This is a genomic window from Roseibium sp. RKSG952 (assembly GCF_009711355.1).
Genome location: NZ_SMMF01000961.1, coordinates 106710 through 222052, shown reverse-complemented (window position 1 = coordinate 222052; position 115343 = coordinate 106710). Strand labels below are relative to the sequence as shown.

The following is a 115343-nucleotide window of genomic DNA, read 5'->3' as shown; positions in this document are numbered from 1 at the left end:
CGTCCGCAGTTGCTTCGGCCAGCGCGGCCAGCTTTGGCTCAAGCGCAGTATTGATCGCAGCGGCGTCCAGCACGATTTCGACCTTGGTCGGAGCGGCATAGCCATTGGCCAGTTCCAAGGCTTCCGATTTCGCGTCCGCCAACAACCGGTCCCGGTTCATCACCACCCCATCGTCTGTACGCAGATAGCCAGCATGTTGCGCCATAGGAGCAGATCCCACCATCAGCGCCGTCGATATGACACCAAATGCTGCTTCGGCCCCTTTAACCGGATCGCCCAATTCCGCTGTCTTGCGCAGCAACAGGGCCGTTGTTCCGCCCCATGCGGGCAACAGGCCCACATTGGCCTCGACCAGACCGATATTGCTTTCCAGCGTCGCCATGACTCGGTCCGAATGCATCAGGATCTCACACCCGCCGCCCAAGGCCAGACCACAGGCAGCCGAGACTACCGGAAACGGCGCGTATTTCATCTTGCGTAAGGTGGCCTGACCGATTGCCAATTGCCCAGCGACCAGATCCAATTCGCCAGCGTCTGCGCGGTCCAGCGCCTTCTTCAAGTTGGCGCCGACCGAGAAGTGACTGCCGTCGGAGCCGATAACCATCGCGCGGAAATCGCGTTCCACGACATCCAGTGCATCGGAAATCCCCTGCATCACCAGATCATCCAAGGCGGCGTTGGGTGAAGTGATGGACAGCAACGCAACTCCATCGCCCATGTCGCGCAGGGCAACGGCCTCGGAGGTGAAAACCGGATCATCCGTGAAGTCCGAGGCAAAGATCACTCCGGGTCCGCGCGGTGTATCCGCCTGCTCACCCGAGGGCAGCAGCACCTTACAATCACGACCCCGCCCCGAATAGAAACCGCCGCGTTCCGCCGCCAAGGCCAGCAAAGGCGGTACATCCTGACCTTCTTCAACAAGACGGGCAGCGATCTTGGCCACGCCGATCTTATCCATCAGGCGGAACGGGCCCATGCGCCAGTTGTATCCCAGCTCCATGCCCGCATCTACGGCCGCCGGGCTATCGGTGACTTCGGGCACGCAGTAGGCCGCATAGGACAGAGTCGCGCTCATCACCGCCCATGCATAATCAGCCAACCGATCGCCCTTTTGGTCGATGAAATCAGTTCCAAAGGCTTTCGCCAGTTCCGGCGCCTTGGCGCGCGGGCGGTAAACCAGCGTCTCAAGGTCGATGGCTTCCACAACGGTTTTGCCCGCCGCGTCCTTAGATCGGCGATAGAAACCCGATCCATCACCCTTGCGCCCGACATAGCCCTTTGCGGCCATCCGGTCGAACGTATCGACACCCTCGGTGTGGATCTGTTGCGGATCGTCAGCCTCAAGCAGCGACCGCATCGACAGGCGCGACTTGCCCATCAGGTCGATGCCCACCAGATCGAACAGACCAAAAATGCCGGTTCCCGGAACACCGAAGGGGCGCGAAAGAACAGCATCGGCCTCTTCGACCGTGATGCCACGAGCAACGGCCTCGCGCACAGCGACGTTCATCCAAAGGCCGCCCAGACGGTTGGCAATAAAGCCGGGCCGGTCGTTGCACAGCACCATGGTCTTGCCCAGACGCTCGTCAACATAGGCGCGGACGCGTTCGGCCACCTCCGGATCGGTTTTCGGTCCAGTGACAAGTTCGAGCAGCCGCATATATCGCGGCGGGTTGAAGAAATGAGTAATGACAAAACGTTTGCACCGACTTTCGTCCAATTCCGCCATCAGGTCCGCCAGCGGGATTGTCGAAGTGTTCGAGCTCAGGATCGCATCATCCCGCATATGCGGTGCGATCTTGGCATAGAGGTCTCGCTTGATGCCAAGATCCTCCAACACAACCTCGACCACCCAATCGCAGTCAGACAGCAAAGCCAGATCGTCTTCGAGGTTCCCGCCAGTCAGCCGCGTGGCATAGGCCGGATCGGCCAGTTGCGGCGCGCGGCCCTTGGTCATACGCGCAATCGCATCCTTGGCGAGCGCCGAGCGATCCGCAGCTCCATCTGGCACGATGTCCAGCAAAAGCACCTGCGCCCCGGCGTTGGCGAAATGAGCGGCAATGCCTGCTCCCATCACGCCGGAACCGATGACGGCAACCTTGTTGATCGCGCCCATTTACAGAACCTCGAACAGGCCGGCCGCGCCCATACCACCGCCGATGCACATGGTGGCCACAACGTATTTCGCTCTGCGCTTCTTGCCCTCGATCAGCGCGTGGCCAACCATGCGGGTGCCCGACATGCCATAGGGGTGACCCACCGAGATCGCACCGCCATCGACGTTCAGGATCTCGTCGGGAATACCCAGTTTCTGCTGACAATACAGCGCTTGGCTGGCGAACGCTTCGTTCAGTTCCCACAAGCCGATATCGTCCATCTTCAGCCCATTGCGCTCCAGCAGCTTCGGCACCGCAAAGACCGGACCAATGCCCATCTCGTCGGGTTCGCAACCGGAAACCACATAGCCCACATAGCGGCCCAGAGGCTCAAGCCCGCGCTTTTCGGCCAGCTTCTCTTCCATCACGACCTGCGCCGACCCACCATCCGACAACTGCGAGGCATTACCGGCGGTGATCCACTTGCCCTCACCCATTACCGGGGTCAGACCCTGCAGGCTTTCCAGCGTGGTCGAGGGGCGGTTGCACTCGTCGCGGGTCAGCGTGACCTCTTCTTGGGTGACTTCACCGGTTTCCTTGTCCTTATTCATCTTGGTGACCGTGATCGGAACGATCTCATCGTCGAACCTGCCAGCCTCTTGTGCAGCAGCGGTACGCTGTTGCGATTGCAGGGCGAATGCATCCTGTGCCTCGCGGCTGATACCGTAGCGTTCGGCCACGGTATCTGCGGTCTTGATCATTGGATCATAGAAACCCCGGATGTTGTTCTCGATCCACTCTTCCTTCAGCCGATAAGTGTTGTCGCGCCCCATCACCAGCGAGATACTTTCCGCACCGCCGCCGACTACCACGTCACAGCCATCGACCATGACCCGCGAACAGGCCCGGGCCAGCGCTTCAAGCCCCGAAGAACAGAACCGATTGATCGTCTGTCCCGACGCCGTCACCGGCAGGCCCGCACGCATAGCGATTTGACGGCCCAGATTGCCACCATTTGCGCCTTCGGGCACAGCGTTACCGATGATCACGTCCTCAATCTCGGCCGGATCGACCCCAGCCCGCTTGACCGCCTCGGCGACGGCATGGCCGCCAAAAACAGCGGGGTGTGTGTCATTGAAGGCACCGCGAAAGGCTTTGCCAATAGCTGTACGGGCGGTCGAGACGATAACGGCAGAACGCATGGGAGTGATCCTCAGAAACAGAATTAGTTGTCGGTTGGCAGCTTGTGGTCTGCGAATTGCTCACGCAGATGCAGTTTCGAAACCTTACCGGTTGCGGTGTGCGGTAGCTCGGCCTGAAACACCACGTCATCAGGCGTCCACCACTTGGCGATTTGGCCATCGTAGAGCGCAAGAACGTCGGCACGACTGACATCTGACCCTTCGCGCCTGACGGCCACAATCAAAGGGCGCTCGTCCCATTTGCGATGTTTCGCGGCAATACAGGCGGCCTCAAGAATATCCGGATGGCTCATGGCGATGTTTTCCAGATCAATGGAGGAAATCCATTCGCCGCCCGACTTAATGACATCCTTGGTGCGATCGGTCAGGCGCAAATATCCCTTTGGATCGATCGCAGCGACGTCGCCCGTCGAAAACCAGCCGTCTGCGGTAAAGGCGTCGGCTCCGGCCCCACCCCAATAGCTGCTAGCAACCCAATGCCCCCGCACTTGTAACATGCCTGAGGCAACCCCATCATGCGGCAAGGTCTGCCCCTCATCGTTCACGATACGCAGTTCGATCCCATAGAGCGCCCGGCCCTGTTTGGTCTTGAGCTCGATACGGTCGTCATCCGGCAGCTTGTCTTCACCCCATTTAGGAACAGACAATGTCCCGACAGGGCTCAACTCGGTCATACCCCAGCCGTGGACAACATCGATGCCATGGCCCAGTTCGATCTGTTCGATCAGTGACCGCGGCGCCGCCGACCCACCCATCATTGCGCGTTTTACTGTCTTCAGCTTTTCACCGCGCTGATCGAGATATTCGAACAGGCCCAGCCAGACGGTCGGCACGCCCGAGATCATGGTGACCTCTTCGCCATCCATCAGCTCTTGCAACGGTGCCGGATCCATGCCCGGGCCGGGCATGACCAGCTTGGTGCCGTTCATCAGGGCGGCATAAGGAATACCCCAGGCACAGGCATGAAACATCGGCACAACCGGCAACGACGCATCCTTAGAGCTTAGCGCAAGCCAGTCGCCACCCGACACGCCCATGGCATGCAGCACGGTTCCCCGGTGAGAATAGAGAACCCCCTTGGGGTTACCGGTGGTGCCAGAGGTATAGCACAGCGCCATCGCTGCATTTTCGTCAAGTTCCGGCCAGGCGTACGTTTCTGGCTGACCTGAGATCAGCGTTTCGTAGTCGCTGACCTCGGTATTCATCTCCGGCACCCGATCAGGTCCGGTCAGGCTATACCAGCCCTGCACAGATAGGCAGCGTTCCGACACGGCATCGACCAGCGACGCAAATGTTGTATCGAAGAACAGATGAGTATCCTGCGCATCGTTGATGATGAATGCAATCTGATCCAGGTGCAGACGAGGGTTGATTGTGTGGCAGATGGCCCCGATGCAAGCCAAGGCATAGTAGAGTTCCAGATGCTGGTTATTGTTCCAGGCTAGCGTCGCCACCCTGTCACCCGGACCCACTCCCAGCACCGTCAAGGCGTGGGCCAGTTGCTGAGTACGTCGCCCCATATCGGCATAGGTATAGCGATCAATCGACATGTCCGAATTGCGCCAGACAATCTCTGCTTCGGGATGTGCACGCATCGCATGACAAAATATGCTGGTCACGGTCAGCGGCATGGTCATGATTTGGCCGGGGATTGTGCTCTTTTCGGTCACTTCAACCTCCTGAAATTCGCGCATAACTGTTGGAAGTATTGTTTGCTGTTTTTAGAGCGGGGCTTGGGGCATCTCTCCGATTTCCTGCTCGATCCTCCAGGCAACCTGCAAAACGCCCAGATCATCATATCTACGCCCGACAAGCTGAACGCCAATCGGCAAGTCGCAGCGGTCCAGCCCGGCCGGGATACTCGCAGCCGGCTGTTCGGTCAGATTAAACAGGAAGGTATTGGCCCAGCTTTCAAAGGGCCTTTCAGGATCCGATCCGGGCAGTTCGGCCGCAAACGCGGTGTCCGGCGTCGACGGAAGCAGTACAAAGTCATGCACTCCCATCATCGCCAGAGCGCGCTCGCGCAAGGTTTGCGTATGATCGAAGTTACGTTGGTGCTGAACCGCAGTCAGACTACGGGCATCATCGAACCAGTCACGAATGTAGGGTGTTTTGGCCTGTTCAGCCTCAGGCTGGCGCATCAACTCTGACAAAGTGCGGATCTTATAGAACGCCTCGGCCGGTTCCCAGTCGACACTGCTGAATGGTGCGGTTTCGCAATAGGTGACCTCTGCCCCCAAATCACGCAACACTTGTGCAACCTTCAGGACGGCTACGCGCACATCATCAGCTACCGGTTCACCCAGACCGAGTTCGGGAACGACCAGAACTGATTTTGTCTTGAAATCTGAACGGGACAACCGGGAAACATAGTTGATGCCATCGCGTTCCAACGCAGAGAAATCGCGTGTGTCCTCGCCTGTCAGGACATTCATGTGGAGCGCAACATCGCCAAAGCTACGCGCCAGAGGGCCGGCTGTCAGGGCCGGGCTGTTACACCTGTAATATGGCACGCGCCCCTGACTGGGCTTGAAACCCACCAATCCGCAATACGAGGCAGGCAGACGGATTGAACCCACAATATCTGTGCCAATTGAAACAGGCTCGATCCCTGCGGCAACACTGGCCGATGCACCAGAGGATGACGCGCCGGTCGTGCGTGACAGGTTCCAGGGGTTACGGGTGACCCCGTGTTTCGAACTGACGCCCCCAGCAAGGATACCGAAGTCGCACATAGTGTTCTTGCCGAGGATGACTGATCCGGCCTCGCGCATCCGCGCGACTGTCGGATGATCGGTGGTGCTGATCGTCTCGGATCCGGCGGCTGACCCGCGATAAGCAGGCATGCCAATACAATCCAATGCATCCTTGATCGTTGTTGGAACACCGTCCAACGGACCTTGCGGCTCGTTATCATACCAGCGTTGTTCAGAGGCCCGCGCCGCATCCAACGCGGGCTCTGCCTCCAGATGGTATATGGCATTGATCTTTGAGTTGACCTGAGCGATCCGGTCCAAAGCGGCCTGCGTCACCTCGACCGGAGACAGCTCCAGTCGGGCATAGGCCTGCACCAACGCACGCGCCGAAAGTTGAGAATAAGGGGCCGTCATGTGCGAAAATTCTGGCTCGGTCAGATTGAGGGATCAGTCTTCGGTGCGCTGGACGTAGTAAACCTTGGCCGCAATTTTCCAGCCCTCGCCCGTACGGACCAGTGACAGGTAGTCGATGAAATACCGGGGTTGCACGGCACAGTCGATTTTGACCATGGCGGTATTCGGGCCGGACTGGTCGATCGAGATTGTGTGGCCGTATACCGGATAGCCCTTGGATTTCGGGCTTTCACGCCCGCCAATGAGCTCTTTGTAATTATCCAGCGTCATATGGACATAGCTACCGTCTTCATTGGCGCAGCACAGGTCACATTCCGGCAGGAACATCTGATCTGTCTTGCTGATGTCCCCATCATGCAGATTTTCGATGTAAGCTTGCATCAGGGCTTCGATTTCGGCGAATGCGGTCATGGGATGTCCTCGGTCGTGAGTGTGTTGAGACGCTGTGGGAGTTTGCCGTCACGCGGCCTTGCTGGCGGGCAACCCCTGACGATATCGTCTGAGGCCTTCGATCGTACCCACCTTGAGACCATGACGAGCCCCGAATTCCAGAAGGTCGGGCAGCCGCGCCATTTCACCGTTGTCCTTCATGATCTCACAGATCACGCCGGCATCGCCCTGCCCTGACAATCGGGCCAGATCGACCGCGGCTTCGGTATGACCTTCGCGTTCAAGGACACCACCAGACTTTGCCACCAGCGGGAACATGTGCCCGGGTGAAACCAGATCGGCAGCCGACCCATCATTAGACGCCAGCAACGCAATTGTTCGCGCGCGATCGCTGGCGGAAATACCTGTGGTGGTACCTTCTTTAGCGTCCACGGAAATGGTGAACGCTGTGTGGTGAGGGTCGGTGTTTAACGCTGCCATAGGCCCTAGGCTGAACTGCTGGGCCCGTTCGGGGCTGATCGCCATGCAAATCAGACCCCGACCAAAACGCGCCATGAAGTTTACGGCCACCACATCTGCACAGGTGGCAGGGATTACCAGATCGCCCTCGTTTTCACGGCTCTCATCATCGACGAGGATAACCATGCGTCCCAGAGCGCAGTCCGCGATAATGTCTTCGATAGGCGACAGCCGATAAACTTCATGCAGGTCGAACATGATATTTCCTTACCCGTTCAGCGGCTTGATGACGCCTTCGGCGAATTCGATCAGTGCTTCCTGTTCGATCTCGTCACCAAAGTAGTTCACGTGGTGCCAGACAAAGAACTCATCGATCTGGTAACGTTCGGCTAGCTCACCGACCTGATCCAGAACCTGTTGACGCGAGCCATCCCAGACACGACCAAGCGGCACATGGTATGGCGGCGCGTCGTAGGCCGAAAACCACAGCTTATCGAACATCTCGCGATACTGTTTGGTCTTGGCGGGGGTCTTGCCCATCATCAGATGTGCGCCCAAAGCCAGAACATCGTTATTGGTCGTGTCTTTGAGACCCTTTTCATGCGCTGCCTGCAGGCAGTTCTCAAGAATCACCGGCATGAACTCTTCTTTGTCGGCGGTCACAAAGGACACCATCTTTGCGCCTTCCGAAGCCCAGAATTTTGCGGTTTCCATCGAATACGAGAACGGCGCATAGACTTTGGGGTGCGGCTTTTGCAACGGGCGAGGAACGATCCCCGACTTGCGCAGGATTTTGTTCTCATCGACAGGACTGTCACCGCCCCACAGCTTGGTCGGGTTAAACTCCCATTTCACATTGGACGGAAAATTCCAGAACTCGCCCTGATGCTCGGTCAGATCATCGGTCCACAGCGACTTGATCAGACGCCAGTTCTCATACAGGGCGCGGCGATTGCGCTGGTCGGCCTCGGATTTGTCGGACTCGGCCGAGGTGATATCCAAATGTTGACCCATGGTTGCGGTCCAGCGCGGTGTGTTCCCACGCGAAAAGCCTGCAAAGACGCGACCTCCAGTCATGTGATCCAGCAAGGCTATGTCCTCAGCCGTCTTGATCGGGTTCATCGCGGTCAGGTTCATCCCCAGCTGACCCACCTTAAAATCCTTGGTGTGCTGGGCGATGTACATGTTCCAGAACAGCGGGTTGGTGGTGCATTCCACCCCTTCGACCTGCATGTGGTGTTCGGTCAGACAGAAACCTTCGTAGCCAAGCTCCTCGGCCAGAACCATCTGATCCCGCAACGTGGTCATCATCTTGTTGAATCGCGCGGGGTCGCGACCGGCAAGCTGAACATCTTCGCCGTGCTGACGCGCGAAAGGAATGGCGAGAATCTTGAACTTCATGCGGGTGTTCTCCCGGAGTTTTATTGAACGTTCACTAACTGTCACACACAGCATCTCTTTGCGTCAAGTCTTGAATCACCTTCCCCAGCGTCTTGTGCGTATTGCAGATTTTTCTAACTGGACATCTGGTAGGGATTTCAAGATGTTGACCACGGGTCAGATCCAAAGGAGGCAGGCCGCGTGTTTTTGTATTCCGCATCGCAAGTAGAGGAATTTCTTGAGAAATCCCAATTGGATACCGTATGCCTGACTCTGGCGATCGATGCTGCACGCGATGAATTAAAGAGCCTAGGAAACACGACGCGATCAACAATGATCAATACATCAGCGACCAATTTGGCTGCAGCTGGTCAGGGTCAGATCGAGGCGCAGGCAGCCCGAATTTCACCCGACGATTCGCCACTGAACTCGTTTCGCGTTTCTATTGTTCAAACCGACCAGAACCTTGGCAGTTCTTCTGTCATCATGGAGGTGATCTGTACCTTTTCCGTAGAGACTGCTGTAGGCACAGCTCCCATCACAGTACCGCCAGAAAAACCTGCACGGCCGCTGTCTGATACAGCCGAAGAGCGGCGCCGTCAGATCTTTGAAGGCGCCTGCAAAGTAATTGCAAAACACGGTTTCGGAAACGCATCCATGCGCGAGATCGCAAAGGAATCCGGACTGTCGGTTCCCCTGATGTACAAATACATCAAGGACAAGGACGAAATCCTGCATCTGATTACGACCATGTGCATGCAGGGTATTATCGACTTTTTCGACACAGGCGAGTTGTTTAAGGGCCCCGCAGACCAGAACCTGATTAGAGCCGTGGATCGCTATATCGATTACATCGGTGAAAACCGTCGCTACATTAATCTGGTTTATTCGGAGACTCGTTCAATGTCGGCCGAAAACCGGGCCCGCGTATTCGACATGGAGCGCAAATTCATGGGGCGTTGGCAAACAATTCTGGATCAGGGCGTTGAGCAGCAGATTTTCCGCCCTATGAACACGGAACTCATGGCCAACTATCTGTACTTTCTGTGTACGGTATGGTCATTGCGGCACTGGAGCATCGGCAAGTTCCCCGAACAAGAAATACGCGATAGCCTGAAAATGCTTATCCTCGACGGCGTATTGTCGCCTAGCGGCAAGAGCGACCATTAAACTTCGCACCAGGTGAAGCGTTCAAATCAAAGCGGGCGTCAACTTTTCGTTGCAAAACCTGCCCATGCGCCCATTCATGATTGCTCAATACGTTCTATTTTTGAAGATTTGTTGACATCCTGATTCAACAAAAAACAGGATTGATACATTACCTAATGTGTTCTGAGAAAGCACTGCATCAGAGCTGGATTGCGATCGAGCCGATTTTAGATTACCAGTTTCGTATTCAAGAATTTTTTGTGTTATTGTTGCACGAATAGTTAATTGTAAATCGAGTTTTGAGGGTAGTCATTTCTGTGTCCAAACCCCCGACCAGCGCATTCAGACTGCGCCCATTGACGAAATCGGATCTGGAGATCATCACATACTGGTTTCAGGATGTGGAAGATCTCGCTCGTTTTGACAGAAAATCTCGCATCCCGCTCAACCAGTGCCAGATGGAGGAGCACTGGAGTAATATTGTTGGGACACCTATCGACCATAGTACATGCTGGTTCATGATCGAATCCGACAGTGGCGAAGCGCTTGGGGCGATAGGACTAGAGGCAATATCGCAGATCAACCGAGATGCTGTCGTCGCGCTGTTCATCGATAAATCAATCCGGCGATGCGGCGTCGGGATCAGAGCACTGTGTCTGGTTCTGGATTTTGCTTTCAGACAATTGGGCTTGAATCGCGTAACATCGTACTATCGTGCTGATAACCACAACAGCCGCGATCTGGTCAGCCGGGTAGGATGTCAGGTCGAAGGCAAAATGCGAGAAGCCTGGTTTGCAAACGGACAGTTTCACGACATGGTGGCTGTTGGTATTCTGCAGGAGGAATGGAGGGTTAAGCGTCAGGAATTGACGCATGAATTGGGTTCGGAAACAATAATCACCATTGGGCCGGACGCGTCAGCGGCCTGGTCCTGGCCGCCGCAATGTGCCGAGCGCGAATAAACGACTGAAACTTGCAGTCCATCTTGGGGGAACAGCGTGCAGCCATACCGTAGCCTATATGATCGAAGCAAAGTGCTAATCGAGTACCGACCGTGAACGACACCAATTCTGGACCATTGATCAGACAACGACTTGGCGCCGTATTGTTTGCCGATGTCGTCGGTTACTCAAGGCTCATGAGTCAAAATGAACTGGACACCTACAGTTCATTGAAGTCCCTCCTGTCACAGCTCGAAGCCACCTGTACGCACTATCAGGGCAATGTCATAGAAATTCGGGGCGATGGCATTCTTGCCCTGTTTGAAACGGCCACGAGCGCCGTCAAATTTGCAATCGAACTGCACAGAATTGCTGCACAGCACAACAGGACACGCACGGAAAATGACAAGATCAAGTTCCGCGCCGGTATTCACCTTGGGGAAATCCTGATCGACGAACGCGGTATCCATGGTGACAACGTCAACATCGCAGCAAGGCTGCAGGAGATCGCAGAACCCGAGCGTGTCTATGTCAGTGCAGCGGTATATGAACAGGTCTGCAATCGGCTGCGATATGGCTATGAGTTCCTCGGACCGAAACAGCTCAAGAACATATTGTCGCCAATTTCGACCTATTGCGTGCGCAGCGAGGCCGAGGGGGCGACCATGGCCGCAACATTGCGCCCTGACTCGCCAGTGGAATTGATGGATCGTCCGGACATCCCTTCCGTAGCGATCCTGCCCTTCACCAGCGCCGGTAATGACGAGGCAGACAGTTGGATCGCAGATGGGCTGACCGATGACATCATTATGAACCTGTCCAAATTCCGGAACTTGTTCGTTATCGCCCGCAACTCATCATTCTTCTTCAAAACCCAGTCTATGTCTCCGAAAGAGGCAGCGCGCCGGCTAAACGTGCGTTACATCGCGCGAGGCAGCGTTCGCAGATCGGACAGTCGCATCCGTATCACTGCCGAACTGATCGATGCGATGTCCGAAAGGACAATTTGGGGTGAGCGTTTTGACCGCAAGATAGACGATGTTTTCGACATTCTGGATGAAGTGACCGAATGCATTGTTGCCTCCACCGCCGTGATGATTGAATCCCACGAGCGCAAGAGGATGGTGCAAGCCACGCCAAGTAACCTTGCAGCTTACGGAGAGGTCCTCAAGGGGCAGCACTATATTTTCAGATATACGCGCAACGACAACCGGATAGCTCAGAGCTGTTACGAATCCGCCCTTGAGCGCGACGACAGATACGCGCGCGCCGCAGCCGCTTTGTCACGAACCCTGAACATCGACTGGCGCTACTCCTGGACCACTGACCCCGACACCGCGCTCGACAAGGCACTGGTTTATGCGCAGCGCGCGGTAGAGTTGGACCCCTCGGATGCCAGAGGCTTTGGCGAGCTAGGCTACGTGCATCTCTATCGCAAAGAACACGACGCAGCGATCGAGTCCTACAAGCGGGCATTGTCTCTCAACCCCAATGACGCGGACATGCACTCAGACTATGCTGATGCGATGGCACATTCGGGGCAAAATGAAACGGCAATTGAATATCTGCAGCGAGCCATGCGGCTCAATCCCTACTTTCCGGATCAATATCTGTGGCATCTTGCCGGGGCATATTTCAATCTTCAGGAATACTCTCAGACTGTTCAGCATGTAAGCAAGATGAACAACCCGACCGAGGGGCAGCGCCTTCTGGCGGCCAGTTTCGCACATATGGGCAAGTTGGACGCGGCCCGGGATATTGCCGACAGGCACCGCAAGGCGCATCCGAATTTTTCGCTCAAGCGTTGGGAGAACGTGCAGCCGGATCGACGCCCTGAGGACACCCAGCACTTTGTCGAAGGCCTCAAGAAGGCTGGTTTCCAGTAAGGCACAACCGAGATGATTACTGACCGAACACGCTTTCACCGTTAACCTGGCAGTGGTTCAAGATGCCGGTACAGTAGTGGTCGCATTTGCGTCCGTCGCAGCCGGACGGCGTCAAATCAGTCGTCATCCAATCCACACTCTGACAAGATCACCAAAGGATGAGGGGCGTCACCAGCCAGACATGCGGTTAATCCTGCTGCACCGGAAGGCGTTGTAGAGTACCCCATCTCCCTTGCTTTCCCCACGGCCTCTTCGGCCTCGGCATCTGTCACAATCAACCATTCATCTGCTGCATCACGCAAAATCTCGTACGCAAGCATCGAAGGCGTCTTGCAATCCAGACGGCCCATGTTCGAAGTCGGCCCCGAAACCGTCAGCAACTGGCCTGCCCGCGCACTTTCACGCAGACACGGCGCGGCATCGGGTTCAACGACAAGAATACGTGGTTGTACAGCCCATGATGAGCGGATCATGTAAGCGACTGCCGCAGCCAGCCCACCAACACCAGCCTGCAGATACACATGGCTGGGCCAACTGCCTGTTGCCTCAAAGGTTTCGCGCATCTCCTCAGCCATAACGGTATAGCCCTCCATCACCAGACGGGGCGGTTCGGTATATCCGGTCCACGAACCGTCAGCCAAATGGACGGCACCACTGGCCTCGGCATCCTCGATCGCGGCGGCGATGCTGGCTTCATAATCATCGCCTGATCTGACAACCTCGGCACCTTTTTCGCGCAGCCGAGTTGCAAAGGCCTCGGGTACTGTCTCCGCGAGGTGAATGCGCGCTTTGGCACCAAACATCGCGGCACCTGCTGCGACCGCCATCCCGTGATTGCCTGCGCTGGCACATACGAAAGTCATCGCTTCAGCGGTTCGAAGAAAATCGTCACTGCTATAGCCCTCGGGCGCGACCGAGATACCCGCCTTGTCCGCAATCATTTGCGCCACGGCATAGATCCCACCCAGCGCCTTGAACGCGCCCAGCCCCATGCGTGCGGTTTCATCTTTGACCAAAAGTGTTCTGCCGCGGTATTCCACACTGTCTAACGGGGTCGGCCCGTAAACGGAGTTCATCCGCCAAAGTGCACGCGGTTTTTTGGGGTCTAGTGTGATTCTCTGTTCCATGAACACGACGGTATCGAATAGTTCTGATATTAACTGATCACCATTGACGTATTTTGCGAGAATGTTTCTCGGCAATTCGCCAAATACCGGAGCCTCTCGATGGACAAGCATGACGCACAGCTTTTGGATTTGATGCAGACCGACTCGAGGCGTGGGCTGGAAGCGATGGCAGCCGAGACCGGATTGTCTGTAGCCTCGGTGCAGCGACGGCTGCGATCTTTGCGCGACAGAGGCATGATCACGAAAGAAGTTGCTGTGATCGATCCCAAAAAGATCGGCGTTCATATGACATTTGTAGTGATGGTCGAACTTGAACGCGAACGCCAAGATCAAATCGATGCGTTCACCCGATGCATTCAGACCGAGCCGATGGTTCAGCAATGCTACTACGTAACGGGTGAGGCCGATTTCTGCCTGATCTGCACAGCAATCGACATGGAAGATTTTGAAGCGCTGACAAAACGCCTTTTCTTTAACAATTCAAATGTCCGACGCTTTCGAACCTCCGTCGTGATGGGGCGCAAGAAAATAGGTCTGGAATTGCCGATCCCAACTACCGACCCCAACGATCCCTAACTTCGCAAAAACAATCTACTCAACTCGGAAAGGGTCACTCTCTTTCGATACTCTGCGCGATCTGCGTTGCCTCTTCAACGCTCAGGCGTGGGGGGTGCCAATCGCGACCAGGCGCTGCATCAAGCAGCTTCTTGGTATATTCATGTTTGGGCGCGTTAAATACCTCATCTGCAGTACCAAACTCGACCATCACGCCCTTCTCCATCACAGTGATATAGTCAGAGATTTGCGCAGCGACCCTCAGATCGTGGGTGATAAAAATGATGGCCATCTGATACTTTTTTTGCAGATCGTTCATCAGGCGCAGTACCTGTTTTTGAATCGACAGGTCCAGCGCTGAAACAGATTCATCAGCAATCACAACATCCGGGTTCATCGACAGCGCGCGGGCAATGCCAATGCGCTGACGCTGACCACCCGAGAAATTGCGCGGGGTGCGATAATACGCTTCGGGCTTCAAACCGACGAGGTCCAGCAACTCCATCGCTTTGGCTTTGGCCTCCCGCTGGCTCATGCCCTGCAGAGTCGGGCCGCGCGTGATAATGTTCCCAACAGTTTGCGTGGGATTAAGCGACCCGTACGGATCCTGGAAAATCATCTGTATTTCGCGCCGCGCCTGTTGCAGTGACTGGTCCTGCAAGGCGAGAAAATCGTGTTCGTTGACTATGACCGCCCCTTCAGTCGGCTCAATCAATCGGATCAGAGCCTTGGCGAGCGTGGATTTTCCCGACCCGCTTTCACCCACAACCCCCAGAGTTTCGCCACGTCGCAAAGCAAAGCTGGCATCGTTGAGCGCATGGACCTGCTTGGATCCGGTACCATAAACCTTGTGCAGTGATTTCACTTCAACAATAGCGGGGTCGTTTCTTGTCAGATCAGGAGATCGAACTGTCTCCAGCAGTGGCATCGCATCAACCAGAAGCCTTGTGTAATCCTCTTTGGGGTGCATCAGGATTTCTTGTGTGGTCCCCTGTTCGATAATCTTGCCCCAACACATGACAGCAACGCGGTCGGCTACATCTGCCACCACACCAAAATCATGCGTGATAAAGACGGTCGCGTTGTCGTAAACCTCTTTCAGATCATTGATCAGGTTCAGGATTTCCTTTTGCGTCGTGACATCCAGCGCCGTGGTCGGTTCATCGGCAATCAAAATGTCTGGCTTGCACGCCAAGGCCATGGCGATGACGATCCGCTGACATTGCCCGCCCGAGACCTGGTGGGGGTAACTATCGTAGATCCGGGGCGGTGAGGGCAGTTTCATCTGCTCAAGCAGTTTCAGCGTCTCTGCTTTGCGCTGCGTTCTGGAAATCTCGGGCCTGTGCAGCTTGAAAACTTCGTCTACCTGCGCGCCGATTTTGATCGACGGATTCAGCGCTGCCATGGGTTCCTGATAGATCATCGAGATTCTTGCGCCGCGGATTTCATTCAGCTCGGACTGACTAAAATGCAGCACGTTGCGCCCGTCGAACAGAACCTCACCAGCACTCACGCGCAAACGAGGCGGCACATCGTTCATGATGGCACTGGTCATCACCGACTTGCCTGATCCGCTTTCACCGACAATACAGGTAATTTCACCGCGTTTCAGCGTCAGAGTCACATCTTCGACCGCGTATCTTCGGTCGGCCCCCTTTGGCAATTCAATCGACAGGTTTTTGATTTCCAGGATTGGATCGTTGGAACGGCTGGCGTCAGACATGGCGGCTTCCCTGTTAGTATCTTTCTGCTAGCTGGGAAAACCTGGCCTTGTCGTTCACAGCCAAGCAGTAATTTCGGCTTTACACAAGCCTCATGATCCATTCCCCTTGACATATTCCTACTATTATAGTCAGGAAAAGCGCGCCCAGCTTTTCCTCGGTTTCCCTGCCAGGCGACTTTTTCATTGATTGGCAAGGAAGCGCACATGGAGCCAATTTCACAACCATCACGCGGACCTCAGCGCAACAAAGCTTCGCGGATGGCTAAGCAGCAAACGGTTTCAAGCTGCGGTTTCGATGATTTTGAAAAACATGTGCTGCACGTTTCACGCTACTTCTTTCTGGCGTTTTCCGAACCGCAGAGCGAAGCATGGATCGACGCATTCCGTCACGCGGAACAGGTGTTTCCTGTTCCTTTTGGTGCAACCATCGCAAACGCAGTGCTGATAGCCTTGAATGACATGCGCCAAAGCCGGATTCGGGCATTCAGCTATACAAACCCGCACTGCGTGAACTGCGCGCAGGGCATAACAGATGAAGAACGCTATCTAATATTAGCTCTGCAGAGCATCCGCCGCGGAACTCGGGGGGTTGCAGAAACCAATTGCATGCTCTTGTGCGAAGGCGGCCACAGCACAAAGCTCTTGGCATCACTTGAGCGTATCGCAATCATAACCGGCGATGTCTCAAAGCCACGATACAACTGATCTTGATCCCGGGCAGCAGCCCGTCCGTTCAGACGGCGTAAACGCGTCAACCGAAACGCACGTGTTTCCATGTCCCCAGCGCCCGTAGTTTCGGCAAGTTGCGCGCAATTGAAGGCCGCTGCCTGCTTCATGCCAACTGGCTGAAAACATACAAGAATCGTCAGAAAAAGGGGTAAGCCTTTGAACACATCAGAAAATTGCTGACTTTTTGAGAGTGTTGCAAATGATGATACCATTCAAACCATAGACTCTACCTCAAGCCACTAAACTCAGCCAGGGAGAAGCACTATGAAGGGCGACAAGAAGGTATTGGAATATCTCAACAAAGCACTGCGCCACGAGTTGACGGCCGTCAGTCAGTATTGGCTCCACTATCGGCTGCAGGATGACTGGGGCCTCGGCAGCATGGCCAAGAAAAGCCGCGAGGAATCCATTGAAGAGATGGAGCACGCAGACAAACTGATCGAGAGGATCATCTTTCTGGAAGGCCATCCAAACCTGCAGAAACTTGACCCTTTACGCATCGGACAAAACCCACGTGAAACTCTGGAATGCGACCTCGCTGCCGAACAGAGTGCGCGCAAGCTCTACAAAGAGGCACGCGATGTCTGCAAGGATGCTGGCGACTATGTCTCGATGAGCTTGTTTGAAAGTCTGATGTCAGACGAAGAAGGTCATATCGATTTTCTGGAAACGCAACTGGAGTTGCACGACCGGGTCGGTGCCGAACACTTTGCGCAACTCAATGCCACCAAGATGGAGGATGCCGACTAAACTGAACGTCTGTGAACAGCGGTTCGGACCCAGCGTTCTTATGCGTCAATATTAGTCGTCCAACATGGCAACACAGCTATCAAAACTCCACGCAGCAAGATCGCCATGGATCATCAACGAACCCGTATGCGGCTAACTGCTAAATAGAACGGAATGGCGTCAACTAAGGCACGTGAGGGCGGATCGCTCTGTAACTGCTCCCGGCGATCCGCCCCAATCTGGCTCTTAGCTTAATTGATTTCCTCTGTTTCCTGAACCTCACCCGGCCCATGAACCTTCTCGCGGAACCATTGCGCCAGCACATAGAGGGCCGGAATAAAGAACACGCCGACAAATGAAGCCGCGATCATGCCACCAAAGACCGGTGTCCCAACGCCCTTGCGCGCAAGCATTGATGCTCCGGTCGCGATGACCAGAGGGAAAAGCCCTGCAATGAAGGCAAAACTGGTCATCATCACGGCGCGGAAACGAGATCGCCCCCCATCAATCGCTGCGTCCACGATGCTCATACCCTTCGCGCGCCTGTCCATTGCAAATTCCACAATCAGAATGGCGTTCTTGGCGGCCAAGGCGATCAGGACAACAAGCCCGATCTGGGCATAAAGGTTGTTGGCCAGACCCGCGATCAGCAATGCCGCCATAGCGCCGCAAGCCGCGAACGAGACCGAGAGCAATACGATCAGTGGGATCGTCCAACTTTCATACAAAGCGACCAGAAACAGGTAAGCAAAGAGCACCGCAAGGCCCAATACGATTGGGGTCTTTCCTGCCGCGGCGATTTCCTGTTGTGCAGTTCCCGTCCAGTCATAGCTATAGCCATTAGGCAAGGATTTCGCGGCCACCTGCTCCATGGCGGTGATCGATTGGCCTGATGACACACCCGGTGCCGGATTGCCGGATATCGTCACAGACCGATAGTTATTGTACCGCACCAGTTTCTCAGGTCCGGTCGTCAGTTCCGTCGTAGCAACAGAACGCACCGGAACCATCTCACCCTGATTGTTGCGTACGTGAATCCGACTGACATCTCCGATGGTGCCTCGGAACTCTTCCTCCGCTTCAAGATTAACCTGCCAGGTTCGCCCGAACAGGTTCATGTCATTGACGTAATACCCGCCCATTGTGACCTGCATCGCCTGAAACAATGTGCTGACATCAACACCCAAGGTCTGCAGCTTCTCTCGATCCAGATTCAAATTCAGCTTGGGCGTATTGGCCGAAAACGTCGTATACACGCCCGAAAGCCGCGGATCGCTATTGGCATCCGTGATCATTCCCTTTGCGGCAGCACCCAGTTCCAGCGGGCTGCCACCTTGCAGATCCAAGAGTTGGAATTCGAACCCTGAACCGGTTCCCAGCCCGGAAATCGGCGGGAGGTTAAAGGGAATTCCGATGGCCGATTTCATCGCCGCAAGGTGCTGGCCCGTATAGGCAATCGATGCATCCACGGATAGGGATGGGTCCGTGCGTTCTTCGAATGGTTTCATGATGGCAATCATGAAACCAGCATTCGATTCCGTAAGCCCATCAATAATGCTGTAGCCCGTGACGGTCATCACATCCTGAACGCCCGGTGCCTTCAACAGGATTTCATAGGCCTCATCCATGACCTTGGCCGTGCGATTTACCGATGCACCCTGAGGCAACTGGATTTCCACAAAATACGCGCCCTGATCTTCGGTCGGCAGGAATCCGGACGGTGCTATCTTGAACAATGTGCCTGCACCAAACATGGCAGCCCCAAGAAAGACCAGGCCAAGAATGGCGCGCCGCGCAAACATACCTGCGACGACAGCATACCCATCCCGGGCGTTGTCAATCCTGCGGGAGACCCAGGCCAGAGGGCCCTTTTTGGGTCCCTCATGACGTTTGAGAAGGATCGCACACAATGCCGGGCTAAGCGTCAGCGCATTCAGCGCCGATATCAGCATCGAAAATGACACCGCAACGGCAAACTGACGGAACATAGCCCCCGTAATCCCCGGTATGAACGCAACCGGAACGAAGACCGACAAAAGAACAAACGTGATGGCCAGAATAGGGGCGGTGATCTGCTCCATCGCCTCGGCGGTGGCTTCGGGGACCGAAAGATCGGGTCGCTCTGACATGACTTTTTCGACATTTTCGAGAACAACGATTGCATCATCAACAACGATGCCGATCGCCAGAACCAACGCTAAAAGTGTCACGGTGTTGATCGAAAAACCAAGCGCCATCATGAATGCCAGCGCGCCGATCAGCGAAACCGGAACCGCAATCAAAGGTATCAAGGCCATCCGCAGGCTGCCCAAGAACAGGAACACCACGAGCACGACCAACGCAAAAGCCTCGATCAGGGTTTTAACAACCTCATCGATACTGGCCTCGACAAAGTAGACAGAGTTATAGGGAATTTGCCATTTGACCCCATCAGGGAAGGATGGCTCCAACTGCTCGATTGCATTGCGCACTTCTTCAGCTGTGTTCAGCGCATTGGCCCCCGGAGCCAGATAGACCCCGATCATCGCAGTCGGACTGCCGTCAAACTGAGCAAATGAGTCCTGCGACTGCGCGCCCAGATCAACCCGCCCGATGTCGCGGATGTATATGAACGACCCATCGGGTTGAGCACGGACAACAATGTTCTCGAATTCTTCGACTGTGCTCAGACGCCCTTGCGTCTGAATGTTCAGCTGAAACGTAGGATCTTCCGACATCGGCTGAGCGCCGACACGACCCACAGCCGCCTGAACGTTCTGAGAATTCAACGCAGAAACAACGTCAGACACCGCAACATTCAGCCCGGTCATGGTATCCACATCCAGCCATATCCGCATGGAATAGTTCTGCGCACCAAAGATCGTGGCATCCCCGACACCCGGGGACCGTTTGATACTGTCGAGCAGGTTGATGGTGGCAAAATTCGACAGGTACAGCGTGTCGTGTTCAGGATTGTCCGACGTGACCGCAATCGCCTGCAAAAGCGAAGTTGATTGCTTTTGCGTAACAACCCCCGCTCGCACCACCTCATCAGGAAGTGAGGCTGTTGCAAGCGATACCCGGTTCTGAACGTTGACCGCATTGATATCCGGATCCGTTCCGGGTTCGAACGTGACCTGTAAGCTGTAGCTGCCATTCCCACCGCTGGTGGACTTCATGTACAGCATGTCGCTGACGCCGATAATCTGTTCCTCAATGGGCTGGGCGACAGTGGATTCGACAACTTCGGCGCTGGCCCCGGGGTAATAGGCTGTCACTTGTACCGTGGGCGGTACAATGTCGGGCAGTTGCTGCACCGGCAATTGAGTCAGCGAGATCAGACCAGCCAACGTGAACAATACGGAAATGACGATCGCAAAGCGCGGTCTGCGAATGAAAAGACGAGAGATCATTCGCTTATTCCTTGGCTGGTTGCTTGGTGGTATCTGCCGGCTCTGCCGTGACTTCCATACCCACGCGCACCTTCTGCGCGCCTTGGGTGATCACCTTGTCGCCCTCTTTCAGCCCGTCAGTGACCACGGCCTGTGTTCCGGTAACCTCACCGGTCTTGATCGGTGTTTTTGCAACCTTCCCGTCGCTTCCGACTGTCAGGACAAAATAGCCACTCTGATCGCTTTGCAGCGCATCGGCGGGTATGGTCAGGGACTTTTTATCCGGATTGTCTATCACGTTGACCCTGGCAAGCTGATCATTCAGCAACGCCCCGTCAGGATTGGGGAAAACCCCACGGACAAGAACGGTATCCGTGCTTTCCTGAACCGTGGTATCGATGACATCCACCTTTCCCGTACTCTCATATACCTCGCCATTCGCCAGAGTAAGCTGAAGCGTGACTTTACCACCCTGCAGGTTTTTGCCCTTTTTCTGGAAATCAAGCAGTTGCGCATTGGCTACCGGAAAGGAAACATAGATCGGATCAATGCTGGTCAACGTCAGAAGCGTGCCGCTTTGCGGACCCACATAGGCACCCTTGCTAAGGTCTGTCAGACCGATACGCCCGTCAAAAGGTGCTGCGATTTTGGTGTAGGAAAGCTGAATCTGAGCATCCTGCAAGCTGCCCTGCAACTGGGTGATCAAACCATCTGCCTGACCCTGCTCGGCTTGTGCCTTCTGGACGACATTTTCCGGCGTGTCCCCTTTGGCAAATAGTTTTTGCTGACGGTCCAATTCGATATCGGCCAGAGTTTTCTGCGCCTTCGCGGATTCAATCTGGCCCTGAATCTGAGTGATATCGGCCTGATAGGAATCTTCTTCAATCTCGATCAGGACATCTCCTGATGCGACCTTTGCACCGTCTTTGAAATTGATGTTTTCAATGAAACCATCAACGCGAGCGATGATATCGACCGAGTCAATCGCCTCGATGCGACCAAGATAGGTATCGCTGTATGTGACCGCCGTCATCGATGCTTCTGCGACCACCACGCTCGGCTTGGGAGGGGCCTCTGTCTGCGCCTCAACCGGGGCGGACGACAGGATGAATGCCAACAAACATAGTGTCGAACCCGATACGAAGCCTGATTTTGTGAAATACATTGCAAACCCTTGGTAATTTATTTTGCATAGCCCCGCCGCAACGTGGCAGCCCACCCAAAGAATGAGACTGCAACAGATCTGCGAGCGAAGTCACGAAAAAGATCGAAGCAGGGAGCACAATTGACCAAGATATAGCGTGACGCAATAGAAAGTGCCGGATCAACAACTTGGCGACAGATCCTCATCAGCGTCACGATAGTGCCCAGCTCCACTGGTTCGTACCGGTCTAAAACGGCAGTTGGCTCAGATCAAACCCAGAGCAACAGCAGATTGTGGATGGATTTCAAGATCGGAAAAGGTCGCGACATTGTCCCCAACAACGTTGTCCTGCCGCATAAGCGCCACCTGAGCGGTCGTAATAGGCGGCTGGGGCAAAGCCGCCATCGTCATAGCAAGCAGCCACCAGAGCTGGTAGGGCACAGGTACTAGCAACCTCTTTTTGCCGCCGCGCCGCGCCAGTCTTTGGACTATATCCTTGTAGGTGAGGACATCTGGCCCACCTAATTCGTAAATGCGCCCGCGAGCATCGGAAAATCCGGAGACACGAACCGCGGCCCTCGCAACATCACCGACCCAGACCGGCTGCAACTGAACACTTCCATCCCCGAACAACGGAAAAATCGGCATGCGTTGTACGATCGCGCCGAGGTCGCAAAAAAAAGCACCGCTTCGGCTAAACAAAACACTTGGGCGCAGTATCGTAGCATCCGGACAGGCGCAAAGAACTACTCTTTCTCCTTCCGCCCGCGCACGCACATAGGCGGATCGAGAATTGCGATCAGCTCCGATCCCGGAGACATGAATCAGGGATCTGACACCAACCGAGATCGCAGCCTCGGCGACGGAGCGCGCACCGATCACATGGATATCCTGAAAAGTTTCCGAGCGGGTTTCGCTATAAAATCCGATACAATTGACGACGACGGCAGCGCCATTGAAGACACGCCGCAACCTCTCTGGTTCCTTCAAATCACACCGCACCACACCAACAGAGCTCTCATCACCAATGCCCAGTTGAACAGCATTTTCTGGAAATCGCGTCGCAACGCTGACGATGAACCCCGCTTCCTTCAATTCCCGGACAACTCTGCGTCCGAGGAATCCAGTGCCGCCAAGAACGACCGCCGTTTCTCCGGTCTTTGTCGTGGCCATGGCCGCCTCCTGTGATGCTGCGCTTCACCGCTTGCTTCAATCGTCCGACTTTGAGGATTTGGGCAACAGATCAATGGGCAAAGGAAACACGACCGTCGTTGTACCATCTGCGGCGATATCGTTGAGAGCGTTGAAATAGCGCAGTTGCATGGAGTTTGGCTGGGTCGCCAGAAGTTTGCCCGCTTCGACCAGTTTCGACGCCGCCTGAAACTCACCTTGTGCATTGATGACCCGTGCCCGTCGCAAACGTTCAGCCTCTGCCTGTTTGGCAATGGCACGCACCATGCTCTCGTCGATATCCACGTGCTTGATTTCAACATTCGCTACCTTGATGCCCCAAGCGTCCGTCTGGCGATCCAAGATCTCCTGGATGTCAGCATTTAGCTTGTCCCGCTCAGCCAGCATCTCGTCCAGTTCGTGCTTGCCTAGAACCGACCGCAAAGTAGTTTGTGCCAATTGGCTGACGGCGGCCCGGAAATCAGCCACGTTGATGATTGCCCGCTGCGGATCGACGATACGAAAGTAAATCACCGCGTTAACCTTGACCGAGACATTGTCACGGCTGATCACGTCCTGACTGGGCACATCTTCCACGAACATACGCAGGTCGGTGCGCACAAGCTGCTGTACCACCGGAATGATCAGAACAAAGCCCGGTCCCGAAACCCGAGTGAACCGCCCCAGAGTGAACAACACCCCGCGCTCATACTCCCGAAAGATGTAGATTGCTGCCTGCAGGAACAGGAAGACCAGCACCAACGCGATGAGATAGGCGATCCATTCAAACTGGAATGCTTGCATCATCAAACCCCTCCACCAGTTTCAGATTGCTTGTCCATCGCCGGGCCGACACGCAGCGTTAGCCCGTCGACCCCCAAAACGCGCACCTCTTGACCAGGCCGCAAGTCGGCATTTCCATCGGCCTTCCAGCGCTCGCCCTCGACCCAAACAAACCCGACCCCATCGGACCAATCCAATACGCGCGCTGGCGCCCCGATCATCCGGTTTGCGCCCGTAACCGGCGCACGCTGGTAGGTCTGAATCGTATATCCAAGAAGTACAGCCAGGATCGATGCGCTGACCATCGCCATGACACCGATCAGCCACCACGAGACACGGTAGGCCTCGACTTCCGTGTCCACAAGCATCGCTGCTCCCAGAGAGAAAGCGATGATCCCACCCAGCCCCAGCACCCCGAAACTGGGCGAGAAAGCTTCGGCCACCATGAATGCGATACCAAGGCCGATAAGTGCCAGCCCGGCGTAATCAAGAGGCAGTTGATTGAGCGCATAGAGCCCCAGCGTCAAGCAGATCGCACCAACCACTCCGGGAACAACAGCCCCAGGGTTCCAGAACTCGAATATCAGGCCATAAACACCCAACATCATCAGCACCAATGCCACGTTCGGGTTTGAAAGGATGCTGAGTATGCGTGTGACTGTCCCCATCTCGATCCGTTCCACGGGCAGACCTGAGACCTTCAGCGTTTCTCGGGTTTCACCCATCACCACGCTGCGCCCATCCGCATCCCGCAACAGCCCATGTAAATCCGAAGCCATCAGGTCGATGACATTCAGTTCCAGTGCCTGTGTTGCAGACAGACTCTCTGCTTGCCGCACCGCACTTTCGGCCCAGTCCGCGTTGCGATCGTGCATTTCTGCCAGACTGCGGATCAGGGCCGCCGCATCGTTTGTGGCCTTGGCCGACATGATATCCTTTGGGGCCAGCGGATCGTCAGAGGTACCCTCTTCAGTCTCGTCACTCTTCTCGTCCGCAGCATCGGGGGGTTGCCCAGGCAAGCCACCAGGAAGACCACCAATTGCAACTGGTGTGGCCGCACCCAGATTGGTTCCCGGTGCCATTGCTGCAACATGGCTGGCATAGAGGATATAGGTACCTGCGCTGGCGGCATGGGCACCCGGAGGCGCGACATAGGTAATTACCGGAACTGGTGAAAGCAGTATCTCGGAAATAATCTCGCGCGTTGCGTCAGCCAGCCCTCCCGGGGTGTTGAGCTGAAATACGACAGCAGAGGTTGGTTGGTTCCTTGAGCCCTCAAGAACGCGGGCAACATGATGCACTGTTGCCGGACCAATTGGTCCTTCGATCACCGTGTGCAACACGCGGTTCTCAGTTGCCTCTGCCGTATCAACCTGACCATCTAAACGGTCTGCTGACAGAAAGGCCAGAATAATAAGACAGAGGAATCGTAGCTGTTGCTTCGCAAGCTCCATCTCTGCTTCTCCAGAACATAAGGTAGAGCGATCCGCCGTGGGCTCAAATCACCGACAGAATTTGCACTGCTTGTTCGAGCGCGTGGCCACGGTCACAAGATTGATCGCAAGGCTATACTGCCTCTGCATTCATTGTGACCTCACAGGCCGCTGCCGGACGTTGCGTAGTCAATATTGATATATAGATTGTTTGTTGACTATTTTAGTAAGCTTTATTAACGGTCCCACGTCACTGAACAGTGATTCAAGAAACAAGACCAAAACAGACCACCGCCAGCTTAGTGCAAGCCCTTCCGGTCCAAGTGTGTATCGAAGGGACAGAAATGCGTGCACAATTTCGAATGATGAGGCTTTTGGGCACAGCCTCTTGCCTGAGCATAATCGCAGCAGGGGCTTTGGCGCAGGAACAGGGACAAGAACAGGAAGATGGCTTCCTGGGCACCTTGGAACTGAGTGAAAGTAAACGTGAGATCCAGACAGGCACGGCAATTCCGATCACAAACATTGATCAGGAAGAGATCAATGATCGACAGGCCAATACTGTTGCAGAACTGATCGACACGGTTCCTGGTGTGACGCTTGTGAATGGCTCGACGCCTCAGGGGTCCGGTATAAATATCCGCGGCTTCGGCGCGAATGGTACATTCGGAACCGACCAGAAAGTTCTGATTCAGGTCGATGGCGCAACCACCGGTGCTGAAGAACTATATCGCATCGGCAACCAGCTGTTCACCGATCCGGAACTTTACAAAAGCGTATCGGTTCTACGCGGCACCGTAGGTTCATTCGAGTACGGATCCGGCGTTGTTGGTGGTGCAATTCTGCTGGAAACCAAAGACGCCTCTGACTTCACCGGAGGTCAACCTGGCTTCCGCTTCCGACAAACCTTTGGCGGAGCATCAAATGGCGATGCCTTCCTGTCCTCATCCATTTTGGCATGGCAACCGACCGAGCAGTATGAGTTCTTGCTGAACTACACTCACCGCGAACAGAGCGATCAGAAAGATGGCGGCGGTGAGACCATCGGAAACAGTGCATTTGAGCTGCCGTCATACCTTGCGAAAGCCAAATTCTCATTCGGTGACAATCTCGAGCACTCTCTGACCGCGTCTTGGAACAACTCGACCTCTCAGGAAAGAGATGTCCCTTACGACTCGTTTGGAACGACTTCCGGTGCTTTTGGGAATGTCGACAGAGATATCGAGACGGCTGTTGGTATCTTGCGCTATCAATATCGACCTGCAGACAATGATCTGATCGATCTTGACGTCAATCTGAGCTACTCGGATCAGCAAATCGACAGTTCTGCCGTAGGACGTCCTTCGCCACTGCTGGACGCCGATCACCGGTATGAAACGACTAAGCTGACGGTCAAGAACACAGCTTATTTCCAGACCGGAATAGTCAATCACGACCTGCGCGTCGGTGTTGAATACATCAACCGCGAACGGCTTGATGCGTTTGCAGCGCCCGGTGGAACGGATCGTCGATTTGCATTCTTTGCAATTGACGACATGCAGGTAGGTGAAAACTGGACAATCACACCCGCCATTCGCTACGAGACCCAATCGATCAAAGGCGACGCGGACCAAAGCCCGCCCGACAACGCCAGCTACAACAACAATGCCCTGATGGGCGGGTTGTCGGCACGTTACGAATTCGAAAGTGGTTTCGCGGTATTTGCCAGCGGTGCCTATACGGAGAATCTGCCGATCATCGACGATCTTGGAACTCCGTTGTTCATGACCCAGCCCGAGAAATCGACGACCTGGGAAGCTGGCTTCTCATATGACCGTGGCGATGTGTTTTCCTCTGGTGACGTTATACGTGCCAAAGTCAACCTGTACGATACAACCCTGCGGGACATCACGTCGTATCGTAATCTTGACGAAGTCAACGCTCAGGGCGTTGAGATCGAAGCATCCTATGCACATGCAAGCGGCTTCTACGTCGACTTCAATGCCAACGTGACAGATGCGACAGAAACCAACAACACCGGGGCTGAATCCCGCTGGCGCAACGAACCGGCAGACACAGCCCGCCTTACACTCGGCAAACGGTTTGGTGAAACGCTGGATGTAAGCTGGGAAATCTTGGGTGCCAAAGCGGTTCAAACCAACGGCCGTACTCTGGCTGCCGGGTATGGTGTGAATACACTGCGCGCAACCTACCTGCCGCAAGAAGGCGTCCTTGAAGGTTTCGAGTTCCGCGTCGGGATCGAGAACATCCTGGACAAGAACTACCTGCCGTATCTGTCGACCCGAAATGCACCAGGTCGCAACTTCAAGCTGACACTGGCGAAAACCTTCTGAACCAATCGAAAGGACCGACAATGAAGAAAACCCATTTTCGCAACATTGTCCGAGCGGTCCCGACAATCCTGCCCCTGATCACAGGGGCAGGATTTGCCGCAGCTCAGGAACCCCCCGGTGTTATGATCGAACTGAGTTCGGCGGAAGCCAAAGACGACGGCTGCCTGCTGAATTTTCTGATCGAGAACAGCAATCCGGATGATATTTCCTCAGCGGTTTATGAGGTCGTCCTTTTCGGCGAAGAGGGAGAGGTTTCGTTGCTGACTCTGCTCGACTTCGCCGAACTACCCACCGGACGCCCGAGGGTAAGACAGTTTCAGTTCAACGACAGACAGTGCGACCAGATCGGAGGAATTCTGATCAACGGCGCAGCGACCTGCGAGATTAACGGCAATTCGACAGACGCCTGCATGGATGGACTGCGTCTCAAAAGCCGGCTTGAAACAGAGATGATCGGTTAACCAATGTCAGATCTTCACAATACCCTACTGGAAATACTCGAACTTGGCGGCCCGGTTGTCGCCATTCTGATCGCAGCATCAATCGCCACGCTGTCATTGGTCCTGTATAAGCTGTGGCAATATAAAGTTGCGGGCGTTGGACGCCATCTGGAACTCTCTCTTGCGATTGAAGCCTGGGACAGACATGACCGCGACGCAGCGCTGGCCCATTTACGCAAAAGCCGCAGCTATCTGGAACCTGTGGTCCGGATGGCACTTTCAGGCGGAGATCAGACACTCTCGGACCGCGTCGATGCTGAGGCCGAAGAACGCTTTGCCCGGCTGGAACGCGGATTGAATGTTCTGGATATGGTGTCACAACTCGCACCTCTTCTGGGGCTGTTTGGAACCGTACTCGGAATGATCGAAGCCTTTCAGGAGCTTCAGGGCGCCGGAAGCGCGGTGGACCCTTCGCTATTGGCTGGCGGTATCTGGGTAGCCCTTATGACGACCGCCGCAGGTTTGGCGGTGGCGATGCCCACCTCTTTGATCCTGACCTGGTTCGAGGCTCGTATGCGACGCGAACGCATTTTTGCGAACCGGGCTCTGCGGACGATCTTTGCACCCGGTCACGCGGAAGAGGAACCGCTGGGCGCCACCCTCGCGACCACGAAACTGGCTCATGGCGCTTGACACCCGGAAAAAACGGCGCAAGCGCCTGTCACTGACATCGCTGATCGATGTCATTTTTCTGCTTCTGCTGTTCTTCATGCTCAGTTCGACCTTTTCAAAATTTGGCGAGATCGAACTGACTTCGGCAGGGGCTGGCGGCAGCACACAGGAAAGCACCATTCGCTTTCTGAAACTCGAGGCCGAGCGCATCACACTTGATGGCAAACCCCTGCCCCTCGACCAGCTTGGGGCAGCTTTGCAAAGTGACAAGCACCAGACGGTGCTGATCAGTCTCGAAAAAGAAGCAAGCTCGCAGCAACTTATTGACCTGCTGACGGTACTGCGCCCCATGAAGATGCTACAGACACGGGTGCTGGGATGATCAGTCTTGATCCAAAATCTGATCAGGCCAAAGAGCCGACAATTGCACTTATCAATGTCGTCTTTCTGATGCTGGTCTTCTTCATGATCGCGGGCAGTATCGCGCCGCCGCTCAGCAACTCTGTGCAGCTTGCAGAGACACGGGATCTGGAAGGGCGCGAACCGCCGGATGCATTGGTGATCCGAGCTGACGGCGTTCTCGAATATCGTGGTGCCGAACTGACCTCGGTTGGCGCATATGTAGACCGCGCAGCGCTGGAATTGCCGCTGGATAGTGTTCGGGTCGTCCCGGATCGGGCCTTGCCAGCAACGGAGCTGGTGAAGGTCAGCACAGAGTTGCGCGGCCTTGGGGCCAAAAAGATCTTCGTCGTCACTGAAAGAGCGCTGCAATGATCCCGAGTTCCCGTACTGCGGCCATCATCGCCGTCCTGCTGGCCCTCGCCACCCACAGCGTTGCGCTGCACGATTTCTCAGCAAAGGAAGAGATACAGATCGAAGGCGGTGGATCTGTAGAGGTTGCTGCGTTGGGTTCCTCTTTTGAAGACTACACAGCGGGAACTGCAGCAGCAGCTGAAGTCACCAAACAACATACCGCTGAAACACCCGAACAATCAAAACCTGTAGACCCTTCCAAACAGGTGACAGAACCAGAGACCGCTGCTGCAGTCAGTCCGGCACCGGCAGCCGCCTCAGCCACACCTGTCGTTGCCGTTCAAAAACCGGCCACGCAACAACAGGCCATGAAACCGGTCGAGCAGGCCGAAACAAAAGCTGTGCCAGAGCAAAGCAAAGTCAAAAAAACTGAACCCGAACCAGAGGCGAAAAGTCAGGTCGCGGCGCAGCAGGGGAATTCTAAGAACAATGCCAAAAAAGGCAGTGAGGCTGGCGAGACAAGCAAGGGCGCTGCAAATGCGCAAAAAGCCAAGGTCAATTCCGCAAAGCAAGGCAATGCCGAGGCGAGCAATTATGCCGGACTGGTCAAGCGTGCCATCATGCGCGCGCGCCGAAAAAGCGTCAACATCCGGGGCGCTGCACTGGTATCATTTCGCATTGCCGATAACGGCTCTTTGCTGTCGGCCTCGATAAGCCGCAGCTCGGGATCAAAGCGACTGGATCAGGTCGCACTTGCACAGGTAAAAGCCGCGGCTCCTTTTCCTCCGCCACCGCCCTCTGCCAGACGGGATTTCACCATCAAAATCGTCGGAAAATAGTGAAAGTCTGCTTCTCACGGTGCTGGTGCTTATCCATCGGCAGGCAGAATGGCCTGCCTCCCTGCCCCGATTTGCAATAGAGGTCGATAAGGTTCTGCAACGCGTGGCGATATCGACGTTGTGTTTGTCAACGGCTACGGCTTCCTTCGGCATAGGGGTGGGCCGCTTTACTTTCAGAATTCACTGAAGCCCTCATCCTGAGGCAACGCGGTATTCCGATCAGCCAAGCAGTCCTCAATCGATACCCAAGTGCGCAAGCTGATCGCCTTAGGGGATCAGACCCTGACCGCCTGCAGCTCCTCAAGCAAGTCCAGTAGCTGATCAAGCTTCTCCTGCCCCATCTGCTGTTCGATGCTGCTGTAAATCGCCAGCGAGGTCGCAAGATTTTCTTCGAGTATGAGGCGACCACTATCAGTGATCGTTACCATGGTGCGCCGCTTGTCCTGACTGTCCTGACGACGAGTGACATGACCGTCAGCCTCCATCGTCCGAAGGATACGGGTAAGGCTGGGCAGCAGCAGACAGGCCTCTTTCGAGATCGTGCTCTGCTCCACTTCTCCCATCTCATCGAGAACGCGAAGGATTCTCCACTTTTGCTCGGTCAGCTGGATGCCTTGCAACATGTCGCGAATTGGCGCCATGACGGTTTCGCGCGCGCGCAGCAAGGCGATGGGCAAAGCACGCGAGGTGCTGGTGGTATGGCTTTGTACAGTCATATCCGCGTTCTAGAGACCTGATCCGGGAATTGCAAAGATTAACAAAGCAAGTTCTTGACAGTGTCGATATCATTTACTAAACATGTTTACTAATTAGAGGAGACCACATGCCCCACTTCCACGTCGAATATTCCGGCAATCTCGAGGATCGGATCGACATGGCTGGCCTGTGTGAATGCATACGGTCAACCGCAGCCGAGATTGATACCTTTCCCATGCCCGGCATCCGCGTGCGCGCAACAAGGGTCGATCACTACTCCATCGCCGATGGTAACCCTGATCATGGCTTTATTGATATCTCGATCCGGTTGCGCGCCGGGCGTTCCGACGAAGTCAAACAGGATGCCGCCCAACAGATATTCGAAGCCGCAAAGGCGTATCTGGCCCCGGCCTTCTCGCAATACTCCATCGCGCTATCGCTCGAAATGCGCGACATCGACCCCGACCTTTCACCCAAAACTGGCACGATCCGTGACCATTTGGGACCAAGCACTCAGGAGACCTGACGCATGAGCGCACTGGACACCAATATCGAAAAACTGACCGGCTATCTGGCGCGCTTCAGGCAAGGCGGGATCAAGAACCGTATCGCTGGCAAAGATAAGGACGGCACAGCAGGTGTGTTCCAATCTACATCACCGGTCGACAAGTCAGTGATCTGCGATGTGGCACATGGCACCGCACAGGACATTAATGTCGCCGCCAAAGCCGCCGCTGATGCCTTTCCGGAATGGCGCGACATGCCCGCCACCGAACGCCGCAAAATCCTGCTGAATGTCGCTGATGCGATCGAGGCACGCGCCGAAGAAATTGCCCTGTGCGAATGCTGGGATACCGGCCAGACCATCCGTTTCATGTCCAAAGCGGCCCTGCGCGGCGCAGAGAACTTTCGCTACTTCGCAGATCAGGTTGTTCAGGCGCGGGACGGGCAGCATCTGAAATCCCCAACGCTGATGAATGTCACCAGCCGCGTACCAATCGGACCGGTGGGTGTGATTACCCCATGGAACACACCGTTTATGCTGTCCACGTGGAAGATTGCACCCGCGCTGGCCGCAGGCTGTACAGTGGTCCACAAACCAGCCGAAGACTCGCCGCTGACGGCAAGGTTGCTGGTTGAGATCGCGGAAGAGGCCGGACTACCCAAAGGTGTGCTGAACACCGTGAACGGGTATGGCCCCGATGCAGGCAAAGCTCTGTGCGAACACCCGCTGCTGAAAGCGATCGCTTTTGTGGGCGAAAGCCGCACCGGCAGCCTGATTGTGAAACAGGGTGCCGATACCCACAAACGAAACCACCTTGAACTGGGCGGCAAAAACCCGGTCATCGTCTTCGACGACGCTGATCTGGATCGGGCGCTGGATGCCGTGATTTTCATGATCTATTCGATCAACGGAGAACGCTGCACATCATCTTCACGCCTGTTGATCCAGGACACGATCAAGGAAGAATTCGAGGCGCAACTGATCGAGCGGGTGAACAATATCAAGGTCGGTCACCCGCTGGATCCGGCGACCGAAATCGGCCCGCTGGTCACTCAGGAACATTACGACAAGGTCACCAGCTATTTCGACATCGCCAAAGAAGATGGCGCCACCGTTGCAGCTGGAGGGGGCAAGGTAGGCGACGAAGGCTATTTTGTACGCCCCACCCTGTTCACCAATGCAAGCAACGATATGCGCATTGCGCGGGAAGAGATCTTTGGCCCTGTCCTGACTTCGATCCCGTTCACAACCGAAGATGAAGCCCTGCGGATTGCCAACGACACACCCTATGGTCTGACCGGCTATGTCTGGACCAATGATCTGACGCGCGCGCTTCGGTTTACCGACAAGCTCGAGGCCGGAATGATCTGGGTGAACTCGGAGAATGTACGCCACCTGCCCACACCATTCGGCGGGGTCAAAGCATCGGGCATCGGCCGCGACGGCGGTGACTGGAGCTTTGAATTCTACATGGAGCAAAAGCACATCGGCTTTGCCACTGGCCAGCACAAGATCATGCAATTGGGCAAGCTCTAACGGCAGGCCCCGATCCAAGACGCGCGAAACCACACCAACTCCAGGAGGCTTCAATGCCCGTTCCCGCCCCCAATCTGTATCCTGATTTCAACACGATCCGCCTGAGCCACGTCTGCCTGAATGTCAGTGATCTGGCCGCATCGTGTAAGTTCTATTCCGAAGTTCTGGGCCTGCAGGTTTCAGACGAGAGCGACACCCATGTCTATCTGCGAGCCATGGAAGAGCGTGGTCATCATTGTGTGATCCTGCAGAAATCAGATCAACCGGGCACCGTCGAAGTCATGGGGTTCAAGACCTTCGATGAAGCGGACTTGGACCGGGCCGAAGCATACTTCAAAGCCAAGGGCCGTCCGACCGAATGGGTTGAGCGTCCTTATCAGGGGCGGACACTCCTGACCTCGGACAATATGGGAATCCCGCTGGAGTTCTATCACAAGATGGACCGGTTGGAGCCGATCCATCAGAAATACGCCCTCTATCGTGGGGTAAAGCCGCTGCGGATCGATCACTTCAACTGTTTCTCAACCAATGTCGACGACAGTGTCGCTTTCTACAGCGATTTCGGGTTCCGCGTAACCGAATACACCGAGGATGAAGACAGCAAACGACTTTGGGCCGCATGGATGCATCGCAAAGGCGGTGTTCACGACATGGCATTCACCAACGGAACGGGCCCGCGCATGCATCACGTGGCGTTCTGGGTACCGACGCCGCTCAATATCATTGATCTGCTCGATCTGATGTCCACGACCGGCTACGTCGACAATATCGAGCGCGGACCGGGGCGGCATGGTATTTCGAACGCATTCTTCCTGTACATCCTCGACCCCGATGGTCACCGCATCGAAATCTACTGCTCGGATTACCAGACAGTCGATCCTGATCTGGAGCCGATCAAATGGGACCTGAAAGATCCACAGCGCCAAACCCTCTGGGGAGCCCCTGCCCCGCGCAGCTGGTTCGAGCACGGCACACCCTTTGTCGGTGTTGACGTGAAAGAGGCTGACCTTGCCGCCTCACCCATCATTGCGCCGTAAGGGACTGGAATGCTGGAACTGAAAGATCCCGGGCTGCTGCGTCAGGCAGCCCTTGTCGGCGATGACTGGATTGAGGCCGATGCCAAAAACGGCTTGATCGTGACCAACCCGGCTACAGGCGATATCATTGGATATGTTCCCAATCTGGGGGCTGAAGAGACACGCGCAGCCATCAAAGCGGCTCAAATCGCGCAAAAAATCTGGGCAAAGCGGACGGCCAAAGACCGTAGCCAGATTCTGCGTCGCTGGTTTGAGCTGATGATCGCGCATCAGGACGATCTGGGCGCGATCCTGACTGCTGAACAGGGCAAACCGCTGGCTGAAGCGAAAGGTGAGATCGCCTATGGCGCCTCCTTCATCGAATGGTTCGCCGAAGAAGCCCGGCGCGCCTATGGTGACGTCACGCCCGGCCATGCGCCGGACAAGCGGATCATCACGATTAAACAACCCATCGGTGTTGTCGCCGCGATCACACCATGGAACTTCCCCAACGCCATGATCACGCGCAAGGCAGGGCCAGCCTTTGCAGCGGGCTGTTCAATGGTGCTGAAGCCCGCCAGCCAGACCCCGTTCTCGGCAATTGCGCTGGCAGTATTGGCTGAACGGGCGGGCCTGCCCACCGGTTTGTTCTCGGTCATCACAGGCTCTGCCCGCGACATCGGCGGCGAGATGACGTCGAACAAGATCGTGCAAAAACTGACCTTTACCGGGTCGACCGAGATCGGTGCGATGCTCTATGCCCAATGCGCGCCCACGATCAAGAAACTGGGTTTGGAACTGGGCGGCAACGCACCGTTCATCGTGTTCGACGATGCAGATCTGGATGCTGCCGTCGAGGGTGCTGTAATCGCCAAATTCCGCAACAACGGCCAGACCTGTGTCTGTGCCAATCGAATTTACGTGCAGTCCGGGGTTTATGACGCCTTTGCTGAAAAGCTCGCCGCCAAGGTCGCGACCCTGCCCACCGGAAACGGGTTTGACGAGGGCATCATTTTTGGTCCGCTGATCGACCAGGCCGCCGTAGACAAGGTGACCGAACATATTACCGACGCTTCATCAAAGGGCGCTCAGATCACGCTTGGTGGCAAACAGCATGCTCTTGGCGGCACATTCTTTGAACCCACCATTCTGACCGGCGTAACGCCGGATATGGCTGTGGCCAATGAGGAAACGTTTGGCCCGGTCGCACCACTATTCAGGTTCGACACCGAAGCCGAGGTCGTCGCGGCAGCTAATGATACCGAGTTTGGGTTGGCCTCGTATTTCTATTCGCGTGACATGGCCCGCGTCTGGCGCGTCTCAGAAGCGCTTGAGTATGGCATGGTTGGCATCAACACCGGATTGATCTCAACCGCCGAAGCACCCTTTGGCGGCGTTAAAATGTCCGGACTGGGCCGCGAGGGATCGCGCCATGGTCTGGATGACTTCATGGAACTCAAATACCTATGCATGGGCGGGATCGACGCCGCCGAGGAGGTCTGATGCGCTTTGCCACCTACACCGCCAACAGCGAAACCTACTTCGGTGCAATCACCGACGAGGGGGCAATTGCTTTGAATGACGCCTTCCCGGGTCACAGCAGCCTCTATGAAGTGATCGCCGCAGGTCAGTTCGACCAATTGGCCAGTGCAGCAGAAGGAAAGCCGGTTACCCACACGGATTTCACCTATGAAATGGTCATGCCCGATGCCCGCCGTATCCTTTGCGTCGGGGTAAACTTTCCGGACCGAAATGCCGAATACAAAGATGGTAGTGAGCAGCCAAAATACATGTCGCTGTTTCCCCGCTTTGCCAACGGATTCACCGGCCATAACCGCCCTGTGATCCGCCCGCCTGAGAACCACACTCTGGACTATGAGGGCGAAGTGGCCATCGTAATCGGCAAAGCCGGGCGGCGGATTTCGCAGGTGGATGCCTATGACCACATCGCAGCACTGACATTGTGCAACGAGGGTACGATCCGTGACTGGGTGCGGCACGCCAAGTTCAACGTCACACAAGGCAAGAATTGGGACAACTCGGGCGCAATTGGCCCGTGGCTGGTGCCCTTCACCGATGCGGCGCAGCTGGATGACGCCCGCATTCAAACCCACGTAAATGGTGAATTACGTCAGGACGACACGTTGAATCGCATGATGTTCCCGATACGGCGCGAGATCGAATACATTTCGACCTTCATGACGCTACAACCTGGCGACATCATCGTCACCGGCACGCCCACAGGTGCCGGCGCACGGTTCGACCCACCCAAATACCTTGCCCCGGGTGACGTCGTTGAAATCTCGGTCGATGGGATCGGTACCTTGCGAAACACGGTTGAGGATGAACAGGTATGACACCCGAAGATCACGCCCGTGCCGCAGCAGATCTGCTGGAAGCCGAACGCACGGGCGAGCAGCTCGGTCTGCTCACGCTGCGCCACCCCGAAATGGGGATGGACGATGCTTATGAAGTACAGAACGCCATCTATCGCCAGAAACTGGCCGAAGGGCGCAAGGTGATCGGATGGAAGATCGGGCTTACCTCGAAGGCAATGCAATACGCGCTGAACATCGACATCCCCGACAGCGGCATTCTGTTCGATGACATGGCGTTTGAAAACGGTGCTACGGTGCCTGCAGGCCGGTTCATTCAGCCCCGGATCGAGGCGGAAATCGCCTTTGTCATGAAGTCAGCCGTCGGCGGGGAAAATGTTTCGCGCGACGATATAATTGCCGCAATAGACTACATTGCGCCCTCAATCGAAATCCTCGACACGCGCATTCAGCGGGTAGACCCTGCAACAGGTAAATCCCGGACCGTCTTTGACACGATCAGTGACAATGCTGCCAACGCGGGCATCGTTTTGGGAGCCGAACAACACGCCATCGATATGTTTGATTTGCGCTGGGTCGGGGCGCTGACGTTCCGAAATGGTGAGATTGAAGAGACCGGTTTGGGTGCAGGTGTACTCAACGATCCGGTTGAAAGCGTTGTCTGGCTGGCACGACGCATGGCGCAATACGGTCAAAGCATCGAACCCGGTCAGGTCATACTATCTGGCAGCTTCATTCGCCCCGTAGAATGCCCGTCAGGCACCGAGATTCACGCGGATTTCGGACCGTTCGGATCGGTCGATATCAACTTCGCCTGAAGGAGCGCCACACATGCCCGCGCCAAAGAATATGTTCAAAGCCGCTCTGAAAGCAGGTCAGCCTCAACTTGGATGCTGGATCGGGATGGCCAATGCCTATGCTGCTGAAATCGCATCGACCGCAGGGTTTGACTGGTTGTTGGTCGATGGAGAACACGCACCCAACGATCTACGCTCGATCCTTGACCAGGTGCGTGTGATCGAAGGTTCGGGCAATGCGCCAGTCGCTCGTCTGCCGGTCGGTGAAACCTGGATGATCAAACAGTATCTTGATGCGGGTGTTCAGAACATTCTGGTGCCGATGGTCGAAAGCGGCGAACAGGCCCGAGACCTGGTTCGGGCCGTACAATATCCGCCACATGGCGTACGGGGTGTCGGATCAGCACTTGCACGCGCATCACGCTTTGCTGCGATCCCTGACTATCTGAAAACGGCCGACGAACAGATCTGCCTGCTGGTCCAGGTTGAAAACCGTGCTGGTCTGGACGCATTGGACGATATTCTGGCGACCGAAGTTGACGGAGTTTTCATCGGCCCATCAGATCTCGCAGCAGACATGGGACATATCGGTGAGGCCGGTCATCCGGACGTAATAAAGGCTGTTAAGGACGCGATACGCCGGATCGTAGCATCAGGTAAAGCTGCAGGTATTCTGACACTTGATCCAGTGTTGCAGTGTGAATGTCTGGATCTGGGTGCAACATTTGTAGCCACCAGCATTGATGTGACCTTGTTTGCCAATGCAATACGCAAGTCGGCGGATGACGCGCTTGCCCTATTGCCGAACCAAACAGCGTCTGGTGTCGCCCAGACCGGTTCGGCCAGCAAATATCTGCAGCAATTGTGCAAGCACTGGTCCCATAAGGCCGAAGCGTCGTTTGATGCGCATCAGGGCAGCGTGTCGTTCGCCGATGGCTATCGGGTCTCAATGACTGCTGACGACATCCATCTGAATATTCAGGCTGAAACCGGCCATCGGGGTGACATCACAAAATGGAAAGACGTGATTGAGAGCCATCTGATACGATTTGCCTTCCGCGAAGACTTCAAAATCAAATGGGCTGATTAGCGCAAGTTTAGGCCAGAAAGGAACGATTGATTGGCACCCAATCCCGTTTACGCCATCGGAGATATCCATGGCCAGCTAGAGATGCTGCAGGAGGCATTGGTACGGATTGAACAGGACGGCGGAGCGGATGCCAGGATTGTCTTTCTGGGCGATTACACGGATCGCGGGCCACAAAGCCGTGAGGTAATAGACCTGTTGCTGCGCGGACAGGCAGACGGTCGCAACTGGATCTTCCTGCGCGGCAATCACGATCAGATGTGTTCCATGTTCATGGAAGAATATCCTCGCAACGATGCCCGTCTATTCGTCGGATACCACTGGCTTCACCCCCGGATCGGAGGAATCGAAACGCTGAAATCCTATGGGATGGACGTTGCTGAAGGCGACCGGATCTATCAGGTACATTCCCAGGCTAGAAACGCCGTACCTAAAGCGCATTTGGAATTTCTGGCAGGGCTGAAGTCCTTTCATCAGGAAGATGGGATTCTGTTTGTGCATGCCGGTATTCGACCCGGTATCGCACTGGATCAACAGGATCCCGACGATCTGATCTGGATCCGCGACGAGTTTCTGACCTACCGCGAGCCACACCCCCAAGTCGTCGTCCATGGTCATACCCATGTTGCCATGCCCGAACATCATGGCAACCGGATCAATCTGGATACGGGTGCTGGATACGGGCATGCGCTTACTGCCGCCGTGTTCGAAGGCACCCAATGTTGGATTCTGGATCAGGACGACCGAAAACCACTCACCCGCAAGCCCGAAACTTAGGGGTACTCGATTGTAAGCGCATCCGATTCAGCAACGCTTTGACAGGTCAGGATTTCTCCGCGCGCGATCTCTTCGTCATCCAAGGCCATCTGCGCACGCATATGGACCTTGCCCTTTTTCAACCTCGCCCTGCAACTTCCGCAAACGCCCGACTGACAGCTATAGTCTGGACGCAAACCCGCAGCGAGGGCTGCTTCGAGCACGGTTTGATCCGCAGCAACCTGAACCGTATGCTCCTGACGGTCCAAAGTAATCGAAGCTGTTGCCGCGATGCCTTTGACCGTTGTGTCAATGGCGCCTGCGCCACCAAAGCTTTCCAAGTGAATACGGTTGTCAGGCACGTCCATCGCCAGCAATGCAGCTCGAGTTGCCTTGTTCATTTCCCCTGGTCCACAGATCCAATATTGTACGTTCTGCGCGACTGGCGGTGTCTCATCGATCGCAGCCGCGATCGCCTCGGCATCTACCCGACCAGAGCGCCATGGTGAAAACCAGGTCCACATCGAAGGCGAGGACAGAATGTGCCGAACAGTGAAACGTTCAGGGTATTCTGCCGCCAGTGCATCAAGTTCTTCGTGAAAGATGATGCTCTTGTGGGATTTGTTGCCATAAATCAGATACGCAACCGAATAAGGTTCATCAGTCAGTACTGCATTGATCATCGCATATAGTGGGGTGATACCACTGCCTGCACCAAAGAAATAATGCGTGCGTCGTTTCAACGGTCCCGGTTCAAGAACAAACCGTCCATCCGGCCTCTGAGATTCAACGATATCGCCAACTGCCAGCCGATCAGCCACATAGTTTGAAACCACACCACCTTTGGTTCGTTTGACGGTAATACGCAGATTTTCACCCGGCGGGTTCGAGATCGTGTAACAGCGGCGATGCTCCTGCCCGTCGATCATGAACCGCAACGGCAGATGTTGCCCCGCCTGCCACTGAAACTGATCGTACGCCTCTTCCGGAACGGTCAGGATTACGCTTGTCGCGTCACCGCCAATTTCCTCACGAATGTCACTCACAGTCAGTTTGAAGAATGCGGCTGTCATGCAACGTATCCTGCACCTAACATCACCCAAAGGCCGCCCAGCACCGCGAGAATTGCGCCCCAGATCCAGTTGGGCGGTTCATATCCGGTAATCCACATGACCGCGTAGTCGACAGCAAACCAGGCGACAACCCACCCCGCCCACATGACAAGGCCGGCACCGCTCAGCATCAACCAGACAAAGCTGGCCAGAAAGATCAGGTTAGAAAGAAAAAACAGTATCATGGCTACCCCATCTAAAGTTCAAGACCGGCAACAAAGCGAGTTGAACAATCAGCCTGATAAACTCGCAGTATTTCAGTTACCTCAAGACGCCTCTTGCGCCTTCATGAAATCCAGAATTGCCTGTTGATGGTTCGTAATCGGACTTTCGCCAACGGCGGAAGGCCCGATTTCCAGATACGGGCTATACAGGGATTTCTGCTGCTGTTCACAGGCATAGATATCCTCGGCGGTGAAATCACCCGACGCCATCGGATCGTTTTCATCCATGGCGTCATCGCCTTCGTATTTGGGCCCACCAAAACCCTTCCAGAAGCCCCAGCTGTTCCATTGTTGCTTCTGGAATTCCCAGCCCGAGACGTTAGCCAGCTTGCTTCGGTTCTGGATTCGCGTCAGATCAGGTGCCAATGGCGTGATGATGAACAGATTCCAGCTTTCCTCACTCGCACCAATACCGATACCCGGGAACAACATGGGCACCCATGCGCCGGTGTGCGGTTTGGGGATGACACGCGGAAACGGCAGGTTGTTTTCCAGATCTTCCGCATAGTCTGGCGCCGGCGGTTCCCAGAAATGATAATGCGGACCTTTCCAGCCATACTCGGCCTTGGCGTGATCATACATATACAACGTATTCGAATGCAGATGGCTCAGGTGATAGACATCGATATAGTTCTCGACGACGATCTTCCAGTTCGCCCTGATCTCATACGAGCTGGCTGAATCCGGGTATTCGACCAATTCTTCCGGTTTGTGAGGTCCGAGATACGGGTCAACCGCGCCAAACCATTCTGCCAGAGATGGCGGATCTGGGTCCGGATGTACGAACAACATTCCCCGCCAGATATCGACACTCGCCGGTTTCAAACCAAAACACTTCTTGTCAACACCGTTCGGGAATTCTCTGGCCTCATCTGGCACCGAAATCAGGTTGCCTTCCAGGTCATATGTCCAGTCGTGATAGGGGCAGGTCAGAGCCTTTTGTGTTTTGCCCACCGCGCGGATCAACTGAGTGCCGCGATGGCGGCAAATGTTGTGAAACGCGCGCAAACGACGATCCCGCCCCATCACGATAAAGATATTGTTCAGACCCGCCTGCACCGAGATATAATGCCCGGGCTCAGGAACGTCCTCGGCCAGCCCGGCAAAGCGCCATGTCCGCGAGAATATCAGGCGTTGTTCTTCATCAAACCAATCCTGTGAGGTGTATGCCTCAACCGGCAGACGGTGGTACATTCGGGTCATTTAATGGCTCCTCAGCCAGGATCGATGACATGTGTTTTGATATGCCAAAGCTCTATTTTTTTGGTTCCAGACTGCTTGTCAGCAAGAGGGCCGCGCTTTTCAGCTCGTCGCGCCATGTCTCTGGTGGTTTCAGGGGTGACAGAGAGTCAAATGATACAAAAATCGAAGATACGCCCTGCGCCACAGCGCGAACGCGCTCGGCATCTGCATCGGGGCATGTTCGTTTCAATGTCTCTTCCAGCACTGCCAAAAACCGCACCATGGTCTCCAATAGTGGTTGAGCAAGGGACGGGTAATCCCCAACGGATGCAGTCAGAGATTGCCAAACGGTCATCAGTCGTGGATCGATAGCACCATCGCTGGCGAACAGGACTTCGACCAACTGATCGCTGGTTTCAATGTACTGCAATACCTGATCCAGCTCTCCCGTCAGTGCATTGAATGTCCCGACCACATGCTCATTAAGCGCCTCGATCATTTGATCTCGATTGCCCAGATAGTGACGCAGCAAAGGGCGCTTTACTCCCGCCTCTTCCGCAATTCTTTCTTGCGTGGCACCTTCAAGCCCAAAACGTGCAACACACGTCATATACGCGTTCAGAATTTCCTCGGAACGTTGTGTTTTCAAACTTGGTCGCGGCATCGAAATTCCATCATTTGTCAGAGTTAAACATAGTTGGTCACAGTAAATTGTCAATATTGACGATAATCAGTATTGTTTCAGAAGAACCTGAATTCAGGCACGTGTCCATGCCGCACAGCCGTCACCAAAGTTCAATAGGTCACCAAGTTCTCGGAAAACTAACACCCCATTGGCTACAAGAACCTGAGTTCTGCAGTCAGAACTGACCACGTCAGCAGAAGCAACAAATAAAGATACGATGTGACTGGATCCGTAGCTGCCTTCAGGAGGGGCAACCAGGACAGAACCCATCACGACAAACCAGATCTGCAGTCCTTGCGGATTATCAAAAAAGGCCCGCAAAAATTGCGGGCCTTATTGAGTACTTAGCAACCAAATCCGCCCCGACGGCACGGACTAGTTTGGCTCATTCAGATTAGCCAGATACCGGCCATATGCATTCTTCTTGAACATCTCAGCGCGTTTTGCGATGTCATCTGCGCTGATCCATCCCTGACTGAAGGCGATTTCCTCAAGACAGCCGGTCTGCAAACCCTGTCGCTGCTCAAGTGTGCGAACGAAATTGCTGGCATCCAGCAAACTGGCATGAGTGCCCGTATCGAGCCAGGCATAACCGCGCCCCATCCGCTTAACGGTCAGCTTACCAGCCTCCAGATACATCTCGAGCAAAGTGGTAATCTCAAGCTCGCCCCGCTCAGACGGCTTCACCTCACGCGCAAGCTTTGGCGCATCGCCATCCAGGAAATACAGTCCTGTCACCGCATAATTCGATGGGGGCACTTCCGGCTTTTCAATGATCTCCACGGCCGAGCCGTTCTCGTCAAAGCTGACGACACCATATCGCTCAGGGTCAGTCACGTGATAGCCAAACACCGTGCCGCCGTCTTGCTGACTGTCAGCCTCTGCCAGAATATCCGGCAATCCATGACCAAAAAAGACGTTGTCGCCCAGAACCAGAGCGGAGGGCGCACCATCCAGAAAATCCTCTGCCAGCAGATACGCCTGCGCCAGACCATCAGGCGATGGCTGTACGATATATGTCAGAGAAACGCCCCACTGACTGCCATCCCCCAGCGTCCGCTTGAACTGTTCCTGATCCTGAGGCGTGGTGATTAACGCAATCTCGCGAATGCCAGCCAGCATCAGCACCGAAATCGGATAATAGATCATGGGCTTGTCATAGAGCGGCAAAAGCTGCTTTGAGATGCCCATTGTGATCGGATACAGCCGTGTTCCGGAACCACCGGCCAGAATAATACCTTTGCGATCTGTCACGTTTCGCTCCTTGAGGCTAATCGGATTTTTGAGAAGGCGCTCATGAAATCTCACCCTTCTGCCGCAGTTGTCCAACAATGGTCTGTGTTGCATCGCGCCAATCCGGACGTGGCACGCCAAACACGGCCTCAGTCGTACTGCAGTCCATGCGCGAATTCATCGGGCGGGTGGCAGGCGTCGGATAATCCGCCGTCGGAATCCCGGTGACATCAACGGTGCGACCGGCAATGCTGAAAATCTCGCTGGCGAAATCTTTCCAGCTGACATCGGGCGCGCCAGAGAAATGGTAGATCCCGCTCTTGCCGGAATCTTCACATAGCTGCTCGGCAATCGCCAGGCAGGCCTGGGCAATGGCGCGGGCTGGCGTTGGTCCACCGATCTGGTCATCCACAATCGACAACGCATCGCGCGTCTCTGAAAGCCGCAACATGGTTTTGAGGAAATTGTTGCCATGTCCCGAGAACACCCAGGACGTACGCAAAATGGCATATGTAGCGCCCGAAGCGGCGATACCTTTCTCCCCTGCCAATTTGGACCGGCCATACGCATTTTGCGGGTTCACCGGATCGATCGGAGACCACGGGGTCTCACCCTGCCCGTCAAAGACATAATCGGTAGAAATATGTACCAGCGGACAACCAAGCGCGGCGGCTGCACGCGCCATGGCGACAGGTGCCTCGCCATTGATGACATGAGCGAGTGCGTCTTCTTCTTCGGCCTTGTCCACGGCAGTATAGGCAGCCGCGTTTATCACTGCGCGCGGCGTGTGTTGGCGGATTGCCGCTTCACAAGCCTCGGGATCTGACAGATCGACAGCAGATCTGGGCAGGAATACCGCGTCGGGCGCCAACGAAGTCAGTTCATGCGCAACCTGTCCGGTTTTGCCGAATACGAGGAGTGGAGCAGCCATCAGCCGTGCCCCAACCTTGTGCCAACGCCTTCGCGATCCAGGAGCGGACGCCACCAGTCCTCGTTTGCCAGATACCAATCGATGGTACGCTCAAGACCTTCCTCGACAGTAACCGACGGGCGCCAGCCCAGCTCGGTGCGAATACGATCGGGATCAATCGCATAACGGGCATCGTGACCCGGGCGATCGGTGACAAAGGTGATCAGCTTCTCATAAGGTTCCGAACCCGGGCGCTTTTGATCCAGCAACCGACAGATCGTTTCTATCAGCTCGATGTTGGATCGTTCGTTTTCACCACCGATATTGTAGCTGCGACCAAGCTTGCCTTTTTCCAGAACGCACAACAGCGCGTCTGCGTGGTCTTCGACGTAAAGCCAGTCACGAACGTTCAATCCCTGACCGTAAACCGGTATCTCTTTGCCGGAAATGGCATTGAGGATCACTTTCGGCACCAGCTTTTCGGGGAAATGGTAAGGACCGTAGTTGTTGGAGCAGTTGGTCAGAACCACTGGCAGACCGTAAGTCTCATGCCAGGCGCGAACCAGATGATCGGATGATGCTTTTGATGCCGAATACGGGCTGCGCGGATCATACGGGGTTTCTTCGGTGAACATTCCATCTTCACCAAGCGAGCCATAGACCTCATCCGTCGAGATATGATGGAAGCGGAAATCGTCTGGGCGCCCCTGCCCCACCCAATAGCTGCGCGCAGCCTCGAGCATGTTATAGGTGCCGGTCACATTGGTTTCGATGAAATCGCCCGGACCATCAATAGAACGGTCAACATGACTTTCAGCGGCAAGGTGCATCACTGCATCTGGGCTATGCTTTGCAAAAACCCGATCCAAATCAGCCCGGTTTCTGATGTCGGCCTGTTCAAAATGATAAAGCGGGCTGTCCGCTACTGGCGCTACATTCTCGAGGCGCCCCGCATAAGTCAGCGCATCAAGATTGATAACCTCATGGCCCCTGCTGATGGCCAAACGCACAACAGCTGAACCGATGAACCCTGCGCCGCCGGTGATCAGTAGCTTCATGTTCGTTCCTCGTATTCAAATGGGCTGTCAAAGTCTTTCAGCAAAGTCGCATCCTTGTCCTTTTGAGACAGAACAGCATCAGCCGTCAGACCCCAGTCGATCCCGATATCAGGATCGTCAAAACGAACGGACCCGTCACATTCCGGCGCATAATAATCTGTGCATTTATAGACGATTTCGGTATCAGGTTCGCGCGTGACAAAGCCGTGCAGGAAACCTTCGGGTATCAGCAACTGCCTGCCGTTTTCACTGCTGAGTTCAACCCCGATCCACTTGCCATAGGTCGGGCTCCCCTTACGGACATCGACAGCAACATCGAACAACCGGCCACGACCGCAGCGGACCAGTTTGGCCTGTGCATGTGGAGGTGACTGAAAGTGCAGCCCCCGCACAGTATTCACGGTCGCTGAAAGTGAATGGTTATCCTGCACAAAATCGATGTCGATTCCTTCAGCGAGCAGCGTTTTGCGGTTCCAGCTTTCTGAGAAAAAGCCGCGCTCATCGCCAAAACGGGCGGGTTCTAACAACAGAACTCCGGGCAACTCGGTTTGTGTAACTTTCACAGGACCCTCCACTTCGGGTGCAGTACATTAAATTTTCTCGTAAAAACCCTCTTATACCTGCAAGAAAGAAGGCTTCGACTATCGTTCTTTATCCGGATGATTGACGCCTGTTACAACGTCCATGATGCGCGCCCAGCTGTATCACTTTGATATCACTTTTAGTCAATCTCCACTCTGGCCGCGAGTCTGTGGGTGACCTCGGCAGTGGCTATACCTCCGGCATCCAAGACGCAAAGTTGGTCGGCTGTTACAACACATGTTAGAAGATGCGCAACCGTGATTGTCAAATGGTCCCATCGAGTGATTGCGGCGAAACAACACCTGCATAACGTCGAAGAAAAGCAAGTTCCCACACCAGCATCCGCGAGAAAATGCCCTTTGTCAGCAAAGACATGGGCACAGTGCAGCGAACCTACCGGCAGAGATGGCACCTCTGGCGTATTGAAGTGAGATGCGACACCCATTGCCATCTGAGACAAGCTGAAGTCTGCCGATTGCAGATTGGCACAGATCAACTCTTAGCTGTACTGTCGCCTCGTTCCAAGCTGACATGCTGCGCAGCGGAGCAGTGCTTAGTGGGTCTTCCGAAGTACGATTTCCGGATCAACAAACACAGTCTGCGATGCTCTGCCCGGATTGGTCAGGCGGTGCTCAAGCAAGGCAATGGTTTCATCGACTGATGCGTTAATGGGATTGCGAACTGTGGTCAGGCACATTTGCGGCCAGCTTGCCATCGACACATCGTCAAATCCGACCACTGAAATATCGCCGGGAATATCAAGCCCGTTGTCTTGTGTTGCGGACAACGCCCCAAAAGCCGTCGCATCATTGGCGCAAATCAATGCGTCAATACCAGGCGCCCTCTTTAGAATTTCCGATGCCGATTGGTAACCACCTTCAACGGTGTAGTCTCCCTGTACTTCAGCCTCCAGTTCCAGACCAGCTTCTTCCAGAGCACTCACAGCTCCATTCCGCCGCTCACCCGAAGAATAAAAGTCCTGAGGACCTGCGATGAACCCAAAACGCCGACGCCCCTTTTCCAGCAACATCCGTGTCATCATCATCGTGCCATCGGCATTCCGGCAACAAACGTTATCGACACCGGGCGCGTCAATCGGGCGGCCTGACGATATCATCGGAATACCCAGCTTGGTGCATTGCCCAACCATCTCGGCAGACATGCTGCCGCCTCTGACAATCAGGGCGTCCAGCGGATACCGCAATACATCTTCGATCGCAGATCTGGAGTTATTGTCGCTGCCATCAATGAGAATGGGCCAGCGCTTCATTCCGTTGAGCTTTCCCACGAGCCGGCTGACAAAAGCAGTGTCATAAGCGCTGCGCATATTGCCCACACATATGGCAACCAGTCGCGACCGACCGCCCTGCAACCCGGCAGCCAATGCATTGGGCTGATATCCAAGCTCTGCCGCAACAGCGTGTATCCGCTTTCGTTTCTGCGCATCGACATAAGCGCCTGGCGTAAAGGCACGAGAAACCGCGGATCGCGATACGCCAACCATGTCGGCCACTGTTTGTGCCGTCACGCGACGGTGTTTTGGACTGTCTTCGCTCATATACAACGTCTCATCGAGGCACGGTGAATTTGTCAAGATTCTCAAACAAAAGCTTCACAAGACTGTCACGCTAACCGGCTATGTGAACGCGTGTGCACATCTGGTGCGCGTTCGACCAGAGATGCGGCTGCCGCATTTCTGCAAACACTGCTGCAACGGGGTCTTTTCCCTTATATTCTGAGGATGTTCTGCATCCTCACCGACGCCCTGTATTGGGCGCGAAAACCGGAGTACCGAGATGCTTAACATGAAGTTCAGCACCACCGCCGCCGCCTTTGCCTTGATGGCAGGCACCGCCTTCGCCGAAACCGAAATCACCTGGTGGCATGCAATGGGCGGCCAGTTGGGAGAGACCGTCAACAAGATCGCCGAGGATTTCAACGCCTCGCAGGACGAATACAAGATCACCCCCGTATACAAAGGCAGCTATGAAGAGACGCTGACTGCTGGCATCGCCGCCTTCCGCGCGGGCGAGCAGCCCAACATCATGCAGGTGTTTGACGCCGGTGCCGCCACCGTAATCGGTGCCAAAGGTGCAACCATTCCTGTTCAGGACCTGCTGGCCAGCAACGGCGTTGAGTTCGACATCAACGACTATATCGCCGGCGTTCGCTACTTCTATGCCGACAGCGACGGCAAGATGATCGGCATGCCGTTCAACTCGTCGACGCCCATTATGTACTATAATGTCGACGCACTCGAAAAAGCAGGCGTCACCCCACCAAAGACGTGGGAAGAGTTCCAATCCACCACGGCACCTGCCCTGAAAGATGCAGGCTACATTGCACTCAGCCAGTCACACCTGCCGTGGATCTTCACCGAAAACTTCATGTCGCGCCACGACCTGCCGTTTGCGACGAACAACAACGGCTATGACGGCAACGACACCCAGATCCTGGTGAACAACGACGCGATCAAAGCGCACTTCACTGCCGTAACCGAATGGAAAGAAAACGGTCTGTTCGAATGGTATGGCACCGGCTGGGGTGACAACGCCAAGCCGTTCGAAGAAGGCAAAGTTGCCATGTGGCTGGGTTCGTCCGGTTCCTTTGGCGGACTGCTGCAGAAAGACCTGCCGTTTGAGTTCAGCGCGACCGAGCTGCCCTATTGGGAAGCTGTCACAACCGAGCCAACCCAGACCTTCATTGGTGGTGCTGCCCTGTTCGCCATGTCGGGCAAGTCGGATGAAGAAAACAAAGCAGCCGCCGAATTCTTCCGTTTCCTGACCTCGCCTGAGACTCAGTATTTCTGGCATCAGGAAACCGGTTACGTTCCGATCACCGAAGCCGCATACGAAGCGGCCAAGAAAGACGGCCACTACGACCGCTTCCCAGCCGCCGAAGTAGGCGTAAACCAGCTGCAGGCCAAAGCCGGTGACAACACCAAGGGTTACCGCATGGGCTTCTATGTCCAGATCCGGGACATCATGAACCGCGAATATGGTCGTATCCTGACCGGTGAAACTGATGTGGAAACCGCGTTCAAGACCATCGAAGCCGAAGCCAACGAACTGCTGGCCCGCTTCTCCAAGACCCAGAGCTAAACACTGGATCACCCCCAGGATGGTCACGCTGTCACGGCGTGGCCATCTCTCTTTTTCGCAATGGACCACTCATGAAACGCGCGGGCTTCGAAAATATCTGGCTTCCTGTGGCGCTGCTGCTGCCTCAGTTGATGATCATCGCCATCTTCTTTTATTGGCCCGCTGGCTGGGCACTGCAATCCTCTTTCTTTCTCCAGGACCCGTTCGGGTTCGGATCGACCTTTGTCGGCGCCGAAAACTACACCTCCCTCTTGGGCAACGATCAGTACAAACGCGTCGCTGGGTTTACGATCATCTACTCGGTACTGGTCACGTTCTTCTCGCTGGCCATCGCCCTGTTGCTGGCGGTCAAAGCCGACAAGGTAATCCGGGGGGCCAAAACCTATCGCACGCTGCTGATGTGGGTTTATGCGATTGCGCCACCTGTCGCAGGGTTTCTGGGCATCTTGTTCTTTGACCAAAGCACCGGCCCCATGACCAAGTTCTTTCAGATGTTCGGCTGGGATTTCAAACTGGGCGTGGACTACAATGCCACTGCAACGGCAATGATCATCGTCGCCGTCTGGAAGCAAATCCCGGTCAACTTCATCTTCTTCCTGTCTGGCCTGCAATCCATTCCGCGCTCTGTGCGAGAGGCAGCCATGATCGACAACCGTTCGGCCACCGGGCGTTTCTGGGAAGTGACCTTCCCTCTGCTGGCCCCAACAGCGTTCTTCCTGTTGATCATCAACATCACCTACGCGCTGTTCGACACGTTCGGCATCATCGACTCGCTGATGAAGGGCGAACCGGGCAATAACCCGATGACGCTGGTCTACAAGGTTTATCTGGACGGGTTCCGAGGCAATGACCTTGGCGGATCATCGGCACAATCCGTAGTTCTGATGGTTCTTGTTCTGATCCTGACTGTCTTTCAGTTCCGGCTGGTTGAACGCCGGATTCACTACACTTGAGAGGGCTGACAATGGCTGACACCACCCTTGAAACACCTGTCACTGTTCATCGCCCGCGCCGGATCAAATGGGAGGCGATTGGGGATCATACCGTTCTGATCCTTGGCGCTTTGTTGATGATGCTACCGCCCCTTCTGGCCCTGACCACGGCCAGCCACGATGCGGTCACCATTCACCGAGAGGGCCTGCAACTGACATTGGGTGACGAACTGGGCAAGAACTTCAACGCCGCCATGTTCGAAAAGGGCGGCTTTACCCAGACGGTCGATGGCACACTTATGCTGATGAACTCGTTCATTCTGGGCATCGGCTTTGCGGTAGGCAAAATCGTGATTTCGATGATGGCCGCCTATGCCATCGTCTATTTCCGCCTCCGCTTTGCTACGCTGGCCTTCTGGGTGATCTTCACCACTTTGCTGCTGCCGCTTGAGGTGCGCATCCTGCCCTCTTACGAAGCGATCCAGAAACTTGGTCTATCGAACACATACACCGGCCTGATCGTCCCATTGATCGCGTCGGCAACCGGTACGTTCTTTTTCAGGCAGTTCTTCATGTCCGTGCCCGAGGAACTGGCCGAGGCCGCCCGGATCGACGGCGCGGGGCCGTGGAAGTTCTTTATCGACATCCTCGTGCCCCTCAGCCGAACCATGATCGCGGCAATCTTCATCATCATGTTCGTCTTTGGCTGGAACCAGTATCTGTGGCCGACGCTGATCACCACGGATGAAAGCTTCTTCACGCTGGTCCGCGGCATCAAACAGATCGTGCTGTCCTACACCGACAGTCAGATCCCCGAACACGGGCAGGCTTTGGCACTGGCCATCGTCGCGATGATCCCGCCGGTGGCGATCGTCGTTTTCTTCCAAAACTGGTTCGTCAAGGGCCTCACAGAATCCGATAAATAAGGAATACGCGCATGGCTCAAGTTTCTTTAGAGGGCATCCGCAAGGTCTACCCAAACGGCTTTCAGGCGGTTGAGACCACCAACTTCACTATTCACGATGGCGAGTTCGTCGTTCTGGTCGGCCCGTCGGGCTGCGGCAAGTCCACCCTGCTACGCATGATCGCTGGCTTGGAAGATATTACCGAAGGGACGCTGAAAATCGGCGACAGGGTGGTCAATGACGTGGACCCAGCGGACCGGGACATTGCGATGGTGTTCCAGAACTACGCTTTGTATCCGCATATGACAGTCCGCAAAAACATCGGTTACGGGCTGAAAAACCGCGGAACATCGGCAAGTGAGATCGACACCAAGGTACAGGACGCGGCAAAGATGCTGAACCTGACCGAGTATCTGGACCGCAAACCGGCGCAATTGTCGGGTGGTCAGCGTCAGCGCGTCGCCATGGGTCGGGCGGTGGTCCGCGATCCGTCACTGTTCCTGTTCGATGAACCTTTGTCCAACCTTGACGCCAAGCTGCGCAACCAGATGCGGATCGAGATCAAGGCTCTGCAACGCCGCCTTGGAACCACGGCCGTCTACGTCACCCACGATCAGGTCGAAGCGATGACTATGGCCGACCGCATCATCGTTCTGAACGCTGGGCGGATCGAGCAAATCGGCACGCCATCCGAGATTTATCACAACCCGGCCTCGACCTTTGTTGCCTCGTTCATGGGTGCGCCACCCATGAACCTGATCGACGCGCAAGTGGAACAGGGACAGGTAAAAATCAACGGGTACGAAGGGCTGATGCCAGCCTCGGCCTCCAACACAGGTCCGGTTACACTGGGCATTCGCCCCGAGGACGTGGTGCTTGACGAGCAAGGTACAGTTCCTTTCCGGGTCGACATCCTTGAGGAGCTCGGAGCCCACCGGCTGTTGCATGGTGATTTGGGTGGTCAGTCCTTCACCGTCCTCATAGGCAAGGACCATGCGGCTGAAATCGGTGAGACCCGGGTTCGTCTGAAACCCGACGCCCTGCGTCTGTTTGATGTTGAATCGGGAAAAGTTCTTTGATCACAACCACAGTAAGCGCGCTACTCGCGATCAAACCGGAACAGCGCGAACGGATTTTGACAGCACCTCGAACGGCCGAGGCCCATCGTGCACTGCTGTCCGATCTGCCTGCCATGAATGCTTTGCAAACGGGGGGCGAGGCATCATCCAAGAAACTGCCCGGCAATTTCACTGTGACGGCCTGGAATGTCGAACGTTGCCTGTTCCCGGAAGAAACAGCCGATCACCTCAGCAATATCGCCCCGGATGTGGTCCTGCTCTCCGAGGTCGATCACGGCATGGCAAGAACAGGTCAACGGCACACGACCGAAGCCATGGCTTCCGCTTTGGATATGGCCTACGCCTTTGGCGTCGAATTCCACGAACTGGATTTGGGCGGACCGACAGAACGTGCATTCTGTTCCGACAATTTTAACGCTCTTGGATGGCACGGCAATGCGATCCTGTCCTCTGCGCCTTTCGAGCGCACAGCGTTGATCCGCCTCGATGATCATGGACACTGGTTTGCTGCAGATGCAGGCGCTGCCGACCCCGATCAACCCCGGGTCGGGGGTCGCATGGCTATCGCAGCCGTCATTCCGACAGCCAATGGACCCGTGTGTTTCGTTTCCACCCATCTGGAAAGCAATGCTGCAGCTGCGCACCGCCATGAACAGTTTCTGGCCCTGTTGAATGCTCTCGACCAGTTTGCACCAGATATGCCGATCCTGGTTGGCGGCGATCTGAATACCGGCAATCACCTGCCGCCCGATTTTGACTGGCGGCATGAGACATTGTTCGAACTGGCTGAAGAGCGCGGTTACAATTGGGGTTTTACCGCCGATGGGCCGACAACCCGGCCCAGTCTGATCAGCCCGCACCCGGACCGGGTCATGAAGCTCGACTGGATCGCAGGCCGTGATCTGACTTGTGTGGATAAGGGCGCTCTGTCTTCGCTCGACCAGAACGGAAAACCTCTGTCAGACCATGATTGCGTCTGGAGCAAGGTCACGGTTGCGGATCACCAAGCGCCTAATAAATCCTGACAGAACAAAGATCTGAAAGATCAGATCACAGGCAGGGCTTGGCGTCGATATGATTTAATACTATTATATGAGATATGAAAAACGTCAGTATCTCACTTACGGATCACCACGCTGCAGAAATTGATGCGTGCATTGCCACGGGCGACTATGCGTCTGTTTCTGAGGTTGTGCGCACCGCTTTGCGCGAATTCCTGTCGCGTGGGATGGTCCCGGATGCCCGCCAGATCGATCATGACATCGCCGAATATCTGGAAAGTCAGAGGAATGGTGAAAGACTGTTGAGCGCAGATGCAGCGAAACGGGATATTCTGGGCGCTCTGACCAGTGACACCTAACAAACTTGTTTTCACAGCAAGGGCCAGCACCGATATCAAACGCCGCGCGCGTTATCTGATGAGTGAGCGTGGTCGGGCATTTGCCACAGCCTGGGTAGATGCACTTTTCGACTGGCTTGAAAAAATTGCCGAAGGGGGCGCGCTCATTGGAACCGCGCATCCGGTGCAATCGCAAATTCGGACTTTCGGCTACAAGCGCCAGGCGACAATTCTTGCTGAATTTGCCCAAGGCGAAATGCGGATTATCCGCATCTACTTCCCCGGGCAGGATTGGTCTCGGTAGGTGAAACCATCACATCCGGTTTCCAAACCGTCGTCAGATTTCTGGACCAATTGGAGCAGCAATCACTCCTTTCCCGACCGCCACTCTTTCCAAATCAGATAGCTGTTTGCCCCAAGCGATCCGAACGGCTCCGGCGGCAATCGGGGCGGCATCGGCTGAGCAAGGAAATGACCCGCGATCTGTGATCCCCCCTGCAATATCAGTTCAGAAACTCCCATCCCTTGCAGAGTGCCGCGGGCAATGCCCAACCCGTTCTGACAGCACGCGGAAAACACACCTGAATCCAGCTCTCCGAAAGCCGCTGATCCATTTCGGCTCAGACACAGCATTCCGGCCCAGCGGTGCTCCATCCTGACATCCGCGAGCTGAGGAAACCTCTCGCTGAACTTGCGATCATGGACCCAGCCAGCATTGCGCAAACGCATATTGGTCGTTTCCTGCGTCGGATGAAAACTCGAACAGCTACGGATCAGAATTCGGTCACCATAGCTGCCAGAAACACGGCGCACTGATGTTCCCATCGGATCTGCGGGCGTGGCGGCCCAGCGTGGCTGACCACCCAACCTGCTGATTTGCTCAGGCGTCAGCGATTGGGTCAGCGAGGCATAAAGGCAGATGTGCATCAAACGGCGTTGATAGAAACCGAAACTCTCCAAATGACCATTGTTGGTCAGAATAATTCGACCTGTTGAAACACGGGCATTTGGCGTTTCGACCAACCAGCCCGCACCTTCCTTTTGAAAACCTGTAACCGGAGAGTTTTCAAACAACTCAACCTTCTGCGCCAACTGCACTGACAAGGCCCTGATGTAGGCGGCAGGCTGAATCATCACGGTACCGGGCGCAAACAGCCCTGATCGATAGTGCGTGCTGCCTGTGATCTCCTGCATCTCACGACGGTCATAAAGCGTATGCGGCTCACCCAGCCGGTCAAGATAGGCTGCAAATTCGCGGTTGTGCCTGTCCCCTGCCCGCGTCGCTGCAGCATTGATCTTTCCGCAGGAATCAAACATCTCATCCGTCAACGCGCATTCTTCAGCAACCTGCGTCGCAAAAGCGATGGCTTGCCGATTCAATGCGATGGTGTGTTTATCATCCTCAAACGTTTCTCCCGCGTAGTTATCCGAACTCAGATCATGAGGCAGATCAATCATGAACCCCGAGTTCCGCCCGGCTGATCCTTCAGCAAACCGACCAGCCTCGAGAACAACAACCCTCAGCGTTGGATCAAGCTGGTGCAGACGCCGGGCAGCGGTAAGGCCAGCAAACCCACCACCTACAATCGTGATATCGGCAGAGATGTTATGCTCAAGCTTCGGGAAAAACGTCTGTGTTGACAGAATGGCATTCCACCCTGAGGCACCAATCTGCCGAGGCAAACGTTTCGCACTGTACTGAGTCAAAGGTCCGCCTTTTCCGATTTACGCAACCCGAAGATCACTACCTTTATACTCGGCAGCGTCATAGCTGAAACCACACGGCGAGCTCTTGCACCGCCAACTCGACCAACCCTAGGGTGTTGTCAGATTAGCTCACCAATTGTTATCCGCTCTGCCACACACCCTGCAGAGTCCGGTCAATACCAATATGCAGAATGTTTGCTGCAGCACCCGGAGAGAGACGACCCAAATGCGGCTGCCGCACCAAATCTGCAGGGATACGACTGGCCATTTCAACAGCTGTCTCAAATGAGACATCGGTCAGTTGGGCAACGTTCTTCACCGCATCCAACAACTCGAGATGCGCCCCGGCCAACGTACCATCAGCCAAGGTCAGCCGGTTTTCGCTGCGCAATATTTCCCTGCCATTGAGCTTGAAGCTGGCGATGTCTGAACCCGCCGTCGCCATGGCGTCACTGACCAGAAACACGCGACCCGGTCCATTCTTTGCGTGGATAGCATTGCACATTGAGGCCGGGTGAACATGAATCGTGTCAGCGATCAGACCAGCGGACAATTCACCCAAAGCAAGTGCCGCACCAACAGTGCCCGGCTCACGATTGCCCATCTGGCTTTGCGCGTTGAACAGATGCGTCACGCAACGCGCGCCAGCTTCAGCTGCGGCACGACAATCCTCATAACTCGCATCAGTGTGGCCCAATGACACCACGATCCCAGCCTCTGACAAGGTTCTGATCTGCTCACCGGAGACACTCTCGGGTGCCACAGTCACCTTCAGAACCGGCAGCTTCTGTGCAGCTGCAAGCAGTCGTTCTAGATCCGTTTGCTCCATTGGCCGGATCAGATTGGCTTCATGTGCCCCTTTTCGTGATCTGGAAAGATGCGGACCTTCGAGGTGGAGGCCAATGATACCTGGCACCCCGTTTTCAACGGCCTCTATGGCAGCCGCAATTGCCTGTTCCGTAATCTCGGGCGTATCGGTGATTAGTGTCGGCAGAATCGAAGTGGCACCGATCCGCGCATGCGCCTCAGCCATACGGCGCAGCGTCTCAACATCCGGCGCATTGTTGAACATCAATCCACCGCCGCCGTTGACCTGAAGGTCAACGAAACCCGGGATCAGCACACCTCCGTCGAGCTCGATAACTTCGACACCAGCCCCAAGATCAGCTTTCGGCACAATGGACTCGATGCGGCCAGCGTCATGCAGCAAAGCATGATCCCGTACGATACCTTCAGGCGTCAGTATGTCTGCACCGATTACGGCACTCGGCTGCTGGCTCATACGGTTTCAGTCACCTTGTTCAAATGGCGCGGGGTATCTGGATCAATACCTCGGGATGCTGCAAACGCCTCTACCATGGAATAGAATGACACGATAAGGCTCAGCGGGTCGGCAAGCGCATGATCCGTCCGCACATGATCCACCCTGAGCGCCCGTTTCACCTTGTCAGTTGTGGCAAACACCCGCGCACCCTTGGCGCTGATCGCATCCGCCACTTCGGCCAGAGCATTTTCAGCGGCATCTGCTGCCGCAAAGCTCAGAACAGGAAACCCCTCCTGAACGATGGAAACCGGTCCGTGCAGCACCTCGGCAGAAGAATAGCTTTCTGCATGCAACTGACAGGTTTCCTTAAACTTCAAAGCCGCCTCATGTGACACGGCCAGGGCCTGCCCGCGCCCCAGAGTAAACAACGATGGATGCGCTCCGATTGCCTCTCTGACTTCGGGCCAGTCAATCCTGGCTGCCGCTTCCAACTGCTTTGGCAGTGCCCGAATGGCCGCGAGCAGCTTGTCGTCCCTGCTCCACTCTGCCAGCAACCACAGGCCGGCAACAGCAGATGTCACAAAGGTCTTGGTTGCAGCAACGCTCAACTCAGGTCCTGCGTGAATATCAATCGGGTGCGCACTGGCCTCTGCCAATGGAGAGGTTGCATCATTTGTCAGCGCGACAGTTAACGCCCCATCGCGTCCCGCATTACGTGCCATGGCCAAGATATCGGGGCTTTTTCCGGATTGTGAGACTGACAGGCATAAGCCTTGCTGCAACTTCAGAACGGAATCATAGATCGATGCAATGGATGGCCCGACTGACGCGACCGGAACCCCCAGCACAATCTCGGAAGCGTATTTAAGATAGGTACACACGTGATCAGACGATCCTCGCGCAACCGTCACAATGAAGGTTGGATCAAGCTCTCGCGCAACATTGGCGACGGCCGCGATATCGCTCTGACCCTGAACCAACAGCCGCTCAACGGCCTGTGGTATCTCATCGATTTCCCGACGCATTCGGGTGGTCTGTTGCTGCATGCTGTTTCCTAGCTATTGGCCAAGCGCAGTTCCGCCACAAAGTCATAGGCATCGCCGCGATATATGGATCGGGTAAACTCAACGACCCGGCGGTTCGACAGGTATGAGGTGCGTACAATGCGCAATCCAGCCGCTCCCGGTTCAACACCCAACAGGGCGGCGTCGTTGTCTTCAAGATTGATGGCTGAAATCCTCTGCAATGCGCGAACCGGACGATTTCCATCGCGTTCCAGAACTTCATAAAGCGAGGATTCAACCAATTGAGGTTTTGGCAAAATATCGATCGGTAGTGAGGCGCGCTCGATCGCCATCGGTCGGTCGTTGGCGCGGCGCAGGCGGGAGATCCGCGCAACCGCTTCGCCCGAAGACAAGGCAAGCGCCATCACCTCTTCAGGAGAAGGTGTATGCACACCCCGCTCCAGCCATTCGCTGGAGGAATCCAGCCCGCGCCGGGTCATGTCTTCGGTAAACGACGTCAGCCGGGACAGGGATTGCTCAACCTTCGGCGTGCCGTCAGCAACAAAGCTCCCGGAACCCTGACGCTGAATGATAATGCCCCTGTCCACCAGATCCTGCATCGCACGGCGAACCGTAACGCGCGACAGGCCGGTCAGATTGGCGATTTCCCGTTCTGCAGGCAAAGGCGCACTCTCGCCCAGCAGACCCGTTTCGATACTCTCCTCGATCCGCTTGCGCAGGCGCACATATCGTGGACCGGTGGCGTCTTGCATCCAGTCGTCGGATTTGAGGAAGTTCTCGATGGTATCTGCCATCACTCTGCCTCCACTTTCGCTCGCTCGGCCAACTGACCCGCCAGCAACAGGGCCCCATCGACTGCGGTCCCTTTGGGTTTTATTAAGGCCTCGCGCATTTCTGACGGCAGATAATCTGCATAATGTGGCGCCACGCCACCTACTGCGCAGATGGGTTCGTCTTTGGCGCATCCGAGTGCGCGCAACCCAGCCACCAGATAATCCGCACCGCTTTGCATGATCTCCACTGCGACCTGATCTGCATCCTTCGCCGCTGAAATGATCAAGGGGGCGAACTCGGCAAATTCAGCGGGTCGCGCAACCCCTGAGAACCTGACGATTTCCGCCGGATCATCGCTGAACCTTTTGCTGATGTCTCGGGTCAGTGGGCTGTGCGGCGCAATTGCGTCCATGGCCAGCAAGACGCGCCGAACAAGTTGCAGACCCAACCAGTTTCCCGATGCCTCGTCTCCGATCAACGGTCCATAGCCACCGATGAATCTGATCTCGCCATTATATTGACGCGCCAAAAATGAACCGGTCCCAACGCCAAGCAATGACCCATTCATTGTCCCCAGCGCACCCACGACTGCTGATCTGCGGTCATCTTCAACCTCGACAATCCGCGATGGCAGCCGGTCCGCAACTTCTGACGCGACTTTCGCATCAGTGACGCCGGCCAGCCCCGCATAAACCGGAATGTCCGACAGCGCGGAATGCGGAAGCCCAGCCCGCCCGGCCAATGCACCCAGACCATCCACCAACGTCTGCACGGCTGCATCACGATCCGAGAAAACATTGGCGCTACCAAGCATTACCTCAATCCGCCCCGCAGGCGAAGTCATGGCAAAACGGCAGCGCGTGCCGCCGCCATCAATTGCAATGAGATATGGGAAGGACTCATCCATATAGATACCTTTACAATACCTATTGTATGAAAAAAAGACCTTTGCCACATTTATCTTGCTATTTTGGTGATTTTTCTTGGTAATTACGTTATTTTCAAGCAAGAGGTAGACAAAAGGTATTATATAGGTATTAATTACTCCACCAAAGGGGAATCACATGTCGCCGCAAATGCTGCCGCAAACCGAAATGCTGCGAGACGAAGCTGAAGGGCTGGACCTGCGTCCAGACCCGGACATTCTCGTACGCCTACTCGACGCGCAGAAGGCTGCCCTAAACGGTCTGGACAACTGCATTGAAGATCTATCCTCGGGTGCAGCGATCCTTGCGGAAACAATCAGAAACAACGGTCGCATCTATTATGTCGCTGCGGGTTCTTCGGGCCTGATGGGGCTGGCGGATGGCGCCGAGCTGCCGGGTACATATGGGCTGTCCCCTGAATCGATCGCCATCTGCATGGCTGGCGGAGTGCCGACCAGCGCAGAAATGCCCGGTCATACCGAAGACGATGCGGAAACAGCCAAGGTCGCAACAGCCAAGATCAAACCAGGGGACTCTGTCATCGCCATTTCTGCAAGTGGCTCCACCCCCTATCCCGTGGGCTTCGTTCAGCATGCCCGTGCAGCGGGCGCCCGGATCATCTGCATTGCCAACAACAAAGATGCCCTGCTGTTCGAACATGCCGACTGCGCCATCTTTTTGGATACACCGCCAGAAATGATTGCAGGGTCAACCCGGATGGGTGCTGCTACGGCGCAGAAGGTGGCGTTGAACATGATGTCTACCCTGATGGGTATTCGACTGGGGCATGTCCATGACGGCATGATGGTCAATGTCATCGCAGACAATCGCAAACTGCGTCAGCGCGCTGAAGGTATTGTTCAGAACATTACCGGAGCCTCGGATCGCGCTGCAAGCGAGGCGCTGGATCAGGCCTCGGGCAACCTGAAACAAGCCGTTCTGCTGGCCGCAGGGGCAACAGATCTGACGCAAGCAAAGCAATTGCTTGATAGCGCAGGCGGACATCTGCGCCCGGCGCTTGCACAAATTTAAACCAGAACAAAACATTAGGGAGAGAAGACCATGAAAAGAACATCACTAAGCGCAATTCTGCTTGCGTCCTCAGCTCTGGCTGGTGCCGCGCAGGCAGAAACGGTTCTGACAATCGAAAGCTGGCGCAATGACGACCTTGCCCTTTGGCAGGAAAAGATCATTCCCGCTTTTGAGGCACAAAACCCTGACATCAAGATCAAATTCACACCTTCCGCCCCGGCTGAGTACAACGCCGCGCTGAATGCCAAACTGGATGCCGGTTCCGCCGGTGACCTGATTACCTGCCGCCCGTTTGATACTTCGCTGGGTCTGTATGAGGCTGGGCATCTGGCGGATTTGTCTGATCTGAGCGGAATGGCCAATTTCTCGGATGTAGCAAAATCTGCCTGGCAGACTGATGACGGCTCGGCCTCGTTCTGCGTGCCCATGGCATCCGTGATCCACGGCTTCATCTACAACAAGGACGCCTTCGAAGAGCTTGGCCTGTCCGTGCCGGAAACCGAAGAAGAATTCTTTGCTGTCCTCGAAAAGATCAAGGAAGACGGCAACTACATTCCAATGGCCATGGGTACGAATGACCAGTGGGAAGCCGCCACCATGGGCTACAACAATATCGGCCCGAACTACTGGAAAGGCGAAGAAGGTCGTCTGGGACTGATCGATGGATCGCAGAAACTGACGGACGAGCAGTGGGTTGCCCCTTATCGCCAACTGGCAAAATGGGGCGATTATCTGGGTGACGGGTACGAGGCGCAGACCTATCCCGACAGCCAGAACCTGTTCACGCTTGGGCGCGCCGCCATCTACCCGGCAGGCAGCTGGGAAATCAGCGGCTTTAACAATCTGGCCGATTTCGAAATGGGTGCGTTCAAACCACCAGTTCCTGCAGCAGGTGATGATTGCTACATCTCCGATCACACTGATATCGCGATTGGCCTGAATGCCGCATCTCCGAATGCCGAAGCGGCCCGGACTTTCCTGGATTGGGTCGGCTCGGAAGAGTTCGCAACGATCTATGCGAATGCTCTGCCCGGTTTCTTCTCGCTGTCCAGCTTTGATGTCCCCATGGAAGATCCACTGGCGCAGGAGTTCGTCAGCTGGCGCGGAGATTGTGGGTCGACCATCCGCTCGACCTATCAGATCCTGTCGCGCGGAACACCAAACCTTGAGAACGAAACCTGGAACGCCTCGGCTCAGGTGATCAAGGGCGAGGAATCTCCTGAAGACGCCGGCAAGCGACTGCAGGATGGCCTGGCCACCTGGTACGCCCCGCATCAGTAAACCACTCACGACACCAATGGCTCCGGCTGTGAGGCCGGAGCCACCCTGAACACTCGAGGCATGACATGGGCAATAGCCGGATCAAATGGCACATCGTGGTTTTTCTGGCACCCGCTGTGCTGGTTTACTCGGCCGTCATGGTCTTTCCACTGTTCAATACGCTGCGGTTGGCGCTTTACACCGAAGTTGACCAGACCCGCGTGTTTGTTGGCCTCGATAACTTCCGTACCCTGTTTGGCGACCCACTATGGTCTGAATCCTTCTGGAACGCATTGGGCAACAACTTCTGGTTCTTCTTCATCCATATGCTGGTGCAAAATCCCATCGGGATTGCATTGGCCGCGATGCTCAGCCATCCACGATTGCGCTTTGCCGCATTCTACCGTTCGGCCATCTTCATCCCGACAATCCTGTCCTTTGTGATCGTCGGATTTGCTTGGAAGCTGATCCTGTCCCCGATCTGGGGCATCGCGCCGGATATGCTGGCTGCGGTTGGCCTCAAATCCCTCTATGCCCCCTGGCTGGGGAAAGAGGAGTACGCTCTGACAACACTCGCGCTGGTCTCGGTCTGGCAATTCATCGGGATACCAATGATGCTGATCTATGCCGCGCTACTGTCGATCCCCGAAGAAATTCTTGAGGCCGCCGAGGTCGAGGGCATCACCGGAATGGCCGCCTTCTGGAAAATCAAACTCCCGCTGATCCTGCCATCAATCGGCATCATCTCGATCCTGACCTTTGTCGGTAACTTCAACGCATTCGACCTGATCTATGCTGCACAGGGCGCGCTTGCAGGGCCGGATTTCTCAACCGATATTCTGGGCACTTTCATGTACCGCACCTTCTTCGGCTTCCAGTTGCAACTGGGTGATCCGCATATGGGATCGGCAATTGCTACGGGCATGTTTGCGATCATCCTGACCGGGGTCTGCATCTACCTGTTCCTAATCCAGACCCGTATCCGCCGGTATCAGTTCTGAGGGGGATGGGATCATGAACAAAGCTCGCAGAAACCCCTTCAACATCGCCGCCATGCACGGCGCGCTGATCCTGTATACGCTGATCGCGCTATTCCCGGTCTTTGTGATCGTGATCAACAGCTTCAAATCCCGAAAAGCGATCTTTCGTGAACCACTGGCCCTGCCGGATGCAGAAACATTCTCGATGATCGGCTACCAGACAGTGATGAAACAGGGTGATTTCTTCCTGTATTTCCAGAACTCGATGATTGTGACCGTAGCGTCGTTGTTCTTCATCCTTCTGTTCGGAGCGATGGCGGCCTTTGCGCTCAGCGAATACCGGTTCAAAGGCAACACTCTGATGGGGCTTTACCTCGCATTGGGCATCATGATCCCGATCCGCATCGGTACAGTTGCGATCCTCGACATGATGGTGGCGACGGGGCTGGTAAACACGCTGATGGCGCTGATCCTCGTCTATACCGCACAAGGTCTGCCGCTGGCCGTCTTCATCCTGTCCGAATTCATGCGCCAGGTCAGCGATGATCTCAAAAACGCCGGCCGCATTGACGGGCTCAGCGAGTATACGATCTTCTTCCGGCTGGTTCTGCCATTGGTGCGTCCTGCGATGGCGACCGTGGCCGTGTTCAACATGATCCCGATCTGGAACGATCTGTGGTTCCCGCTGATCCTGGCCCCAGCTGAGGAAACCAAAACGCTGACGCTGGGCAGCCAGGTTTTCATCGGACAGTTCGTCACCGACTGGAACGCGGTTCTGTCGGCGCTCAGCATGGCAATCCTGCCGGTGATGGTTCTGTATGTCATCTTCTCGCGACAACTGATCCGCGGCATTACTTCGGGGGCAGTCAAATGATCCGGGTTCTCATCGCAGGTCTGGGCAACATGGGGCTGAGCCATGCGCTGGCGCATCACCATCACGCTGACGCTGAAATCGTTGGGCTGGTGAACCGATCCGGTACGGTCGATCACGCTGACCTGCAGTCATACCCGGTCTATACAGACTTCCATACCGCACTGGCCGAAACCAAGCCGGACCTGGCCGTGATAGCCACCTACTCCGACAGCCATGCCGATTTCGCCTGCGCAGCCATGGAGGCCCGGGCGCATGTATTCGTGGAAAAGCCGCTGGCAACTACAGGTGAAGATGCCCGTCGCGTCGTGGACAAGGCGGTTGAGACCAATCGCAAACTGGTCATCGGCTACATCCTGCGCCACCATCCGTCCTGGATGCGGCTGATCTCCGAAGCCCGTGATCTGGGTGGTCCCTATGTTTTCCGCCTCAATCTGAACCAACAATCGACCGGCCCGACCTGGGAGACGCACAAGGCTCTGATGCAGACCACCTCTCCCATCGTTGATTGCGGTGTCCACTATGTCGATGTGATGTGTCAAATCACCGACGCCATGCCCGTTCGCGTCAACGGAATGGGTCTGCGGCTTTCGGATGAGATCGCACCCGACATGTACAATTATGGCCAGTTCCAAGTGGTCTTTGAGGATGGCTCAGTGGGTTGGTACGAGGCTGGCTGGGGGCCAATGATGTCGGAAACCGCGTTTTTTGTGAAAGACATCGTGTCACCCAACGGTGCTGTATCAATCACCGAAGGCAACAAGGGCGATTCAGACGACGTGGACGGCCATACCAAAGTGGGTGGCATTCTGGTGCACAAACCCGGCGGAGATACCCTGATCGAAATAGAAGGCGAACCCGGCCATCAGGAACTCTGCGATGCGGAACAGGCTTACATGCTTAAAGCCATTGCCGATGATATCGACCTGACCCGCCACATGAGCGACGCGGTGCAATCCCTGCGCATCTGCCTTGCAGCCGATCAAAGCATAAGAACCGGCCAGCCGGTCGACCTGAAGGAGACGTAACGTGACCGCACTGACTCTGAGCAATGTGTGCAAGTCTTTCGGCCAGGTGGAGGTCCTGAAAAACATCGACCTGACCGTCGAGGAAAACGAATTCGTCGTATTCGTCGGCCCGTCGGGCTGCGGTAAATCCACGCTCCTGCGCGTAATCGCAGGATTGGAGGATGCGACATCGGGCACTGTCGAAATCGACGGGGAACGGGTCAATGATACGCCCCCTGCCAAGCGCGGCATTGCCATGGTGTTCCAGTCATATGCGCTCTATCCGCACCTGACAGTCCGGGGCAACATGGCGCTGGGTCTCAAACAGGCCAGACATCCGAAGAGTGAGATTGACCGTCGCATCACCGAGGCCAGCAGGATGCTGTCTCTGGAGCCGTATCTGGAACGCCGCCCAGCCGAACTGTCCGGTGGTCAGCGCCAGCGGGTTGCAATCGGTCGCGCGATCGTGCGGAATCCGAAACTGTTCCTTTTCGACGAACCCCTCTCAAATCTGGATGCGGCGCTCCGCCTGAACACACGGGTTGAAATTGCCAATCTGCACCGACAGATCAGCGCCAGCATGATCTACGTGACCCACGATCAGACCGAGGCGATGACACTTGCGGACAAGATCGTGGTTCTCCGGGATGGCAGGGTCGAACAGATCGGCAGCCCGATGGAGCTGTACAACAACCCCGCCAATCGTTTTGTGGCCGAGTTCATCGGCTCTCCGGCCATGAATTTCGTACCGGGCGACATGATTGGCGGCAGCACCAATACCGTTGTTGGGATACGCCCTGAATACGCTCAACTCGGCGCCACCGGGCCACTGTCAGGAACTGTGGTGCATGTCGAAAACCTAGGCGCAGACACCAACGTTCTGGTGAACATTGGTACGGACAAACCCTTCACCGTGCGCGCGTTTGGCCAGCACGATGTGTCCCCGGGCAGCGAAGTTGGCATCAATTTTGAAGCAGGCAACACGCTGACCTTCGGCACTGACGGGCTGAGGCTCTAGGGTTGCTCTACTTCTCGGACCGGCCCGAGCGTATAACGTAGACCAAAGCAGCGGCAAAAAGGATCGCCATCGCGTACCAGGTCAGCGCGTAGGACAGATGCGTGTTCCTGAACTTGACGATGGTAAGTCCACCACGAGGCCATGCCGCAGGCGCACCTGCATGTTCTGCGTCGATGAAATAGGGCAGCGTATCGCCAAGTCCCAGAGCCTTGGACATCGCCAGCGTATCGCGCGAAACCCAACGGTCATTTCCCGGTTCATTGCGCTCCAATAACGTGCCCTCGGGCTCGGTCGGGCGCAACAATCCGGTTATGCGGGAATCCGTTTCAACCCAGTTCTCGGGTTGCTTCTGATCTGACGAAACAAAACCACGATTGACCCACAGCACCCCCTCGTCTGTTGTCATCGGTGACATGACCCAGAATCCGGGTCCCAACTCGGTAACCGCCTTGACCAATATCGCGTCACTCGTCGGAAATTGGCCAACAACAGAGACACGCAAATAAGCATGCTGATCAGGATCGAATGCGTCAGGCAGCACTGCCGGTTCACCAAAGGCACGGCTTTCAACAGCTTCGATTAGCTCTACTTTCCAGGCCAGCCGCCGCATCTGCCAGTTGCCCAGCAAAACAAAGACAACGATCAACGCCGCCGACAGCCCCAACAGCAGCACGGTCACCCATCCGGGCCGTCGGGCAGTATTTTGATCGCTCATGGCAGGTTGCGAACCCGCTCGATCTGTTCATGTGCGGGCATCATGTTGGCGTCCAGATTGAACATGACCCAGATCGACCCCGCGAGGACAATGACCAGCAGCAATACCGTCAAGCCAAGCGACATTGCCTGCCACCCCTCCTCGGCCTTCAGGGTAACGTGCAGAAAGTAATGGATGTGCACCAGCATCTGTGCCGCGCCCAGCGTGAAGATGATCGCAACAGCCCAGGCCGTATTGTCCATCACATCACCCAGTACGATCCAGAACGGGATCAGGGTCAGTACGACGGAAAGCAGGAAGCCGATGACATAGGATTTGAAGGTGCCGCCGGCCCCTTTTGCGTGATCGCTCATAGCAGGACCCCCGTCAGGTAGACCAAGGAAAAGACACCGATCCAGATCAGATCGAGGAAGTGCCAGAAAAGGGACAGGCACATGACCCGTCGCTTGTTTTCATGGGTCAGCCCATGCTGACCCAGCTGAGCCAGAAGCACGAGCAACCAGATACTGCCACCCAGAACGTGTAGGCCATGCGTGCCCACCAGAATGAAGAACGACGACAGGAATGCGCTTGCCATCGGGGTCGCGCCGATGTGCCAGAGGTGCTTGAACTCTTCGATTTCCAAATACAGGAACCCTGCGCCAAACAGCCCTGTGACGATCAGCCAGAGCACCGTACCGCGCAGGTCATCCATCTCCATCCTCAGAACAGCGAACCCGTACGTGATCGACGAGAAGAGCAGCGCAAAGGTGGCGACCAAAATCATCTCGATATCGAACAGGTCGACAGGGGCCGGACCGGCCGCATAGTTGCGGCCCAGAACAGCGTAGGTTGCGAAGAGGATGCCGAAGATCAGGCAGTCGCTCATCAGGTAGATCCAGAACCCCAGCATGGTTCCGTTTTCGTGATGCTCTTCGTGATCGTCCCCGCGATGGGGATCTTCGATGACGAAGAACTCTTTCGGCTGATCCGTACTTGTATCCGACATTATTCCGCAGCCCCCGCCAGCAGTTGTGTCCGCTGGTCTTCGATACCCTTCACTTCATCCGCCGGGACATAATAGTCGCGGTCGTAGTTGAACGTATGGCCGATGCCATAGACCAGTGTTGCAGCGAAACTGACAGCCGCCAGCCACCAGATATGCCAGATCAGAGCAAAGCCCATGACCGTCAGGAATCCGGCCATGACGATGCCCGTGGCCGTATAGCGCGGCATGTGGATAGGAACGAACCCATCGGTGGGGCGCACGAACCCTTCGCGCTTCATCTGAGTGAAGGCGTCCAGCTCATAGACACGCGGCGTGAAGGCGAAGTTGTAGTAAGGCGGCGGCGAAGAGGTCGACCATTCCAGCGTACGTCCATTCCACGGATCGCCCGTGACATCGCGCAGCGCATCACGATTGCGGATCGAGACATAAATCTGCACCAGGAACGCAGCGATACCTGCAGCGACAAACAACGCGCCAACCAGAGCAATCACGAAATAGACCGAATAGAAGGTTGTTTCGAACTGACTGATACGGCGGGTCACGCCCATCAGGCCCAGCACGTAAAGCGGCATGAAGGCCAGATAGAACCCGATCAGCCAACACCAGAAGCTGACCTTACCCCAGAATGGCTCCAGCTTGAATCCAAACGCTTTGGGCCACCAGTAGATGATGCCCGCAAAGATGCCGAACACAACGCCACCAATGATCACATTGTGAAAATGCGCGATAAGGAACAGCGAGTTGTGCAGCACGTAGTCTGCGGGGGGCACCGCCAGCAGAACGCCGGTCATACCGCCGATCACGAAGGTCAGCATAAAGCCCATAACCCACAGCATCGGGGTCTCGAACCGGATGCGTCCCTTATACATGGTGAACAGCCAGTTGAAGATCTTGGCCCCGGTCGGGATCGAGATGATCATCGTGGTGATGCCAAAGAAGGCGTTCACGTTGGCCCCTGCCCCCATGGTGAAGAAGTGGTGCAGCCAGACGATATAGCTGAGCACCATGATCACGCAGGTCGCATAAACCATCGACGTATAGCCAAACAGCCGCTTTCCGGTGAATGTCGGCACGATTTCCGAGAAGATACCAAAGATCGGCAGGATCAGGATGTAGACCTCAGGGTGACCCCAAATCCAGATGAGGTTAACATACATCATCGGATTGCCGCCCAGGTCATTGGTAAAGAAATGGGTACCCAGATAGCGGTCCGCCGTCAGCAGTGCCAACGTTGCGGCCAGTACCGGGAACGTCACGACGATCAAAATGTTGGTGCATAGGGTCGTCCAGACAAAGACCGGCATCTTCATCAGTGTCATACCCGGCGCGCGCATCTTGATGATCGTCACCACAAGGTTGATGCCTGACAGAGTTGTCCCGATCCCGGCAATGTTCAGCGACCAGAGGTAATAGTCCATGCCGACGCTCGGACTGTATTCGAGCCCCGAGAAAGGCGCATAGGCCAGCCAGCCCGCAGTCGAGAACTCACCCACAAACAGCGACAGCATAATCAGCACAGCGCCAGAGATGGTCAGCCAAAGGCTGAGGTTGTTCAGGAACGGAAAGGCCACATCGCGCGCCCCGATCTGCAGCGGCATAACGTAGTTCATGAAGCCAGTGACAAAGGGCATCGCCACGAAAAAGATCATGATCACGCCATGGGCGGTGAAGATCTGGTCGTAGTGGTGCGCGTTCAGATAGCCCTCACCCCCACTGGCGGCGATGGCCTGATGACCCCGCATCAGCAGCGCATCCGCAAAGCCACGCAGCAACATGATCAGACCCAGAACCATGTACATAATCCCGATCTTCTTATGGTCGATGCTGGTAAACCATTCCTTCCAGAGATAACCCCAAAGGCGATAGTAGGTCAGCGCTCCGACAACGGCCAAACCGCCGAGCATGACAACGATGAACGTGACCAGCACGATCGGCTCGTAGAAGGGAAACACGCCCCAAGACAGCTTGCCCCAGAATTGGTCCACACCCGAAACATGGGCGATACCGTCAGCGACTTCGTGAGATAGCGACATAGCGTTATCTTTCCAGTTCTTATTCGTTTCAGGTCAGTTCGCGGCCGCCGGAGGAACCAGCGTCATCGCAGTGATAATTTCGTCTTCGCGGATGCGCATTTCGGGGCGGATCATCGCCATCAGCGCACCAGGGTCATCGGCCGAGCAAATGCCACGGAACATTTCGCGGTTCCAAAGCCCCTCAAGGCCACCACCGCCCAAGGCATCCACCATCATCATGTCATTGAGGCAAAGCGTGTCATCCTCGATGCACAGGTTGACGATCTTGTCCCACAATCCGTCTTCGACCGTGTTGTAGTAGGTCACAGGGTGGGAAATGCTGGGCTGGTTAAGCTGGGCAAGCGATTCCCGGTCCAACTCGGTTCCCTGCGCGCGCACCTGTTCAACCCAGGCATCAAAATCTGCCTGATCCTTGCCATGGAACTTAAAGCGCATCTGCGAAAAACCTTCGCCGCTGTAATTGGCCGAGAAACCGTCATAAATGCCGGCTTCGTTGATCACCGCATTCAACTCGGTCTGCATGCCGGACATGGCATAGATCTGTCCTGCAAGCGCCGGTACGAAGAACGAATTCATAACGGTGGTCGATGTGATTTCAAACTTGATCGGCCGGTCCACGATCGCAACAACTTCATTGACCGTTGCAATTCCTTCTTCCGGGTAGATGAACAGCCATTTCCAGTCCATTGCCGAAACCTGAATCACCATCGGTTCGACAGATTCGTCGATCTCTTCAACCGCTGAAATCCGCCTCAACGGCTCAAATGGATCCAGCCTGTGGGTCGCGACATAGGTCAACCCCGCAAGGCAGATGATGATCGCCAAGGGCACGGACCAGATGATGATCTCTAGACTGGTCGAATGATCCCAGTCCGGCTCATACGTCGCATCCTTGTTCGATTCGCGGTACTTCCATGCGAAGAATACGGTCAACGCCATGACCGGAACGATCACGATCAGCATCAGGACCGTTGAGTACAAAATCAGGTCCGCCTGCTGAACGGCGACATCGCCGGAAGGATCGAGGACAACCATGTCGCACCCTGCCAGTGCGATTAGCGACAACAATGCTGCCGCGGGAAATGCGCGCTTCATTTTCTTGCGTCTCTTGGATCGGTTTTGGACTGAAGAGTTGCTAAGCTGGCGAGACATTCACGTACCTCTGCTTGCGAGGCCCCTTGTGCTGTTTTCTATGTCGTGGTGCAATGCGACAAATGATGACCCACAGAATTACCTTTGGCTTGGTGCTCCGGGAACGATGGGTATCCCGAACATTCGAGACAGGAGTATATCATGACCAGCGTTGATAACACACCGCGCTACTCAGCTACGATTGACGAGGTGATCACCACCGTCGTCATGGCGCGAGTAACTGATTTCTTTGGATTTTTTGTCTATGCTATCGCTTCGGCCCTGGTATTTCCCCAATTGTTTTTTCCGATGCTCGACCCGCTGTCTGGTACGCTGGCGTCATTTGCGATCTTTTCTCTCGCATTTCTCGCACGCCCCGTCGCAAGCCTTTTGGGTCGAACCTTGCAGTACAAAATAGGCCGGGTCGGCAAGGTGTCACTCGCGCTTTTGCTGCTGGGAACGTCCACTGTCGCCATCGGTTTGCTGCCGGGATATGAGAAAATCGGCTGGCTTGCGCCTGTTTTATTGGCTGTTTTGCGCATTCTTCAGGGTCTTGGGCTCGGTGGCGCCTGGGACGGATTGACGCTGCAGCTACAAAGCGCTGCGCCAAAAAACCGCAAGGGCCTCTATGCCATGGTACCCCAACTGGGCGGACCTATCGGATTCGTTGTGGCCGCTTCGATATTCTTCGTTCTCAACGGTTTTCTGACAGAAGAAGAGTTCATCAAATGGGGCTGGCGGTTCGCATTCTTCGCAGTAATGGCGGTGAATGTCGTATCCCTCTATGCTCGCGTCCGGTTGCTGAATGCCGATCTGGGCGTTGAGCCGGAAGTCACCGAATCTGCACCTCTGAAAGAGCTGGTTCAGAACGAGGGCAGAACCATCCTGCTTTCGGCCTTCCTGCCTCTGGCCAGCTATGCGCTGTTCCACATGGTCACGGTGTTCCCGCTTGCATTCGCAGCCATCTATGAGCGGTTCGAGATCACCGAGGTTCTGACCGTGCAGTTGATTGGCGGTACGCTGGCGATCCTGACAGTGATTGCATCGGGCATTCTGGCGGACATGTACAACCGGCGCACAGTGATCAAAATCAGCACGGTTCTTATCGTCCTGCTCAGCCTGATGATCGGAACATTGGCCCATTATCCGTACGCCTACATCCTGTTCGGCTTCCTCGTGCTGGGCCTGTCATACGGTCAAGCAAGCGCCATCGTGCCAAAGCGCTTTCCGAAGAAATACCGCTATTCCGGTTCCGCTATGGCGACAAACCTGTCCTGGATTTTCGGAGCAGCCTTTGCGCCCCTTGTGGGAATCGGGCTGACTGCAGTATTCGGCCTGTGGGCTGCAGGACTGTATCTGCTTTCGGGTGCGCTGGTGACATTTGGCGCGCTTAGCCTGCTGAACAAACGCGATTCAGACGACAGATCAGCTTGATCGACGAATATGTTTGCCGGGTAAGCGATGAATGCTTGTCCGGCGAGCGACGTAAGGCAAACTTAGCTATTCGGCAGCTTCAACCCGAATGGATCTGATCGAAGGATCTGTGCGCCCGTAAGCGGCCAGAATTCGACCACTCCACTTTTGGGCGATGTAGTCTGCCATGAAACGAGATGGCGCCATCAGGGTTGCGACGCCCCCTGCCCTCTCGACCTCAGTAAGGTGCTGAAACCAGCTTGACCAGAGTTCAGGGTCGCGCCCATGCAGGGCCGCCTGAACGGCGCTCCAGACATCGTCACCGTCTGTCTGAGCCAGGGGTGGCTTAACCGCGAATGGAACTATGTTCGATGGTTCGACTTCCGGCTGATGTCCCATTCGTTCTGCAAAGTCTGTGCCAATGACAGGCCAAACCGTAGACGTATCCAGCATGATCTGTTTGAGGTCCAGCTCGTAAACGGCAACGCGTCCGCGAACAGCCGGGCGCTTAACCGCTATCCAGCCCAAACCACGTAGCTTGGCCATTTCTCTTTTGACTGTGCGCTCATCGACAGACCAAAGGCGAGCAATTTCTTCCCGCCCGATCGACAACTCATTGTTACGCCAGTTGTATCGCGTGGTGATCAGGCTCACGATTCGCAGAATGCTGCGCTGACGATGCTTGTCTCCGGATAAGGCATGGACAGCCAAAGCCGATAAAATATCATACTTGAGAGCTGGCGCATTTCGGCCAACCGGCTTTGAAAGCTGCATCCGGGTCCTCACCGTCTCGATCTGCCTCGTGCGGGTTAGTCCGCATCGTTAGCGCCGTTTCCCAACGCTTTTCGTAATGTTGCCCTGATTAGCGTCCAATGTGACGATTCTGTCAAGAGCCCTCTGAAATTGATGCAATTCAGAGCCCCATTCCGACTAAAAATATAAATAGATTGGTGAAGTATTGGTGATGGGGGACATCTTGCGTGTCCCCCTATTTGAGAGGTTTGTCCCCCTAAATCGGGCGGAGCTCCCCAATCTGTCCCCCTAAATCTTGTGCACTAAGCCAAGCGATGGGTGAACGCAGGGATGTTTCCTCTCCGAATCGGCCGGGCGTCGAAAACCCCTTAATTTCTTACCCGCGGGTAAGATTGGGATTTCATGATAATTTCTTTTGCCAAAAACGCAAACCAAGCGTAAAAAGCGAATAGGCAAAAATTTACGTCCAATAAAAAGAGAGCTGAGGCATGTACACGCACGAAGACCTTAATGCATTGCGCAATCAATCCCTCAAGTTGCAGGGTTGGATTCGCCAGCAAACTTTCAGCCCCGAGATGGAGAAGACGCTGCGCCGGTTTTCCAGCTGGGAAGTTTCCGAGCTGATATTTCGGGTGAACCAGTCAACCTTTCGCGGCAAGCTGGCCGCTGACCCTTCTCTGCCCGGTGGAGAGGTGGAGCCAGACGGCCGGCAACGTTGGTTCAGCCTTGAGGAGGTCAATGAGCTGCGTCGACGGCTCAAGGTCAATCGCAGATCCCTGATGCCGCCACGTCCTGTAGGAAAGCGGGCTATCCGTGCGGCAGTCGCGAACTTCAAGGGTGGTGCCGGCAAATCGACCGTCGCGTTGCATCTGGCGCATGCCGCCGCTCTGGATGGGTATCGCGTGCTGGTGGTAGATTTCGACCCTCAGGCGACGCTGAGCCATTCCATGGGCCTAACGGATGTGGCCGAGGACTTCACCGTCTGGGGCATCATGGCGCGGGACCTGATCCGCGAGACCGAGCGGATGAACAACCGCCCGGCGGCCGCTGAATCCGGAACCGCCCTGCCCCGCCGCGAGTTGCCGCCCTCGATCACCGACATGGGTCTTGGTGACCTGCGCATCGCAGACTTTATTAAACAAAGCTCATGGTCGACCATCGATGTCATCCCCTCCTGCGCCAACGCTGCCTTCGTTGAATTTGCCTCTGCGCAGTATCGGCATCTGAATCCGGAATGGTCGTTCTTTGCCGCGGTGTCCCGATATCTCGATCAGATTCCCGACGATGCCTATGACCTGATCCTGTTCGATTGCCCTCCGGCCATTGGGTATCAGTCGATGAATGCGGTCTTCGCGGCTGACATGCTCTATGTGCCGTCCGGCCCAGGATATTGGGAGTATGACTCGACAACGTCTTTCATTGGTCAATTGGCTGAGGCGCTCGAAGACCTTGCCTATGGTTTCGACAAGACCTTACCCACGGGTAAGATTGGTCTGCCCAAGACATTCTGTGAACTGCGCTTCCTGTTGACGCGTTACGAACCCGGAAACGCTCTGCACCTTGCCATGTTCGATGCGTTCCGCAAGGTTTTCGGCGAACACGTTGCCGAGCACCCTGTCGAGATGACCCGTGCAGTTGAGCAGTCAGGCCGCTTCCTGAGCTCGGTCTATGAAATGGACTACCGCGAAATGACGCGAGAGACCTGGCGTCGCGCACGATCGACCTTTGACAATGTATATGAAGAATTCCGGGGCGTAATGTTGTCGGCCTGGGACAAGCTGGAGGATGACGCATGAGCCGTAAACGCAGAATGTTTGATATCGATATGCCGGCTGTCGAGGATATACCGGTTGGCAAGGTTCCTGACAAAGTGCTCGAAAAACGTCGCGGTCCAATGGCCGCTGCGATTTCCGAAAATGCGGATGCGTTGCGGGACCAGCAATCTACAGAAGATGCAATTCGGTCCGAGAATGATCGACTGGCGCATGAGCTTGTCCGTTTACGTTCCGAAGGTCTTGTGACTGAGCACATCGCATTATCCGATGTGATGACTGAAAAGCTGACGCGCGATCGCAAACCCGGCCCTGATCCCGAACTGGATGAGCTCAAACTTTCAATCCAGGAGATTGGCCTGTCCAACCCCATCCGCGTAGAACGTCGACCCGATGGACGATTTGACCTGATTCAAGGAATGCGGCGCCTCTCGGCATATCGCGCCCTGTACGAGGAAACCGGTGATGAAGCCTATGCCAAAATCCCTGCAGGTATCGCCGAAGCGTCAGAGCTGAACGACAGCTATCGCCGTATGGTGGATGAAAATCTGATCCGCAAGGATATCTCCTTCGCTGAAATGGGTGCACTTGCGCGGGCATTTGCAGATGATCCGAACAACGATTGTGTGGATGTCGATAAGGCTGTGTCGATCCTGTTCAAGTCGGCGAGCTACACCAAACGCAGCTATATTCGGGCTTTCGCTAGTCTTCTTTCCTTGCTGGAGAAAGTGCTGATGCATCCCAACGACATTCCGCGCAATGTCGGTGTGGAACTGAAGCGCAAGTTTGATACAGATCCCGGCCTTATCGGGCAGGTGAGCTCTGCGTTGATGAGTGAACCTGACCGGGACAGTAGCCGTGAGGTTGCCATTTTACGCAGCTTTTTAAACACAGAAGCTGCCGAGCCGACCAAGAATGCAACGAAGAACAACAGCAAACCACGTCGAGCCAAGACAACGTTTCAGGTGTCCGGACGGGCAGGGATCGCGAAGTGTTCGGCATCAAGCGGGCGTATTGATCTGCGGTATGACCTCGATTTCACACGGGTCGACAGGGCCCGGTTGGAACAGGCCATCTCAACACTTATTGCGGATCTCTGGGAAGAGGATGATCTTACCCACGGGTAAGAAAATGATATTTGGCTTGAATTTCAGCAATGGCGCCGGAGAGAGTTCCGGCGCCATTTTGTTTGCAAACTATCCCAGCAGATCCGTCGCCGGGTTCTCGGCAATATCGACGTCATCGTAGTATTTCTGGGCCTGAGCGAGCGAGCGATGCAGGGAGAGGCGCATTGCGGCCTGAATCGGCGCACCGTCCAGCGCCGCCTGTGTCAGGAAGCCGGAGCGCAGCCCGTGCGGTGAGGCATAGTCTTCGGGCAGGCCCGCCAGTTTCAGCCGGTGCCGGACAATCTGATAGATCGCATCGGGTGAAAGGCGGCGCTTGAGTACGCGATCCGCTTTGGAGACAGGGCGGAACAGCGGCCCATCGCGAATCTCGCCAACCTCAATCCAATGGACCAGCGCCTGTGCGGCACGCCCCTTGAGCACCAATCGGGGTGTCTCACCTTTCTGGGTGGTTTTGGTTTCCAGCAGCGAAAGCCAGATCAGCCCGGCCTTGTTGAAATCCTTCAGATTGACATCCTCGCGGCGCAATCCGGCAATCTCGGAACGTCGTCGCCCACCCGAGGCCCAGCCCAGCATCAGCAAAGCCCGGTCACGGCAATCCCGACGGCTGCCGCGGCAGGTGGCCAGAAGCTGCTCGAGAATGCCACGCGTGATAGGATGGGCAGATTTCGGGGCAGGGGGACGGGCCATAGCCCGGCGCGCCTTGGCGCGCGCCTGTTTGACCTGGGGCGCATCAAAAGGGCTGGTCAGGTTCTTCATCCGGTGGAATGCCAGCCAGGACGCGATGCGCCGGTCCAGTGTTGATGGGGCTGGGCAGGCGAGGCTGCGGCGCAGTCCCTGCGCAATCAGCATGTCCGCTGTTTGCCGGGCGATGTCAGCCTCAGATGCGCTGCTGAGATCGCGTGCGTGATCGAGAATGAAAGCGAGCGCTGTGGCCTCGGATTCCGGCCAGGCCAGTGCGGCACCAAATCGGGCAGATTTCCATGCTGTGATGTAGACCAGATCACGTTCGTAGGCCCGCAAAGTGTTTTCCGGGGTTCCTCGGACATACAGGTCACTCAGTGCCTCCTGATCGACGAGCGTTAGGGCAGGGGTAGCGGCTGGTAGATATGGGACAGGAGGCTTCATGACCGCCATTCTGTGCCAATTTTCTGGTGAAATCAATTATACATGATAAGGGATACTTATCACATGTAATGATGAGAGAGTCAAGTTTCTAATGTAACGAACAAAATGTGCGAATAATGCGCACAAAGGTGGCAGGCATATTGTAAACCAATAAAACTACTGGAAACTGTCGCAATTTCTGAACAATGCTGAAGGAGGCCGAAGAACAGCCGACACCCTGTCAAATGCATAGGCTGCTGCTGCAGGGAGATTTCGGGCGTTAGTCGATCTCTTGGCATCACGCAAACTGGGTCAATGCCTGCCCAATTAGCCTTCAAGGGGTTTTTGAGTGTCGAAGCTCGGCTTTGGTTGACCTTTGGTTTGATGTAGCGATGGGTCGGTTTCGACGAGGTGGTGACACTATGAACCCGTAGGTAAGACAACTCGTCATGAGCAAACGTGTTTCGAAAGCCCACTTGAATGGATACTGTTCTCTGCGATCAGTGATTTTATACGCCGTTTAAGCCTAACGTCGTTTCGTACCGAAAGTGTGCGAGTTTGAATACTTGTTGGCGGGGCGCGGCATCATAGTCAGTCACGAAACGAATTGTTCATGGTGATTAAACTCGGACCTCAATTGGGAAGGTGTTTTCGCAGTAAGCTGCTGAAATACCGGGTCTGACCTGATTGATGTTGACCGATACAAGACAAAGCCAAAAGTCCAAGATCGGGTTCAAAGACGGTTTCGCAATGAGCGGCAAGCTTTCCGCAGTATCCACGCTCGGTGAAGGCTGGCGTTTCTATGCCGGGAATGATCTTCTAAAGCTGTATCCTTATTTCTTAGAGACCGCTGCGTCGTGGCCATGTTGAAGAAAAACGAATTGACCGAGATTCTGGTTCTGGTCACGCCGCATTTCAATCTTGCGGCGACAATGGCGTTTTTGGACCCGTTCAGGGCTGCAAACTACCTGGCTGGAAAACAGCTTTTTCAGTGGTGTGTAGCGTGTGAAACCGGCACGTATTGCCAAGCCAGCAACGGGGTGGAAGTTGCGGTCAGGCCGCTGGATTCCATTAGGCAATCACGACCAGACATAGTCGTTGCGTCCAGCAGTTGGACGCCCGAAGCTTTCACCAGTGAGCCCCTGCTTTCTGCGATACGCAAATACGCACGGACTGGCAGCTATGTTGCAGGGATCGATACCGCGGCCTTCATCCTGGCCGAAGCAGGTCTCTTGCGGGGGCGACGTGCCACCGTCCATTACGAGCATATAGATGCTTTCGGTGAGAAATATCCAGAGACCGAAGTGTGTGAGGATTTGTTCCTGCATGAAGGCAATATCGGTACTTGTTGTGGCGGGACTGCAACCGGCGAATTTGCACTGTTTCTGCTGCACGGGATTGTCGGCGATGCACTGACAAACGATTGCGCAAAATATCTGTTCTATCCCAATCTTCGTGGGCTGGGCGCACATCAGACCGACAGCCAACTGGAACCTCTGGGAAACACGGCGCCGCCCAAGGTCCGGAAAGCGATCGTGATCATGGAACAGCACTTGGAAACGCTGATTGCCATTCCCGAGCTGTGCAAGCTTGCTGGGGTTTCTCAACGTCAGTTGAATCGCCTGTTTCAGGAGTATGTGAAGACCAGTCCGCAATTGTATTACCGGGATATCCGGTTGGACCGGTCGAGGGGGTTGGTCACACAGACTGAGCTTCCCATCTCCGAAGTTGCGCAGGCCTGCGGTTTTCCAAGCCAGGTCCATTTTGCACGTGCTTACAAGCAACGCTTTGGTCTGCCTCCAAGTCAGGATCGGATCGAGGGCAGGGTACCGTTCGAGTTTCGGGCCTGGCCGATGTACCGTCCGGCTGTGGGTGTAAGGGATGGCGAATAAAGTTTAGTCTATGGCGATTAGACTGCCCGCACCATTGTGGTTTTTGGCAGATCATACCTTTGCAAACCGGCAGGCAAAGGAGTGTCCAAAATGACAGACCTACCGACCCAGGCTCAGTTCGCGACCATCGCTGAGGGCTATTCGGCGGATGCGGGCAATTCGCAATCTCTGAAAGCCGACGCTTATGTAAAGCAAGAGTGGTTTGCTGCCGATCAGCGTGAAATCATAGCAAAGTCCTGGCAGTGGGTTTGCCACGTTGAGAAATTGCGGGAATCCGGGTCGTTTGTGACCATCGAAATAGCTGGGCAACCTATTGCGGTGGTTCGGGATCGTGAGGGTGTTCTGAGGGCGTTTTACAACGTCTGCAAACATCGTGCACACGAGTTGCTGAAAGGGGAGGGCAGTACGACCCGCATCATGTGCCCCTATCATGCTTGGATCTATAAGTTGGACGGTCAGCTGGTACGTGCGCCGGAAACTGAACATCTTGAGAATTTCAGCACCGGTGAGATCTGTCTCGATCAAGTTCAGGTCGAAGAATTCGCTGGTTTTGTTTACGTCAATCTGGACCCGACCGCGGCATCGCTGAAAGAGCAGTCAGGCAATCTGGAAACTGAAATCCGCCATTGGGCACCTGACATAGACCAACTCACTTTTGGTCACCGCCTGACCTATGACATCAAGTCGAACTGGAAGAATGTCGTCGACAATTTTCTGGAGTGCTATCACTGCCCCACCGCGCACAAAGATTTTTGCGATCTGGTGGATATGGATACTTATAAGGTCACCACACACGGTATCTATTCCAGCCACATGGCGGATGCGGGGAAGTCTGCAAATACCGCCTATGATGTTTCCAACGCGACCGTGCGCACCCATGCGGTCTGGTGGCTGTGGCCGACAACCTGCCTGATGCGGTATCCCGGACGGTCCAGCATGATTGTCCTGAACATCATTCCCGTAGGCCCGGATCGGACATTGGAGACATACGACTTTTTCCTTGAAACGCCCGAACCCGATGAAGGCGAACTGGATGCCATCCGGTATCTGGATGAAGTCCTGCAGGTCGAGGACATCAGCCTTGTCGAAAGCGTTCAACGTGGTATGAGCACGCCCGCCTTCACCCAAGGACGCATTGTCAATGACCCGACCGGATCGGGAAAATCCGAACACGCAGTTCACCACTTTCATGGTTTGGTTCTGGAGGCCTATGCCGGGGCCGTCAGATGACGCGGCCCAACATCGTTGTCATCATGGCAGATCAGCTGGCCCCACATTGGACCGGAGCCTACGGCCACCCGATCGCCAAGACGCCCCATATCGACGCGCTGGCGGCGCGGGGAATGCGATTTGATGCGGCTTATTGCAATTCGCCGCTTTGCGCACCGTCTAGGTTTGCCTTCATGTCGGGCCAGTTGATCAGCCGCATCGCCACCTATGACAACGCAAGCGAATTCCGCGCTTCGGTCCCGACCTTTGCGCATTATCTCAAGGCGTTGGGATATCGCACCTGCCTGTCCGGTAAGATGCACTTCGTGGGTCCTGACCAGAAACACGGATTTCAAGATCGTGTCACGACCGACATCTACCCTGCCGATTTCTCCTGGACTCCTGATTGGGAGGCTCCGGACGAGCGCATTGATAAGTGGTATCACAACATGCAGACAGTCAAGGAAAGCGGTGTCGCTGTCGCTACTTTCCAGACCGATTACGATGACGAGGTCGGTTTTGCTGCGCGTCGCTGGCTGATTGACCGGGGACGTGAACGCGCGGCAGGGGAGGATACACCCTTTTGCATGGTGGCCAGCTTTATCCATCCGCATGATCCCTACGTCGCCAAACCCGAATGGTGGGATCTCTATGATGACGATGAGATTCCCATGCCCGAATTTGTGCCTGCGCTGGATGAGCAGGATCCGTTTTCGCGCCGGGTGATGGATGGGATCGAAGCCAGCGTGGTGCCCCTGTCCGAGGAAGAGGTGCGCCGCGCCCGCCGTGCCTATCTGGCGAATGTCAGCTATTTTGACAGCAAGGTCGGTGCAATTGTCAAAGCCATCGAAGATATCGGTGAAAGCGACAACACCATAATCATCGTGACAGCAGATCATGGCGATATGCTGGGTGAGCGTGGGTTGTGGTACAAGATGAACTTCTTCGAACACTCTGCCCGTGTACCGCTGATTATGGCGGGCGCGGGTGTTTCCCATGGCGTAGCCGGAAATGCGTGCTCGCTTCTGGACCTGTTGCCAACCTTCATCGACATTGCTGGTGGCAGTGCAGCGACTTTGGGCGAACCGGTGGATGGCCGTTCCCTGATGCCCCTTGCGCGTGGCGAAGCCGACCCGGTGGACGAAGCGATCGGCGAATACTGTGCCGAGATGACGCCCTATCCCGTTTTCATGATCCGGCGCGGACCTTTGAAATACATTCATTGTGATGCCGACCCGCCTCAGCTTTTTGATCTGGCCCAGGACCCGCTGGAAACGAAAAATATAGCTAAAGAACCCGCTTATCGGGGTGCTGCCGCAGCTTTCGCTGCAGAAGTGACCGAGCGATGGGACAGCGAAGAACTGCGTCGCAATATCATCGCCACTCAGAAATCCCGGCGCGCGCTGCATGCTGCGATGGAGGCGGGGGCCGGAGAGCATTGGGACTACAACCCGCCGTCTGACGCCAGCCAGCAATATGTGCGCAACCACATGGACTGGACCGTGGCCGCCGAACACTATCGTTTAAACCCGAGGACCCCCGATGACAGGAAAACTTGAAGGCAAAACCGCTTTGGTGACTGGTGGGCGCGGTGGCATTGGGCGTGCAATCGTCGCGCGCTTCCTCCGCGAAGGTGCCCATGTTTATGCCGCCGATCTTACCCCGCAGGGCTCGCTGTCTGAACATGACGAGGATGGCAGCGTCTTTGTCAAACTGGACGTCACGCAAGAGACCGACGCAGTCGCGGCGATGGAGCGGGTCAAATCCTATACTGGTAAGCTGGATATTCTGGTCAACGCCGCAGGGATCGAGATTGAAAAAACCATCGAGGACACCTCGCTGGAAGAATGGAACCGCAGCTTTGCTGTAAACTGCACCGGCACGTTTCTGACTTCGAAATACGCGCTGCCGCTGATGCGCAAAGCGGCCCAGTCAGGGACCAGTGCCAGCATTATCAACTTCGGTTCCTATGACGGGTTCATCGCTGATCCGGGCCTCGCAGCCTATTGCGCCACCAAAGGGGCCGTCCACGCGTTGACCCGCGCGATGGCTTGTGACCACGGTCCTGAAGGCATTCGCGTCAACGCCATTTGTCCGGGCTATATCGATACGCCAATGCTGCAAAGTTTCTTCACCGGTGATGGTTCCGGCGCTGGCGGGAAAACTATTGATCAGCTGCAACAAGCGGTGCGCGATGTTCACCCGATGCGCACCTATGGCACACCCGAGGACATTGCCAATCTGGTTAACTGGCTGGCCTCGGACGAGGCGCGCTACGCCTCGGGTCAATTGTGGGTGCTGGATGGCGGGCTGTCAGCCCAGGTGCAGCAGATGAAGCTCTGAGGATCGCGCCATGCCAAAGCAGAAGTCTGTCATCATCACCTGCGCTCCGACCGGGGGGATTCACACGCCCACCATGTCCGAGCATCTGCCGATCACGCCTAGCGAGATTGCAGCCGCATCAATCGAAGCAGCTGAGGCAGGCGCTTCGATTATCCACCTTCATGCGCGCGACCCGGAAACCGGAAAGCCCGATCCAAATCCCGACCTATTCATGGACTTCCTGCCACGGATCAAACAGGCCACGGACGCGGTCATGAATGTCTCGACCGGTGGTGGTCTGGGCATGACCCGCGAAGAACGCCTGCGCGCCGCCGTGAAAGCTTCGCCCGAGATGGCAAGCATGAATATCGGATCGATGAATTTCGGCATTTTCCCGATGAAGGATAAGTATTCGAACTGGAAACACGCGTGGGAGCCCGAGTTTCTGGACATGACCCGCGATTTCATTTTCCGAAATACCTTCGCGGATATCGAATACTGCATAAAGGAACTGGGGCAGGGCCACGGCACCCGATTTGAATTCGAATGCTATGACCTCGGCCATCTCTACAACCTCGCGTGGATTCGCGATCAGGGTTGGATCGACGGTCCGATTTTTGTGCAGATGGTGTTTGGTATTCTGGGCGGTGTTGGCGCCGATCTCGACAACTTGATGCACATGCACACCATCGCCAACAAGCTGTTCGGGGATGAGTATGAGTGGTCGGTTCTGGCCGCTGGTCGCTTTCAGATGCCATTTACGACCCAAAGCGCATTGCTGGGTGGCAATGTCCGCGTCGGGATGGAGGACAGCTTGTACATCGGACCCGGGGAAAAGGCCGTATCCAGCGCTCAGCAGGTCCGGAAAATCCGCGACATCGTCGAAAATCTCGGCCTTACCGTCGCCACCCCTGCCGAGGCCCGTGCACGCCTTGGGCTTAAGGGTGGCGATCAGGTTGCCTTCTGAAGGGGGAAACATGCAGACAAACATGCTGATCAATGGCGAGATGGTTGCGGGCGACGGTGCCGAACTGCCCATCGTCGACCCAGCCACCGAGGCAGAGATTGCCCGGATACGAGAAGCCAGCCCAGAACAAGTCGAGGCCGCAGTGCGTTCGTCCGAAGCAGCCTTTGAGAGCTTCTCGCGCAGCACCCCGGCGGAACGGTCCGCGCTGTTGCTGGCTATCGCGGATTGCCTTGAAGAAAATCAGGATGAACTGGCCGAGCTCGAAAGTATGAACGCTGGCAAACCCTGGCCCTCGGCTCGTGACGATGAGATGCCACTGATCATCGACACATTCCGGTTCTTCGCCGGGGCGGCGCGAACGATGTCTGGTTCTGCCGCAGGTGAGTATGTGGCGGGCCATACCAGTATGATCCGCCGCGATCCGGTTGGGCCAGTCGCGGCCATCGCACCCTGGAATTATCCGCTTATGATGGCCGCCTGGAAGCTGGCCGCGCCCATTGCCGCAGGTTGCACCGTTGTCCTGAAACCCTCGGAACTCACGCCGTTATCCACGTTGCGAGCCGCTGAGCTTTTGAACGATATTCTGCCTAAAGGTGTTATGAATGTGATACATGGCGCCGGTCCGACTATCGGAGATCAATTGATCAACAGCCCCGAGATGGAGGCGATTACCGTAACCGGCAGCCCGGCCACCGGCATGGCGGCGATGCGGGCTGCAGGTAATCAGATCCGGCATGTACATCTGGAATTGGGTGGCAAGGCCCCGGTGATCGTCTTTGACGATGCAGATATTGAGGCCGTTGCCGAAACGATCAGGTTTGGCAGTTTTTTCAACGCCGGTCAGGACTGTGCTCAGCCTTGCCGCGTGCTGGTACAAGACGGTGCCTATGACAAGCTGGTCGCGGCAATTGCGGCTCAGGTCAGCCAAATCAAGATCGGCAGGCAAAAAGCTGAAGGCACGGAAATGGGCCCGGTGATCTCAGCCTGCCAGCGTGACCGCGTGGCGGGCTTCGTGGACCGCGCCCGTACCAGTTGCGAGGTCGTAACCGGCGGCGCTTCAGGCGACGGTGCGGGTTACTTCTACCAGCCGACCGTTTTGGCCAATGTCGACAACGATGCTGAGGTGGCCACTCATGAAGTTTTCGGCCCCGTCGTCTCAGTCTCTCGTTTCAGTGACGCCGAAGACGCTTTGCGCATTGCCAATTCTGGTCGTTATGGACTGGCCTCTTCGGTCTGGACCGCAAATGTCGGTCGCGCAATGGAGATGACCGGCCGACTGCGTTACGGCTTTACCTGGGTCAACACCCATGGGGTAGGGACCCCGGAAATGCCATGGGCTGCGATGAAAGGGTCCGGAACCGGCTGTGACATGAGTGTCTATGCGCTGGATGCCTATACTTCGATCCGTCACGTCATGGTGGCACACTGATGCGGTTGGCTGGGAAAAGAGCATTGGTCACCGGTGGCCGCCAAGGCATCGGGCGCGGGATTGTTAAGGCGTTCGCTAAAGAAGGAGCAGCTGTCACGACTTGCGGTCGTGGTGCCCGGCCAGAGGATCTGCCGGATGAGGTTATTTGGTATACTCTTGATGTATCCGATGCCTCTGCCGTGGCAGATTTAGCGTGGACAACGGATGGTACGGATATTCTGGTCAACAATGCTGGCGTGCAGGTTGAAAAGACTGTCGTCGAAAGTACCGACGCCGATTGGGATCTGGTCATAGGGGCCAATTGTCGGGGCGTTTTCAATATGTGTCGGGCGTTTATTCCGGTCATGCCGCAGGGCGGTTCGATCATCAATATCGGGTCGATTTCCGGCAAGGTCGCGGACCCATCCATGGCGCTCTATAACGCGTCAAAGGCCTTTGTTCATGGACTGACACGCTCGATCGCGGTGGATCATGGCCCAAAAATTCGCTGCAATGCGATCTGTCCCGGCTGGATCGAGACAGGCATGTTGGACGCTGGTTTTGATCTGTCCGATGACCCGCACGCGGCCCGAAAGGACGCGCTGTCCCGGCATGCCACACGCCGGTTTGGCCAGCCTGCCGACATTGCCGCCATGGCTGTATGGCTGGCGTCGGATGAGGCAGGGTTCGCCACAGGGCAGTTGTTCACGATTGACGGTGGAATGACTGCTGCATCACCTATCAATACAGGGCTATTCTGATGGTAGAAATCTCACATACTGCTGTTCTGGGCGCGGGCACTATTGGCGCCAGCTGGACCGCCCTGTTTCTGGCCTCGGGCCGGTCTGTAACGGTCTACGATCCCGCCGATGGTGTGGAAAGCGGCGTACGCGCCTATATCGACCAAGCCTGGAAATCCATGGATGAACTGGGTCTGACAACGCGAGGTTCCCCCGATCAGGTCACCTTCGTTCGTTCGGCGCGCGAAGCGGTTGAGGGCGCGGACTTCGTACAGGAGAACGTCCCCGAACGCTTGCCGATCAAGCACGCAATTTTTGCTGAGATCGAACCGGGTATTGCGCCGCATGCTGTCATCGCAAGCTCGGCCTCCGGTCTGACACTTGGCCAGATGCAAGCAGGTTGGCAAAACCCGGGTCGCTTTATTCTTGGCCATCCTTTCAACCCGCCGCACCTGATCCCGCTGGTCGAAGTGATGGGCAACGATCTGACTGACGCAGATGCGGTGTCCACGGCCGAGGCATTCTACAAGGACATCGGTAAGGTCACTATCCGCGTCAACAAGGAAGTCCCCGGCCACGTCGCCAACCGATTGCAGGCGGCTGTCTGGCGCGAGGCCATTCACTTGGTGCAAACCGGTGTCGCCAGCGTCGGAGATGTCGACAAGGCCATGTCCGCTGGACCTGGGTTACGATGGGCCGCCATGGGGCCGACGACACTCTTCAGCCTTGGTGCCGGATCAGGTGGTCTTCCAGCCTTTTGTGATCATTTCGCCGACACGTTTAATGGTTGGTGGGATGATCTTGGAACACCCCAACTCACCCCTGAGGTTGCAGAATTGCTAGCACAGGGTCTGGTGGCATCGCACAACGACACATCAGTCGAAGAACTTGCCGCTTTGCGCGATGCGAGAATTGTGAAGATGCAGGCGGCTTTAACAGAAGTGAAAGAGGGAAAGTGACTATCGAAAAGCAAAATGCAGCCCAGAAATAGCAGGGCTGCCACCTATTCTGCTTGCTGTGCACTCAAGGGAATTTGTGACTGAACCGCTTGGGACCAAAGAAATCCACTATGGGTTGGGAACAACCATTGTGTGTTCCGGTTTCCAGCTCAGCCAGATTTCGCCGCCTTCTGGTAGGTCCGGGATGTCCTGATCGCGCGCGATCACCTTGAATGTGTTTCCGCCGTTTTCCAAAACACAGGTCGCCATTGCACCAGCAAAGATGCGCCGGACCAGTGTTGCGGGGATCTTGGAAATCGCATCCCCGCCGGGTTCCGAGGTTGAAATGCTCATGTTCTCGGGCCGGACAGCGAGAGTAGACTGCTCTGTCGCCCCGCTTGGCAGCTTGATATCCGCCCCGGCAGAGCTCAGCGCTGTGCCGCCTTGAGCGGTCAGAATGTTTGCTTCACCCAGAAACTCGGCTGTGAAGATATCGACGGGGTTATTGTACACCTCCCTTGGTGGGCCGGCTTGAATCATAGTGCCCTGTTTGAGGATGCCGATCTTGTCGGACAAGGTCAGAGCCTCCTCCTGATCGTGGGTTACAAAGATCGTAGTAATCCCAATCTCGCGCTGGATGCGCTTTAGTTCGATCTGCATGTCCACACGCAACGACTTGTCCAGCGCTGACAGAGGTTCGTCCAGCAACAGCACTTTGGGATTGGTCACGATTGCCCGCGCCAATGCCACGCGCTGTCGCTGCCCGCCGGAAAGCTGGTGCGGTTTTCGGTCGCCTAACTGGCCAAGCTGAACGAGCTCTAACGCCTCACCCACACGGCGACGCTCTTCTGCGGCGCCTACTTTACGCACGCGCAGACCAAAGCCCACATTGTCCGCCACCGTCATGTTGGGAAACAGGGCATAGTTCTGAAACATCATCCCGATATCGCGCTTTTCGACCGGAATGTTCTCGACAGATTGGTCGCCGATATAGATCGAGCCGCTATCCGCAAAGATGAATCCCGCGATCGCGCGAAGCAACGTTGTCTTGCCACTGCCGGACGGGCCGAGCAGGGCAAAGAACCCGCCGTTCGGGAAATCCATGGTGACATCGTTCAGCGCCTTGAGCGATCCAAAGGATTTAGTGACGTTCTGGACAGAGACTTCGGCCATCAGCGCTCTCCTCCGAAATTTGAGAACCGGGCTGCAAACAGCATCACGGCCATCGAGATGACGATTATGATTGTCGAGATTGCGTTGATTTCCGGCGTGAAACCCTTGCGGATCGACGTGTAGATCAGCACCGGCAAAGTACTGTCACCGGGTTCGGACAGGAAATACGAGACGACGAACTGATCAAAGCTGACCGCGAAGGCGAACAGGGCACCCGCGATGATACCCGAGGCGATCCATGGCAGGGTCACGCGTCTGGTCACGGTCCAGCTGTCTGCGCCCATGGATCGGGCAGCCTCTTCCAAGGTCACGTCAAAAGTCGCCAGCCGAGCGCTTACCACCACGATTACATAAGGCAGAGCGAGAGCGACATGGCCAATCAGAACAGACGGTGTGCCACGCCCCAATCCGACGCCGTAGAAAAAGATCAACATTGCCGTGCCGGTAATGAGCCAGGGGATTGCGATCGGCGGGAACAGCATGACCTGCAGAAATCGCTTTCCGCGAAACTCGAACCTGAAAAGCGCCAAAGATGCGGCTGTCCCCAGTGTTGTGGCAATCACAGTCGTGGCCAGCGCGATAAGAACCGACCGGGTCGCAGCATTCAGGATCTCGGTATTCTGGCTGAGCTTTTCGTACCAAGTCAGCGAGAACTCAAATGGCAGCTGATAATATTGCGAGGCGTTGAATGACATGAACGCCATGACGATGATCGGCGCGTAAAGAAAGAACAGGATCAACCCAAGCCAGGCTTTTCCGATCCAGGCGAGATAAGTCCCCTTCATGTATGAGCCCTCCGCAGAACCGGGCTGGCGGTTGCCAGGATCAGCAACACAACTGCCAGCAGGATAAATGACAATGCGGCTCCCAATGGCCAGTTGAAGACAGCAACGAATTGGTCCTCGATGACGGTGCCAAAATATGTGCCAACGCGTCCGCCTAGGATGCGGGGTTCCATGAATGACCCGACTACGGGCACAAATATCAGCACGGCGCCCGCCAACAGGCCTGGCAGCGAAAGAGGGAGAATGAGGCGCCACAGGATGGTCAACTTGTTAGCACCCATTGAGCGGGCGGCATCAATCAAGCTGTCGTCGATCGCCTGCAGCGCCAGATACGACGTCAGGATCACATAAGGCAGGTAGGAATGAACCAGCCCGATCACGATGGCCGGAGTCGAAAACATCAGATTCACATCCACCTCAAAAGGCAGAATTGCATTCAGGCCCAGATCGAGCACTCCGTTCCCGCGCAGCACGATCGCCCATGAAAAGATACGAACCAGTGAATTTGACCAGAAGGGTAGGATAACCAGCAGAAACAGTGCCTCACGCGATTTTCCCTTGATCACCTTGGCCAACACATAAGCGCAGGGAAAACCTACAAGCACCGAAACCGCGGTCACCGTCACGCCGAGCTTGATGGATTTCCACAGCAGCGTTGCATAGGTCGAGGTTTGAAAGAACGCCTGATAGTTGTCCGTCGTGTAACGCCATTCGGCATCTCCAAACGGCACATCCGACAGAAAGCTGAAATAGAGCATCGCCGACAGCGGCAGAAAAATTGCCACTGTCAGCCAGATATAGGCGGGGGAAAGCAACGAGGCGATCTTGAGCCTGTCCTGACGGGCAAGAACCGTTGACATGTCTGCTTTCTCCCTTGCTTTGGCCTGATTATTGCGCGGCCTTCAGGCCTTGCCACAGTTCCAGGTACTTCTCGCGGTTTTCATCGGAGACCGGACGCTGGAACTGCACACGGGCCACAACGGCAGGATCGCCCAGAACGCGCTTGTTGAATGCGTCATCAGGCAGAGCAGCAGCGGCCTTGGCATTTGCCGAGGCCGGGGCACCGCTTTCGGCCCATTTCACGTAGAATTCTGGGTCAATCATCCAGTTGATAAAGGCGTGTGCAGCCTCTTTCTTGGTAGAGGTTTCAGGGATGGACAGCCCGTCAAGCCAACCGATCGCGCCTTCATCAGGGACGACGAACTGAACCGGCAGACCAGAGGCCATCGATCTGCTTGCAGAACCGGACCAGAATGTCGCCACGTCCAGATCACCGGCGGCCATGAACTGGTTCCAGTCGTTCTCCGAACCCCAGTAGGTTTTGATCTGTGGCATCAACGCCGCCAGCTTGGCCTCAATGGCATCCAGATCCTGTATGTCATTGATGTCCTGACCGGTGGCGATTGCCGCGAACTGAACCGCCTCCAGCGCATCGTCGCGGATCGACACCTTGCCTTCATGTGCTGGATCCCAGAACACCTCGATCGAGGTTGGCATTTCGCTGAACTCATTGGTGTTCACTGCAAACGAGGTCAGGCCCCAGGTCCAGGGCACACCATGTAGCGCACCGCCTGCATTCAGGTCCTGATTGGTGGCCATGTTCTCTGAGACATCGCTAAAGTTGGCAACAAGCGAGCTATCGACCGGCCCAATCAACCCTTCGGCCTGCGCCTGAGGGGTGAAGGCCGCATTGATCAGAACCACGTCATAGGCACCCGGATTGGTCCGCAGCTTTGTCAGCATCTCCTGTTCCGAGTTGAAGTATTCATGAACAACGGTGTGACCGGTGGCTTCGGTAAACGCAGCGATGGCCCAGTCCTGATCGGTGCCATAGCCCTGCCAATTCAGAACGCGAATTTCATCAGCCAGTACGACCGTGCCCATGGTTGTGAGGGCAACTGAGGTTGCCAGAAAGATGTGTTTGTTCATTGTCGTCTCCCAGTTGGATGGTCTTTAGCTTCGGTTCTCGATCAACCAGCCTCTTTCTTGCTCAGGGCGTTTTCGACGACCGCTTCGGTTGGGGCTGTCGCCGGTCCTTTTTGTGTGGTCGACAAAGCTGCTGCGACATTTGCGTAAACGGCAGCTTGTTTTGGTGTTTCGCCGCGTGACATTCGGGCAATGAAACTGCCGATATGAGTGTCACCGGCCCCATTTGTGTCCAAGGCCTGAACACGGAAAGGTGCGATGTGTTCAAGGGTACCCTGCCGGGCCAGAATGCAGCCGTCTTCGCCCAGACGCACTACGACACCTCCGTCGCCGGGGCGTGTTTCAGCGAGTGTTTTGGCGGCTTCGGCCGGATCAGCGTGTCCTGTCAAAACCGCTGCTTCCCGCATATTCGCGCTGATCCACGTTGCTCGGGTCATCGCTGCCTGAAGAGCCTCGCGATTTAGTGAGGCGACTATGGGCGACGGGTCGAAAACCAGGTTGCGTATTTTGTCGTCACCGGTCAGCCATTGGTGTAACGACTGACGCGATCCGGCGTAGTGCAAGGCATAACCCGATAACAGCGTCCAACCGAACTCATGAAAGCTGATCTGAGTCAGATCTTCGTCAGTTACATGCCCCTCGGCACCGTCGCTGGCCACGAACGTTCGCTCGCCTTGCGGGTCGATCATCACGGTGCAGCAACCCTGATCGCGGCTGAGATCCTGTGTCCGCAGGAAAGGAATACTCTCAGTGTTGAGGCCTTCGCGAACAATTTTGGCAAACGGACCGGACCCGATCGAGCCACCGTAGAACACCATCATGCCAGCGCGTTTCGCGGCGACCATCGCGTTGAAACCACCGCCCGGCGTGATTGAGAAACCTTTGACAATGGCTTCTTCACCTGGCGCGGGCACGGCTTCGACTTCGTAGAGAAGGTCGGCAACGACACCGGACATCTGCAAGAGGCGATTGGTCATCTCGTTGCCTCCGTCGTGTCGCGTAGAGCATCTGCTGAAACGCCGCGCAGGGTCAGCAGTTGTTCAGCCGTCGCTTCGATTGCGAGGTCATTTGCCGAGCGGACAGGGGCAAGCACATTAGGGTCAATACTCTGGATGCCAGCGCAGGCACCTGCCATCGCGCCGGCAATCGCACCGATGGTGTCTGTATCGTCTCCTATGTTGGCCGCGATCTGTGCGGCTTCCCAAACATCACCTGAAGCCATTCGCACTACACCGAATGCCGCCGGGACAGATTCATTTGATGCGACAGACGTTCCCACTAACTGCGCAAATTCGTCAGCAGCGATACCTGTGTCCGCAAGGTTCAATGCGTAAGATATCCGCTTGCGCATATCGGTTTCACCTGACCGGTAACCGCGTTTCTGCCCCTTCTCGGCAGCATCCAAAGCGGCTGTGATCGCAACGTCGTAATCAAGCCCGTCCACGCCGCTGCTGACAACGGCAGCAACTGCCGCGGCTGCGGCGATCGCCTCGCCTGTGTTGTGCGTCATCCGGCAGGCCAGTTCGACGCGGTCCAGAAAAGTGTCGGATGGTTCGTATTTGGTGGCAATTCCAACCGGGGCGATCCGCATCGCAGCGCCGTTCGTTGTACCATTTCGTCCGGTTTCAAGTGCTGACTCCCCGGCCAGCATCGCGGCGAGCGCTGCTTTGGAGGACGGCCCCAGCAAATCGCGCAAACCCCGCGCCCTGACATCGCGTTCCCAATCCAGCAAGTCCTGTGCCCAAAGCGCCTCGTCAAAGCCATTGCAGTCTTCGACAAGGCGTTTCGCCAACAAGAACGCCTGCTCGGTGTCATCCGTCACCTGTGCCGCCCGAAGACTGTGCGAAACGGGATGATCCGGGTAAGGCGCGACATAGGTGGTGATATTACCATAGTGGTGTGCGATCTGCTGTCGCGACAGGGTTTGGGATGGCATTCCCAATGCATCCCCGATCGCCATACCGGCGAGGGCACCACACGCGCGATCATATGCCAAGCCTCTGTCCGTCAACGCTGTCAAAACTCCATTTGCAGACCGAACAGGTCCGGATCCAGAATGCTCTCGACATATTCCAGGGTTGCCCCGTCGGCTGAACGCGTCAGACGGCAAAGCCGCAGCATTGGCTCGCCCTTCTCGCGCCCCATCACGGCCGCATCCGCCGCGCTGAGGGCAGGCAGCACTCGGGCCCATTCTTTTCCCCCGTCGACGCTCAGCCCGCGAAGCCGCAGCGTTTCCGTCAATGACCCATTTTCAAGGCCGTTCTCCAGGATTTCGGAAAACCCAGAACGCCAGGCAACGCGACTGCGTTCGAGCGAAACGCCCTGACCGGTTTTCACGCGAAACCGTAAGCGGTCGACGATCAGGAAGTCGGTGTCGGTCAAATCCGGTACATCAGTCAGATCCATTCCCCCGCGCGCAAGACGTAAGACGCGGGTCGCGAGCTCGGTGTCACCCGAGGATAGCGCGACACTCCATCCGGTGCGGTCGTCGATAGTTTGACCACCAAAGGTCACAAACGATCCGATCCCTCTCCGGGTCGTGATCAAGCCTTTGCGGCAGAGGATTTCGAGACTTTTGCGCACGGTATTTCGACTGACCGAAAACCGTCTGACAAGCTCATTTTCGCTGGCTAACGGTGTCCCGTTTCCAAGCCCGCCGGACCTGATCTCTTCTTCCAGCTGATGCGCTATTCTGACCGACTTGGAGGCTCCGATCAGATCGCTACTTGTTGATTCTTGTTCAAGCTTGTTCATACATGTACCTTATTCAGATTCAAAAACCTGTCAACAACGGTTTTGGGTTCATTCGCCAGTTGGAAACTACCGCAGAGAATGGCAGCAGCAGGTTCTCTGCTGCTGACATATAAAAATGTAACTGGGGTGTGCTTTCCGCAGCGAGGCACTTGCTGAGATGGACATTGTTTTCTAAGGTCTGCGAACACAGTCACAATCTACAACGGGAGGGCACAAGCTGAACATGCGTATCATCCGCCGACTTCAGCATGGTCCCCGTTTCGCCCTGTAAATACGTTTGCAGGGCGGGTCCGAGAAACAACATTTCAATCGGTCTGCCCAAAGCCGCATCGCGGCACCTCCTAGTATGAGCAGAGACTCCGATGACTGTTATGAATATCAACGCATTAAGCGTAATCCGTGGTGACCTTCTTTTTGACAATCTGAACCTGGCAATTTCCAAAGGTGATCGCATTGGATTGGTTGCCGCCAATGGCCGCGGCAAGACAACACTTTTTGAATGTATAACCGGCCAAAACGAACCGACGACCGGGCAAATCATCCGAGCGCGTGGTTTGCGAGTTGGATATGTGACCCAATACGTTCCAGATCATGCCTTTGCCAAAACGCTCTACAATTGGGTGTTGGACGCCCTTCCTGCCGAGCAGGCGGAATATGAAAGCTGGCGGGTGGATGTGGTGCTTGATGACCTGAGTGTTCCGTACGAGTTACAGCATAGCCCACTCAATGAGTTGAGCGGTGGTTGGCAAAGGACTGCACTGTTGGCCGCTGCCTGGATTCAGGAACCAGATATCCTATTGCTGGATGAGCCGACCAACCATTTGGATCTGCGTCGCATTGGACTGCTCCAAAACTGGTTGTCCGGGTTGCGGCGCGATGTAGCGGTTGTTGTGTCATCGCATGATCGAGCATTTCTTGATGCGACGACTAATCGAACACTGTTTTTGCGCAAGGAGCGATCACACGCTTTTCCGCTCCCGTTTTCGGCAGCACGCACAGCGCTTGATGAAGCAGACGCCGCTGACCAACGGCGGTTTGCCAATGATTTGAACAAGGCGCAGCAGTTGCGCAAACAGGCGGCAAAGCTCAAGAACATCGGCATTAATTCCGGGTCCGACCTTTTGGTCACGAAGACCAAACAGCTAAATGATCGGGCGGCGCAGATTGAGGCGAGTGCCAAACCCGCCCACCGGGAACACAGCGCAGGTGGTATCAAACTGGCCAACAGTGGAACTCATGCCAAAGCTCTGGTCACTTTGGATGACGCACGGGTTGAAACCCCGGACGGTCGGCTGCTGTACAAGACCGGGCGGAAATGGATTTTGCCCGGAGACCGCATCGTACTTTTGGGGGCGAATGGCACCGGGAAAACCCGATTGATTGAGATGGTACAAGATGCACTTTCTGGAAGCGGAGGAGCGGTCAGTTGTGCTCCCTCGGTTGTGCCAGCATATTCTGATCAACATCTGAGCCAACTTTCGGATAGCGAGACGCCGATGACGGCTGTGGCGGGGCAGTTTGACATAGGTGACCAACGCGCACGCGGCGTACTGGCGGGTGCGGGCGTGAAGATCCAGATGCAAGATACCCGGATCGGAGCGCTGTCCGGCGGACAAAAGGCGCGTTTGGCGATGCTGATATTACGGCTGAAAAATCCGAATTTCTACTTACTCGATGAGCCGACGAACCATCTTGATATCGAGGGACAAGAGGCTCTTGAGGATGAATTGATCACACATCATGCATCCTGTCTGCTTGTTAGTCACGATCGCAGTTTCTTACGCAATGTCGGCAATCGGTTTTGGCTGATCACAGGGAAGGGACTGGAAGAAACGGACAGCCCAGAGCCGTTTCTGACGAAAGAGATGGGCTGATCGTGTATCCGGTGCCCTAGTAAATCTCTGAAGGTTAGCCATCGTGAAGCGGGCATTGATGTCTTTGCTGCGAAAGCTCATTTGTCCGCTTCACCGCCCAAGGCGAACCACACAAATAATGCCCGGTTTCTGTACTATGTGACGGCTATGTAAGCGAGACGCCAAAATCAGACCAACGGCAGCTCCGGGCTTAAAGATCTTGCTCAGGCTTTGAATATATCGATCTCATCACGCAAACCGCGGACGGAATGGTATCCGACCGACTTCACGTTATGCGCCAGGTGTTTTGCGACGCTCTTTGTTATCAGCATCTCTTCGTCCAGAGTCTTGCACAGTTCCTGAACGCGACTGGCCACGTTTACTGCCTGACCGACGACGGTGAAATCCAATCGGTCGGGGCTGCCGATGTTGCCGAAGGTCACTTGTCCAAAATCAATACCGATTACAAATTCTATGGCTTCCCGACCTTGCTCTGAGGCTTTGTCGTTAAAACCGCGCAGATTTGCCAAAGCTTGATGAGCCGCTTGAACAGCAGACCTGCAAGAGGCTTGAACGTCGTCAGAATTAAATACTGCAAGTATGCCATCCCCCATGAATTTGAGAACATCGCCGTCTGCATCCTGAATGGGCGATACCACCATCTCGAAATACTCACCCATCATGCTCAGCAAATCGGTTTCGGACCAGGTTGAGGCTTTCTCGGTAAAGCCACGGAGGTCTGCGAACAGTATCGCTGCGGAAACCGTCTTGTGTTCGCCTCGTTTTATATGTCCCTGACCGACTTCTTCTGCGGGGCCGCGACCCAGATAGGTTTGAAGAAGACTCATCTGAGAATGGCGCATTGCGATGGGTTCCAAAGCAGCGGCAAGAGCGTAGCGCGTGTCTTCAATGTATCTGATGTGCTTGTCCGAAAACCCAGTTTTCGCATTCGAGGTGAAACTGGTGCCCTGAACCGATCCATTGCCATGTTCCAGTGGGATGGCCAGAAAGTCTGTGGCACCGGCTTGGGTAAGCTCGGAATAAACAGGGTGTTCAGCCGCGAGATCGAGATCAATCAGGCGTTTGCGCAGAGGACGCCGCTGAGTGACGACATACTCAAAAGGACTGCCGCGCCAAGCGCTGGTCGACAGAACTGTGGTCGGCACGGTGTAGCGGTGGGTTTCCTCGGGCGTCCAGATGATCCCCCATGCGCTCAGCAGTGGGTTGGAGTAATTCTGAGCAATCCGTGCACGGCTCAACGGTACGCCAAGCTTCTCTAGGCCTTCGCAATAACTTTTGACGATTTTTACCTCGTCGCCAAGCAATCGACCTTTGGAAATCAACCAATGGTTCAGGTGATCAATCTCGGACACGGTTCTCTCGCAATGTGTTGGCGCACATACAATCTATACACCGTTGGCAGTGAAAGCGCCTATGCTGGCTCGAAGGGTGCGATTTTTGGAGCGACGTTGAAAAGGCAGGCCCTCGCTGACCACTGTGTTGCGCCGATGGTAGCGACCAAGCCATCCCGATCACTGTCGTTTGTTTTGCGCTTCCAAGCAGTACAATTACTGCTGCGTGTGCGGAAACGGTGTTGTCGCGATACTGCCAAAAAAGCAGCCGCCCGTGTTTGCCGCAGCGATCTTGCTCAGTCGAAACCACTGACCGCAGACCTATTGCAATAAGTCGACGGGGTGAGATTTCCCGACGAACTTTGCCCAAAAATCTGACTGAACTCAAACGATGACCACCGCGTCAGCAGTCTAAGCGCGAGTTCGGTATGAGACCAGCTCTGACACAAAAAATGCCTGGGACATTCGTGGTATAAGAACGCCCCGGGCTCCAATTCCAATCAACCGTTCAGATATACCGTTTCACCGGTATCTATCGCCTGTTGCGCAGCTTGCCCCATTCTAACGGCCCAGAGACCGTCTTCTAAACTCACGTCCGGCTTGGCCTTTTCGCCACGAAGCAAAGCCAGAAAGCCCTCATGCTGATAGTAGGTTGATCCGTTGTGATCCCCGGCTGCCAGCAGGCCGGGCTCCACTGGAACGTCCACTGACGCAGGCCCTTTAGGATTGCGTGGGCTCACGATCACCTTCGGCGTTGGTGCGTCTCCCAGGTGATCCGGCCAGAAGCGTCCGGGTCCAGGCACCAGAGCTTCGATTTTGGCGCCCGGCCCGACAGCCGATATTTCTTCTTGGTAGCGAGATCCTTCTGCGAACATGCAAAGCTCCAGCATCGCGCGTGCACCTGAAGCAAACTCGGCAATTACATAGCCGTGGTCGAGAATGTCCGGAGTTTCGCCGTCGTAACTCTCGTCCAGATGGTTGACGGCCTGCCCCCCGCTAGCGGTGATACGCACCGGGTCAGATTTCAATATCAAGCGCATGAGATCGAAGAAGTGGCAGCATTTTTCAACAAAAGTGCCACCGGTATTGCGGTTGAATCGATTCCAGTGCCCGACCTTTTCAAGAAATGGAAAACGATGTTCGCGGATTGATAGCATCTTTACACCACCCGTCGCCTCAGCCTTTTCGATCAGAGCTGCAATGGGAGGCATATACCGGTATTCCATTGCAACCCAGATCGGGCACGGGTAATCGCGCTGTACCTGCTCCAGCCGATCCAAATCCCTTGAATCTGTAAACAGAGGTTTCTCTACCAGCAACGGCAGCGGGCGCGTGTTAGCAACTTCGCAGATCTGATCCACATGCAGATGGTTCGGGCTGGCAATGACGATACAATCGAGTTCTTTTACCGTCAGAAGCTCCTGCACCGAACCTACCATGATTGCGGTCGGCGCAATCTTCGCTGCCGCAGCGGCCATCTCTGGATCAGGTTCAAATATTGCCGTTACACGAGTACCTTCCAGCAAGTCGATATTGTGAAGGTGCTCTTGCCCCATCATGCCGCATCCAATCAGCCCGTAATTGATGGTCCGGGTCATGCGTGCTTCCTTTTACTTTAGACGTTGGACGTAGTTGGCCCGATCCGGATCGAACCATGTTTTCGAGAACTCAACGGGTTCGGCGCTTTCCGACCAGCTGAAACGTTCGATATAGCCGGCTGCGTCGCCCGCCTGTTTAGTGAAATTGGGCGGCGTCCAATCCGGTAATGGTTGGACTGAAACCCTGTCTTCGGCCCTTGCGATCCAAAACCCCAATTGGCGCTGATAGTAGCGGTAGAGAGAGTCGGAAAGCAGGCTCCGGTCGATCAATCCCGCTGATTCGTCGAGCCAGATTTCCTCGACCGCAATAATTGTATCATTCAGGTAGCGCATCCGGCGCACCCTTGAGCCTGCATCAGAAGCTCCGAAACTTGGCAGATCGGCCGGCTTCTTCAAATGATCAACCGACAGAATATCCGCTCGCGGCAGTCCGCCCCCTTCAGGTAACTCAAGCCTGAACATCGCGTAGACGCTGTCTTGTGTTCCGGTCTCGCGAATATAGTTGCCCGAACCTTGAATACGCTCCAGCATCCCTTTTTTTTCCAGCTCAGCGAGCGATTTTCGCAACGTCCCAACCGAGACTTTCAACTCCGCTGCCATCTCACGCTCAGGCGACAATCGTTCACCATCAATCAGGCGGCCCGCTGCGATATCGCGGATCAGCAGTTCTGCGATCTGGATGTAAACCGGCAGTGCGTTCGGATTTCTGTCGGATGCGTTCATGTGGGGCGCTTCACTCGGTCGCAGGAAAAATTGATACACTATTGATCTACATCAAAGCGATTGCTACGCAAGAGGAAAAGCGAAACCGACGTGGAGAGCGACTCAGATGACCATCGTCCCAATCACATCGCCCGATCTGGAAGCGGTTGAGGTGTCTTGGTTCGCGGCGCTGTGTTCAGATGATTATCAGTTTCTGGGTGTGCCTGATGGTGACCTGCGGTCGAGCTGGGAGCATTGTTCCGGCATCGTGAGAGAGGCCGAGGCGCAAGGATTTCGCAATATCCTGTGCCCGTCTTCGTATCAGGTTGGTCAGGACACGCTGAGCTTCGTGGCGGGATGCGCGCCATTCACTGAAAAGATCAATCTGTTGGCCGCTGTGCGTTGTGGCGAGATGCAGCCGATCATGCTGGCCCGCACCATCGCTACGCTGGATCACATGCTGAAGGGCAGGCTAACCGTCAACATCATCTCGTCTGACTTCCCTGGTGAGAAAGCCGACAGTGCGTTCCGCTACCAGCGTTCGCGCGAAGTGGTCGAGATTCTGAAACAGGCGTGGACACAGGATGAGATCAACCATGCTGGTGAGGTCTACAACTTTTCGGGTCTGACGACTGATCCGGCGAAACCCTATCAGACTGGCGGCCCGCTGCTCTATTTCGGGGGCTATTCTCCGTCCGCTTTGGACCTGTGCGGTGAACATTGCGACGTTTATCTGATGTGGCCCGAGACCAAGGATCAACTGGCTGAGCGGATGAAGGCCGTGCACGCGGTTGCTGAGAATTACAACCGGACGCTGGATTACGGCCTTCGGGTGCACATGATCGTGCGCGATACCGAGGCCGAGGCGCAGGAATACGCTGACTACATCGTCTCGAAACTGGATGACGAATACGGTCGCGCCATCCGCGAACGCGCTTTGGACGCGACCTCTTTGGGCGTCGCGCATCAGGCGAAGAACCGGGATTTGGCAGACGAGTATGGCTATGTCGAACCTGGTTTGTGGACAGGCGTTGGTCGTGCACGCTCGGGCTGTGGTGCCGCGCTGGTCGGGTCGACCGATCAGGTTATGTCCAAGATCGAAGAGTATCAGAAGATGGGCATCCGAGCCTTCATCTTCTCGGGCTACCCGCACCTGGACGAAGCAAAACATTTCGGCGCCCGAGTGATGCCCAATCTGAAAACCTGCTCGCTGCCCGAAGCTTATGGGCGCGTGCCTGCAACCACCCCAGCGACTCCGCTGGGCAACGGAGTTCGTCGCTGATGCAACGTGTGAAACTGTCTGACACGCTGGAAATGAGCCGCCTCGTTTATGGCATGTGGCGCCTGGGCGACGACAGCGATACCTCGGCAGCCCATGTCGAGGCAAAGATCCAGGCCTGTCTGGATCAGGGCATCACCACCTTCGATCAGGCCGATATCTACGGCGACTACAATGCCGAGGCCGTTTTGGGTGCTGCCCTGCGCGAAAATCCTGCACTGCGCCAGAAGATGGAGATTGTCACCAAATGCGATATCGTGGCACCTTGCGGACGGTATTCGCATGCCAAAGTTAAGTACTACGACACATCACGGGCACATATCCTGAAGTCGGTCGATACCTCTCTGACCGGAATGGCGATCGACCATATCGATCTGCTGCTGATCCACCGCCCTGATCCGTTCATGGACCACCATGAAACGGGTGAGGCATTGGACGAGGTCGTTGCCAGTGGCAAGGTCGGCGCGGTTGGCGTGTCCAATTTCCGTCCTTGGGATTGGTCCCTGCTGCAATCGGCCATGAAAACGCAGCTGGTTACGAACCAGATCGAGATTTCGCTGGGTGAGATTAGCCCTTTCACCAATGGCGATCTGGCCTTTCACCAACAACATGGCCATCCGCTGATGGCGTGGTCCCCACTGGGCGGCGGTTTGCTGATGGCCGGAAATCCTCCAGTCGGTGTCGTTGCGGATGAGATTGCGGAGGAATTCGGTGTCGATCGAGCCGCTGTTGCGATTGCCTTTCTGCTTGCCCATCCGGCCAACATTCTGCCGGTTCTGGGTACAAACAATCTGAACCGGATCACACGAGCCTCGGACGCGCTTAAAGTCAAACTGGACCGTGAAAGCTGGTACCGCCTGTATGAGGCGGCGCTGGGACATGAGGTGCCATGATGAACGCAATCTCACGCGAGATGACCCACACATTCGTGCCGCACAAGGACGACACTCGAACCCTGCGCGATGCCTTTGGCCGTTTTGCCACCGGCGTCACCGTCGTGACCTGCGACAGCGAAGATGGGCCGATCTGCATCACCGCCAACAGTTTCTCGTCCCTGTCGCTCGATCCGCCGTTGGTCATGTGGGCCGGTGACCGCAATTCGCGCCGGTTTCGTTATTTCCACACGGCACGCCATTTCAGCGTGCATGTTCTGTCAGCCCAACAGGCCGAGCTGTGTTTTGGTTGCTCAAAGGACGCTCATGCACTGCGCAAGATCGAACATGACCGCTGTGAAAACGGCACCCCTTTACTGCCGGGCAGCCTTGCCCGGTTCGAATGCGAGCAGCACGCCTATCACGATGCAGGCGATCACGTGATCGTGGTGGGCAAAGTTCTAAAGGTTAGCATGGCGGATGGAGACGCGCTGACCTTTTACGCCGGAAAGCTCGGCCAATTTGCGCATCACTAAGCGCAATATGACGACTGCGGGGCCAACTCGCGGCTGACAATGGGAGGATCCGCATGGGCGGATTGACGTCGGTGCTGGCACCGATTGCATTCGTAAACGAAACCGTGCTGCGATTGGGCCGCGCGGTTGGCGTCGTTGCGATTGTGCTCATGGTGATCGCAATCCTGATTCAGGTTTTCTTCCGATACGTGCTTGGCAACGCTTTGCCCTGGCCGGATGAGGCCGCGCGATTCTGCATGCTGTGGATGACCGGTTTGATGGCGCCGACCGCGTTCAGGCGCGGCGGGTTTGTGGCCATAGATATGCTGGAGCGTCTGCTGCCTCGCACCATTGGTCAGCTGCTAAACTTGTCCCTGTTCGTCATCTCGTTGGCTGTATTGTTGGTTGCTGTGAAAATCGGCTGGTCCGAAGTGACTGGCTTTGGTGGAAAGTTCGCAACTGCTGCTTTGTACCTGCCGACATCTTTCGGTTTTGACGAATGGTTTCGCATTCCGCGCAGTTGGATGATGGCGTCGCTGCTTGTTGGGATCGTATTGCTGATCTCGGTGAATATCGAACTCATACTGCGGTCCTTCATCACGCTTATTGGCGGTGGACACCTGTTGCCGGAAATTCCGGATGCCGCAGTGGGGGCCGAATAAATGCTGATCTGGTTCCTGCCCACTTTCCTTGTTTTCCTGTTGATCGGCCTGCCGGTTTTTTTCGCTCTGCTGGCCGCGCCCGGTATTCTGCTTTGGCTCAATGGTCAGACGAATGACATCACGCTGCTCTATCGCAATGTCTACAATGGCATGGACAGTTTCCCACTGATGGCGATCCCTTTCTTCATGCTGGCCGGAGAGTTGATGAATCGCGGCGGCATTACTATCCGTCTGGTCGAGTTTTCACAGGCTTTGATGGGGCATTTGCGCGGTGGGCTTGCGCATGTGAATGTTCTGAGCTCAATTTTGTTCGCGGGCCTTTCGGGGTCTGCCGTTGCGGACACTTCGGCGCTTGGGTCGATGCTGATCCCGGCAATGGAGAAACAGGGCTATACCCGCAAATTCGCGGCGGCGATTACAGCGGCAAGTTCCGTGATCGGGCCGATCATTCCGCCTTCGGGCATCATGATCATCTATGCCTACGTAATGGGCGAAAGCGTGGCTGCTTTGTTCCTTGCCGGTATCGTCCCCGGAGTAATGGTTGGCGTCGGCCTGATGCTGATGATCAAGGTCATGGCCGACCGTTATGATTTCCCGGTCGCCAGCCGCAAATACACCTGGCCCGAGCGTCGTCAGGCCAGCCTCAAGGCGTTCTTTCCGCTAATGACCCCGGTCATCATTCTGGGCGGCATTCTAGGCGGTATCTTCACCCCGACCGAAGCCGCCGCCGTTGCCGTGGGGTATGCCTTCATCATTGGCTTCTTTGTTTTGCGCACCCTGAGTCTGAAAGAAGTGCCCGAGGTTCTCAGCAATGCGGGCATGACCTCGGCCGTCGTGCTGTTGCTGGTTGGTGCAGCGATGGCGTTCAAAACTGTGGTCAGCCTCAGCCACGCGCCGGAACAACTCGCCTCGTTGATCCTCAGCCTGTCGGAGAATCCGCTGATCCTGCTGTTCCTGATCAACCTGCTGTTGTTCATCGTCGGCATGTTCCTAGATGCAGGCCCCGCGATCATCATTCTTGGTCCGATCCTGGGCCCTATCTTTACGAGCCTCGGCGTCGACCCGATCCATTTCGCCATTATCATGAGCGTCAATCTGACCGTCGGTCTGGCCACACCGCCGATGGGGCTGGTGCTGTTTGTGGCCGCCGCCGTGTCGCGCGAACGGGTCGAAACCATTGCCAAGGCAATCCTGCCGTTTCTGGCCGTCGAAATCATCGTGATCTTTTTGATCACCTATATTCCCGAACTATCCATGACGATCCCGAGAATAACGGGATTTGCAAACTGAACTGAGTATCACAGGGAGGAAACGCATGCTCAGAGATTTCTTCAGAACCGCAGCGGTGGCGACGTCGCTGCTAGCTGCATCCGCCATCGCGGCGACGGCGGCTGATTACACTTTGCGCGCTACGGCCAATTCGAATGAAAACGATGAAGACTATGACGGTCTGATCGTCTTCAAAAATTACGTCGAAGCGGCCTCGAACGGTGCGATCGAAGTCGAGTTGTTCATCGGCACGCAACTGTGTTCGAACGGCGCGGAATGCCTGCAAGGTGTGGCTGATGGCACTATCGACATCTACATCTCTACCTCTGGCGGCGCTTCGGGCATCTTCCCTTACGTTCAGGTCCTCGACCTGCCCTACCTGATGGCCGATGACCGTGTGGCCGAGCGTGTTTTGTCTGGTGATTTCACCCGCACAATGCGCGACATGGCGTTGGAGGATTCCGGCGGTGCGATCCGCCTGATGACCATCGGCAACACGGGCGGCTGGCGTAACTTCGCGAACACTCAACGCCGCATTGCCGAACCCGCCGACATGGAAGGATTGAAGATCCGCACCGTGGTCGCCGACCTGCCGCAGGAACTGGTCAAGGCTCTTGGCGCGTCACCGACCCCGATCCCGTGGCCTGAGCTGTTCACCAGCTTCCAGACCGGCGTTGTTGAAGGGTCCAAGAACGGCATCACCGACATCATGGGCATGAAATTCCCGGATGCGGGCCTGCAATACGTTACGCTGGACGGCCACGCCTATATGGGTGCGCTGTGGTGGATGAATAACGCCAAGTTCCAGGAGATGCCCGAGGATCTGCGCCGAGTAGTCGTCGACGGCTTCTACGCCCTGCAGCAGGCCACTTTTGCCTCGCCCAAGCGCAAGTCGATCCAGGCCTACGAAGATTTCGTTGCGGGCGGTGGTGACCTGTACGTTCCGACACCCGAACAGAAAGCCGCGTTCAAAGATGCTGCTACGCCTGTTTATGAGTGGTTCCAGTCCAACGTGGCCCGTGGTGATGAGATCTTTGCTGCACTGACCGAAGCTGTTTCGATCGCAGAAGGCGAGATCAACGCGTCACGCGATGCAGACCTGAACTAACGATGGTGGGTCGGGCCTGATGGCCCGGCCCTCACCGAAACGGGTACATCCACCCTTTGTAGTCGTTGACCAGAACATGCGCCTTCTCGATTTGCTCCGGCGACATTTTCTTGACCACTTCCTCAAGGCTGATCGCCGCGTCGGGATCGCCGCCAATAGCGCTGAGCGTGTACCACATATATGCCCGCACCAGATCGGGCGCTGGCATGCCCAGACCCAGCTCATAATACCAACCGACGCCGGATTGCGCCCCGGGATGCCCTTTCATCGAGGCGCGCAGGTACCATTCAAAGGCCCGCTCATAGTCCTGCTCGATACCCAGACCAAGGCCATACATCACACCGATCAGTTCTTCGGCCTCGGCGTTGCCCGAGCGTGCTGCTGGCAACAGTTCCTCACGCGCGGCTTCGAACTCACCGGCCTCCATCATGTCACGGGCCTGTTCCAGCTCGGCCAACGCCGGGGTCGCAAGAAGACAAAGGGCAAAAACAAACTGGCGCATGGGGTAGCTGCTCTCTTCTGGGCCGGGTCGGCAATCGCACAGGAATTACCACGACCGCTGACAGATGACGATTTCCTGTCCTTTGATATGGAACAGGCGGCCATCGGTCATCAACTGTTTTACGACCCGATCCTGTCGGGCAATCAGAACATATCTTGTGCACATTGCCACCATCCGGATTTAGGCACGTCGGATGGGTTATCGCTGGGGATCGGAGAAGGTGGGGAAGGTCTGGGGCCTGACCGTACACCGGGAACCGGCCCTGATAAAATCCGCAAACGCATACCCCGCAATTCTCCGGGTTTGTGGAACCTTGGGGCAAAGGAAATCCATACTGTCTTTCATGACGGTCGCCTCAGTATCTCAGATGTTTACGGCAACGGCTTTAATTCCCCTGCACAGGAATGGTTGCCCGACGGGCTGAACTCTCTACTAGCTGCTCAGGCTTTGTTTCCACTGACTTCGCAGTTCGAAATGGCAGGCAACGTTGCCGAAAACCAAGTGACAGGGGCTGTGCATGATCGCATCGACAAAGGTTGGCCGATTTTGGCGAAACGCGTCCGTACCAGCCCATACTACGGTCCTGCGATGGTTGCTGCCTTTGATGAAGTTGAGACTGCTGAAGAGATCACCATTACCCAGATCGCAAACGCGCTGGCAGCCTTCATGGCAATCGAATGGCGCAGCACGGATAGTCCGTTCGATCAATATCTGGCTGGTAACACCAAAGCCCTGACGGCTGCCCAAAAAAGCGGCATGGACCTGTTTTATGGAAAGGCTCAATGCTCCTCCTGCCATTCAGGCCCGTTGATGACGGATCAGAGGTTTCACGCCTTGGGCGTGCCACCTTTCGGTCCGGGTCGAACCCGGCAATGGGACCCGTATGCCCGTGATGTCGGACGCATGGGTGAAAGCGATCGCTTGGAAGATGCCTATAGGTTCCGCACGCCTATGCTGCGCAACGTGGCCCTGACCGCACCTTACGGTCACAATGGTGCCTTTCCCGATTTGGAAAGCATCATTCGCCATCACTTAAATCCTCATTCGAGCCTGGAGAATTGGAAACCTCAAATGGCCGCGTTGCCAAGCGTTCCATGGTTACAGAAAACTGATTTTTTGGTTTGGGAAGACCGTTTTGAGATGGAACGTCAGATCAGTAAGATCGACATTGATCCGATCCAACTTACAGAGCCGGAAGTTCAAAACCTAATTTCTTTCATGCACTCTTTGACGGGGTTCAGCGTGAATTCACCGAAATTTGGTGTGCCCAAGGGGTTTGTTCCTTAGATCTCCCACAAATCCTTAGTGCTGTTGGACAAAACCGATCTGCATCCGCAGCATTGTGTTACGAATTCGAATGGCAGCGTTGGGTCGTTCTCGATTTGCTGCAGTTGCAATGCTCAGACCATCGATGAAGGATCGTTCAAGGCTCGAAGTATCAGTCAAGGCGCACTGCAGAGAACGGCGGCTTTGCACCCAAAGCAACCGAAACTGCAAAGTGCGCAAACGTCTGCAATTCGTCGGTCTGATTGCATGCGTAGTGTTGCTCGATCCCGATTGTACGGAAGGGAAAATGGTAAGCATACTATGAACGAGATCAGAGCAGCTTTACCGGGCCAGCCGTTCAGGCAGAGCAATTCTTACAAAACTGTATATCAGCGGTGAGTTGGATTTAAGGCTCAAACATCACTTCCTTTCAGATAGACGAAAGGACAAGATATGAGTTTCCTAACAGCCTTCTACCCCAGAGTTTTCAGCATTCTCAGTGCGATGTTCCTCGCTCCATTTGTTGTATTCTTCGGGCTGATGATGTCGGTCTTTGCACTTGGGCTATTTCTGATTTCGGTTGGGGCTTTGTCGGCGATTGGCAAGCAGGTTGAAGACGCAAACTTCAAAGTGCCTCAACCTTCAAACTGAATATCCAAAAATCAAAGCGGTATTCCCAATGTCCCCAAAAACTCTGATCCTTGCTGCCACGTTCGTATTGGCGCACTTTGTTCTTGTTGGCCCATTTGTGCCATTCGCCAATTTTTTTCCTGCCAGTCTCGGAGCGTTATCGATGAGTTCAATGGCCCTGTCGCTGATTTTGGCGGCGCGTTGGCGGGTCGTTGATCGCGTGATGGGCGGGCCGGACAAATCTTACGGCGCACATAGATGGCTGGGTTTCTTTGCCCTCGCCGGTGCGCTCGGGCATTGGGCGACTGCAGAGACCTTTGGTTCCGGGGTGGTGCCCTTGTTGGCAGAAAGCGGTGAAAGCGTGGGTTGGTATGCTGCGATGGGTTTGCTTCTGCTGACGTGCGCTGCGATGGTGCGGGCGATCCCCTATCACTTGTGGAAGGCCAGCCATATGTTGATGGGACCGGTTTTTCTGTTGGCAGCGTATCACACGTTTTTTGTTGCGAGCCCTCTTGCGGTCGGTGTTGCACCCTGGACGTTGATGGCTGTGGTTTCGGTTGTTGGCTTGCTTGCCTGGGGCCAAACCCTGTTACGCAAGTTCGAGTTGACGCGACTAGTGACCGTCGAAAACGCAACTCCCTTTGAGGGTGGTGTAGATGTGACGTTTCGCGCTGACAGCTCGCTGCCCGCGTTTCGGCCCGGGCAGTTCGCAACGATCGCCCACAATAGGGCTCGCGCCGAACCTCATCCCTTTACAATTGCTGGCGGTAACGAAACCTCACGCCGTTTCGTGATCCGCGCTGCCGGGGACTGGACCGATGAGTTCGTCAACACCGTCACCGCAGGCGACCAATTCCGTCTCGGGCGCGGTGTTGGGCGTTTCCTGCCGCAGGTTCGAGCGAAGCGTACAGAACAGCTTTGGGTCGCGGGCGGGGTTGGAATTACGCCATTTCTGGCGGCGTTGGAGCGTATGGAGCCTGACAGCAGCGCTCGAGTGAGCCTGATTTACTGCATTAGATCCAGAGAGTCTGCCGGAGCAATGGCTGATGTCGAACATCACGCTGCCCGACTGCCGCAAGTTGACCTCTATGTCCTCAGCGATATTGAAGGGGACAAGCTGACGCCAGCGCGTCTGACGCAGATCATGCGCGACATGCAGGCAGAGTCACAGGTCTATCTATGCGGCCCAGAAGGACTGAAATTGATGGTCACGACCGCGTGGGAGATGCTCGGTAAAACCGGCCGCGTCCACAGCGAGCGCTTTGACTTCAGGGGCGCCTACGGATTGACGGATCTCATATACATCGGCAGACCTGCTCTTGAGGCGGCGCGAAACTGGATGGCCGGACGAAGGGAGATGACCGATGCGGCTTCTGGTACTTGAAGATGATCCTAAGCTTGGCCCTTGGGTGGAACAGGGACTGCGCGAGGCGGGCCATGTGGTCGATCTGTTCACGGATGGCAAGGATGCGCTCTTTGCCGCGATAGATCAGAGCTATGACGTATTGGTACTGGATCGTATGGTGCCCGGTTTGGATGGTTTGTCCGTCCTCAAGGCATTGCGGCACGCCAAAGTGACTGCGCCAGCTATATTTCTGACGGCGTTGAGCGAAGTGGACGATCGAGTCGAAGGCCTGCGGGCCGGGGGCGAGGACTACTTGGCCAAACCGTTCGCCTTCAGTGAACTTCTGGCACGGGTCGAGGGCCTAGCTCGGCGCCCCGGTGCCTCTGAAGAGACCGCTTCCGAGCTCACTGCCGGGGATATTACTATCGACCTGCACAAACGCACCTGTGTGCGTCAGGGTATGCCGGTGGATCTGAACCCCAAGGAGTTCCTGTTGCTTGAGGTATTCTTGCGCTCAAAGGGACGCGTACAGACGCGTACCATGTTGCTTGAAAAAGTATGGGACATGAATTTTGATCCCACGACGAGCGTTGTCGAAACCCATATCAGCCGCTTGCGTGGAAAGATCGAAAAGCCTTTTGGTGACACGATAATCCGCAACATTCGCGGTACGGGTTATGTTTTTGAACAGGTTTAGCTCTTTGTTCCGCTTGTCTGCGATACGGCAGGCTTTGGTGTTGCTGACACTTTTTTCGATGATCTCAATCGCTGCGTGGGGGGGAACCTACTGGCTGGTTCAACGCGAAATGAGGCGGACGGTGGACGCAAGGTTAAGCGATCGGATGAAGATTGCGGTCCAGGCCCTGGCGGCGGGCGAAGCCTTACCCGCTCCTGATAATGGCGAAAGCGCTCGGTTGATAGAGGATACTGGACGCCTTGGCTTCTGGACTGATCCGGAGCAGGGTGCCGAAACGCGCTATCTTCAGCGCCAAACCCGTCAAGGTGTGATCTTGTTGGGTGAAAACACGGAGCGGCAAGAAGAACTTCGTCATATTCTGGCGGCAGGGATGCAGATTAGCCTTTTGGGCAGTCTTCTTGCCGCTGGCTTTGCAGCCGTGTGGATGGCTCTGCGGGCGCAAAAGCGATTGAATATCATCACTGGAAGTTTGGCGGATGTTGCCCGTGGGCAGTTGGACAAACGCATTGTTCTGGAGGGGAACGATGACCTTAGTCTTGTGGCTGGTCGCATCAACTCGACGACTGCACGGCTTGAGCAGGCAATGGCGGACATGCGCGTGCAGTCCTCAAACATTGCGCATGACCTGCGTACGCCGTTGGCAAGACTGCGCGCAGAGATCGAGACCTCTTTGAGCAAACTGGTCGAGAATGGCCGCTCCGTCACAGAACGCGATCTTGGGGAAGCATTGGATCAGATTGACCAGATTACGGGGACGTTTGAGGCTTTGCTTCGATTATCCCGCATCGAAAGTGGAGCAGGGCGCGCAGATTTTAAACCGGTCTCTTTGGATGAGCTGATTGATCGGGTGCTGGAGACGTTCAACCCTGTTGTTGAGGAAGCAGGCCATGAACTCGTGGTCGAAAAAGCGGCACCTGCGCAGGTGCATGGTAATCCGGATCTATTGATGCAGCTTTTGGCCAATCTGATCCAAAACGCGCTCCGATATGGACCGGCGGGTCAGAAGATCACCTTGCGGTGCCATCAAATCCTGCTCTCGGTTAGCGACGAAGGGCCCGGAATTCCCTTTGCAGAACGTGAACGCGTTCTCCAACCGCTCTATCAATTGAAAGCGGACCGTCAGGGCCAAGGGCTCGGTCTGGGCTTGTCCCTTGTTCAAGCCATTGCGGAGCTGCATGAGGCGGAACTGTCGTTGTCGGACGGACCAAAGGGTCACGGTCTGACAGTCACGATCCGTTTTCCAGCTCAAGCAACATTGTAAGTTCCGAGTAAATCACAGGACAGTTTGATCGGTGACACCTCTGCCAAAACAGGCAGGAGAGTTCAGAATGTCACCCTCAAAGAAACGCCGTCTGCGGCATCTGTTATGGATGGCCGCCCTTATCTCACTTGTTGGTGCAACTCTTTATCCCAGCGATATGGAGGGTCATTATGCAGTTTCCCGGAATGGCCATGACAATGCTCTGGTCACGGGCGTTGAAGATTATGGGCGGCACTTGAATACGCTCATTCCGATTGGCACGGCAATCGTATTGCGAGACATCAAGGGTCTTTGGCAAATTGCGACTGTGGTTGTCGCAGGAACAGCTGCGACACACGGACCAAAAAGGCTTCTCAATGACGTCGAAGTGTTTGGCACCCGCCTGGGCCAAAGGCCAAACGGGGGCGATCACAATCTGCCTTCGGGCCATTCCGCCCTCGCCAGTGCCGGCGCTTACATAGCTGTCAGGCGATACTGGAATTGGTTCGGCATTGTCGTCTGGCCGATCCTTCTGCTTACGATGTTTGCGCGCTACATGCTCGATGCCCATACGATATCAGCCACCATCGCTGGTGCCATCGTCGGTATGCTTGTCGCCGATCTTTTTGCCCGCCCATGTTTGCGTTTTCGTCGTCTCATCGCAGGTCGCGTATCGCGACCGGCCCTTCGAGGCAAAACTGTCGGCAATCGCGTTGTTTCGACTTGAGAGAAAGAACCAGCCGGGCCGCGATCACTGACAAAACTGTAAGTCCTCTGAAAGCGCGACGTGACCGCCGTCGGCTAGGTTTCCCTGCATCAAAGCATGAGGCAGTGCCTCACAAAAGGAGCATACAATGAAATTCCTTCAGATCATCGCAGTCACAACATCGCTTAGTGTTCTTACGATTCCAGCCGTTGCACTAAGTGCTGAAAATACAGCCTTGTCCATTGATGAAGCGATTGCAATCGCGCTTGAAGCCCAACCCGGCACAGTTGCCGAGGCCGAGCAGGACCAGTACGAAGGTCGTCCCGTGATCGACATCGAAATCGTGAACGACGCCGGGCAAGAAGTGGAGTTCAAAGTCGACATCGAAACCGGTCAGATATTGAACCAATGGATTGATGATGATCCCTCCGATGACCCAATCACGACGAATACGCTGACCGACAACACTAATGCCGAACCCTATGTGGAGCGGAGTATCCCGCTCGATTGGGCCCTTACAGCGGCCTCTGCCGCTCAGGAGGCTTGCTCGGATCTGGGTTTTGCCACGACCGTCACAGTGGTCGATCAGCGTGCGTTGCCTCGTGTCCAGTTGATGCGCGAAGGCGCGTTTCCGCACACCATCCACACCAGCAGTCGCAAGGCCATTACGGCAGCATCGCGTCGGGAGGCAACGGCTGTCATCGAGGCCGAGAATGAACATGAACCAACGCTTGGAGCGGTCTTCAACGAAATCGGTCTGATCACCTTATCGGGCGGCATACCAATCGTTTACGAGGGTGAAGTTATTGGGGGTATCGGTATCGCTGGATCCCCGGGCGAAGACCAGACTGGCAAAGAGTTTGACGACATTTGTGCCGAAGCTGGCATTGCTGCGATTGCTGACAGGCTGCAATAATCGGATTTTCTGATGACTGAGAGCGCGCGTCTTTCGCGCTTTCAGATCAGCATGGGTGGCATCCAACTGGGGAACATCAAATCAATCCCCCAAGCAAGTTTATTAGTGGTCGCCGGGCACGCAATTAGTTGAAGGCCTTCAAGCGAAGAGTAGCTCTCGTTCAAAATGTGCCCGTGGCTAATATGTGCAGTAGGAGAGCCGTTGAATCCAGGCAGTTTTGGGTTCGCAACGAATGGCAACTATGTGGCACTAACCGGATGTTTGAATGAGTTCCTCGACAGGCAGGAAGGAGAAAACACAGCAGAGATCGGCTTAGTGGTCTCGTCTCGCACTGAACCAGAGGCAACGATTGGTGTTCTGTGTCACCGACTGCGAACTGGTAGATGGCTGACCCAACACGCGAGGTTTACCCTTTGTAACGATCAATTGGTGTCTATGTTGTGAGCAGTCAGCATGTCCTTCAAGGCGAAGTAAGACGCTTTCGGGGTGCGCTTCATTGAATTGAAATCCACATCAACCAGGCCGAAACGTTTTTCATACCCCAAGGCCCATTCGTAATTGTCCAATAGGGACCAGACAAAGTACCCCTTAACCGGAACCCCTTCACCCAAGGCGACCTGGACTGCCGACAAGTGCTGATCCAGATAGTCGATACGGTCATCGTCTTGTTGACGCTCGGGGCTGGCCATACCGTTTTCGGTCACGTAGATCGGCAGGTCGCCGGTGTATTCACGCGCTGCTCGGATCAGGAACCTGCTCAGGGCGGCGGGCTCGATTTCCCATCCCATTTGGGTCTTCGGAAGAGGGCCCGGAACTTCGGCGAGACTTGGCCAGGCGGTTTCTGCGGGCGCGATCAGTTTGCGGGTGTAGTAGTTCAGTCCACACCAGTCGACGGGCGCTCCGATGGTTTCGAAATCATCTTGCCAACCCGACGGCAGGTGGGGCTCCAGCCCATCCAATACATTCTCGGGATAGGCTTTGTTGAACACGCCGCCCAGAAAGAACCGGTTGTATATTCCGTCATACACAGCGGCGGCCTGTTGGGCCTCAATGCTGTCATCGGCGGGTTCCGCCCATTCCAGGTTGAATACACCGCCCAGATTGGACATGCCCAACCCGCGCATCGTCTGAATGGCCTGGCCATGGGCCAGCAGAACGTGATGCATAGCGCGCGCCGTGGCTCGAATGTCGCGCAGTCCGGGGGCGTGGTGCCCTTCGAAATGGCTTAACCAACTGACACACCACGGTTCATTGATGGGGGCGACGCTGTACATGCGGTCGCCAATCCGTCCCATGATGACTTCGGTGAAATCGGAAAACCAACTGGCGATATCCCGGTTGTGCCAACCGCCCAAGTCGGCCAGGGGCGACGGCAGTTCCCAGTGATACAATGTCGCGCACGGGCGGATGCCACGCTCCAACAACGCGTCGGTCAGGCGATCATAAAAATCCAATCCCGCCTGATTAACGGGTCCACACCCCTCGGGCATCACGCGCGCCCAGCTGGTTGAGAAGCGATAGCAATCGAATCCCGCGTCGCGCACAAGATCGAGATCCTGTTCAAACCGGTTCAGGTGATCACAGGCCAGATCGCCGTTTTCTCCCCGCACCACATTTCCTGGTGTCGCTGCAAACGTATCCCAGTGTGTTGAACCGGCACCGCCTTGGGCGTGACCTTCGATCTGGTAAGCAGAAGTGGCGACTCCGAACAGAAAGTCATTGGGAAAATCGCTACGCGTATGTTTCATTGTCAGATCCTGTTGGGTGCTGGGCCGGTTGATTTGCCAACAACCAATTCCGCCTCAAGCAATCTGGTTTTGACCGGATCGTCAGGCGATTTGATCCTCTCGATCAACATCTCGGCGGCCAGCTCCCCTGCATGCCGCACTGAGGACCGTGTTGCCGTAAAAATGGGCACATCCTGTCCGTTTTTGAGATAAGAGAGGTCATCGTCATGCGCGATGACCGAGACATCTCGGCCAATTCGCAACCCCGCCTCGTCCAACGCTCGCCTCACACCAATCGCCGAAATCATCGAGGACGCCAAAATGGCGGTTGGCGGATCGTCCAGTTGCAGCATGTCGCGGGTTTCATGATGGCCGTAGACCTCGGTCATCTCGGCGCTGCGCATTAATTGTGGGTCCGGGACCAAGCCTGCTTGTTCCAGCGCTTGCAGATACCCGGCGCGACGGCGTTGTGCGAAATCCATATCCTCGAGCCCATTGATCAGAGCAATTCGGCGGTGACCCAAATCGATCAGGAACTGTGTTGCGCGTCGAAAGGAGCTTTTGTTGTTCACATCGATCCAGTCATACTCTGCATCTATCCCGGTCGAACGACCGTGTACGATAAATGGTACCGCCATCCGGTTTAGCAGATCGATACGACGCTCGTTGACCTTGGGGCCTTGCAAAACGACGCCATCCACGGCCCCGCGCTGAAACAAGCTGCGATAGGCCCCTTCGATCGAAGTGTCGTCCGCGGTGGTGAACATCATGTCGTAGCCGTTTGCAGAGTATGTTCTTGCAGCGCCGGCAACAAAGTCGCCGAAGATCGGGTTCACCATCTCGTGCTGGGACGAACTGGGGATGACGTGCCCGATCACCATAGACTTGCCAGTCGCCAGACCTTTGGCGCGGCTGTTTGGCCGATAGCCATGCTGGTCTGCAGCGGCCTGTACGCGCACCCGAGTCGCCTCATTCACCTCTGGATAGCCGTTTAGCGCGCGACTGACCGTTGTCTGCGAAAGACCGAGAATCTCAGAGAGCTGCTTCAGGTTCATTGCGTTCAAAGCGCCTTCAAATGGATGCCTACTTGTTTTGTTGTGATTTTTGGATTCCGTCAACCCGTTTTGGTAAAGAGGTCAAAATCGGCAATAATTGAAGGCCAGAAAACGATATGTTGACAGAATCTGATTGCCAGCAGATAAAGTGCAACATCCAAAGCGCTTTGAAAAGCTTGCAATGCGCAGATATTACTGGGAGGAGATTTCATGAAACACGCGCTTTATGCAGGTGTGGCCACATTCGCCCTGATGGCGGGAACGGCTCAGGCTGATAAGGTTACCGTGTTCGGGCCATGGCTGGGCCCGGACCAGGAAAACGTCGAAGCGGTTCTGGATGGCTTTGCAGCCGCGACAGGCCACGAGTACGCGTATGTTGGTTCAGATAGTTTCGAGCAGCAGATCAGGATTGATGCAGAGGCAGGCTCGGCGCCGAACATAGCCGTTTTCCCCCAGCCTGGTCTGGCGGCAGATATGGCCAAGTCGGGTTTTCTGACACCGTTGAGTGATGGCACCGCTGATTGGGTTCGTGACAATTACGCAGCCGGACAATCCTGGGTCGATCTGGGCACCTTTCCGGGGTCTGAAGGGCAGGATCACCTTTATGGGCTTTTTTACAAGGTAGATGTGAAATCCCTTGTTTGGTACGTGCCTGAAAATTTCGAGGATGCCGGTTACGAAGTTCCTACCACGATGGAAGAACTGAAAGCTTTGACCGATCAGATCGTCGCAGACGGAGAGACGCCGTGGTGCATCGGCCTGGGTTCAGGTGGTGCGACCGGTTGGCCAGCGACCGATTGGGTCGAAGACATGATGCTGCGCACTCAGTCGCCCGAGGACTATGACGCCTGGGTATCCAATGAAATGAAGTTTAATGACCCGAAAGTGGTCGCTGCCATCGAAGAATTCGGCGCGTTTGCACGCAATGATGACTATGTTGCGGGTGGGGCAGGTACGGTCGCAACGACCGATTTCCGTGACAGCCCAAAAGGCATGTTCAGTTCGCCACCACAGTGTTACATGCACCGTCAGGCGTCGTTCATCCCGGCATTCTTTCCTGAAGGCACGGTTGTCGGTGAAGATGCTGATTTCTTCTACTTCCCCGCATATGAAAGCAAGGATCTGGGTAGCCCGGTACTTGGTGCCGGCACTCTATGGGCAATCACCAATGACAGCCCGGCTGCACATGATCTGATCGCCTATCTGCAGACTCCTGAAGCACATGAGACATGGATGGCCCTGACCGGCTTCCTGACACCGCACAAAGGCGTTGATACCTCCGTATTCTCGGATCCGACGCTCAAGAAGATGAACGACATTCTTCTGGGTGCGACCACCTTCCGGTTTGATGGTTCGGACTTGATGCCGGGCGGCGTAGGGGCCGGCACATTTTGGACCGGTATGGTTGACTATGCTGGTGGAAAGCCCGCTCAGGAAGTCGCTGACGAGATCCAATCTTCCTGGGATGCGCTGGATTAAGCGCGTTAAAACCCGGGCGGTCTGCGCGTCAGGCCGCCCCTTTTCCCCTTCGCAACGGAGAGCGTGATGCA

At 55.6% G+C, this 115343-nt stretch carries 109 protein-coding genes and 1 pseudogene (2 of these 110 cut by a window edge); 61 read left to right on the top strand and 49 right to left on the bottom strand.

All coding sequences use genetic code 11. The features are described from left to right. The 7 genes in view from E1297_RS43675 to E1297_RS43645 are tightly spaced (at most 51 nt apart) and all read right to left on the bottom strand, a layout consistent with a single transcriptional unit that may run on beyond the window. On the bottom strand, positions 1-2116 hold the 5' portion of the coding sequence (locus E1297_RS43675) for a 3-hydroxyacyl-CoA dehydrogenase/enoyl-CoA hydratase family protein (protein WP_155149548.1). Its footprint begins 185 nt before the window's first position; 2116 of the gene's 2301 nt are visible here — the first part of the coding sequence; the start codon lies at positions 2114-2116; the stop codon falls past the left edge of the window. Further along, complete coding sequence (locus E1297_RS43670; RefSeq protein ID WP_155149546.1) at positions 2117-3298, bottom strand: acetyl-CoA C-acyltransferase; 1182 nt, start codon at positions 3296-3298, stop codon at positions 2117-2119. Between the two features lie 23 nt (positions 3299-3321). Further along, positions 3322-4968 (bottom strand): long-chain-fatty-acid--CoA ligase, encoded by a 1647-nt coding sequence (locus E1297_RS43665; RefSeq protein WP_368669847.1) that lies wholly within the window; start codon positions 4966-4968, stop codon positions 3322-3324. Positions 4969-5019: 51 nt separating this feature from the next. Then, the gene (locus tag E1297_RS43660) at positions 5020-6408 is read right to left on the bottom strand and encodes an amidase family protein (protein ID WP_155149542.1); all 1389 of its coding nucleotides are present in this window, start codon (positions 6406-6408) and stop codon (positions 5020-5022) included. A 33-nt stretch (positions 6409-6441) separates the two neighbouring features. Beyond that, entirely contained in the window at positions 6442-6819 is a 378-nt protein-coding gene (locus E1297_RS43655) for a nuclear transport factor 2 family protein (RefSeq protein WP_155149539.1), read from the bottom strand. Between the two features lie 48 nt (positions 6820-6867). After that, entirely contained in the window at positions 6868-7515 is a 648-nt protein-coding gene (gene ribB / locus E1297_RS43650) for a 3,4-dihydroxy-2-butanone-4-phosphate synthase (RefSeq protein WP_155149537.1), read from the bottom strand. Positions 7516-7524: 9 nt separating this feature from the next. Then, a complete protein-coding gene (locus tag E1297_RS43645) occupies positions 7525-8658 on the bottom strand; it encodes an LLM class flavin-dependent oxidoreductase (protein WP_196223556.1) in 1134 nt (377 codons plus the stop codon). Positions 8659-8970: 312 nt separating this feature from the next. Here E1297_RS43645 and E1297_RS43640 point away from each other — a divergent pair, with 312 nt between their 5' ends. The 3 genes from E1297_RS43640 to E1297_RS43630 all read left to right on the top strand — a co-directional run bounded on the left by E1297_RS43640 (position 8971) and on the right by E1297_RS43630 (position 12613). After that, entirely contained in the window at positions 8971-9807 is an 837-nt protein-coding gene (locus E1297_RS43640; RefSeq protein WP_155149534.1) for a TetR/AcrR family transcriptional regulator, read from the top strand. Between the two features lie 296 nt (positions 9808-10103). Then, positions 10104-10748: a GNAT family N-acetyltransferase gene (locus E1297_RS43635; RefSeq protein ID WP_209016347.1), complete on the top strand. Its 645-nt coding sequence runs from the start codon at positions 10104-10106 to the stop codon at positions 10746-10748. Positions 10749-10840: 92 nt separating this feature from the next. Continuing rightward, positions 10841-12613, top strand: a complete 1773-nt coding sequence (locus E1297_RS43630) for an adenylate/guanylate cyclase domain-containing protein (protein ID WP_368669846.1) — start codon at positions 10841-10843, stop codon at positions 12611-12613. A gap of 116 nt (positions 12614-12729) precedes the next feature. On the opposite strand, the gene E1297_RS43625 is transcribed toward E1297_RS43630, so the two are convergent. Further along, positions 12730-13851 (bottom strand): pyridoxal-phosphate dependent enzyme, encoded by a 1122-nt coding sequence (locus tag E1297_RS43625; RefSeq protein WP_209016346.1) that lies wholly within the window; start codon positions 13849-13851, stop codon positions 12730-12732. On the opposite strand from E1297_RS43625, the gene E1297_RS43620 reads away from it, so the two are divergent. Beyond that, the gene (locus E1297_RS43620; protein ID WP_155149530.1) at positions 13840-14316 is read left to right on the top strand and encodes an Lrp/AsnC family transcriptional regulator; all 477 of its coding nucleotides are present in this window, start codon (positions 13840-13842) and stop codon (positions 14314-14316) included. The two genes, E1297_RS43625 and E1297_RS43620, sit on opposite strands and share 12 nt — an antisense overlap. A gap of 34 nt (positions 14317-14350) precedes the next feature. On the opposite strand, the gene E1297_RS43615 is transcribed toward E1297_RS43620, so the two are convergent. Then, a complete protein-coding gene (locus E1297_RS43615) occupies positions 14351-16018 on the bottom strand; it encodes an ABC transporter ATP-binding protein (protein WP_155149528.1) in 1668 nt (555 codons plus the stop codon). A gap of 183 nt (positions 16019-16201) precedes the next feature. On the opposite strand from E1297_RS43615, the gene E1297_RS43610 reads away from it, so the two are divergent. Continuing rightward, entirely contained in the window at positions 16202-16723 is a 522-nt protein-coding gene (locus E1297_RS43610) for a hypothetical protein (protein WP_155149526.1), read from the top strand. Positions 16724-17011: 288 nt separating this feature from the next. Beyond that, positions 17012-17497 carry a bacterioferritin gene (gene bfr / locus E1297_RS43605; protein WP_155149524.1) on the top strand — a complete coding sequence of 162 codons (486 nt, stop codon included), beginning with the start codon at positions 17012-17014 and terminating at the stop codon, positions 17495-17497. A 230-nt stretch (positions 17498-17727) separates the two neighbouring features. Here bfr and E1297_RS43600 read toward each other — a convergent pair whose 3' ends face one another. The 5 genes from E1297_RS43600 to E1297_RS43580 all read right to left on the bottom strand — a co-directional run bounded on the left by E1297_RS43600 (position 17728) and on the right by E1297_RS43580 (position 25398). Continuing rightward, positions 17728-20868: an efflux RND transporter permease subunit gene (locus tag E1297_RS43600; protein ID WP_155149523.1), complete on the bottom strand. Its 3141-nt coding sequence runs from the start codon at positions 20866-20868 to the stop codon at positions 17728-17730. Between the two features lie 4 nt (positions 20869-20872). Continuing rightward, the gene (locus E1297_RS43595; RefSeq protein WP_155149521.1) at positions 20873-22012 is read right to left on the bottom strand and encodes an efflux RND transporter periplasmic adaptor subunit; all 1140 of its coding nucleotides are present in this window, start codon (positions 22010-22012) and stop codon (positions 20873-20875) included. A gap of 243 nt (positions 22013-22255) precedes the next feature. Next, entirely contained in the window at positions 22256-23164 is a 909-nt protein-coding gene (locus tag E1297_RS43590; protein WP_155149518.1) for a complex I NDUFA9 subunit family protein, read from the bottom strand. A gap of 36 nt (positions 23165-23200) precedes the next feature. Further along, positions 23201-23968 carry a slipin family protein gene (locus tag E1297_RS43585; RefSeq protein WP_244328098.1) on the bottom strand — a complete coding sequence of 256 codons (768 nt, stop codon included), beginning with the start codon at positions 23966-23968 and terminating at the stop codon, positions 23201-23203. After that, a complete protein-coding gene (locus tag E1297_RS43580) occupies positions 23968-25398 on the bottom strand; it encodes a nodulation protein NfeD (protein WP_155149516.1) in 1431 nt (476 codons plus the stop codon). Before E1297_RS43580 ends, E1297_RS43585 begins: the two co-directional genes overlap by 1 nt. Before the next feature lie 323 nt (positions 25399-25721). On the opposite strand from E1297_RS43580, the gene E1297_RS43575 reads away from it, so the two are divergent. From E1297_RS43575 to E1297_RS43550, 6 genes are read left to right on the top strand one after another with little or no spacing between them, the layout of a single operon-like run. Next, a complete protein-coding gene (locus E1297_RS43575; protein WP_155149513.1) occupies positions 25722-27710 on the top strand; it encodes a TonB-dependent receptor in 1989 nt (662 codons plus the stop codon). 20 nt (positions 27711-27730) lie between these two features. Further along, positions 27731-28171, top strand: coding sequence for a hypothetical protein (locus E1297_RS43570; RefSeq protein WP_209016345.1), 441 nt, complete (start codon positions 27731-27733; stop codon positions 28169-28171). 3 nt (positions 28172-28174) lie between these two features. Continuing rightward, a complete protein-coding gene (locus E1297_RS43565) occupies positions 28175-28843 on the top strand; it encodes a MotA/TolQ/ExbB proton channel family protein (RefSeq protein ID WP_155149512.1) in 669 nt (222 codons plus the stop codon). Then, positions 28833-29204 carry a biopolymer transporter ExbD gene (locus tag E1297_RS43560; RefSeq protein ID WP_155149510.1) on the top strand — a complete coding sequence of 124 codons (372 nt, stop codon included), beginning with the start codon at positions 28833-28835 and terminating at the stop codon, positions 29202-29204. Before E1297_RS43565 ends, E1297_RS43560 begins: the two co-directional genes overlap by 11 nt. Then, positions 29201-29596 carry a biopolymer transporter ExbD gene (locus E1297_RS43555; protein ID WP_155149509.1) on the top strand — a complete coding sequence of 132 codons (396 nt, stop codon included), beginning with the start codon at positions 29201-29203 and terminating at the stop codon, positions 29594-29596. Before E1297_RS43560 ends, E1297_RS43555 begins: the two co-directional genes overlap by 4 nt. After that, entirely contained in the window at positions 29593-30414 is an 822-nt protein-coding gene (locus E1297_RS43550) for a TonB family protein (protein ID WP_155149507.1), read from the top strand. Before E1297_RS43555 ends, E1297_RS43550 begins: the two co-directional genes overlap by 4 nt. Positions 30415-30689: 275 nt before the next feature. Here the strand turns inward: E1297_RS43550 and hpaR are convergent, their stop codons facing one another. Further along, positions 30690-31130, bottom strand: a complete 441-nt coding sequence (gene hpaR, locus E1297_RS43545) for a homoprotocatechuate degradation operon regulator HpaR (protein WP_155149505.1) — start codon at positions 31128-31130, stop codon at positions 30690-30692. A gap of 107 nt (positions 31131-31237) precedes the next feature. On the opposite strand from hpaR, the gene E1297_RS43540 reads away from it, so the two are divergent. From E1297_RS43540 to E1297_RS43505, 9 genes and pseudogenes are all read left to right on the top strand, one after another. Then, a complete protein-coding gene (locus E1297_RS43540) occupies positions 31238-31636 on the top strand; it encodes a 5-carboxymethyl-2-hydroxymuconate Delta-isomerase (RefSeq protein WP_155149503.1) in 399 nt (132 codons plus the stop codon). A gap of 3 nt (positions 31637-31639) precedes the next feature. Further along, positions 31640-33151: a 5-carboxymethyl-2-hydroxymuconate semialdehyde dehydrogenase gene (gene hpaE, locus E1297_RS43535; RefSeq protein WP_155149502.1), complete on the top strand. Its 1512-nt coding sequence runs from the start codon at positions 31640-31642 to the stop codon at positions 33149-33151. Between the two features lie 53 nt (positions 33152-33204). Continuing rightward, positions 33205-34188 carry a 3,4-dihydroxyphenylacetate 2,3-dioxygenase gene (gene hpaD / locus E1297_RS43530; protein WP_155149500.1) on the top strand — a complete coding sequence of 328 codons (984 nt, stop codon included), beginning with the start codon at positions 33205-33207 and terminating at the stop codon, positions 34186-34188. A gap of 12 nt (positions 34189-34200) precedes the next feature. After that, the gene (locus tag E1297_RS43525) at positions 34201-35670 is read left to right on the top strand and encodes an NAD-dependent succinate-semialdehyde dehydrogenase (RefSeq protein ID WP_155149684.1); all 1470 of its coding nucleotides are present in this window, start codon (positions 34201-34203) and stop codon (positions 35668-35670) included. Continuing rightward, positions 35670-36524 (top strand): fumarylacetoacetate hydrolase family protein, encoded by an 855-nt coding sequence (locus E1297_RS43520; RefSeq protein ID WP_155149498.1) that lies wholly within the window; start codon positions 35670-35672, stop codon positions 36522-36524. Before E1297_RS43525 ends, E1297_RS43520 begins: the two co-directional genes overlap by 1 nt. After that, positions 36521-37321 carry a 2-oxo-hept-4-ene-1,7-dioate hydratase gene (gene hpaH, locus E1297_RS43515; RefSeq protein ID WP_155149496.1) on the top strand — a complete coding sequence of 267 codons (801 nt, stop codon included), beginning with the start codon at positions 36521-36523 and terminating at the stop codon, positions 37319-37321. Before E1297_RS43520 ends, hpaH begins: the two co-directional genes overlap by 4 nt. 13 nt (positions 37322-37334) lie before the next feature. Next, positions 37335-38066 (top strand): annotated as a pseudogene (locus E1297_RS43510) (aldolase/citrate lyase family protein); the annotation flags it as partial. Continuing rightward, positions 38046-38390 carry a DUF2218 domain-containing protein gene (locus E1297_RS50605; protein ID WP_368669851.1) on the top strand — a complete coding sequence of 115 codons (345 nt, stop codon included), beginning with the start codon at positions 38046-38048 and terminating at the stop codon, positions 38388-38390. The pseudogene E1297_RS43510 and the gene E1297_RS50605, both read left to right, overlap by 21 nt. Positions 38391-38420: 30 nt before the next feature. Next, positions 38421-39164, top strand: a complete 744-nt coding sequence (locus tag E1297_RS43505) for a metallophosphoesterase family protein (protein WP_209016344.1) — start codon at positions 38421-38423, stop codon at positions 39162-39164. Here E1297_RS43505 and E1297_RS43500 read toward each other — a convergent pair. From E1297_RS43500 to E1297_RS43460, 9 genes are all read right to left on the bottom strand, one after another. Next, positions 39161-40216 carry a ferredoxin--NADP reductase gene (locus E1297_RS43500; protein ID WP_155149492.1) on the bottom strand — a complete coding sequence of 352 codons (1056 nt, stop codon included), beginning with the start codon at positions 40214-40216 and terminating at the stop codon, positions 39161-39163. The genes E1297_RS43505 and E1297_RS43500 overlap by 4 nt on opposite strands. After that, positions 40213-40440, bottom strand: a complete 228-nt coding sequence (locus tag E1297_RS43495) for a hypothetical protein (protein ID WP_155149491.1) — start codon at positions 40438-40440, stop codon at positions 40213-40215. The genes E1297_RS43500 and E1297_RS43495 overlap by 4 nt, the downstream gene beginning before the upstream one ends. Positions 40441-40521: 81 nt before the next feature. Continuing rightward, complete coding sequence (locus E1297_RS43490; RefSeq protein ID WP_155149489.1) at positions 40522-41682, bottom strand: aromatic ring-hydroxylating dioxygenase subunit alpha; 1161 nt, start codon at positions 41680-41682, stop codon at positions 40522-40524. 52 nt (positions 41683-41734) lie between these two features. Beyond that, positions 41735-42325, bottom strand: coding sequence for a TetR/AcrR family transcriptional regulator (locus E1297_RS43485; RefSeq protein ID WP_155149487.1), 591 nt, complete (start codon positions 42323-42325; stop codon positions 41735-41737). Between the two features lie 396 nt (positions 42326-42721). Beyond that, entirely contained in the window at positions 42722-43600 is an 879-nt protein-coding gene (rfbA, locus tag E1297_RS43480) for a glucose-1-phosphate thymidylyltransferase RfbA (RefSeq protein ID WP_368669845.1), read from the bottom strand. A 40-nt stretch (positions 43601-43640) separates the two neighbouring features. Then, entirely contained in the window at positions 43641-44510 is an 870-nt protein-coding gene (gene rfbD / locus E1297_RS43475; RefSeq protein ID WP_155149483.1) for a dTDP-4-dehydrorhamnose reductase, read from the bottom strand. Further along, complete coding sequence (gene rfbB / locus E1297_RS43470) at positions 44510-45547, bottom strand: dTDP-glucose 4,6-dehydratase (protein WP_155149481.1); 1038 nt, start codon at positions 45545-45547, stop codon at positions 44510-44512. Before rfbB ends, rfbD begins: the two co-directional genes overlap by 1 nt. Continuing rightward, on the bottom strand, positions 45544-46110 hold the full coding sequence (rfbC, locus tag E1297_RS43465) for a dTDP-4-dehydrorhamnose 3,5-epimerase (RefSeq protein WP_368669844.1): 567 nt from the start codon (positions 46108-46110) through the stop codon (positions 45544-45546). Before rfbC ends, rfbB begins: the two co-directional genes overlap by 4 nt. A gap of 572 nt (positions 46111-46682) precedes the next feature. Further along, positions 46683-47687 (bottom strand): LacI family DNA-binding transcriptional regulator, encoded by a 1005-nt coding sequence (locus E1297_RS43460; RefSeq protein WP_155149479.1) that lies wholly within the window; start codon positions 47685-47687, stop codon positions 46683-46685. A 238-nt stretch (positions 47688-47925) separates the two neighbouring features. Between E1297_RS43460 and E1297_RS43455 the strand changes: the two genes are divergently transcribed. The 7 genes from E1297_RS43455 to E1297_RS43425 all read left to right on the top strand — a co-directional run bounded on the left by E1297_RS43455 (position 47926) and on the right by E1297_RS43425 (position 53789). Beyond that, a complete protein-coding gene (locus E1297_RS43455) occupies positions 47926-49230 on the top strand; it encodes an extracellular solute-binding protein (RefSeq protein WP_244328097.1) in 1305 nt (434 codons plus the stop codon). Between the two features lie 71 nt (positions 49231-49301). Beyond that, positions 49302-50183, top strand: coding sequence for an ABC transporter permease subunit (locus E1297_RS43450; RefSeq protein ID WP_155149477.1), 882 nt, complete (start codon positions 49302-49304; stop codon positions 50181-50183). An 11-nt stretch (positions 50184-50194) separates the two neighbouring features. Then, positions 50195-51088, top strand: coding sequence for an ABC transporter permease subunit (locus tag E1297_RS43445; protein WP_155149475.1), 894 nt, complete (start codon positions 50195-50197; stop codon positions 51086-51088). Between the two features lie 11 nt (positions 51089-51099). Next, positions 51100-52146 (top strand): ABC transporter ATP-binding protein, encoded by a 1047-nt coding sequence (locus E1297_RS43440; protein ID WP_155149473.1) that lies wholly within the window; start codon positions 51100-51102, stop codon positions 52144-52146. After that, entirely contained in the window at positions 52143-53171 is a 1029-nt protein-coding gene (locus E1297_RS43435) for an endonuclease/exonuclease/phosphatase family protein (protein ID WP_155149471.1), read from the top strand. The genes E1297_RS43440 and E1297_RS43435 overlap by 4 nt, the downstream gene beginning before the upstream one ends. 74 nt (positions 53172-53245) lie before the next feature. Then, entirely contained in the window at positions 53246-53506 is a 261-nt protein-coding gene (locus tag E1297_RS43430) for a type II toxin-antitoxin system ParD family antitoxin (RefSeq protein ID WP_155149469.1), read from the top strand. Beyond that, positions 53496-53789, top strand: coding sequence for a hypothetical protein (locus tag E1297_RS43425; protein ID WP_155149467.1), 294 nt, complete (start codon positions 53496-53498; stop codon positions 53787-53789). Before E1297_RS43430 ends, E1297_RS43425 begins: the two co-directional genes overlap by 11 nt. 62 nt (positions 53790-53851) lie before the next feature. Here the strand turns inward: E1297_RS43425 and E1297_RS43420 are convergent, their stop codons facing one another. The 5 genes from E1297_RS43420 to E1297_RS43400 form a co-directional block, all read right to left on the bottom strand. Then, positions 53852-55192, bottom strand: a complete 1341-nt coding sequence (locus tag E1297_RS43420) for an FAD-binding oxidoreductase (RefSeq protein WP_155149466.1) — start codon at positions 55190-55192, stop codon at positions 53852-53854. A 139-nt stretch (positions 55193-55331) separates the two neighbouring features. Then, positions 55332-56474 carry an N-acetylglucosamine-6-phosphate deacetylase gene (nagA, locus tag E1297_RS43415; protein WP_155149464.1) on the bottom strand — a complete coding sequence of 381 codons (1143 nt, stop codon included), beginning with the start codon at positions 56472-56474 and terminating at the stop codon, positions 55332-55334. Further along, entirely contained in the window at positions 56471-57502 is a 1032-nt protein-coding gene (locus E1297_RS43410; RefSeq protein WP_155149461.1) for an SIS domain-containing protein, read from the bottom strand. Before E1297_RS43410 ends, nagA begins: the two co-directional genes overlap by 4 nt. A gap of 8 nt (positions 57503-57510) precedes the next feature. Then, positions 57511-58275, bottom strand: a complete 765-nt coding sequence (locus E1297_RS43405) for a GntR family transcriptional regulator (RefSeq protein WP_155149459.1) — start codon at positions 58273-58275, stop codon at positions 57511-57513. Further along, the gene (locus tag E1297_RS43400) at positions 58275-59162 is read right to left on the bottom strand and encodes a BadF/BadG/BcrA/BcrD ATPase family protein (protein WP_155149457.1); all 888 of its coding nucleotides are present in this window, start codon (positions 59160-59162) and stop codon (positions 58275-58277) included. The genes E1297_RS43405 and E1297_RS43400 overlap by 1 nt, the downstream gene beginning before the upstream one ends. Positions 59163-59319: 157 nt before the next feature. Between E1297_RS43400 and E1297_RS43395 the strand changes: the two genes are divergently transcribed. The 6 genes from E1297_RS43395 to E1297_RS43370 all read left to right on the top strand — a co-directional run bounded on the left by E1297_RS43395 (position 59320) and on the right by E1297_RS43370 (position 65349). Next, positions 59320-60213: an N-acetylmuramic acid 6-phosphate etherase gene (locus E1297_RS43395; protein ID WP_244328096.1), complete on the top strand. Its 894-nt coding sequence runs from the start codon at positions 59320-59322 to the stop codon at positions 60211-60213. A gap of 30 nt (positions 60214-60243) precedes the next feature. Next, positions 60244-61494, top strand: a complete 1251-nt coding sequence (locus E1297_RS43390) for an ABC transporter substrate-binding protein (protein ID WP_155149455.1) — start codon at positions 60244-60246, stop codon at positions 61492-61494. 65 nt (positions 61495-61559) lie between these two features. Beyond that, positions 61560-62474 carry a carbohydrate ABC transporter permease gene (locus E1297_RS43385; protein ID WP_155149453.1) on the top strand — a complete coding sequence of 305 codons (915 nt, stop codon included), beginning with the start codon at positions 61560-61562 and terminating at the stop codon, positions 62472-62474. Positions 62475-62487: 13 nt separating this feature from the next. Beyond that, on the top strand, positions 62488-63327 hold the full coding sequence (locus E1297_RS43380; RefSeq protein ID WP_155149451.1) for a carbohydrate ABC transporter permease: 840 nt from the start codon (positions 62488-62490) through the stop codon (positions 63325-63327). Next, entirely contained in the window at positions 63324-64352 is a 1029-nt protein-coding gene (locus E1297_RS43375; protein ID WP_155149449.1) for a Gfo/Idh/MocA family protein, read from the top strand. Before E1297_RS43380 ends, E1297_RS43375 begins: the two co-directional genes overlap by 4 nt. 1 nt (position 64353) lies before the next feature. Further along, positions 64354-65349: an ABC transporter ATP-binding protein gene (locus E1297_RS43370; protein ID WP_368669843.1), complete on the top strand. Its 996-nt coding sequence runs from the start codon at positions 64354-64356 to the stop codon at positions 65347-65349. A 7-nt stretch (positions 65350-65356) separates the two neighbouring features. Here the strand turns inward: E1297_RS43370 and E1297_RS43365 are convergent, their stop codons facing one another. The 5 genes from E1297_RS43365 to cyoA are packed head-to-tail and all read right to left on the bottom strand — an operon-like array spanning position 65357 to position 70180. After that, a complete protein-coding gene (locus tag E1297_RS43365; RefSeq protein WP_155149447.1) occupies positions 65357-66064 on the bottom strand; it encodes an SURF1 family protein in 708 nt (235 codons plus the stop codon). Beyond that, complete coding sequence (gene cyoD, locus E1297_RS43360) at positions 66061-66417, bottom strand: cytochrome o ubiquinol oxidase subunit IV (RefSeq protein WP_155149445.1); 357 nt, start codon at positions 66415-66417, stop codon at positions 66061-66063. The genes E1297_RS43365 and cyoD overlap by 4 nt, the downstream gene beginning before the upstream one ends. Further along, entirely contained in the window at positions 66414-67052 is a 639-nt protein-coding gene (gene cyoC, locus E1297_RS43355) for a cytochrome o ubiquinol oxidase subunit III (RefSeq protein WP_155149443.1), read from the bottom strand. Before cyoC ends, cyoD begins: the two co-directional genes overlap by 4 nt. Further along, positions 67052-69085, bottom strand: a complete 2034-nt coding sequence (gene cyoB, locus E1297_RS43350; RefSeq protein ID WP_155149441.1) for a cytochrome o ubiquinol oxidase subunit I — start codon at positions 69083-69085, stop codon at positions 67052-67054. Before cyoB ends, cyoC begins: the two co-directional genes overlap by 1 nt. Positions 69086-69118: 33 nt before the next feature. Beyond that, the gene (gene cyoA / locus E1297_RS43345; RefSeq protein WP_155149439.1) at positions 69119-70180 is read right to left on the bottom strand and encodes a ubiquinol oxidase subunit II; all 1062 of its coding nucleotides are present in this window, start codon (positions 70178-70180) and stop codon (positions 69119-69121) included. A gap of 198 nt (positions 70181-70378) precedes the next feature. Between cyoA and E1297_RS43340 the strand changes: the two genes are divergently transcribed. Continuing rightward, a complete protein-coding gene (locus tag E1297_RS43340; protein WP_155149437.1) occupies positions 70379-71650 on the top strand; it encodes an MFS transporter in 1272 nt (423 codons plus the stop codon). A 66-nt stretch (positions 71651-71716) separates the two neighbouring features. Here E1297_RS43340 and E1297_RS43335 read toward each other — a convergent pair whose 3' ends face one another. Next, positions 71717-72403, bottom strand: coding sequence for a DnaA N-terminal domain-containing protein (locus E1297_RS43335; RefSeq protein WP_155149435.1), 687 nt, complete (start codon positions 72401-72403; stop codon positions 71717-71719). 467 nt (positions 72404-72870) lie between these two features. Here E1297_RS43335 and E1297_RS43330 point away from each other — a divergent pair, with 467 nt between their 5' ends. Beyond that, positions 72871-74178, top strand: coding sequence for an AAA family ATPase (locus E1297_RS43330; RefSeq protein ID WP_155149432.1), 1308 nt, complete (start codon positions 72871-72873; stop codon positions 74176-74178). Beyond that, positions 74175-75281: a ParB N-terminal domain-containing protein gene (locus E1297_RS43325; RefSeq protein ID WP_155149430.1), complete on the top strand. Its 1107-nt coding sequence runs from the start codon at positions 74175-74177 to the stop codon at positions 75279-75281. Before E1297_RS43330 ends, E1297_RS43325 begins: the two co-directional genes overlap by 4 nt. Positions 75282-75350: 69 nt before the next feature. Here the strand turns inward: E1297_RS43325 and E1297_RS43320 are convergent, their stop codons facing one another. Next, positions 75351-76406 carry a tyrosine-type recombinase/integrase gene (locus E1297_RS43320; RefSeq protein ID WP_155149428.1) on the bottom strand — a complete coding sequence of 352 codons (1056 nt, stop codon included), beginning with the start codon at positions 76404-76406 and terminating at the stop codon, positions 75351-75353. An 842-nt stretch (positions 76407-77248) separates the two neighbouring features. Between E1297_RS43320 and E1297_RS43315 the strand changes: the two genes are divergently transcribed. The 8 genes from E1297_RS43315 (at position 77249) to E1297_RS43280 (ending at position 85882) form a co-directional block, all read left to right on the top strand. Beyond that, positions 77249-78277, top strand: a complete 1029-nt coding sequence (locus tag E1297_RS43315) for a GlxA family transcriptional regulator (protein ID WP_155149426.1) — start codon at positions 77249-77251, stop codon at positions 78275-78277. Between the two features lie 90 nt (positions 78278-78367). Then, positions 78368-79507 carry an SRPBCC family protein gene (locus tag E1297_RS43310; RefSeq protein WP_155149424.1) on the top strand — a complete coding sequence of 380 codons (1140 nt, stop codon included), beginning with the start codon at positions 78368-78370 and terminating at the stop codon, positions 79505-79507. Beyond that, complete coding sequence (betC, locus tag E1297_RS43305) at positions 79504-81045, top strand: choline-sulfatase (RefSeq protein ID WP_155149422.1); 1542 nt, start codon at positions 79504-79506, stop codon at positions 81043-81045. Before E1297_RS43310 ends, betC begins: the two co-directional genes overlap by 4 nt. Continuing rightward, positions 81029-81829, top strand: a complete 801-nt coding sequence (locus tag E1297_RS43300; protein WP_155149420.1) for an SDR family NAD(P)-dependent oxidoreductase — start codon at positions 81029-81031, stop codon at positions 81827-81829. The genes betC and E1297_RS43300 overlap by 17 nt, the downstream gene beginning before the upstream one ends. A gap of 10 nt (positions 81830-81839) precedes the next feature. Then, complete coding sequence (locus tag E1297_RS43295; RefSeq protein WP_155149418.1) at positions 81840-82775, top strand: 3-keto-5-aminohexanoate cleavage protein; 936 nt, start codon at positions 81840-81842, stop codon at positions 82773-82775. A 10-nt stretch (positions 82776-82785) separates the two neighbouring features. Further along, positions 82786-84204, top strand: a complete 1419-nt coding sequence (locus E1297_RS43290; RefSeq protein WP_155149416.1) for a gamma-aminobutyraldehyde dehydrogenase — start codon at positions 82786-82788, stop codon at positions 84202-84204. After that, positions 84204-84944, top strand: a complete 741-nt coding sequence (locus E1297_RS43285) for an SDR family NAD(P)-dependent oxidoreductase (protein ID WP_155149414.1) — start codon at positions 84204-84206, stop codon at positions 84942-84944. The genes E1297_RS43290 and E1297_RS43285 overlap by 1 nt, the downstream gene beginning before the upstream one ends. Then, positions 84944-85882, top strand: a complete 939-nt coding sequence (locus E1297_RS43280; RefSeq protein WP_155149412.1) for a 3-hydroxyacyl-CoA dehydrogenase NAD-binding domain-containing protein — start codon at positions 84944-84946, stop codon at positions 85880-85882. The genes E1297_RS43285 and E1297_RS43280 overlap by 1 nt, the downstream gene beginning before the upstream one ends. 108 nt (positions 85883-85990) lie before the next feature. Here the strand turns inward: E1297_RS43280 and E1297_RS43275 are convergent, their stop codons facing one another. Genes E1297_RS43275 through E1297_RS43245 form a run of 7 tightly spaced genes read right to left on the bottom strand, consistent with a single transcriptional unit; the run spans position 85991 to position 92499 of the window. Next, the gene (locus E1297_RS43275; protein WP_155149411.1) at positions 85991-87034 is read right to left on the bottom strand and encodes an ABC transporter ATP-binding protein; all 1044 of its coding nucleotides are present in this window, start codon (positions 87032-87034) and stop codon (positions 85991-85993) included. Further along, positions 87034-87819, bottom strand: coding sequence for an ABC transporter permease (locus E1297_RS43270; protein ID WP_155149408.1), 786 nt, complete (start codon positions 87817-87819; stop codon positions 87034-87036). Before E1297_RS43270 ends, E1297_RS43275 begins: the two co-directional genes overlap by 1 nt. Continuing rightward, positions 87816-88679 carry an ABC transporter permease gene (locus E1297_RS43265; protein ID WP_155149406.1) on the bottom strand — a complete coding sequence of 288 codons (864 nt, stop codon included), beginning with the start codon at positions 88677-88679 and terminating at the stop codon, positions 87816-87818. The genes E1297_RS43270 and E1297_RS43265 overlap by 4 nt, the downstream gene beginning before the upstream one ends. A 28-nt stretch (positions 88680-88707) precedes the next feature. Then, positions 88708-89748 (bottom strand): PotD/PotF family extracellular solute-binding protein, encoded by a 1041-nt coding sequence (locus E1297_RS43260; RefSeq protein WP_155149404.1) that lies wholly within the window; start codon positions 89746-89748, stop codon positions 88708-88710. Positions 89749-89789: 41 nt separating this feature from the next. After that, positions 89790-90722 carry a PfkB family carbohydrate kinase gene (locus E1297_RS43255; protein ID WP_155149402.1) on the bottom strand — a complete coding sequence of 311 codons (933 nt, stop codon included), beginning with the start codon at positions 90720-90722 and terminating at the stop codon, positions 89790-89792. Beyond that, the gene (locus E1297_RS43250) at positions 90719-91741 is read right to left on the bottom strand and encodes an ADP-ribosylglycohydrolase family protein (protein WP_209016343.1); all 1023 of its coding nucleotides are present in this window, start codon (positions 91739-91741) and stop codon (positions 90719-90721) included. The genes E1297_RS43255 and E1297_RS43250 overlap by 4 nt, the downstream gene beginning before the upstream one ends. Before the next feature lie 20 nt (positions 91742-91761). Further along, a complete protein-coding gene (locus E1297_RS43245; RefSeq protein WP_155149400.1) occupies positions 91762-92499 on the bottom strand; it encodes a GntR family transcriptional regulator in 738 nt (245 codons plus the stop codon). Between the two features lie 362 nt (positions 92500-92861). Here E1297_RS43245 and E1297_RS43240 point away from each other — a divergent pair, with 362 nt between their 5' ends. Beyond that, entirely contained in the window at positions 92862-94373 is a 1512-nt protein-coding gene (locus tag E1297_RS43240) for an ABC-F family ATP-binding cassette domain-containing protein (protein ID WP_155149398.1), read from the top strand. Positions 94374-94576: 203 nt separating this feature from the next. On the opposite strand, the gene E1297_RS51470 is transcribed toward E1297_RS43240, so the two are convergent. The 3 genes from E1297_RS51470 to E1297_RS43225 form a co-directional block, all read right to left on the bottom strand. Further along, on the bottom strand, positions 94577-95725 hold the full coding sequence (locus E1297_RS51470; RefSeq protein ID WP_155149396.1) for an adenylate/guanylate cyclase domain-containing protein: 1149 nt from the start codon (positions 95723-95725) through the stop codon (positions 94577-94579). A gap of 479 nt (positions 95726-96204) precedes the next feature. Further along, complete coding sequence (locus E1297_RS43230) at positions 96205-97302, bottom strand: Gfo/Idh/MocA family protein (protein WP_155149394.1); 1098 nt, start codon at positions 97300-97302, stop codon at positions 96205-96207. A 12-nt stretch (positions 97303-97314) separates the two neighbouring features. Beyond that, entirely contained in the window at positions 97315-98025 is a 711-nt protein-coding gene (locus tag E1297_RS43225; RefSeq protein ID WP_155149392.1) for a GntR family transcriptional regulator, read from the bottom strand. Positions 98026-98131: 106 nt separating this feature from the next. On the opposite strand from E1297_RS43225, the gene E1297_RS43220 reads away from it, so the two are divergent. Genes E1297_RS43220 through dctP form a run of 6 tightly spaced genes read left to right on the top strand, consistent with a single transcriptional unit; the run spans position 98132 to position 103709 of the window. After that, on the top strand, positions 98132-99286 hold the full coding sequence (locus E1297_RS43220) for an LLM class flavin-dependent oxidoreductase (RefSeq protein ID WP_155149390.1): 1155 nt from the start codon (positions 98132-98134) through the stop codon (positions 99284-99286). Then, positions 99286-100176, top strand: a complete 891-nt coding sequence (locus E1297_RS43215) for an aldo/keto reductase family oxidoreductase (RefSeq protein ID WP_155149388.1) — start codon at positions 99286-99288, stop codon at positions 100174-100176. The genes E1297_RS43220 and E1297_RS43215 overlap by 1 nt, the downstream gene beginning before the upstream one ends. After that, positions 100173-100691 (top strand): flavin reductase family protein, encoded by a 519-nt coding sequence (locus E1297_RS43210; protein WP_209016342.1) that lies wholly within the window; start codon positions 100173-100175, stop codon positions 100689-100691. Before E1297_RS43215 ends, E1297_RS43210 begins: the two co-directional genes overlap by 4 nt. Before the next feature lie 53 nt (positions 100692-100744). Next, the gene (locus E1297_RS43205) at positions 100745-101332 is read left to right on the top strand and encodes a TRAP transporter small permease (RefSeq protein WP_155149386.1); all 588 of its coding nucleotides are present in this window, start codon (positions 100745-100747) and stop codon (positions 101330-101332) included. Next, a complete protein-coding gene (locus E1297_RS43200) occupies positions 101333-102622 on the top strand; it encodes a TRAP transporter large permease (RefSeq protein ID WP_155149384.1) in 1290 nt (429 codons plus the stop codon). Positions 102623-102647: 25 nt separating this feature from the next. Beyond that, entirely contained in the window at positions 102648-103709 is a 1062-nt protein-coding gene (dctP, locus tag E1297_RS43195) for a TRAP transporter substrate-binding protein DctP (RefSeq protein ID WP_155149382.1), read from the top strand. Between the two features lie 31 nt (positions 103710-103740). Here the strand turns inward: dctP and E1297_RS43190 are convergent, their stop codons facing one another. After that, positions 103741-104211, bottom strand: coding sequence for a tetratricopeptide repeat protein (locus tag E1297_RS43190; protein WP_155149380.1), 471 nt, complete (start codon positions 104209-104211; stop codon positions 103741-103743). A gap of 87 nt (positions 104212-104298) precedes the next feature. Between E1297_RS43190 and E1297_RS43185 the strand changes: the two genes are divergently transcribed. From E1297_RS43185 to E1297_RS43155, 7 genes are all read left to right on the top strand, one after another. Next, positions 104299-105498 carry a cytochrome-c peroxidase gene (locus E1297_RS43185; protein ID WP_209016341.1) on the top strand — a complete coding sequence of 400 codons (1200 nt, stop codon included), beginning with the start codon at positions 104299-104301 and terminating at the stop codon, positions 105496-105498. A gap of 432 nt (positions 105499-105930) precedes the next feature. Next, complete coding sequence (locus tag E1297_RS43180) at positions 105931-106128, top strand: hypothetical protein (protein WP_155149378.1); 198 nt, start codon at positions 105931-105933, stop codon at positions 106126-106128. A 28-nt stretch (positions 106129-106156) separates the two neighbouring features. Then, positions 106157-107491, top strand: a complete 1335-nt coding sequence (locus tag E1297_RS43175; protein ID WP_155149376.1) for a ferric reductase-like transmembrane domain-containing protein — start codon at positions 106157-106159, stop codon at positions 107489-107491. Further along, a complete protein-coding gene (locus tag E1297_RS43170; protein ID WP_155149374.1) occupies positions 107472-108149 on the top strand; it encodes a response regulator transcription factor in 678 nt (225 codons plus the stop codon). The genes E1297_RS43175 and E1297_RS43170 overlap by 20 nt, the downstream gene beginning before the upstream one ends. A gap of 37 nt (positions 108150-108186) precedes the next feature. Further along, a complete protein-coding gene (locus tag E1297_RS43165; protein ID WP_196223554.1) occupies positions 108187-109410 on the top strand; it encodes a HAMP domain-containing sensor histidine kinase in 1224 nt (407 codons plus the stop codon). Positions 109411-109477: 67 nt separating this feature from the next. After that, a complete protein-coding gene (locus tag E1297_RS43160) occupies positions 109478-110116 on the top strand; it encodes a phosphatase PAP2 family protein (protein ID WP_155149370.1) in 639 nt (212 codons plus the stop codon). Between the two features lie 127 nt (positions 110117-110243). Then, positions 110244-111011: a heme-binding protein gene (locus E1297_RS43155; protein WP_155149368.1), complete on the top strand. Its 768-nt coding sequence runs from the start codon at positions 110244-110246 to the stop codon at positions 111009-111011. Positions 111012-111433: 422 nt separating this feature from the next. On the opposite strand, the gene E1297_RS43150 is transcribed toward E1297_RS43155, so the two are convergent. Together E1297_RS43150 and E1297_RS43145 are read right to left on the bottom strand one after the other, a co-directional pair. Further along, complete coding sequence (locus E1297_RS43150; RefSeq protein WP_155149366.1) at positions 111434-112759, bottom strand: GH1 family beta-glucosidase; 1326 nt, start codon at positions 112757-112759, stop codon at positions 111434-111436. A gap of 2 nt (positions 112760-112761) precedes the next feature. Further along, positions 112762-113793 carry a LacI family DNA-binding transcriptional regulator gene (locus E1297_RS43145; RefSeq protein WP_155149364.1) on the bottom strand — a complete coding sequence of 344 codons (1032 nt, stop codon included), beginning with the start codon at positions 113791-113793 and terminating at the stop codon, positions 112762-112764. 210 nt (positions 113794-114003) lie between these two features. Between E1297_RS43145 and E1297_RS43140 the strand changes: the two genes are divergently transcribed. Continuing rightward, the gene (locus tag E1297_RS43140; protein ID WP_155149362.1) at positions 114004-115272 is read left to right on the top strand and encodes an ABC transporter substrate-binding protein; all 1269 of its coding nucleotides are present in this window, start codon (positions 114004-114006) and stop codon (positions 115270-115272) included. Positions 115273-115338: 66 nt separating this feature from the next. Continuing rightward, positions 115339-115343: the beginning of a carbohydrate ABC transporter permease gene (locus tag E1297_RS43135; RefSeq protein WP_155149360.1), read on the top strand. The gene runs 1003 nt beyond the window's last position; the window shows 5 of its 1008 coding nt (coding positions 1-5); its start codon is at positions 115339-115341; the stop codon falls past the right edge of the window.

Coding starts and splice junctions, on each gene's coding strand:
- E1297_RS43670 (WP_155149546.1), bottom strand. CDS start 3,298: ATGCGTTCTGCCGTTATCGTCTCGACCGCCCGTACAGCTATTGGCAAA.
- E1297_RS43660 (WP_155149542.1), bottom strand. CDS start 6,408: ATGACGGCCCCTTATTCTCAACTTTCGGCGCGTGCGTTGGTGCAGGCC.
- E1297_RS43655 (WP_155149539.1), bottom strand. CDS start 6,819: ATGACCGCATTCGCCGAAATCGAAGCCCTGATGCAAGCTTACATCGAA.
- ribB (WP_155149537.1), bottom strand. CDS start 7,515: ATGTTCGACCTGCATGAAGTTTATCGGCTGTCGCCTATCGAAGACATT.
- E1297_RS43645 (WP_196223556.1), bottom strand. CDS start 8,658: ATGAAGTTCAAGATTCTCGCCATTCCTTTCGCGCGTCAGCACGGCGAA.
- E1297_RS43640 (WP_155149534.1), top strand. CDS start 8,971: ATGATCAATACATCAGCGACCAATTTGGCTGCAGCTGGTCAGGGTCAG.
- E1297_RS43620 (WP_155149530.1), top strand. CDS start 13,840: ATGGACAAGCATGACGCACAGCTTTTGGATTTGATGCAGACCGACTCG.
- E1297_RS43625 (WP_209016346.1), bottom strand. CDS start 13,851: ATGCTTGTCCATCGAGAGGCTCCGGTATTTGGCGAATTGCCGAGAAAC.
- E1297_RS43615 (WP_155149528.1), bottom strand. CDS start 16,018: ATGTCTGACGCCAGCCGTTCCAACGATCCAATCCTGGAAATCAAAAAC.
- bfr (WP_155149524.1), top strand. CDS start 17,012: ATGAAGGGCGACAAGAAGGTATTGGAATATCTCAACAAAGCACTGCGC.
- E1297_RS43600 (WP_155149523.1), bottom strand. CDS start 20,868: ATGATCTCTCGTCTTTTCATTCGCAGACCGCGCTTTGCGATCGTCATT.
- E1297_RS43595 (WP_155149521.1), bottom strand. CDS start 22,012: ATGTATTTCACAAAATCAGGCTTCGTATCGGGTTCGACACTATGTTTG.
- E1297_RS43590 (WP_155149518.1), bottom strand. CDS start 23,164: ATGGCCACGACAAAGACCGGAGAAACGGCGGTCGTTCTTGGCGGCACT.
- E1297_RS43585 (WP_244328098.1), bottom strand. CDS start 23,968: ATGATGCAAGCATTCCAGTTTGAATGGATCGCCTATCTCATCGCGTTG.
- E1297_RS43580 (WP_155149516.1), bottom strand. CDS start 25,398: ATGGAGCTTGCGAAGCAACAGCTACGATTCCTCTGTCTTATTATTCTG.
- E1297_RS43575 (WP_155149513.1), top strand. CDS start 25,722: ATGCGTGCACAATTTCGAATGATGAGGCTTTTGGGCACAGCCTCTTGC.
- E1297_RS43570 (WP_209016345.1), top strand. CDS start 27,731: ATGAAGAAAACCCATTTTCGCAACATTGTCCGAGCGGTCCCGACAATC.
- E1297_RS43565 (WP_155149512.1), top strand. CDS start 28,175: ATGTCAGATCTTCACAATACCCTACTGGAAATACTCGAACTTGGCGGC.
- E1297_RS43560 (WP_155149510.1), top strand. CDS start 28,833: ATGGCGCTTGACACCCGGAAAAAACGGCGCAAGCGCCTGTCACTGACA.
- E1297_RS43555 (WP_155149509.1), top strand. CDS start 29,201: ATGATCAGTCTTGATCCAAAATCTGATCAGGCCAAAGAGCCGACAATT.
- E1297_RS43550 (WP_155149507.1), top strand. CDS start 29,593: ATGATCCCGAGTTCCCGTACTGCGGCCATCATCGCCGTCCTGCTGGCC.
- hpaR (WP_155149505.1), bottom strand. CDS start 31,130: ATGACTGTACAAAGCCATACCACCAGCACCTCGCGTGCTTTGCCCATC.
- E1297_RS43540 (WP_155149503.1), top strand. CDS start 31,238: ATGCCCCACTTCCACGTCGAATATTCCGGCAATCTCGAGGATCGGATC.
- hpaE (WP_155149502.1), top strand. CDS start 31,640: ATGAGCGCACTGGACACCAATATCGAAAAACTGACCGGCTATCTGGCG.
- hpaD (WP_155149500.1), top strand. CDS start 33,205: ATGCCCGTTCCCGCCCCCAATCTGTATCCTGATTTCAACACGATCCGC.
- E1297_RS43520 (WP_155149498.1), top strand. CDS start 35,670: ATGCGCTTTGCCACCTACACCGCCAACAGCGAAACCTACTTCGGTGCA.
- hpaH (WP_155149496.1), top strand. CDS start 36,521: ATGACACCCGAAGATCACGCCCGTGCCGCAGCAGATCTGCTGGAAGCC.
- E1297_RS43500 (WP_155149492.1), bottom strand. CDS start 40,216: ATGACAGCCGCATTCTTCAAACTGACTGTGAGTGACATTCGTGAGGAA.
- E1297_RS43495 (WP_155149491.1), bottom strand. CDS start 40,440: ATGATACTGTTTTTTCTTTCTAACCTGATCTTTCTGGCCAGCTTTGTC.
- E1297_RS43490 (WP_155149489.1), bottom strand. CDS start 41,682: ATGACCCGAATGTACCACCGTCTGCCGGTTGAGGCATACACCTCACAG.
- E1297_RS43485 (WP_155149487.1), bottom strand. CDS start 42,325: ATGCCGCGACCAAGTTTGAAAACACAACGTTCCGAGGAAATTCTGAAC.
- rfbD (WP_155149483.1), bottom strand. CDS start 44,510: ATGGCTGCTCCACTCCTCGTATTCGGCAAAACCGGACAGGTTGCGCAT.
- rfbB (WP_155149481.1), bottom strand. CDS start 45,547: ATGAAGCTACTGATCACCGGCGGCGCAGGGTTCATCGGTTCAGCTGTT.
- E1297_RS43460 (WP_155149479.1), bottom strand. CDS start 47,687: ATGAGCGAAGACAGTCCAAAACACCGTCGCGTGACGGCACAAACAGTG.
- E1297_RS43455 (WP_244328097.1), top strand. CDS start 47,926: ATGCTTAACATGAAGTTCAGCACCACCGCCGCCGCCTTTGCCTTGATG.
- E1297_RS43450 (WP_155149477.1), top strand. CDS start 49,302: ATGAAACGCGCGGGCTTCGAAAATATCTGGCTTCCTGTGGCGCTGCTG.
- E1297_RS43445 (WP_155149475.1), top strand. CDS start 50,195: ATGGCTGACACCACCCTTGAAACACCTGTCACTGTTCATCGCCCGCGC.
- E1297_RS43440 (WP_155149473.1), top strand. CDS start 51,100: ATGGCTCAAGTTTCTTTAGAGGGCATCCGCAAGGTCTACCCAAACGGC.
- E1297_RS43430 (WP_155149469.1), top strand. CDS start 53,246: ATGAAAAACGTCAGTATCTCACTTACGGATCACCACGCTGCAGAAATT.
- nagA (WP_155149464.1), bottom strand. CDS start 56,474: ATGAGCCAGCAGCCGAGTGCCGTAATCGGTGCAGACATACTGACGCCT.
- E1297_RS43410 (WP_155149461.1), bottom strand. CDS start 57,502: ATGCAGCAACAGACCACCCGAATGCGTCGGGAAATCGATGAGATACCA.
- E1297_RS43405 (WP_155149459.1), bottom strand. CDS start 58,275: ATGGCAGATACCATCGAGAACTTCCTCAAATCCGACGACTGGATGCAA.
- E1297_RS43400 (WP_155149457.1), bottom strand. CDS start 59,162: ATGGATGAGTCCTTCCCATATCTCATTGCAATTGATGGCGGCGGCACG.
- E1297_RS43395 (WP_244328096.1), top strand. CDS start 59,320: ATGTCGCCGCAAATGCTGCCGCAAACCGAAATGCTGCGAGACGAAGCT.
- E1297_RS43390 (WP_155149455.1), top strand. CDS start 60,244: ATGAAAAGAACATCACTAAGCGCAATTCTGCTTGCGTCCTCAGCTCTG.
- E1297_RS43385 (WP_155149453.1), top strand. CDS start 61,560: ATGGGCAATAGCCGGATCAAATGGCACATCGTGGTTTTTCTGGCACCC.
- E1297_RS43380 (WP_155149451.1), top strand. CDS start 62,488: ATGAACAAAGCTCGCAGAAACCCCTTCAACATCGCCGCCATGCACGGC.
- E1297_RS43375 (WP_155149449.1), top strand. CDS start 63,324: ATGATCCGGGTTCTCATCGCAGGTCTGGGCAACATGGGGCTGAGCCAT.
- E1297_RS43365 (WP_155149447.1), bottom strand. CDS start 66,064: ATGAGCGATCAAAATACTGCCCGACGGCCCGGATGGGTGACCGTGCTG.
- cyoD (WP_155149445.1), bottom strand. CDS start 66,417: ATGAGCGATCACGCAAAAGGGGCCGGCGGCACCTTCAAATCCTATGTC.
- cyoC (WP_155149443.1), bottom strand. CDS start 67,052: ATGTCGGATACAAGTACGGATCAGCCGAAAGAGTTCTTCGTCATCGAA.
- cyoB (WP_155149441.1), bottom strand. CDS start 69,085: ATGTCGCTATCTCACGAAGTCGCTGACGGTATCGCCCATGTTTCGGGT.
- cyoA (WP_155149439.1), bottom strand. CDS start 70,180: ATGAAGCGCGCATTTCCCGCGGCAGCATTGTTGTCGCTAATCGCACTG.
- E1297_RS43340 (WP_155149437.1), top strand. CDS start 70,379: ATGACCAGCGTTGATAACACACCGCGCTACTCAGCTACGATTGACGAG.
- E1297_RS43335 (WP_155149435.1), bottom strand. CDS start 72,403: ATGCAGCTTTCAAAGCCGGTTGGCCGAAATGCGCCAGCTCTCAAGTAT.
- E1297_RS43330 (WP_155149432.1), top strand. CDS start 72,871: ATGTACACGCACGAAGACCTTAATGCATTGCGCAATCAATCCCTCAAG.
- E1297_RS43325 (WP_155149430.1), top strand. CDS start 74,175: ATGAGCCGTAAACGCAGAATGTTTGATATCGATATGCCGGCTGTCGAG.
- E1297_RS43320 (WP_155149428.1), bottom strand. CDS start 76,406: ATGAAGCCTCCTGTCCCATATCTACCAGCCGCTACCCCTGCCCTAACG.
- E1297_RS43315 (WP_155149426.1), top strand. CDS start 77,249: ATGTTGAAGAAAAACGAATTGACCGAGATTCTGGTTCTGGTCACGCCG.
- E1297_RS43310 (WP_155149424.1), top strand. CDS start 78,368: ATGACAGACCTACCGACCCAGGCTCAGTTCGCGACCATCGCTGAGGGC.
- betC (WP_155149422.1), top strand. CDS start 79,504: ATGACGCGGCCCAACATCGTTGTCATCATGGCAGATCAGCTGGCCCCA.
- E1297_RS43300 (WP_155149420.1), top strand. CDS start 81,029: ATGACAGGAAAACTTGAAGGCAAAACCGCTTTGGTGACTGGTGGGCGC.
- E1297_RS43295 (WP_155149418.1), top strand. CDS start 81,840: ATGCCAAAGCAGAAGTCTGTCATCATCACCTGCGCTCCGACCGGGGGG.
- E1297_RS43290 (WP_155149416.1), top strand. CDS start 82,786: ATGCAGACAAACATGCTGATCAATGGCGAGATGGTTGCGGGCGACGGT.
- E1297_RS43285 (WP_155149414.1), top strand. CDS start 84,204: ATGCGGTTGGCTGGGAAAAGAGCATTGGTCACCGGTGGCCGCCAAGGC.
- E1297_RS43280 (WP_155149412.1), top strand. CDS start 84,944: ATGGTAGAAATCTCACATACTGCTGTTCTGGGCGCGGGCACTATTGGC.
- E1297_RS43275 (WP_155149411.1), bottom strand. CDS start 87,034: ATGGCCGAAGTCTCTGTCCAGAACGTCACTAAATCCTTTGGATCGCTC.
- E1297_RS43270 (WP_155149408.1), bottom strand. CDS start 87,819: ATGAAGGGGACTTATCTCGCCTGGATCGGAAAAGCCTGGCTTGGGTTG.
- E1297_RS43265 (WP_155149406.1), bottom strand. CDS start 88,679: ATGTCAACGGTTCTTGCCCGTCAGGACAGGCTCAAGATCGCCTCGTTG.
- E1297_RS43260 (WP_155149404.1), bottom strand. CDS start 89,748: ATGAACAAACACATCTTTCTGGCAACCTCAGTTGCCCTCACAACCATG.
- E1297_RS43255 (WP_155149402.1), bottom strand. CDS start 90,722: ATGACCAATCGCCTCTTGCAGATGTCCGGTGTCGTTGCCGACCTTCTC.
- E1297_RS43245 (WP_155149400.1), bottom strand. CDS start 92,499: ATGAACAAGCTTGAACAAGAATCAACAAGTAGCGATCTGATCGGAGCC.
- E1297_RS43240 (WP_155149398.1), top strand. CDS start 92,862: ATGACTGTTATGAATATCAACGCATTAAGCGTAATCCGTGGTGACCTT.
- E1297_RS43230 (WP_155149394.1), bottom strand. CDS start 97,302: ATGACCCGGACCATCAATTACGGGCTGATTGGATGCGGCATGATGGGG.
- E1297_RS43225 (WP_155149392.1), bottom strand. CDS start 98,025: ATGAACGCATCCGACAGAAATCCGAACGCACTGCCGGTTTACATCCAG.
- E1297_RS43220 (WP_155149390.1), top strand. CDS start 98,132: ATGACCATCGTCCCAATCACATCGCCCGATCTGGAAGCGGTTGAGGTG.
- E1297_RS43215 (WP_155149388.1), top strand. CDS start 99,286: ATGCAACGTGTGAAACTGTCTGACACGCTGGAAATGAGCCGCCTCGTT.
- E1297_RS43210 (WP_209016342.1), top strand. CDS start 100,173: ATGATGAACGCAATCTCACGCGAGATGACCCACACATTCGTGCCGCAC.
- E1297_RS43205 (WP_155149386.1), top strand. CDS start 100,745: ATGGGCGGATTGACGTCGGTGCTGGCACCGATTGCATTCGTAAACGAA.
- E1297_RS43200 (WP_155149384.1), top strand. CDS start 101,333: ATGCTGATCTGGTTCCTGCCCACTTTCCTTGTTTTCCTGTTGATCGGC.
- dctP (WP_155149382.1), top strand. CDS start 102,648: ATGCTCAGAGATTTCTTCAGAACCGCAGCGGTGGCGACGTCGCTGCTA.
- E1297_RS43190 (WP_155149380.1), bottom strand. CDS start 104,211: ATGCGCCAGTTTGTTTTTGCCCTTTGTCTTCTTGCGACCCCGGCGTTG.
- E1297_RS43185 (WP_209016341.1), top strand. CDS start 104,299: ATGGAACAGGCGGCCATCGGTCATCAACTGTTTTACGACCCGATCCTG.
- E1297_RS43180 (WP_155149378.1), top strand. CDS start 105,931: ATGAGTTTCCTAACAGCCTTCTACCCCAGAGTTTTCAGCATTCTCAGT.
- E1297_RS43175 (WP_155149376.1), top strand. CDS start 106,157: ATGTCCCCAAAAACTCTGATCCTTGCTGCCACGTTCGTATTGGCGCAC.
- E1297_RS43170 (WP_155149374.1), top strand. CDS start 107,472: ATGCGGCTTCTGGTACTTGAAGATGATCCTAAGCTTGGCCCTTGGGTG.
- E1297_RS43160 (WP_155149370.1), top strand. CDS start 109,478: ATGTCACCCTCAAAGAAACGCCGTCTGCGGCATCTGTTATGGATGGCC.
- E1297_RS43155 (WP_155149368.1), top strand. CDS start 110,244: ATGAAATTCCTTCAGATCATCGCAGTCACAACATCGCTTAGTGTTCTT.
- E1297_RS43150 (WP_155149366.1), bottom strand. CDS start 112,759: ATGAAACATACGCGTAGCGATTTTCCCAATGACTTTCTGTTCGGAGTC.
- E1297_RS43145 (WP_155149364.1), bottom strand. CDS start 113,793: ATGAACCTGAAGCAGCTCTCTGAGATTCTCGGTCTTTCGCAGACAACG.
- E1297_RS43140 (WP_155149362.1), top strand. CDS start 114,004: ATGAAACACGCGCTTTATGCAGGTGTGGCCACATTCGCCCTGATGGCG.